General features: G+C 73.1%; 83 protein-coding genes, 2 tRNA genes and 1 pseudogene (1 of these 86 only partly in view). 34 read left to right on the top strand and 52 right to left on the bottom strand.

The genetic code is table 11. From position 1 onward, the window contains the following. From BCL65_RS11520 to BCL65_RS11605, 18 genes are all read right to left on the bottom strand, one after another. Nucleotides 1–991 carry the 5' portion of an amidohydrolase family protein gene (locus BCL65_RS11520; protein WP_106268140.1) on the bottom strand. Its footprint begins 122 nt before the window's first position, so 991 of the gene's 1,113 nt are visible here — the first part of the coding sequence; it begins with the start codon at nt 989–991; its stop codon lies off the left edge, out of view. A gap of 20 nt (nt 992–1,011) precedes the next feature. After that, nucleotides 1,012–2,646 (bottom strand): signal recognition particle protein, encoded by a 1,635-nt coding sequence (ffh, locus tag BCL65_RS11525; RefSeq protein WP_106268142.1) that lies wholly within the window; start codon nt 2,644–2,646, stop codon nt 1,012–1,014. Nucleotides 2,647–2,690: 44 nt separating this feature from the next. Then, the gene (locus tag BCL65_RS11530) at nt 2,691–4,538 is read right to left on the bottom strand and encodes an HD domain-containing protein (RefSeq protein WP_106268144.1); all 1,848 of its coding nucleotides are present in this window, start codon (nt 4,536–4,538) and stop codon (nt 2,691–2,693) included. A gap of 5 nt (nt 4,539–4,543) precedes the next feature. Next, nucleotides 4,544–4,882, bottom strand: a complete 339-nt coding sequence (locus BCL65_RS11535; protein WP_106268146.1) for a P-II family nitrogen regulator — start codon at nt 4,880–4,882, stop codon at nt 4,544–4,546. Then, entirely contained in the window at nt 4,879–6,153 is a 1,275-nt protein-coding gene (locus tag BCL65_RS11540) for an ammonium transporter (RefSeq protein ID WP_106268148.1), read from the bottom strand. Before BCL65_RS11540 ends, BCL65_RS11535 begins: the two co-directional genes overlap by 4 nt. Nucleotides 6,154–6,353: 200 nt before the next feature. Next, a complete protein-coding gene (gene ftsY, locus BCL65_RS11545) occupies nt 6,354–7,502 on the bottom strand; it encodes a signal recognition particle-docking protein FtsY (RefSeq protein WP_106268150.1) in 1,149 nt (382 codons plus the stop codon). 51 nt (nt 7,503–7,553) lie between these two features. Next, nucleotides 7,554–7,889, bottom strand: coding sequence for a hypothetical protein (locus tag BCL65_RS11550; protein ID WP_125206535.1), 336 nt, complete (start codon nt 7,887–7,889; stop codon nt 7,554–7,556). A gap of 11 nt (nt 7,890–7,900) precedes the next feature. Beyond that, nucleotides 7,901–11,470, bottom strand: coding sequence for a chromosome segregation protein SMC (gene smc, locus BCL65_RS11555; protein ID WP_106268154.1), 3,570 nt, complete (start codon nt 11,468–11,470; stop codon nt 7,901–7,903). Nucleotides 11,471–11,615: 145 nt separating this feature from the next. Beyond that, nucleotides 11,616–12,056 (bottom strand): nucleoside-diphosphate kinase, encoded by a 441-nt coding sequence (gene ndk, locus BCL65_RS11560; protein ID WP_106268314.1) that lies wholly within the window; start codon nt 12,054–12,056, stop codon nt 11,616–11,618. Between the two features lie 44 nt (nt 12,057–12,100). Further along, nucleotides 12,101–12,544, bottom strand: coding sequence for a DUF4233 domain-containing protein (locus BCL65_RS11565; protein WP_243401018.1), 444 nt, complete (start codon nt 12,542–12,544; stop codon nt 12,101–12,103). Further along, nucleotides 12,541–14,238, bottom strand: a complete 1,698-nt coding sequence (locus BCL65_RS11570; protein WP_106268156.1) for an MDR family MFS transporter — start codon at nt 14,236–14,238, stop codon at nt 12,541–12,543. Before BCL65_RS11570 ends, BCL65_RS11565 begins: the two co-directional genes overlap by 4 nt. A 71-nt stretch (nt 14,239–14,309) precedes the next feature. Further along, nucleotides 14,310–14,921, bottom strand: a complete 612-nt coding sequence (locus tag BCL65_RS11575; RefSeq protein WP_243401019.1) for a TetR/AcrR family transcriptional regulator — start codon at nt 14,919–14,921, stop codon at nt 14,310–14,312. Between the two features lie 57 nt (nt 14,922–14,978). Then, complete coding sequence (gene dhaM / locus BCL65_RS11580) at nt 14,979–15,749, bottom strand: dihydroxyacetone kinase phosphoryl donor subunit DhaM (protein ID WP_106268160.1); 771 nt, start codon at nt 15,747–15,749, stop codon at nt 14,979–14,981. Then, nucleotides 15,746–16,357 carry a dihydroxyacetone kinase subunit DhaL gene (dhaL, locus tag BCL65_RS11585; protein WP_106268318.1) on the bottom strand — a complete coding sequence of 204 codons (612 nt, stop codon included), beginning with the start codon at nt 16,355–16,357 and terminating at the stop codon, nt 15,746–15,748. Before dhaL ends, dhaM begins: the two co-directional genes overlap by 4 nt. A gap of 32 nt (nt 16,358–16,389) precedes the next feature. After that, the gene (dhaK, locus tag BCL65_RS11590) at nt 16,390–17,385 is read right to left on the bottom strand and encodes a dihydroxyacetone kinase subunit DhaK (protein WP_106268162.1); all 996 of its coding nucleotides are present in this window, start codon (nt 17,383–17,385) and stop codon (nt 16,390–16,392) included. Nucleotides 17,386–17,507: 122 nt separating this feature from the next. Then, complete coding sequence (locus tag BCL65_RS11595; protein ID WP_106268164.1) at nt 17,508–18,932, bottom strand: bifunctional folylpolyglutamate synthase/dihydrofolate synthase; 1,425 nt, start codon at nt 18,930–18,932, stop codon at nt 17,508–17,510. Next, nucleotides 18,929–22,252, bottom strand: a complete 3,324-nt coding sequence (gene ileS / locus BCL65_RS11600) for an isoleucine--tRNA ligase (RefSeq protein ID WP_106268166.1) — start codon at nt 22,250–22,252, stop codon at nt 18,929–18,931. Before ileS ends, BCL65_RS11595 begins: the two co-directional genes overlap by 4 nt. 293 nt (nt 22,253–22,545) lie before the next feature. Then, the gene (locus tag BCL65_RS11605; RefSeq protein ID WP_106268168.1) at nt 22,546–23,178 is read right to left on the bottom strand and encodes a maleylpyruvate isomerase family mycothiol-dependent enzyme; all 633 of its coding nucleotides are present in this window, start codon (nt 23,176–23,178) and stop codon (nt 22,546–22,548) included. Between the two features lie 220 nt (nt 23,179–23,398). On the opposite strand from BCL65_RS11605, the gene BCL65_RS11610 reads away from it, so the two are divergent. Continuing rightward, a complete protein-coding gene (locus tag BCL65_RS11610; RefSeq protein ID WP_106268170.1) occupies nt 23,399–24,775 on the top strand; it encodes an MFS transporter in 1,377 nt (458 codons plus the stop codon). A gap of 35 nt (nt 24,776–24,810) precedes the next feature. Here BCL65_RS11610 and BCL65_RS11615 read toward each other — a convergent pair whose 3' ends face one another. Further along, nucleotides 24,811–25,611, bottom strand: coding sequence for an SDR family oxidoreductase (locus BCL65_RS11615; RefSeq protein WP_106268172.1), 801 nt, complete (start codon nt 25,609–25,611; stop codon nt 24,811–24,813). A 127-nt stretch (nt 25,612–25,738) separates the two neighbouring features. On the opposite strand from BCL65_RS11615, the gene BCL65_RS11620 reads away from it, so the two are divergent. Then, nucleotides 25,739–26,377, top strand: coding sequence for a LysE family translocator (locus tag BCL65_RS11620; RefSeq protein ID WP_106268320.1), 639 nt, complete (start codon nt 25,739–25,741; stop codon nt 26,375–26,377). A 25-nt stretch (nt 26,378–26,402) separates the two neighbouring features. Here BCL65_RS11620 and BCL65_RS11625 read toward each other — a convergent pair whose 3' ends face one another. Then, nucleotides 26,403–27,983 carry a molybdopterin-dependent oxidoreductase gene (locus tag BCL65_RS11625; RefSeq protein WP_106268173.1) on the bottom strand — a complete coding sequence of 527 codons (1,581 nt, stop codon included), beginning with the start codon at nt 27,981–27,983 and terminating at the stop codon, nt 26,403–26,405. Nucleotides 27,984–28,066: 83 nt separating this feature from the next. Continuing rightward, on the bottom strand, nt 28,067–28,492 hold the full coding sequence (locus BCL65_RS11630) for a CoA-binding protein (protein WP_106268175.1): 426 nt from the start codon (nt 28,490–28,492) through the stop codon (nt 28,067–28,069). A 230-nt stretch (nt 28,493–28,722) separates the two neighbouring features. Here BCL65_RS11630 and BCL65_RS11635 point away from each other — a divergent pair, with 230 nt between their 5' ends. Genes BCL65_RS11635 through BCL65_RS11645 form a run of 3 tightly spaced genes read left to right on the top strand, consistent with a single transcriptional unit; the run spans nt 28,723 to nt 31,707 of the window. Then, nucleotides 28,723–29,754, top strand: a complete 1,032-nt coding sequence (locus tag BCL65_RS11635; protein WP_106268177.1) for a putative F420-0 ABC transporter substrate-binding protein — start codon at nt 28,723–28,725, stop codon at nt 29,752–29,754. Beyond that, entirely contained in the window at nt 29,747–30,835 is a 1,089-nt protein-coding gene (locus BCL65_RS11640; protein WP_106268179.1) for a putative F420-0 ABC transporter permease subunit, read from the top strand. The genes BCL65_RS11635 and BCL65_RS11640 overlap by 8 nt, the downstream gene beginning before the upstream one ends. Further along, a complete protein-coding gene (locus BCL65_RS11645; protein WP_106268181.1) occupies nt 30,832–31,707 on the top strand; it encodes an ABC transporter ATP-binding protein in 876 nt (291 codons plus the stop codon). The genes BCL65_RS11640 and BCL65_RS11645 overlap by 4 nt, the downstream gene beginning before the upstream one ends. Here BCL65_RS11645 and BCL65_RS11650 read toward each other — a convergent pair. Further along, nucleotides 31,688–32,089 carry a DoxX family protein gene (locus BCL65_RS11650; RefSeq protein WP_106268183.1) on the bottom strand — a complete coding sequence of 134 codons (402 nt, stop codon included), beginning with the start codon at nt 32,087–32,089 and terminating at the stop codon, nt 31,688–31,690. The two genes, BCL65_RS11645 and BCL65_RS11650, sit on opposite strands and share 20 nt — an antisense overlap. A 56-nt stretch (nt 32,090–32,145) precedes the next feature. On the opposite strand from BCL65_RS11650, the pseudogene BCL65_RS11655 reads away from it, so the two are divergent. The 4 genes and pseudogenes from BCL65_RS11655 to BCL65_RS11670 all read left to right on the top strand — a co-directional run. Further along, nucleotides 32,146–32,250: pseudogene (locus BCL65_RS11655) on the top strand (HhH-GPD-type base excision DNA repair protein); the annotation flags it as partial. A 298-nt stretch (nt 32,251–32,548) separates the two neighbouring features. Then, entirely contained in the window at nt 32,549–33,010 is a 462-nt protein-coding gene (locus tag BCL65_RS11660) for a DUF4265 domain-containing protein (RefSeq protein WP_243401028.1), read from the top strand. A 19-nt stretch (nt 33,011–33,029) separates the two neighbouring features. Next, on the top strand, nt 33,030–33,623 hold the full coding sequence (locus BCL65_RS11665; protein WP_106268187.1) for an HhH-GPD-type base excision DNA repair protein: 594 nt from the start codon (nt 33,030–33,032) through the stop codon (nt 33,621–33,623). Continuing rightward, nucleotides 33,620–34,684, top strand: coding sequence for a glutathione S-transferase family protein (locus tag BCL65_RS11670; protein ID WP_106268189.1), 1,065 nt, complete (start codon nt 33,620–33,622; stop codon nt 34,682–34,684). Before BCL65_RS11665 ends, BCL65_RS11670 begins: the two co-directional genes overlap by 4 nt. 22 nt (nt 34,685–34,706) lie before the next feature. Here the strand turns inward: BCL65_RS11670 and BCL65_RS11675 are convergent, their stop codons facing one another. Beyond that, nucleotides 34,707–34,976, bottom strand: a complete 270-nt coding sequence (locus tag BCL65_RS11675; RefSeq protein ID WP_106268191.1) for a hypothetical protein — start codon at nt 34,974–34,976, stop codon at nt 34,707–34,709. Then, the gene (locus tag BCL65_RS11680; protein ID WP_125206537.1) at nt 34,973–35,620 is read right to left on the bottom strand and encodes a hypothetical protein; all 648 of its coding nucleotides are present in this window, start codon (nt 35,618–35,620) and stop codon (nt 34,973–34,975) included. Before BCL65_RS11680 ends, BCL65_RS11675 begins: the two co-directional genes overlap by 4 nt. A 238-nt stretch (nt 35,621–35,858) precedes the next feature. Here BCL65_RS11680 and BCL65_RS11685 point away from each other — a divergent pair, with 238 nt between their 5' ends. Next, nucleotides 35,859–36,710: a hypothetical protein gene (locus tag BCL65_RS11685; RefSeq protein ID WP_106268194.1), complete on the top strand. Its 852-nt coding sequence runs from the start codon at nt 35,859–35,861 to the stop codon at nt 36,708–36,710. Between the two features lie 32 nt (nt 36,711–36,742). On the opposite strand, the gene BCL65_RS11690 is transcribed toward BCL65_RS11685, so the two are convergent. Together BCL65_RS11690 and BCL65_RS11695 are read right to left on the bottom strand one after the other, a co-directional pair. Further along, a complete protein-coding gene (locus tag BCL65_RS11690; RefSeq protein WP_106268196.1) occupies nt 36,743–37,198 on the bottom strand; it encodes an anthrone oxygenase family protein in 456 nt (151 codons plus the stop codon). After that, a complete protein-coding gene (locus tag BCL65_RS11695) occupies nt 37,195–38,064 on the bottom strand; it encodes an SDR family oxidoreductase (protein ID WP_106268198.1) in 870 nt (289 codons plus the stop codon). Before BCL65_RS11695 ends, BCL65_RS11690 begins: the two co-directional genes overlap by 4 nt. 132 nt (nt 38,065–38,196) lie before the next feature. Here BCL65_RS11695 and BCL65_RS11700 point away from each other — a divergent pair, with 132 nt between their 5' ends. Continuing rightward, nucleotides 38,197–39,165, top strand: coding sequence for an AraC family transcriptional regulator (locus BCL65_RS11700; RefSeq protein WP_106268321.1), 969 nt, complete (start codon nt 38,197–38,199; stop codon nt 39,163–39,165). Here the strand turns inward: BCL65_RS11700 and BCL65_RS11705 are convergent. Both BCL65_RS11705 and BCL65_RS11710 read right to left on the bottom strand, forming a co-directional pair. Next, nucleotides 39,152–40,432 (bottom strand): MFS transporter, encoded by a 1,281-nt coding sequence (locus tag BCL65_RS11705; RefSeq protein WP_106268200.1) that lies wholly within the window; start codon nt 40,430–40,432, stop codon nt 39,152–39,154. The genes BCL65_RS11700 and BCL65_RS11705 overlap by 14 nt on opposite strands. A 168-nt stretch (nt 40,433–40,600) precedes the next feature. After that, on the bottom strand, nt 40,601–42,334 hold the full coding sequence (locus BCL65_RS11710) for an alpha/beta fold hydrolase (RefSeq protein WP_106268202.1): 1,734 nt from the start codon (nt 42,332–42,334) through the stop codon (nt 40,601–40,603). Between the two features lie 149 nt (nt 42,335–42,483). Between BCL65_RS11710 and BCL65_RS11715 the strand changes: the two genes are divergently transcribed. Next, complete coding sequence (locus BCL65_RS11715; protein WP_165800001.1) at nt 42,484–43,131, top strand: DedA family protein; 648 nt, start codon at nt 42,484–42,486, stop codon at nt 43,129–43,131. Nucleotides 43,132–43,352: 221 nt separating this feature from the next. On the opposite strand, the gene BCL65_RS11720 is transcribed toward BCL65_RS11715, so the two are convergent. After that, a complete protein-coding gene (locus BCL65_RS11720) occupies nt 43,353–45,110 on the bottom strand; it encodes a calcineurin-like phosphoesterase C-terminal domain-containing protein (protein ID WP_243401020.1) in 1,758 nt (585 codons plus the stop codon). A gap of 447 nt (nt 45,111–45,557) precedes the next feature. Between BCL65_RS11720 and BCL65_RS11725 the strand changes: the two genes are divergently transcribed. Together BCL65_RS11725 and BCL65_RS11730 are read left to right on the top strand one after the other, a co-directional pair. Further along, entirely contained in the window at nt 45,558–48,215 is a 2,658-nt protein-coding gene (locus BCL65_RS11725) for a hypothetical protein (protein WP_146137218.1), read from the top strand. A gap of 166 nt (nt 48,216–48,381) precedes the next feature. Further along, a complete protein-coding gene (locus BCL65_RS11730; protein ID WP_106268210.1) occupies nt 48,382–50,787 on the top strand; it encodes a LamG-like jellyroll fold domain-containing protein in 2,406 nt (801 codons plus the stop codon). On the opposite strand, the gene BCL65_RS11735 is transcribed toward BCL65_RS11730, so the two are convergent. Next, a complete protein-coding gene (locus BCL65_RS11735) occupies nt 50,774–51,982 on the bottom strand; it encodes an FAD-dependent oxidoreductase (RefSeq protein WP_243401021.1) in 1,209 nt (402 codons plus the stop codon). The two genes, BCL65_RS11730 and BCL65_RS11735, sit on opposite strands and share 14 nt — an antisense overlap. 124 nt (nt 51,983–52,106) lie before the next feature. On the opposite strand from BCL65_RS11735, the gene BCL65_RS11740 reads away from it, so the two are divergent. Continuing rightward, the gene (locus BCL65_RS11740) at nt 52,107–52,808 is read left to right on the top strand and encodes a histidine phosphatase family protein (RefSeq protein ID WP_106268213.1); all 702 of its coding nucleotides are present in this window, start codon (nt 52,107–52,109) and stop codon (nt 52,806–52,808) included. A gap of 3 nt (nt 52,809–52,811) precedes the next feature. Here the strand turns inward: BCL65_RS11740 and BCL65_RS11745 are convergent, their stop codons facing one another. After that, nucleotides 52,812–55,151, bottom strand: a complete 2,340-nt coding sequence (locus BCL65_RS11745; RefSeq protein WP_207767708.1) for a M28 family peptidase — start codon at nt 55,149–55,151, stop codon at nt 52,812–52,814. Nucleotides 55,152–55,239: 88 nt separating this feature from the next. Here BCL65_RS11745 and BCL65_RS11750 point away from each other — a divergent pair, with 88 nt between their 5' ends. From BCL65_RS11750 to BCL65_RS11765, 4 genes are all read left to right on the top strand, one after another. Next, complete coding sequence (locus tag BCL65_RS11750; RefSeq protein WP_106268216.1) at nt 55,240–55,731, top strand: SRPBCC family protein; 492 nt, start codon at nt 55,240–55,242, stop codon at nt 55,729–55,731. Nucleotide 55,732: 1 nt separating this feature from the next. Further along, the gene (locus BCL65_RS11755) at nt 55,733–56,788 is read left to right on the top strand and encodes a zinc-binding dehydrogenase (protein WP_106268218.1); all 1,056 of its coding nucleotides are present in this window, start codon (nt 55,733–55,735) and stop codon (nt 56,786–56,788) included. A gap of 55 nt (nt 56,789–56,843) precedes the next feature. Continuing rightward, the gene (gene ddaH / locus BCL65_RS11760) at nt 56,844–57,602 is read left to right on the top strand and encodes a dimethylargininase (RefSeq protein ID WP_106268220.1); all 759 of its coding nucleotides are present in this window, start codon (nt 56,844–56,846) and stop codon (nt 57,600–57,602) included. A 314-nt stretch (nt 57,603–57,916) separates the two neighbouring features. Further along, a complete protein-coding gene (locus BCL65_RS11765; protein ID WP_106268221.1) occupies nt 57,917–59,062 on the top strand; it encodes a magnesium and cobalt transport protein CorA in 1,146 nt (381 codons plus the stop codon). 4 nt (nt 59,063–59,066) lie between these two features. Here BCL65_RS11765 and BCL65_RS11770 read toward each other — a convergent pair whose 3' ends face one another. Next, entirely contained in the window at nt 59,067–59,522 is a 456-nt protein-coding gene (locus BCL65_RS11770; protein WP_165800002.1) for a cold-shock protein, read from the bottom strand. Nucleotides 59,523–59,636: 114 nt separating this feature from the next. On the opposite strand from BCL65_RS11770, the gene BCL65_RS11775 reads away from it, so the two are divergent. After that, nucleotides 59,637–60,839 carry an AI-2E family transporter gene (locus tag BCL65_RS11775; protein WP_243401022.1) on the top strand — a complete coding sequence of 401 codons (1,203 nt, stop codon included), beginning with the start codon at nt 59,637–59,639 and terminating at the stop codon, nt 60,837–60,839. A 3-nt stretch (nt 60,840–60,842) separates the two neighbouring features. Here BCL65_RS11775 and BCL65_RS11780 read toward each other — a convergent pair whose 3' ends face one another. Next, nucleotides 60,843–61,634, bottom strand: a complete 792-nt coding sequence (locus tag BCL65_RS11780; RefSeq protein ID WP_165800003.1) for an alpha/beta fold hydrolase — start codon at nt 61,632–61,634, stop codon at nt 60,843–60,845. A gap of 181 nt (nt 61,635–61,815) precedes the next feature. On the opposite strand from BCL65_RS11780, the gene BCL65_RS11785 reads away from it, so the two are divergent. Next, nucleotides 61,816–62,322 (top strand): YbaK/EbsC family protein, encoded by a 507-nt coding sequence (locus BCL65_RS11785; protein WP_106268226.1) that lies wholly within the window; start codon nt 61,816–61,818, stop codon nt 62,320–62,322. A gap of 79 nt (nt 62,323–62,401) precedes the next feature. Here the strand turns inward: BCL65_RS11785 and BCL65_RS11790 are convergent, their stop codons facing one another. The 4 genes from BCL65_RS11790 to BCL65_RS11805 all read right to left on the bottom strand — a co-directional run bounded on the left by BCL65_RS11790 (nt 62,402) and on the right by BCL65_RS11805 (nt 65,698). After that, nucleotides 62,402–62,818: a hypothetical protein gene (locus tag BCL65_RS11790; RefSeq protein ID WP_106268327.1), complete on the bottom strand. Its 417-nt coding sequence runs from the start codon at nt 62,816–62,818 to the stop codon at nt 62,402–62,404. Nucleotides 62,819–62,907: 89 nt separating this feature from the next. Next, the gene (gene cofE, locus BCL65_RS11795; RefSeq protein WP_106268228.1) at nt 62,908–63,747 is read right to left on the bottom strand and encodes a coenzyme F420-0:L-glutamate ligase; all 840 of its coding nucleotides are present in this window, start codon (nt 63,745–63,747) and stop codon (nt 62,908–62,910) included. Then, complete coding sequence (locus tag BCL65_RS11800) at nt 63,744–64,748, bottom strand: TIGR03557 family F420-dependent LLM class oxidoreductase (RefSeq protein ID WP_106268230.1); 1,005 nt, start codon at nt 64,746–64,748, stop codon at nt 63,744–63,746. The genes cofE and BCL65_RS11800 overlap by 4 nt, the downstream gene beginning before the upstream one ends. Before the next feature lie 17 nt (nt 64,749–64,765). Beyond that, nucleotides 64,766–65,698 carry a bifunctional helix-turn-helix transcriptional regulator/GNAT family N-acetyltransferase gene (locus BCL65_RS11805; RefSeq protein ID WP_106268232.1) on the bottom strand — a complete coding sequence of 311 codons (933 nt, stop codon included), beginning with the start codon at nt 65,696–65,698 and terminating at the stop codon, nt 64,766–64,768. A gap of 79 nt (nt 65,699–65,777) precedes the next feature. Between BCL65_RS11805 and valS the strand changes: the two genes are divergently transcribed. Beyond that, nucleotides 65,778–68,573 carry a valine--tRNA ligase gene (gene valS, locus BCL65_RS11810; RefSeq protein ID WP_106268234.1) on the top strand — a complete coding sequence of 932 codons (2,796 nt, stop codon included), beginning with the start codon at nt 65,778–65,780 and terminating at the stop codon, nt 68,571–68,573. 78 nt (nt 68,574–68,651) lie between these two features. Here the strand turns inward: valS and BCL65_RS11815 are convergent, their stop codons facing one another. Both BCL65_RS11815 and BCL65_RS11820 read right to left on the bottom strand, forming a co-directional pair. Further along, a complete protein-coding gene (locus BCL65_RS11815; RefSeq protein WP_106268236.1) occupies nt 68,652–69,902 on the bottom strand; it encodes a baeRF2 domain-containing protein in 1,251 nt (416 codons plus the stop codon). 158 nt (nt 69,903–70,060) lie between these two features. Further along, nucleotides 70,061–70,438, bottom strand: a complete 378-nt coding sequence (locus tag BCL65_RS11820; protein ID WP_106268238.1) for a chorismate mutase — start codon at nt 70,436–70,438, stop codon at nt 70,061–70,063. Between the two features lie 121 nt (nt 70,439–70,559). Between BCL65_RS11820 and BCL65_RS11825 the strand changes: the two genes are divergently transcribed. Beyond that, complete coding sequence (locus tag BCL65_RS11825; RefSeq protein WP_106268240.1) at nt 70,560–72,368, top strand: AMP-dependent synthetase/ligase; 1,809 nt, start codon at nt 70,560–70,562, stop codon at nt 72,366–72,368. Nucleotides 72,369–72,378: 10 nt separating this feature from the next. On the opposite strand, the gene clpX is transcribed toward BCL65_RS11825, so the two are convergent. From clpX to BCL65_RS11850, 5 genes are all read right to left on the bottom strand, one after another. Further along, nucleotides 72,379–73,644 carry an ATP-dependent Clp protease ATP-binding subunit ClpX gene (gene clpX / locus BCL65_RS11830; protein ID WP_106268242.1) on the bottom strand — a complete coding sequence of 422 codons (1,266 nt, stop codon included), beginning with the start codon at nt 73,642–73,644 and terminating at the stop codon, nt 72,379–72,381. Nucleotides 73,645–73,798: 154 nt separating this feature from the next. After that, entirely contained in the window at nt 73,799–74,527 is a 729-nt protein-coding gene (locus BCL65_RS11835) for an ATP-dependent Clp protease proteolytic subunit (protein WP_106268244.1), read from the bottom strand. Between the two features lie 51 nt (nt 74,528–74,578). Beyond that, nucleotides 74,579–75,217, bottom strand: a complete 639-nt coding sequence (locus BCL65_RS11840; RefSeq protein WP_106268245.1) for an ATP-dependent Clp protease proteolytic subunit — start codon at nt 75,215–75,217, stop codon at nt 74,579–74,581. A 165-nt stretch (nt 75,218–75,382) separates the two neighbouring features. Then, a complete protein-coding gene (gene tig, locus BCL65_RS11845) occupies nt 75,383–76,765 on the bottom strand; it encodes a trigger factor (RefSeq protein ID WP_106268247.1) in 1,383 nt (460 codons plus the stop codon). Nucleotides 76,766–76,979: 214 nt separating this feature from the next. Beyond that, nucleotides 76,980–77,591 (bottom strand): helix-turn-helix domain-containing protein, encoded by a 612-nt coding sequence (locus tag BCL65_RS11850; RefSeq protein WP_106268249.1) that lies wholly within the window; start codon nt 77,589–77,591, stop codon nt 76,980–76,982. Between the two features lie 67 nt (nt 77,592–77,658). Here BCL65_RS11850 and BCL65_RS11855 point away from each other — a divergent pair, with 67 nt between their 5' ends. After that, nucleotides 77,659–78,612 (top strand): NAD(P)/FAD-dependent oxidoreductase, encoded by a 954-nt coding sequence (locus BCL65_RS11855; protein ID WP_106268250.1) that lies wholly within the window; start codon nt 77,659–77,661, stop codon nt 78,610–78,612. 15 nt (nt 78,613–78,627) lie between these two features. Here BCL65_RS11855 and BCL65_RS11860 read toward each other — a convergent pair whose 3' ends face one another. Continuing rightward, a complete protein-coding gene (locus tag BCL65_RS11860) occupies nt 78,628–79,617 on the bottom strand; it encodes a cation diffusion facilitator family transporter (protein ID WP_243401023.1) in 990 nt (329 codons plus the stop codon). Nucleotides 79,618–79,741: 124 nt separating this feature from the next. Between BCL65_RS11860 and BCL65_RS11865 the strand changes: the two genes are divergently transcribed. Together BCL65_RS11865 and BCL65_RS11870 are read left to right on the top strand one after the other, a co-directional pair. Then, nucleotides 79,742–80,104, top strand: a complete 363-nt coding sequence (locus BCL65_RS11865; protein WP_106268252.1) for a YidH family protein — start codon at nt 79,742–79,744, stop codon at nt 80,102–80,104. Continuing rightward, entirely contained in the window at nt 80,101–80,445 is a 345-nt protein-coding gene (locus BCL65_RS11870) for a DUF202 domain-containing protein (protein WP_106268253.1), read from the top strand. The genes BCL65_RS11865 and BCL65_RS11870 overlap by 4 nt, the downstream gene beginning before the upstream one ends. A gap of 39 nt (nt 80,446–80,484) precedes the next feature. Here the strand turns inward: BCL65_RS11870 and BCL65_RS11875 are convergent, their stop codons facing one another. The 5 genes from BCL65_RS11875 to BCL65_RS11895 all read right to left on the bottom strand — a co-directional run bounded on the left by BCL65_RS11875 (nt 80,485) and on the right by BCL65_RS11895 (nt 85,739). Continuing rightward, nucleotides 80,485–82,374, bottom strand: coding sequence for an alkyl/aryl-sulfatase (locus BCL65_RS11875; protein ID WP_106268255.1), 1,890 nt, complete (start codon nt 82,372–82,374; stop codon nt 80,485–80,487). Between the two features lie 44 nt (nt 82,375–82,418). Then, entirely contained in the window at nt 82,419–83,282 is an 864-nt protein-coding gene (locus BCL65_RS11880; protein ID WP_106268257.1) for a bile acid:sodium symporter family protein, read from the bottom strand. Further along, entirely contained in the window at nt 83,279–85,033 is a 1,755-nt protein-coding gene (locus tag BCL65_RS11885; RefSeq protein ID WP_207767710.1) for a SulP family inorganic anion transporter, read from the bottom strand. The genes BCL65_RS11880 and BCL65_RS11885 overlap by 4 nt, the downstream gene beginning before the upstream one ends. A gap of 86 nt (nt 85,034–85,119) precedes the next feature. Continuing rightward, nucleotides 85,120–85,593, bottom strand: a complete 474-nt coding sequence (locus BCL65_RS11890) for a hypothetical protein (protein ID WP_106268258.1) — start codon at nt 85,591–85,593, stop codon at nt 85,120–85,122. A 72-nt stretch (nt 85,594–85,665) separates the two neighbouring features. Further along, nucleotides 85,666–85,739: transfer RNA gene (locus BCL65_RS11895), tRNA-Pro, on the bottom strand. Between the two features lie 132 nt (nt 85,740–85,871). Between BCL65_RS11895 and BCL65_RS11900 the strand changes: the two genes are divergently transcribed. The 5 genes from BCL65_RS11900 (at nt 85,872) to cysE (ending at nt 90,303) form a co-directional block, all read left to right on the top strand. Then, nucleotides 85,872–85,942, top strand: a tRNA-Gly gene (locus tag BCL65_RS11900). Between the two features lie 203 nt (nt 85,943–86,145). After that, on the top strand, nt 86,146–87,237 hold the full coding sequence (locus BCL65_RS11905; RefSeq protein WP_106268260.1) for a lytic polysaccharide monooxygenase: 1,092 nt from the start codon (nt 86,146–86,148) through the stop codon (nt 87,235–87,237). A 59-nt stretch (nt 87,238–87,296) separates the two neighbouring features. Continuing rightward, the gene (gene zapE / locus BCL65_RS11910) at nt 87,297–88,376 is read left to right on the top strand and encodes a cell division protein ZapE (protein ID WP_106268262.1); all 1,080 of its coding nucleotides are present in this window, start codon (nt 87,297–87,299) and stop codon (nt 88,374–88,376) included. A 386-nt stretch (nt 88,377–88,762) separates the two neighbouring features. Next, the gene (gene cysK, locus BCL65_RS11915) at nt 88,763–89,698 is read left to right on the top strand and encodes a cysteine synthase A (protein WP_106268263.1); all 936 of its coding nucleotides are present in this window, start codon (nt 88,763–88,765) and stop codon (nt 89,696–89,698) included. Beyond that, on the top strand, nt 89,698–90,303 hold the full coding sequence (gene cysE / locus BCL65_RS11920) for a serine O-acetyltransferase (protein WP_106268265.1): 606 nt from the start codon (nt 89,698–89,700) through the stop codon (nt 90,301–90,303). The genes cysK and cysE overlap by 1 nt, the downstream gene beginning before the upstream one ends. 120 nt (nt 90,304–90,423) lie before the next feature. Here the strand turns inward: cysE and BCL65_RS11925 are convergent, their stop codons facing one another. Beyond that, on the bottom strand, nt 90,424–90,807 hold the full coding sequence (locus BCL65_RS11925) for an MmcQ/YjbR family DNA-binding protein (RefSeq protein WP_106268267.1): 384 nt from the start codon (nt 90,805–90,807) through the stop codon (nt 90,424–90,426). 111 nt (nt 90,808–90,918) lie between these two features. Between BCL65_RS11925 and BCL65_RS11930 the strand changes: the two genes are divergently transcribed. Beyond that, nucleotides 90,919–91,950 (top strand): LLM class F420-dependent oxidoreductase, encoded by a 1,032-nt coding sequence (locus BCL65_RS11930; RefSeq protein WP_106268332.1) that lies wholly within the window; start codon nt 90,919–90,921, stop codon nt 91,948–91,950. A gap of 16 nt (nt 91,951–91,966) precedes the next feature. Here the strand turns inward: BCL65_RS11930 and BCL65_RS11935 are convergent, their stop codons facing one another. After that, complete coding sequence (locus tag BCL65_RS11935; RefSeq protein ID WP_106268269.1) at nt 91,967–92,296, bottom strand: MGMT family protein; 330 nt, start codon at nt 92,294–92,296, stop codon at nt 91,967–91,969. A 65-nt stretch (nt 92,297–92,361) separates the two neighbouring features. Between BCL65_RS11935 and BCL65_RS11940 the strand changes: the two genes are divergently transcribed. Both BCL65_RS11940 and BCL65_RS11945 read left to right on the top strand, forming a co-directional pair. After that, nucleotides 92,362–93,669 (top strand): GNAT family N-acetyltransferase, encoded by a 1,308-nt coding sequence (locus BCL65_RS11940; RefSeq protein ID WP_106268271.1) that lies wholly within the window; start codon nt 92,362–92,364, stop codon nt 93,667–93,669. A 66-nt stretch (nt 93,670–93,735) separates the two neighbouring features. Then, the coding region (locus BCL65_RS11945; protein ID WP_146137219.1) for an ATP-binding cassette domain-containing protein at nt 93,736–94,275 on the top strand (540 nt) is incomplete at its 3' end.

Consider the following 94,275-nt stretch of genomic DNA (forward strand, 5'->3'; position numbering starts at 1 on the left):
CGTGGCCCAGGTAGGCGCGGGCCCGCCACGTCGCCATCGCGACGACCTCGGCCGGGGGGATGCCGGCGGCCACCAGCTCGGAGCACTCGTCGGCGATCCGGCCGTGGTCGATCGTGCCGCCCGCGTCGGTCCCGACGAGGAGCGGGATCCCGGCGTCGTACATCGCCCGGACCTGCTCGTACCGGCGTTCGTGCATCCGGCGCATCCGGGACGCGTAGACCGGGTACTTCCCGTCGGCCTGCTGCGCGATCGCCCCGAACTGGCCCACCTGCAGCAGCGTGGGCGTGACACGGATACCTCGCTGAGCGATCTCGGGCATGACGTCCGGCGTGATGCCGGTGCCGTGCTCGATGCCGTCGACCCCGGCGGTGAGCAGGTCGTCGATCACCTCGGTGGAGAACGCGTGCACGGTGACCCGCGCCGCCTCGGCGTGCGCGGCCGCGACCGCCTCGGTGAGCACGTCGACCGGCCACAGCGGACGCAGGTCGCCGTCGGGCCCCAGGTCACGGTCGATCCAGTCGCCGACGAGCTTGACCCAGCCGTCCCCGGCACGGGCCTGCTCGCGGACCACGCGGGGAAGGTCGGCGACGTCGTCGAGCTCGAGGCCGTAGTGGCGCAGATAGCGCTTGGGGCGGGCCAGGTGGATACCCGCCCGCACGAGCCGAGGCAGGTCCGGTCGGCGCGACACCCAGGACGTGTCGAGAGGGGAACCGGCGTCACGGACCAGGAGCACGCCCGCGTCGCGGTCGGCCAGGGCCTGCTTGACCGCGGCGTCCTCGTCGACGGCTCCGCCGGCATCGAGCCCGACGTGGCAGTGCACGTCCACCAGTCCCGGGAGCACCCAGCCCTCGATCTGCGTGGCGGGGCTGCCCTGCGGCGTGGGCCGCAGAAGACTGAGCCGGCCGTCGCGGACCCACATCTCGCCGACCTCACGGTTGCCGTCGAGCAGGATGCGACCCGTGACGTGCAGGGGAACGTGCGGCACCGACATGACGGCAGCCTACCGGGGCGTCAGCGCCCCCCGCCGAGCAGCTTGCCCAGGTCGCCCGGCAGCTCGAGGTTCTCGAGGTCCTTGCCGGCCTGCTGGTCGTCCCCGCCGGTCACCCCGAAGGCCGAACCCGCCGGTGCCGACTTCTTCGCCCCGCCGCCCAGCGCGCGCTGCATGGCCTCGCGCTCCTGCTGCGCCCGCTTGGCGGGGTTGCCGGACTTGCCCTTGACCTTCTTCTTGGGCTGCTGCTTGCCCCGCGACTTCTTGCCGCCGCCGGGCATCCCTGGCATCCCCGGCATGCCACCGGGCATCCCCGGCATCCCGCCACCCTGGGACATCTGCCGCATCATCTTCTGCGCCTGCGTGAACCGGTCGAGGAGCCCGTTGACCGCAGCGGTCGTCTGACCGGCGCCGCGTGCGATCCGGGCGCGCCGCGAGCCGTTGATGATCTTCGGGTTGTCGCGCTCGGCCGGCGTCATGGACTGGATGAGGGCCTGGACCCGGTCGACCTCGCGCTCGTCGAAGTTCTCGAGCTGGTCGCGCATCTGCGCCATGCCGGGCATCATGCCGAGCATCTTCTTCATCGAGCCGAGCTTCTTCATCTGCTGCATCTGCACGAGGAAGTCGCTGAGCGTGAAGTCCTCGCCCTGGGCGACCTTGGCCGCCATCTTCTCGGCCTCGTCGGCGTCGAAGGCCTTCTCGGCCTGCTCGATGAGGGTCAGCACGTCGCCCATGTCGAGGATGCGCGACGCCATCCGGTCCGGGTGGAAGACCTCGAAGTCCGTGAGCTTCTCACCCGTCGAGGCGAACATGATCGGTCGGCCCGTGACCTGGGCGACCGACAGCGCGGAACCACCGCGGGCGTCGCCGTCGAGCTTGGACAGGACCACGCCGGTGAAGTCGACGCCCTCGGCGAAGGACTGGGCCGTGGTGACGGCGTCCTGACCGATCATCGCGTCGATGACGAACAGGACCTCGTCCGGCGTGATCGCCGAGCGGATGTCGGCGGCCTGCTGCATGAGGACCTGGTCCACACCCAACCGGCCGGCCGTGTCGACGATCACGACGTCGTGCTGCTTGCTCCGTGCCTCCGCGACGCCGTCGCGCGCCACACCGACGGGGTCCCCCACCAGGGCGGCGTCGGCCGTGTCGTGGTCCGAGGTGTTGCCCGGGTGCGGGGCGAAGACGGGCACCCCGGCGCGCTCCGCCACCACCGACAGCTGGGTCACGGCGTTCGGACGCTGGAGGTCCGCCGCCACGAGGATCGGGGTGTGCCCCTGCTCCTTCAGGGCGAGGGCGAGCTTGCCCGCCAGGGTCGTCTTGCCGGCGCCCTGCAGGCCCGCGAGCATGATGACCGTCGGCGGGGTCTTCGCGAGCTGCAGCGGCCGGGTCCGACCACCGAGGATGGTCACCAGCTCGTCGTTGACGATCTTGACGACCTGCTGCGCCGGGTTCAGGGCACCGGAGACCTCGGCACCGAGCGCACGCTCGCGCACGGCCGCGGTGAAGTGCCGCACGACGGGCACGGCGACGTCCGCGTCGAGCAGCGCACGGCGGATCTCGCGCACGGTCGCGTCGATGTCGGCCTCGGAGAGCCGTCCCCGACCGCGCAGGTTCTTGAACGTCGCGGTGAGCCGGTCCGACAGGGAGTTGAACACCAGGTGGTCCTCTTCGCGGGGTGGATGAAGTGCGGTCCCCTAGCCTACCGGCCGCCCTCGGTCGTCCCGGACGCCACCGCCAGGGCCGCCCGTGCGGCCCGGGTCAGCTGGTCGACGAGGCTCGCCCGCCAGCCGGTCCATCCGGCGGGACCGAGCGAGGAGGCGTCGCTCTCGGTGAGCGCGCGCAGCACCTCGAGCAGATCGATCCGGTGATCGAGGCCCTCGAGCAGCCGTCGCACGGTCTGCGGGTCCTCGGGATCAGCGCTCGTGGCCAGCTGCGCGAGCAGCAGGTGCTGACGCACCAGGGTGGCCACGTCGTCGACGAACGCCTCGTCGAAGCCCATGCGCCGCACCACGCCCGGGGCGATCCGTGCGCCCTCCGCAGAGTGGTCGGAGATCTCGGCACGTCGTCGTTTGCCCAGGTCGTGGAGGATCGCGGCGACGAGCAGCAGGTCGGCCGGGAGGTGCTCCGGCGCGACGCCGCGGGCGAGCTGGCGCTTGCGGACCGCCGTCGCGAGGGCGGCCGTCTCGACGAGGTGCCGGTCGACCGTGTGACGGTGGATGGCGGCACGCTGCGGCTTGTTCCGGACGTCCGCCCACTCCGGGATCCAGGTGGTCACGGCGCCGGCGAGGTCGAGCGCCTCCCAGACGTGCACCTGCGAGGGCCCGGAGCCGAGCAGGGTGAGCAGGTGCGCGCGAGCGGCGCGCGGCCACGGCTCCGGCAGCGGCGGGCACGCGGCCAGCGAGTGCACGGTCACGGGCGAGAGCGCCAGCCCGGTCCGGGCCGCCGTGGCCGCCGCCCGCAGAGACAGCAGCGGGTCCTCGGCCGGCTGGGCGGTCACGGCCAGGACGAGCTCGCCGTCGTGCTCCACGAGCCCCTCCCCGACCGAGCGCAGCCGCGGGGGCTGCCGGCGGCCGCGCACCAGGACAGGTCGGCGCGCGGCGGGTCGCTGGAGCGCCTGGCGGGCGCGCCGCACCGTGGAGTCGAGCGCGAAGGAGATCTCGCGCCCCGCCGCGGCCAGGCTCGCCAAGAGCTCGTCGGGGTCGTCGTGGCCGGTCAGGCCGGCCACCTCGTCCAGGTCGGCGAGCAGCAGGCGGGTCGACCGACGGCGGGTCACGACCTGCAGGGCGTCCCGCACGTCGAGGAGGTGGGCGTAAGCCGTGTCCACGCGCCCGTGCGGCCGGTCGGTGAGCCACGTCGCGGCGAGGGCGGACAGCACGACGGCGTCACGGATGCCGCCGCGCGCCTCCTTGAGGTCCGGTTCGATGAGGTAGGCCAGCTCGCCGGAGCGCTCGGCCCGCTCGCGCACCCCGGCCAGCAGCTCGGGGAGCCGACGTCGCGACGCGGACCGCCAGTCGGTGAGGATCCCGGACGCGGCGCGGTGCACGACGACCGCGTCCCCCGCGACGGGCCGGACGTCGAGCCAGCCGACGGCCGCCGGCAGGTCGCGCGTCGCGAGCTGCCGCGTCTGTGTCAGCGAGCGGACGGCGTGGTCGATGTCGACCCCGGAGTCCCACAGCGGGTACCAGAGCCGCTCGGCGACCTCGGCCAGCTCCGCCGGCTTGTGGGAACGACCGTCGTGGACGAGGACGAGGTCGAGGTCGGACAGCGGCCCGAGCTCGCCGCGACCCAGGGAGCCGACGGCGGCCAGCGCGATGCCCGTCGGCTCGATCCCGGCGGTGGCCTCCGCGTAGAGGGCGGCCAGGCGCCCGGTCACGATCTGCTGGAGCGCGGCGCGGCGCGCGACGCCGGAGCGCCCCGGTCCGCTGAGGTCGGCGGCGGCGGCGAGCAGGTCCTGGCGGAGCCCCACGACAGGGCCCCGCACCCCGGGACCGGGGTGCGGGGCCTGCTGCTCCGCGGGGCCGCCGTCCGTCGAGGGGAGGTCGGCCATCGGCGTCAGAGCGCGGCGTCGCCGTGCTCGCCGGTACGGACGCGGGCGACGTCGTCGACCGGCACCGTCCAGACCTTGCCGTCGCCGATCTTGCCCGTCTGGGCCGCACCCACGACGACGTCGACGATCGCCGCGGCGTCCTCGTCGGCGATGAGCACCTCGATGCGGACCTTCGGGACGAGGTCCACCGTGTACTCGGCACCGCGGTAGACCTCGGTGTGGCCCTTCTGGCGACCGTAGCCGCTGGCCTCGCTGACGGTCATGCCGCGGACGCCGGCGGCCTCGAGGGCCGACTTCACGTCGTCGAGACGATGGGGCTGGATGACTCCCGTGACGAGCTTCATGCTCGGACCTCCTTGATGACGGAACCCTGCTGGATCGTCTCGTACGCCGACTCGCTGTGCACGGCCAGGTCGATACCGTTGACCTCGACGTCCTCCGAGACGCGCCAGCCCATGGTGGGCTTGAGGATGATCGCCAGGATGTAGGTGACGACGGCCGAGAACGCGACGGCGACCACGGCGATGATGGCCTGGACGGCCAGCTGGTTGACGCCGCCACCGTAGAACAGGCCGGTCTCCGTGGCGAGGAAGCCGATCGCCAGCGTGCCCCACAGGCCGGAGACCAGGTGCACGCCCACGACGTCGAGCGAGTCGTCGAAGCCCAGCTTGAACTTCAGCCCCACCGCGAAGGCGCTCAGCACACCGGCGACGGCCCCGAGGAGGATCGAGCCGAGCGGGCTGACCGAACCGGCTGCGGGCGTGATGGCGACCAGGCCGGCCACGACACCCGAGGCGGCACCCAGCGAGGTGGCCGAGCCGTCACGGATCTTCTCCACGACGAGCCAGCCGAGGACGGCGGCCGCGGTCGCGGTGGTCGTGTTGACCCAGGCGAGGCCCGCGAAGCCGTCGGCGGTGAACGCCGAACCGCCGTTGAAGCCGAACCAGCCGAACCACAGCAGCGCGGCACCGAGCATCACGAGAGTCAGGTTGTGCGGACGCATCGGCTCGGTGCCGAAGCCCTTGCGCTTGCCGACGACCAGGGCGAGCACCAGCGCGGCGGCGCCGGCGTTGATGTGCACCACCGTGCCACCGGCGAAGTCGATCGGCGCCGCGATCGACGCGAACGGACCGTCGCCGGACAGGAGGCCACCGCCCCAGACCATGTGCGCCATCGGGAAGTAGGCGAAGGTGACCCAGAGGGCCACGAAGACCATCCAGGTGCCGAACTTCACGCGGTCGGCGATCGCACCGGAGATGAGTGCGACGGTGATGATGGCAAAGGTCGCCTGGAAGCCGACACCGACGATGCCCGGAACACCGAAGTCGTCGATGATGAACTCGCCGGCGTCGTCATAGATCGCGCCCTGCAGCGCGAACTGGTCGAACGGGTTGCCGACGATCCCGCCGATGTCGCTGCCGTAGGACATCGACCAGCCCCACAGGACGTAGATGACTGCCGTGACGGCGATGGCGCCGAACGACATCATCATCATGTTCAGGACGGACTTGCCGCGAACCATGCCTCCGTAGAACAACGCCAGGCCCGGCGTCATCAGGAGCACGAGCGACGCTGACGTCAGCATCCACGCGGTTGCCCCGGTATCCAGCTCCATTGTCCAACTCCCCTCGCCGACCCGTGTGGCCGGTCGAGGACCACCGTGGCGGCGCGGGGTTTCCACTGGACAGAGGTCGTGTTACAGCCGTGTCACAGACGACGCAGCCGCGTAAACATCGGGTTTCTGTCCACAGTGCGAGACGTTCGGTGCCCGACCGTGATCATCCCGTGACCCGACCGAGACCTCGGCGCGACCGGTCAGCCGAGCAGCCCGTCGACGAACTGCTCCGGGTCGAACGGTGCCAGGTCGTCCGGCCCCTCACCGAGGCCGACCAGCTTGACCGGCACGCCGAGCTCGCGCTGCACCGCCACGACGATCCCGCCCTTGGCGGTGCCGTCCAGCTTGGTGAGCACGATGCCCGTCACACCGGCGACCTCGCCGAAGACCTTGGCCTGCTGCATACCGTTCTGCCCCGTGGTGGCGTCCAGCACCAGGAGGACCTCCCCGAGCGGCGCCTCGCGGGTGATCACCCGGCTGATCTTGCCGAGCTCGTCCATGAGGCCGGCCTTGTTCTGCAGCCGGCCGGCCGTGTCGACCAGCACGACGTCGACGTCGTCGCGCGAGCCCTTCGCCACGGCGTCGAACGCGACGGCCGCCGGGTCGGCGCCCTCGCGGTCCGAGCGCACCGTCTCCACGCCCACGCGGGCGCCCCAGGTGGTGAGCTGGTCCGCCGCGGCGGCCCGGAAGGTGTCGGCGGCACCCAGCACCACCGTGCGGCCCTCCGCGACGAGCACCCGGGCGAGCTTGCCCACGGTGGTGGTCTTGCCGGTGCCGTTGACGCCCACGACGAGGACGACGGCTGGCTTCGCCACGCCGTCGACGACCGGCCGGGTCGTGGCGATGGTCCGGTCCATGGTGGGGTCGACGACGTTCAGCAGCTCCGAACGCAGCAGCTCGCGCACCGCGGCCGGCTCGCGCACGCCCTCGACGCGCACCCGGGTGCGCAGCGCCTCGAGCAGCTCGCCCGCCGGCCCCGCCCCGATGTCCGCGAGCAGCAGCGTCTCCTCCAGCTCGTCCCAGTCGTCCTCGGTGAGGTCGGTGCGCGACAGGACGCTCAGCAGACGCGCGCCGAGCGGCGAGCCCGAGCGTGCGAGACGGTCGCGCAGCCGGACCATCCGCCCCGCGACGGGAGCGGGCGTCTCCAGCGCCGGGGCCGTGGGTGAGGTCTCCACCGGCGCGACGTCCGGTGGTGCGAGCGTGTCCTGCGGGGCCTCGTCCACGGCGGTCGGCGCGCCGTCGTCGCCCTTGCCGCGCCGGCGCAGCCGCGGGGCGACGAGCGCGGAGCCGACGCCCGCGAGGAGGACGACGCCGAGAACTATCCAGAGCCAGAGAAGATCATCAGTCACGGTCCCCAAGTCTCCCAGACCGTGCGGTGCCCCGTGCGTCGGCGCGGCGTGTCAGACGCCGCGCACGCCGGGGCCGCCGGCGCGCGGGGTGCCGTGGAACGGCGTGCTGACCCGCTCCTGGGCGCGCTGCAGCACGCCGGACAGCTCGTCGGCGTCCACGTAGGCGGGAGCGTCCTCGACGGTCGCCGCGAAGAAGGCGTCCATGTCGGTGTCGACCGGCTCGGGAGCGGCGGTCCGACGGCGGCGGCTCAGCCCGGCACGGAAGTCCCGCAGGAACGCGCGCACGCCACGGACGTCGTCGTCGTCGCGCTTCTCCATGACGTTCGCCACCAGGAACACGGCCGCGGCGACGAGCAGCGAGACGAGGATCCACACGACGAGGGCCATGGCAGCCATTGTCACCCCGCCTCCGCCGCTTCGCGCAGCCGCTGCGAGATGACGGTCGTCACACCGTCGCCGCGCATCGTGACGCCGTAGAGCGCGTCCGCGACCTCCATCGTGCGCTTCTGGTGCGTGATGACCACGAGCTGGGAGTCCTCCTGCAGCTCGCGGAAGATCTCGAGCAGGCGGCCCAGGTTGACGTCGTCGAGCGCGGCCTCGACCTCGTCCATGACGTAGAACGGGCTCGGGCGCGCCTTGAAGATCGACACGAGGAACGCCACCGCCGTCAGCGAGCGCTCCCCGCCCGACAGCAGCGACAGCCGCTTGACCTTCTTGCCGGCCGGGCGAGCCTCCACCTCGATGCCCGTGGTGAGCAGGTCGCCGGGCTCGGTCAGCACGAGCCGGCCCTCGCCGCCGGGGAACAGCCGCGCGAAGACCCGCTCGAACTGTGCCGCGGTGTCCTGGTACGCCTCGGCGAAGACCTGCTGGACCCGCTCGTCGATCTCGGCCACGATCTGCAGCAGGTCCTCGCGCGAGCCCTTGAGGTCCGCGAGCTGCTCGGTGAGGAACCGGTGGCGCTCCTCCAGCGCGGCGAACTCCTCCAGGGCGAGCGGGTTGACCGTGCCGATGCGCTTCAGCGCGCGCTCCGCCGCCGCGAGCCGCTTCTCCTGCTCGGCACGCACGTACGGCACGGGGTCGGGGTCCGGGTCGTCCTCGGCGGCGTCCGCAGGCCGGGGCACGGGTACCTCGCGGTGCGGGCCGAACTCCTCCACCAGGGACTCCGGCTCGGTCCCGAGCTCCTCGACCGCGCGGGCACGGAGCTGCTCGAACCGGGCCACCTGCTGCGCGCGGGCGACCTCGTCGCGGTGCGCCACGTCGGTCAGGTCGCGCAGCTCGCCGGACAACCGGTCCACGTCCGCCCGCACGGCGTCGACCTCGGCGCGCTGCTCCTCCCGCTCCGCCTCGGCCGCGGCCCGCTCGGCCGCGGCCCGCTCCGTCGAGCGGGCCAGTGCCTCGAGGGCCGTGGCGACGTCGCCCCGCACGCCGGCGGCGCGGTCGGCCTCGGCCGCCCGTCGCCGTGCCCGCGCGGCCGCCTGCTCCCGTGCCTGGCGTTCGCGCTCGGCGGCCCGAGCCAGCCCCTGGGCACGGCCCGAGACCGCGCGGGCACGTTCCTCGGCCGTCCGCAGCGTCAGCCGTGCCTCGGTCTCTTCCTGACGGGCGGCGCCGGCGGCGCGCTGGGCGACGTCCCGCGCCTCGGTGGCGGCGGCGATGTCCTCCTCGGACCGGGTCGGCTCGGCCTCGGCCACCTCCAGGCGGTGGACGAGGTCGTCGAGCGCGGCGGCATCCTGGTGCCGCCGCTCGGTCGCCTCCGCCAGGGCCGTCCGGTGGCGCTCGGCCTCGGCCTGCGCCCCGGTGCGGGCGGAACCCAGCGTCCCGAGCTGTTCGGCGACGGCCGCCATCGCCGCGTCGGACTCGTGCAGCCGGTCGAGCGTCTCGTCGTGGCGCGTCTGCGCCGCCTCGAGCGCGGCGCGGGCCCCGACCAGGTCCTCGCGTCCCTGCTCGCCCCGCGCGACGGCGTCGTCCAGTCCCGCACGGGCCTCCTCCAGCGCGCTGGTCAGGTGCAGCACGCTCGGTGCCGCGGCCGAGCCGCCCGACGCACGGGTCGCGGCGAGCAGGTCGCCGGCCCGGGTGACCGCCACGGTCGTGGGGTGCGCCGCGACCAGGGCACGGGCCTGCGCGAGGTCCTCCACCACGACGACGGCGGCGAGCAGGTGCCGGAGCGCCGCCGCCGCCGGCCCCGTGGCGGTCACGACGTCCACCCCGCGGCGCGCGCCGTCGGGCAGCGGGACCTCCGGCGGCGCGGGCGCGGCGCCGTCCGACCCGCCGACGACCAGTCCGGCGCGTCCGGCGTCGTCGTCGCGCAGGAGCCGCAGCGCGTCGACCGCCGCCCCGAGGCTCTCGACCGCGACGGCGTCGGCCAGCGGGCCGAGCGCGGCCGCGACGGCCTCCTCGTAGCCGGCCTCCACACCGAGGAGCGACGCCACCGAGCCGAGGACGCCGGCCGGGTCGGCGGCGAGCAGCGCGCCCGCGCCGTCCTTGCGGTCCAGGCTCAGGCTCAACGTCTCGACCCGCGCGGACCAGGTGGCGCGCTCCGTCTCGGCGGCGGCGACCCGCTCCTCGAGGCGTTCGACGGCGGAGCGCGCCTCCGTCAGCGCGGCGACCGCCCGCTCGTGGTCGGCGTCGAGGCCCTCCTCGCCGGCCTCGGCGCCCAGCACGTCGCGCTCGAGCTCGGCGAAGCGTGCCGCGGCCTCCTCCGCCCGGCGTTCCGCCGCGGCGAGGCCGGCCTGCACGCGCTCGATCTCGGCGTCGGCGGCCTCCACGCGGCTACGCCGGGCGGCGACCTGACCGGACAGGCGGGCGAGTCCCTCCCGTCGGTCGGCGGCGCCGCGCAGGAGGGTGGCGAGCTCCTTCTCGGCGGCCGCGGCCGCCGTCTCCGTGTCACCGCGGGCGGCGACGGCGCCCTCGAGCGCCGTCCGGGCGATCTCCACCTCACGCTCGAGCTCGGCCTCGGAGGCGCGGGCGCGTTCGGCCTGGGCCTCGAGCTCCTCGGGGTCCTGGCCGCGGTGCTCCGGCTCGGCGGTCCCGAGCAGCCGGACCCGCTCGTCGGCCAGCGAGGCCAGCCCTCGCAGGCGCTCCCGGACGGCCCCGAGCCCGTGGAACGTGTCGGTGGCCCGCGAGGCGGCCCTGGCCGAGGCGGCGGCCGCCACCTCCAGCCGGGCCAGGCGCTGCCGGGCGACGCCGAGAGCGTCCTCCGCGGCTCGGCGGCGCTCGGCGAGGGCCGCCTCGTCAGCACGCTCCTGCTCGAGCTGCGCGCCGAGCTGGGCGAGGTCGTCGGCCAGCAGCCGCGCCCGGGCGTCCCGCAGGTCGGACTGCACGGTGCGCGCCTTGCGGGCCGCCTCCGCCTGCCGGCCCAACGGCCCGAGCTGGCGGCGCAGCTCCGTGGTGAGGTCGGTGAGGCGGGCCAGGTTCCCGGCCATCGCCTCGAGCTTGCGCAGCGCCTTCTCCTTGCGCTTGCGGTGCTTGAGGACTCCCGCGGCCTCCTCGATGAAGCCTCGGCGCTCCTCCGGGGTGGCACGCAGCACCTGGTCGAGCTGCCCCTGGCCGACCACCACGTGCATCTCGCGGCCGATCCCCGAGTCGCTGAGGAGCTCCTGGATGTCCAGCAGCCGGCACGAGCTGCCGTTGATCGCGTACTCGGAGCCGCCGCTGCGGAACAGCGTGCGAGAGATCGTCACCTCGGTGTAGTCGATCGGCAGGGCACCGTCCGTGTTGTCGATGGTCAGCGACACCTCGGCCCGGCCCAGCGGCGGGCGCCCCGCGGTGCCGGCGAAGATGACGTCCTCCATCTTGCCGCCGCGCAGCGACTTGGCGCCCTGCTCGCCCATCACCCAGGACAGCGCGTCGACGACGTTCGACTTGCCGGAGCCGTTGGGGCCGACGACGCAGGTGATGCCGGGCTCCAGGCTCAGCGTCGTCGCCGAGGCGAACGACTTGAAGCCCCGGAGCGTCAGCGTCTTGAGGTGCACGTGGCCGAGGGTATCCGCCGCGACGCCCGATCCCGAGCACCCGGGGCGGCGTTCCCCGGAGCTGGTGGCGTCGGGAGCCGCGGCGGGCGGGAGGCCCGGCCGCCCGGGGCCCCGGGTGCCGCGGCCTCCCGCCCGCGGTGGAGGATCAGAAGGTCGGGAACCAGAGGGCGATCTCGCGCTCGGCGGACTCCGGGGAGTCGGAGCCGTGCACCAGGTTCTGCTGGACCTTCAGTCCCCAGTCCCGGCCGAGGTCGCCGCGGATGGTGCCGGGGGCGGCGACCGTCGGGTCGGTGGCACCGGCCAGCGAACGGAAGCCGGGGATGACGCCCTGCCCCTCGGCCACCACCGCGAGGACGGGGCCGGAGAGCATGAACTCCACGAGCGGGGCGTAGAACGGCTTGCCCTCGTGCTCGGCGTAGTGCTGGGCGAGGAGCTCGGGCGTGGCGTTCTTCAGCTCGACGGCCGTGAGCGTGTAGCCCTTGGCCTCGATGCGCCGCAGGATCTCACCGGACAGGCCGCGGCGGACGCCGTCGGGCTTGACGAGGACGAGGGTGCGCTCGGGCGCGGGCGTGGTTGCTTCGGTCATGGCCGTCACCCTATCGGCCGCGTCCGGCGGGCCGACCACGGACCTCAGAGGTTCGGGGCCGTCTCCGGATGGGACGCGTCGTACTCGGCGCGCTCCCGGTCGATCCGTCCGCCGAGCCGCAGCGAGACCACCCACATCGCGACGAAGACGGCCCCGACGACGAACATCATCGGCAGCAGCAGACCCATCGCGAGCACCGGGACCTGGGCGACCGACCCCGCCGCGTAGCCACCGGGACGCGCGACCATCCGCGACAGCAGGACGAGCACGAGGAAGAGCACGCCGGTGACCGTCCAGAGCGCGGCGGTGGACCCGAGGACCAGGGGCCCACGCTCGTAGGTCGAGTCCCGCAGCCCGTACAGCGCGAGGGCGGCGAACAGCACGGCGAAGGCCTCGAGCTGCAGCACCGTGGCGGCGAACTGCACCTTGGCAGGCTTGCGCGGCTTGATCGTGTCGCCCGGCCGGGGGCGATCGTCCTTCTTGCTCACCGTTCCACGATATCGGTCGGTGCGGCGTCGTGGTGCCCGACGGCGGCGCCCGCGGTCCCGACCGGCACCTCCGACCGCTCGGCCGCTCGCTCGCCGACCGCCTCCTGACGCGCCGCGACCTTGGCCGGGTCCTCGATCGCCTCGCCGCGCGCCACCATGCCGGCCACGTCGGACAGCTTGATCACCGGCAGGAACAGCGCGAGGACGAAGCCGACCAGCACCAGGGGCACCAGGTACCAGAACGACGGCGCCAGGGCGTCGGCGTAGGCGTCGACGACGCCGGAGTGCAGCGGCTCCGGAAGGGCGGCGACCATCGCCGGCGTGAGCCTCGCCTCCGCACCGGCCCCGACGTCGGGCGCCCCGGCGAACACCTGGCCGAGGTTGTCGGTGAGGCGCGAGGTGAAGATCGTGGTGAACAGGGCGACGCCCACGGAGGCGCCGACCTCGCGGAAGAAGTTGTTCGCGCTCGTCGCGGTACCGAGCTCGCTCGGGTCGACCGCGTTCTGCACCGCGAGCACCACGACCTGCATGACCAGGCCCATGCCGGCGCCCAGCGTGAAGATCATCGCGCCGAAGACCCACATGGAGGTGTCACCCGCGAGCGTGGTCAGCCACACCATGCCGACGGCGACGATCGCCAGGCCCGCGATCGGGTAGGCCTTGTACCGACCCGACTTCGCGACGGCGAAACCGGACACGATCGAGGTCAGCATGACGCCGACCATCATCGGCAGCATGAGCCAGCCGGACTCGGTGACGCCGGCACCGGTGGACATCTGCAGGAACGTCGGCAGCATCGCCATCGCGGAGAACAGCCCCATACCGAGCACGAGGCCGATCAGCGTGGTGATCGTGAAGGTCCGGTTCTTGAACAGGCGCAGCGGGATGAGCGGCTCGGCGGCACGGTTCTCGGCGAGCACGAACGCCCCGACCGCCGCCACGGTCAGCGCCACGAGGCCGAGCAGGCGGCCGTCGGTCCAGTCGTAGCCACCGTCCGCGAGGGACTCCCAGCTGGTGATGAGCACGATGCCCGTGGTGGCCACGGCCATGGAGACGATCCCGGCCCAGTCGACCGGTCGGGACGAACGGTGCGACGGCAGGCGCAGTGCGAACCATGCGATGGCGAAGGCCGCGAGCCCGACCGGGATGTTGATCCAGAACGCCCAGCGCCAGCCCGGGCCCTCGGTGAGCCAGCCGCCGAGCAGCGGCCCGAGCACGGCCGAGACGCCGAAGAGCGCGCCGAGCGGACCCATGTACTTGCCGCGCTCCGAGGCCGGCACGATGTCGGCGATGATCGACTGCGAGAGGATCATGAGTCCACCGCCGCCCAGACCCTGCACCGCTCGCCACGCGACGAGCGTCAGCATGGAGTCGGCCATGCCGGCTCCGGCGGAGGCCACGGTGAACAGCCCGATGGCGACGAGGAACGGCCAGCGCCGGCCGTACAGGTCGCCGAACTTGCCGTACAGGGGCATGCCGATGGCCACGGCCAGGATGTAGGCGGTGACGACCCAGCCCTGGTGGGCGACGCCGTCGAGCTCGCCCACGATGGTGGGCATCGCCGTCGAGACGATCGTCTGGTCCAGGGAGGACAGGAACATCGACGCCATGAGGGCGCCGAAGATCAGCCAGATCGTGCGCTGCGTCAGGACGACGAGCGGCTTGTCCGGCGCGGGGGCGGGGGCGTGGGCCATGGCGGAACCTCGTTCGGGGCGGAGTGCTGGCGGTGCGGGAGGAGCCGGGCGGGCCGGCAGGAGAGCGTGGGTCAGGCGTTGACGACGGCGGCGATCTTGGCGAGCGCGGCCGGCAGGTGCTCGGTCACGTCGCCCTGGCGGCCGCCGGCGTCCCAGTCGTCGAGCGCGGCGCGGACCAGGACGAAGACGACCATGGTGCACGTGGCCGGGTCGGTCGGCAGCGGCCGGCAGGCGTGCCGCTCGGTGAACAGGTCCTCGACCTGGTTCTTGTGCCGCTCGAACCAGGCGAAGTGGTGCGCGAGGAGCCGCGGCTCGGCCTGCATGAGCTCCAGGACGCGCGCGGGTGCGTGCGGGTCGGACCCGGCGACGGCCCCGAGCAGCGCTGCCGCCAGGACCTCGAGGTCGGCGGTGAGCCGTCCCGTCGGCCCGCCGGCGACGAACTCGCCGCGGAACCCGGCGTCGAGGTCGAACGACCCCTGGCCGAGCACGGCGTCGTCCTTGGACTCGAAGTAGTTGAAGAACGTGCGCGGGGAGATCCCGGCCGCCTCGGCGATCGCCTCGACGGTGACCGCGTCGAACCCGTGCGCGAGCACGAGACGCTGCGCGGCGTCCACGATGGCGTCGGCCCGGGCGCGCTTCTTGCGCGCCCGCAGGCCGATGTCGTCGACAGGGTTGGCGTTCACACCACAATCATGCACCCGCTGCAAGTTTGCACCAAGTGCAATGTTGCGTGGGCTACCTCACAGCTCGCCGAACCCGCCCTGCACCAGCCCGGCGACGACGGCGGCGGCGGCCTCCGCGTCGGGACCGCGCGCCGCGATCGTCACCACGTCACCCGCCGACGTCCCCAAGGACATGAGCTGCAGCACGCTGGTGGCGTCGGCGCCGTTGATCGTGACCGGCACGCCCAGATCGGCGACGGACCGGGCCACCACCGCGGCGGGTCGGGCGTGCAGACCGAGCGGGTTGCGCACCTCGACCGTCACGCTCACCTGGTCGGCATCGCCCGACGACGTCGGATCCGGCACCGGGATCGCCTCGCCCGACGCACGCGTCCCCACGACCGCCGGGCTGTCGGCCGTCCCGGACCCGGGGGCCTGGACCAGCTGGAGCACCGGCTCCGGACCGATGGACAGCACCGCCGACTCCGCGGCCTCGGCGACGGCGTCCAGGCCGGCGCCCTGCTGAGCCGTCACGGCCGCGGCGACCGCACCCTCGACGAACGGCGCGGAGACGAGTCGCACCCTGGGGGGCAGCTCGGGGTCCAGCTCGAGCGCGGACTCGACCGTCAGGACGGCGGAACCCAGGTCGGCCAGCACCACGACGCCGTCCACCGCCGCCAGCGCGGCGGACAGCGCGTCCTGGACCCGCGGCAACGACGTGCCCAGCCCGCCGTCGAGATCGCCGGCCGCGCACCGGAGCTCCACGTCCGGCGCCATCTGCCGGGCGAGCTCGGCCGTGCCGTCGGCGAGCATCGCCGAGTGCGCGACGAGGACCAGTCCGACGCTCACGCGCCGCGTCCCTCCGCGGCGGCGACGGCCGCCGCCAGGATGATCGCCGTCGAGCGCGCGCCCGGGTCCTGCGTGCCCGCGCTGCGCTCGGCCAGGTACGAGGCCCGGCCCTTCGTCGCCACGAGCGGGATGGTCGCCTCCGCCCCGCTCGCCGCCGCCGCGGCCGCCGCGCGCAGGACGTCGATCCCGTCCTCGGCGTCCTCGGCCTGCTCGGCGGCCTCCGCCGCGGGCTGCCAGGCGTCGACCATGGTCTTCTCCCCCACGGTGGCGCGGCCGCGCGCCACGATCCCCTCCAGCGCGGCCTCGACGAGCGCGACGACGCCGCTCGAGGGCAGGTCGGCGCGGTCGGTCACCTTGGACGCACGCAGCAGCGCCGTGCCGTAGAGCGGCCCGGCGGCCCCTCCCACCGTGGACATCATGGTGGTGGCGGCGAGGCGCAGCACCTGCCCGACCGTCTCCCGAGGTGCCTGGGCAGGGTCGTCCAGACGTTCGACGACGGCACTCAACCCACGATCCATGTTGACGCCGTGGTCCCCGTCGCCGATCCGCCGGTCGAGCTCGGTGAGCTCGTCCCGCGCGTCACGGACGTCCGCGGCGGCGGCGTGCATCCAGCGTTCGGCCCAGGCGACATCCAGCACGGTCACCACCGTAGCGCCGGTGTGTGCACCGGGGCGTCCCACAGCTCGGTCAGCTCGTCGTCGAGCCGCAGCACGGTGACCGACGCACCCTGCATCTCCAGCGAGGTCACGTAGCTGCCGACCAGGGAGCGCGCCACCTCGACGCCGCGCTCGGCGAGGAGGTCGTGGGCGCGCGCGTAGACGACATAGAGCTCGCTCAGCGGCGTGCCGCCCATCCCGTTGACGAACAGCAGCACCCGTTCGCCCGACGCCAGCTCCAGGTCCTCGGCGACCGGGTCCAGCAACCGCCGGGTGATGTCGTGCGCCCCGGACGCGGTCACGCGGTGCCTGCCCGGCTCACCGTGGATCCCGATGCCGATCTCGACCTCGTCGTCGGCCAGCTCGAAGCCCGGGCGGCCCACGTGCGGCACGGTGCACGCCGTCAGCGCGACCCCCATGGTGCGGACCCCGGCGACGACTCGCTCGGCCAGCGCAGCCACCGTCGCCAGGTCGTCACCGCGGGCGGCGGCCGCGCCGGCGATCTTCTCGACCGCGACCGTCCCGGCGACACCCCGGCGGCCCGCCGTGTACAGCGAGTCCTCGACCGCGACGTCGTCGTTGACGACGACGCTGGCGACCTCGATGCCCTCGGCCTCCACCAGCTCGACCCCGGTCTCGAAGTTCAGCACGTCGCCCGTGTAGTTCTTGACGATCGCGAGCACGCCCGCACCGCCGTCGGCCGCCTGCAGCGCGGCCGAGACCTGGTCCGGGGTCGGCGACGTGAACACCGCGCCCGGCACGGCCGCGTCGAGCATCCCGGCACCGACGAACCCGGCGTGCAACGGCTCGTGGCCGGAGCCACCACCGCTCACGACGGCGACGCGGCCCGGCGGCGTCCCGCCGGCGCGCAGCACGAACGTCGGGTCGAACCGCACCTCGACGGCGTCGGCGTGCGCGAGGGCGAACCCTCGCAACGAGTCGTCGACGGCCTGCGCCGGGTCGTCCAGCAGCTTCTTCATCACGGCCTCCCGAGCGGTTGTGTCCCTGTGACTCATACAACACCCGCCGGGCGGCCCGTGCAGTGCAGGGCGCCGTGCTGGGCCACGGTCCGGGTCCCCCTGGGTCGGTCCGGCCCGCCGCCTCAGCCGCGTCCGAGGAGCACGCGCGCGTCCGCGACGGTGATCACCGACCCCGTGACGACCACCCCGGTCCCGGTCCCGACCCCGACGACGTCGTCCGCCTCGGCCAGGTCCGTGGCGACCTGCAGCGCCGCGTCGAGCCGGTCGGCGGTGTGCACCCGGTCCTCGCCGAAGATCTCGCGCGCCACCTCGGCGAGGTCGTACGGGTCCGCCGAGCGCTCCGACGAGTTGCGCGTCAGCACCACGTGGGACAACGCGGGCTCCAGCGTGGCCAGGAGGCCCTCGGCGTCCTTGTCCGCCATGACCCCGACCACGCCGACCACGGCGCGCAGGCTGAACGACTCGTCCAGCGCCGCGACCAGGGCCTCGGCACCGTGCGGGTTGTGCGCGGCGTCGACGAGCACGGTGGGGCTGGAGCGCAACAGCTCGAGGCGTCCCGGCACCGCGACGTCGGCGAACGCGGTCTCCACGACTCCCCCGTCCAGCGCCCGGCCGCCGAGCATCTGCTCGACGGCGGCCAGGGCCAGCAGGGCGTTGTGCGCCTGGTGCGCGCCGTGCAGCGGCACGAACACGTCCGTGTACGTCGCCAGCGGTGTGCGGAGCGCGACCAGCTGGCCACCCACCGCGATGGCACGCGCGGCCACCTCCAGGTCGACGCCCTCGCGAACCAGGCGGGCCCGGACCTCGGCGGCCCGCTCGGCGAGCACCTCGTCGACCTCCGGTCGCTGCTCGGCCACGACGGCCGTCGCCCCGGTCTTGATGATCCCCGCCTTGACCACGGCGATCTCCGCGGGCGTCGACCCCAGCCACTTCTCGTGGTCGATGCTGATCGGGGTGATCACCGCGACCTCCGCGTCGACCGTGTTGGTGGTGTCCCAGGTACCGCCCATGCCCACCTCGAGCACCGCCACGTCGACGGGAGCGTCGGCGAACGCCGCGAACGCCAGGCCCGTGAGCACCTCGAAGAAGTTCAGCCGCGACTGGCCGGACTCCTCGAGCTCGGCGTCGACCACCTGCACGTAGGGGAAGACGTCCTCCCAGACCTCCACGAACCGTGCCGCGCTCAGCGGCTCGCCGTCGACGCAGATGCGCTCGGTGACGCTCGTCAGGTGCGGTGAGGTGAACAGCCCCGTGCGCAGCCCGTGCTCGCGCACGAGCCGCTCGGCCATCCGCGCCGTCGACGACTTGCCGTTGGTGCCCGTCAGGTGGATGGCCCGGAAGGAGCGCTGCGGGTCGCCGAGCAGCTCCAGGAGCCGGGCGACCCGGTCGATCGTCGGCGACACGTCGTGCTCCGGCGCCCGGGACACGATGTGGGCGTAGACGCGTTCCAGGTCCTCGCGCGCGGCGGCGTCCTCCGCCACGGCCCGGGCCGCCTTGCGGTCGGCCGCCTTCGCCTTCTTCGCGTCGTTCTTGCCGCCGTCGCTCATGCGTCTCCCTCGTGCTTCGTGACGTGGACGGAACGAGCGGTGCCCTCGGCACCGGTCACCGTCAGGCTGGCGGCCAGCGTCTCGCGCACGACCAGCTCCCGGTGCGCCTCGACGTCGGCCACGTGCTCCGGCGGGACGTCGAGCGTGAGATCGATGCGGTCGCTCACCTCGAGCCCGGCGGCCTTGCGGGCGTCCTGCACGTCGCGGACGACGTCGCGGGCATACCCCTCGGCGCGCAGCGCGTCGTCGAGCGCCAGGTCCAGGACGACGAACCCGCCGCCCGGGAGCACGCTCGCCGCCACGTCCTGGCCCGCCGCGTCGCCGACGACGGTGGTCAGCTCGTACTCCGGTGCGAGCAGGGCGACCTCGCCGTCGTCGGTCGTGACGACCACCGCGCCGTCGGCGTCCTTGTGCCAGGCGCCTGCCTTGGCCGCCCGGATGACGACCTGCACGCCCCGGCCCAGGCGCGGGCCCGCGGCCCGGGCGTTCACCGCGAGCCGCTCGGTGATCCCGAACCGCTCGGACGCCTCGGCGTCCGCCTGCACCAGGTCCACCGCCTTGACGTTGAGCTCCGAGGCGAGCAGGCCGGCGTAGTCCGCGAGCGCCGCCGGGTCCGGGACCGCCACCGTGAGCCGGGCCAGCGGCTGGCGCACCCGCAGCTGGTTCGCCTTGCGCAGCGCGAGCGTCGTCGACACGACGGCTCGCACCTCGTCCATCGCGGCGACCAGTGCGTCGTCGGCGACGAGGGCCGGGGTGTTCCGCGCGGTGGGCCAGTCGGCCAGGTGGACGGAGCGCCCGCCGGTCAGGCCCCGCCAGATCTCCTCGGTCAGCAGCGGCGCGAGCGGCGCCATGACGCGGCACAGCACCTCGAGCGCGGTGTACAGCGTGTCGAAGGCGTCGGCGTCCTCGGCCCAGAAGCGGTCCCGCTGGGTGCGCACGTACCAGTTGGTCAGGACGTCCAGGTGCTCGCGCACGGACTCGCACGCCCCGGAGATGTCGTAGGCGTCGAGCTGGCCGGTGACCGTCTCCACGAGGTCGTGCGTGCGGGCCAGCAGGTAGCGGTCGAGCGCCGGCAGCCCGGCCGCTCGCTCGGGCTCCACGGGCTTGGCGGCGTAGCCGGCCGAATCGCCGGTGCCGCCCGCGCTGTTCGCGTACAGGGTGAAGAAGTAGTAGGTGCTCCACAGCGGCAGCAGCACCTGCCGGACGGCGTCGCGGATGCCGTCCTCCGTCACGACGAGGTTCCCGCCGCGCAGGATCGGCGAGGCCATGAGGAACCACCGCATGGCGTCGGACCCGTCGCGGTCGAAGACCTCCGAGACGTCCGGGTAGTTGCGCAGCGACTTGCTCATCTTGCGCCCGTCGGAACCCAGCACGATGCCGTGCGAGACGGCGGTGCGGAACGCCGGCCGGTCGAACAGCGCGGTGGCCAGGACGTGGAGCGTGTAGAACCAGCCGCGGGTCTGGCCGATGTACTCCACGATGAAGTCGCCCGGGTAGTGGTGCTCGAACCACTCCCGGTTGTCGAACGGGTAGTGCACCTGCGCGTAGGGCATGGAGCCGGAGTCGAACCAGACGTCGAGGACGTCCTCGACGCGGCGCATCGTGGACCGGCCGGTCGGGTCGTCGGGGTTGGGGCGCGTGAGGTCGTCGACGAACGGCCGGTGCAGATCCGGCTCGCCGGCGGCGTTGCGCGGCAGGCGGCCGAAGTCGCGCTCGATCTCGGCGAACGAGCCGTAGACGTCGGTGCGCGGGTAGGCGGGGTCGTCGCTCTGCCACACCGGCACCGGGGAGCCCCAGAACCGGTTGCGGGTGATCGACCAGTCGCGCGCGTTCTCCAGCCACCGGCCGAACTGGCCGTGCTGGATGTGGTCCGGCGTCCAGGAGATCTGCTCGTTGAGCTCGAGCATCCGGTCCTTGACCTTGGTGACCTCCACGAACCACGAGGACACGCCCATGTACATCAGCGGCTGGCGGCAGCGCCAGCAGTGCGGGTACGAGTGGTCGTACGACTCGCGCCGCAGCAGCACGGTGCCCGAGGTGACCGAGCCGGCGTCCACCTCGCCACGGGTGCGCGCCTTGAGGTGGTCGATGATCGGCAGGTTGGCGTCGAAGACCTGCAGCCCGGCGTACTCGTCGACGGGGTGCGTGAACTTCCCGTCCGCCCCGACGGGCATGACGGAGGCGACACCCTCGCGGTCGCAGACGATCTTGTCGTCCTCGCCGAAGGCGCCGGCGGAGTGCACCAGCCCCGTGCCGTCGGTGGTGGTGACGAAGTCCGCCGCCACGACGCGGTGCGCGCGCTCTCGGCCCTCGTAGTAGGAGAACGGCGGGCGGTAGGCGGCCTCGAGGAGGTCCGCACCCGTGAGCCGCCCGACGACGCGCGGCTCCTCGGCACCCTCGTCGGTCAGCTCGCGGGCGTAGTGGCCCAGTCGCGCCTCGGCGAGGACGTATCGCTCCGTCGAACCGCTGAACGCCGACTCCACGACGACGTAGTCGATGTCCTCGCCGACCATGACCAGCAGGTTGGAGGGCAGCGTCCACGGGGTGGTGGTCCACACGAGCAGCTTGTCGCCGGGGCGCACGACGTCCGTGCCGTCGTCGGGCACCGACGTGACCTCGAAGCCCACCGTGACCGCCGGGTCCTGGCGGTTCTGGTAGACGTCGTCGTCCATGCGCAGCTCGTGGTTGCTCAGGGGCGTCTGGTCGTTCCAGCAGTACGGCAGCACGCGGAAGTCCGAGTACACCAGGCCCTTGCGGTAGAGCTCGGCGAACGCCCACATGACCGACTCCATGTAGGTCGCGTCGAGGGTCTTGTAGTCGCCGTCGAAGTCCACCCACCGCGCCTGGCGGGTCACGTACTCACGCCATTCCGAGGTGTACTTCAGCACCGAGGTGCGGCACGCGTCGTTGAACTTCTCGATGCCCAGCTCGAGGATCTCGTCCTTGGTCTTGATGCCGAGCTGGCTCATCGCCTCGAGCTCGGCGGGCAGGCCGTGGGTGTCCCACCCGAACCGGCGCTCGACGCGCCTGCCGCGCATCGTCTGGTAGCGCGGCACCACGTCCTTCGCGTACCCGGTCAGCAGGTGGCCGTAGTGCGGAAGGCCGTTGGCGAACGGCGGGCCGTCGTAGAAGACGAACTCGTTCTCGCCGTCCGTGCCGGCGTCGTTCTTGGCCACCGAGGCCCGGAACGTGTCGTCGGACGCCCAGTAGGCCAGCACCTCCTGCTCGATCTCGGGCAGGCGCGGCGAGGCGGGGATGCCGAACGCCGCGCCGGGCGCGCTGCCGGACGAGGGGACCGAGTGGTGCAACGGATAGGCCATGGGTGGGCTCCTGGACAAGCGACGGGTGGTACGACGACGGCACTGCTGCACGAGGACGACGTCGGCCCGCTCGCGCGCCCGTTCCCGGACGCCGCGCGTGCCGTGCCGCGGTACCACCCCGCTTGCGGACCCCTCACGAAGATCGAGGTCCGCCGCTCCTTGACGGCTGTGACGGGCCTACCCGTCCGGTTCTACTGGGAGCGACGAGTCGCTCGGTTCTTCCGGAGGCTCACCGGTGATGGCCGGGTCGATGCCTGTGATCCGATGATAGCGAGCCGCGCAAGCCACCGTGGTCAGCGACTCCCGACCAGGCCTGCCGCCCCGGCGCCGGTCAGCTCGCCCGTGCCCACGGGTCGTCCGGCGACCGCGAGGAGCAACGAGACGGCGCTGCCTCGGACCGGTGCTCCCGCGCCGATGCTCCGGCCCCCGTCCACGGGCACCAGCTGCCGGCCCGCCACACGCTCTCTGCCGCCGCCCAGTCCTGCACCGGTGCGCGCGAGATGCTCCAACGCCGTCAGCACGTGCTCCGGCGGGTAGGTGGTCCCGATCCCGAGCGGTCTCCGGATGTCCTCGCCGTGGACGTAGGCCTCCACGAGCCGTGTCACCAGGGGGCCGGGAGGTGTGTCGGTCCGGTCGACCACCGCGCGGAACGCCTCCAGGGTGGCCCACGGATCCGCCGCTCGGTGCCGCGCCACCCCGTGGGCGTTCATCCGGTCGAAGTCGAACCGAGCGGCGACCATCTTGCGCAGGAACCCTCGCCGCGTCGTGGTCGCGGAGTCGATGAGGTGCGCCAGGACGTCGTGCACCGACCATCCCGGGCACAGCGACGGCGTCTGCCACTGGTCCGGCGCCAGTGCCTCGAGATGACGGACGAGCTCACGACGTTCCGCGTGGACGGCGTCCCAGAGGGTTGTTCGGGTGTTCATCGGCGACCTCCTGCGATCGGGTCGGCCGCGCCCGGCCGGCAGCGGCTGCGCCAGGGCAGACCGGGAGTCGTCAGCGATCTCATCGGACCGCGGTCGACTCCCCGGACGACGGTGTCCTGCCAGGTGACAGCGAGTTCCTGCCGATCGCTCGCCCGGCAGGCCGAGCGAGCGCACGATCGTCGTAGTGTCTGAGCGACACCCCACGACGCGAGGAGCCTCGATGGCCGACGACACCGACACCGCGCCCGGCGGTCCTCCCGACGCCGCGACCGCTGCGGACCCGCAGCAGCGCCGGACGGTGCTCGTCCTCGTCCTCGCCCAGGTCCTCTCCGGCGCCGGGCTCGCTGCCGGCGTCACCGTCGGAGCGCTCCTCGCCGCCGAGATGCTCGCCACCACCGCCTACGCCGGCCTGCCCGCCGCCCTGTTCACGGCAGGGTCCGCCGCGGCGGCGCTGGTCGTCGGGCGGCTCTCGCAACGGTGGGGCCGCCGCGCAGGCCTCACGTTCGGCTACCTCACCGGGGCCGTCGGAGCGGCCGGCGTGGTCGTCGCCGCCGTGCTCGACGACGTCGTGCTGCTCTTCGTCGCCTTCGCCGTCTACGGCGCCGGCACCGCGACGAACCTGCAGGCCCGGTACGCGGGCGCGGACCTCGCCGCGCCCCGGCACCGCGGCCGGGCCGTGAGCACCGTGCTGGTCGCGACCACGGTGGGGGCTGTGGCAGGCCCCAACCTGGTCGGCGTCATGGGCGACCTCGCGGCCGGCTGGGGCATCCCGCCGCTCGCCGGGCCGTTCCTCCTCGGCGGGGCCGCGTACGCAGCGGCGGGCGTCGTGCTGTGGGTGCTCCTGCGACCCGACCCGCTGCTCCTCGCCCGGGAACGCGCCGAGCAGGCCGAGCCCCGTCCGGAGGCGGCGCCGGCCCGGACCTCGGTCTCCTCGACGGCGCAGACGGCGGCACCGGCGACATCGGCGACGACGCTCGCTCCCCCGCCGCAGGTGGCCGAGCCGACCGATCGGCAGGTGAGCCGCACCGTGCTGCTCGCCGGCACCATCATGGTGCTGACCCAGGGCGTCATGGTCGCCATCATGACGATGACCCCCATCCACATGGAGCAGCACGGGCACGCCGTGGCCACCGCCGGGTTCGTCATCGCCGTGCACGTCGGGATGATGTACCTGCCGTCACCGCTGTCGGGGTGGCTCACCGACCGGTTCGGTCCGGTGCGGGTCGCCGTGGCCGCCGCTGCCACGCTGCTCGCGGCCGGCCTGGTCTCGGCGCTGGTGCCGCCGTCGTCGGTAGCCGGTCTCGCCGTGGGGCTCGGTCTGCTGGGGCTCGGTTGGAGCCTCGGGCTGGTCTCGGGCACCGCTCTGCTGACGACGTCGGTCCCGCTGGCGACCCGGGCACGCACGCAGGGATCGGTCGACCTGGCCGTCGCGCTGGCGGGCGCCGCCGGCGGGCTCGGGTCGGGGTTCGTCGTCGCGTCGTCGAGCTACGCGGCTCTGGCGCTCGGCGGCGGGGCGCTCGCTCTGCTCGTGCTGCCGGTCATCGCGTTCGCCGCCCGAGCCCCAGCACGCCGAACGTCCCGATCCGCACCGGAATAGCGCCGCAAAGCGGTCCGGAACGACACGTTCGGCGGTCAGACGCCGGTGCGGGCGATCTTGGAGTTGTGCACCTGCGCGCGGGGGCGGATCACCATGAGGTCCAGGTTGACGTGCGGCGGCCGGGTCAGGGCGTACCCGATCGCGTCGGCGACGTCGTCGGCCACCAGCGGCTGGTAGCCCTCGTAGACGGCCGCGGCCTTCTCGGCGTCGCCGTCGAACCGCACCAGCGAGAACTCCTCCGTGGCGACCGCGCCGGGGGCGATCTCCACCACGCGGACCGGCTCGCCGGCGAGCTCCCAGCGGAGCGTCGTCGAGAGCATCCGCTCGCCGTGCTTCGCCGCGGTGTACCCGGCGCCGCCCTCGTAGGCGCCGTGCGCGGCGGTCGAGGTCACGACGACGAGGTCCGCGCCCGGGCCGTGTGCGCCTCCTCCCCGCTCGGCCGAGGTGCGCAGCAGCGGCAGCACGGCCTTCGTGACACGCAACGTGCCGAGCACGTTGAGCTCGTACATCTGCCGCCACTGGTCCAGGTCGGCGTCCTCGACCCGGTCGAGGCCGAACGCGCCACCGGCGTTGTTCACCACGCCGTCGAGCCCGCCCGTCGCGGTCAGGTGCTCGACCAGGCCCGCGACGGCGTCGTCGTCGGTGACGTCGAGCGGGAAGGCCTCGGCGCCGGTCTCGGCCGCGAGCGCCTCCAACCGGTCGGCACGGCGGGCCGCGGCGACGACGTCGAACCCTTCGGTCCGGAGCCGGCGGACGGTGGCGGCACCGATGCCGGACGATGCTCCGGTGACCAGGACGCGGCGGGGTGTCGCGGTGGGGGTGCTGGTGGTACTCATCGTGGTGCTCCTCGGTTCTCGGTCGGGACGGCAGGTCCGCGGCGACGTCGCGCAACACTCCGGCGAGGATCGCCAGGCCCGCACGTGCCTCATCATCGGTGATCGTCCGCGGCGATATGGTCGCACCGTGACCGTGACCCAGGCGCTGCTGGCCTTCGCTCTCGTGGCAGGACTACTGACCATCATCCCCGGGATGGACACCGCGCTCGTGCTGCGCAGCACGCTGACGCGTTCGCGCCGGCACGGCTTCGCCGCACTCGGCGGCATCCAGGTCGGCACCCTGCTCTGGGGGGCCGCCGCGGCTGGTGGAGCGGCGGCGCTGCTCGCCGCGAGTCAGACGGCGTACCGCGTCCTGACGATCGCCGGCGCCGTCTACCTCGGGTGGATGGGCGTGTCGATGATCGCGGCCTCTCTGCACCGGCGCGTCGAGCGCGCTGACGTCGAGACACCCCCATCCGCGTCGGGTCGATGGCGGGACTTCGGTCTGGGCCTGGGCACGAACCTGATGAACCCCAAGGTCGGTGTCTTCTACGTGGCGGCTATCCCGCAGTTCACACCTGCCGGGGTGAACCCGTTGCTCATGGGCCTGCTGCTCGCCACAGTGCACTGCGTGCTCGGCACGCTCTGGCTGTCGGCGGTCCTGCTCGGGGCCGGGGTCGCCGGGCCACGTCTGCGACGCTCGGGCGCCGTGCGCTGGCTCGACCGGATCACTGGAGGGCTGCTCGTCGCCTTCGGTGCCCGGCTCGCGTTCGAGGCGCGCGCCTGACGTGCCGCCCTCGTCCAGGGCGAGGTCAGTCGACCGAGACCCCGACGGTGTGCCAGCCGGTCGCCCCGTCCGGGGCCGGCGGCGCCTCGTCGCTGGTCTGGACCTGACCGTCCGCGCCGATGGCACGCACCGCGATCGTGTGCCCGCCGACCGGGGCGTCCCACACGTACCGCCACTGGCGCCAGGTGTCGGGCCCGACGGTCTCGGCGAGCTGTGCGGGCTGCCAGGGACCGGCGTCCACGCTCACCTCGACGGCGTCGATCCCGATGTGCTGCGCCCAGGCCACTCCCGCCACGACCACCTCGCCGGCGTCGACCGAGCCTGATCGGGGCACGTCGATCCGGGACTGCAGCTTCACGGGGCCGCGGGCGGACCAGCCGCGGGGCGTCCAGTAGCCCTCGTCGTCGGCGAAGCGGGTGACCTTCAGCTCGGTGACCCACTTGGTCGCCGACACGTAGCCGTACAGGCCCGGCACCACGAGCCGTGCCGGGAAGCCGTGCTGCTCGGGCAGGGGCTCGCCGTTCATGCCGATGGCGAGCAGCGACTCCCGGTCCGGGTCGGTGAGGATCTCGAGCGGCGTGCCGGCGGTCCAGCCGTCGACGCTGGTGGACAGCACCATGTCCGCGCCCGCCTGCGGCCTGGCCCGGGCCAGGAGCTCCCGGATCGGGTAGCCGAGCCACAGCGCGTTGCCGATCAGGTCCCCGCCCACGGGGTTGGAGACGCAGGCCAGCGTCACGTGGTGCTCGGTCATCGGCAGCTCGAGCAGCTCGTCCCAGGTGAGCTCGAACGGTTCGTCCACCAGGCCGGTGACCCGCAACGACCACTCGGCCGGGTCGACGGCGGGCACCCGCAGCGCGGTGTCGATGCGGTAGAAGTTGTCGTTCGGGCTGATGTACGGCTCGGCGCCCGGAACCTCCAGGTCGGCGCCGGGCGGGACCGGCGGCGCGGGGCTCGCCGGCGCCGGCAGCCGGATCGCCTCGCGGACCACCTCGACGGCTCGGCTCCCGGCGGACACCGCCCGTGACGCCACGACGGCCACGACCGCGCCCGCCGCCGCGATGCCGGACCAGGCGAGGAAGGTCCGGCGCGACGCCGCGCCGTCGGGCACGGGTGCGGTCGCTGCTGGTGCGGTCGTTGCTGGTGCAGCGGCCGCGGGGTCGGCGCGCCGGGCGGGCACCCGGGCCACGAGCAGACGCAGCAGGACGACCGCGGCCCCCACACCGATCACGCTGGGGAGCATCCAGGCCGCCGTGGCGCCGGGCCGGTTCATCGCCACGAGCGCCAGGACCAGGCCCACGGCACCCAGCAGCACGGCGCCCGACGGCGGCACCCGCCGCTCGAGCCATCCGGCCAGAGCGGCACCGGCCGCCAGCACGGCACCCATCGAGGCGAGCAGGACCGCCTTGTCCGCCGTGCCGAACCACTCCACGGCGAAGTCCTTCAACCAGGGCGGCACGACGTCGATGAAGGCCCCTCCGAGCGCGAGCACCGGCGAGGAGGCGGGGTCCACGAACGCGGCGACGAGCTCGGCCAGCGCGAGTCCGGCTCCGGCCGCCACGATCCCTGCGAGGGCGGCCCACCAGCCGCCGAGGTCCCTGCTGCTCATGGGGCCACTCTTCCACCGTGGGGCCCGCGCACCACGCGGACGGCGCCGGGGAGCGCGATCCGTCACCGGCTCGTAAGGACCGCTCAGGCGGAGGCGAGCCGGGGCAGCTCGATGGCCGGGCAGCGGTCCATCACCATGTCGAGCCCGGCCGCGCGCACGCGGTCGGCGGCGTCGTGGTCGATGACCCCGAGCTGGAACCAGACGGCCCGGGCACCGATCTCGACGGCCTGGTCGGCGACGTCGCCCGCGAGCTCGGAGCGCACGAAGACGTCCACGACGTCGACCGGGAAGGGGATCTCCGCCAGGCTCGCGTAGCCCTGCTCACCGTGCACCGTCGGCGCCGAGGGGTGCACGGGCACGATCCGCTTGCCGTGCTGCTGCAGGACGCGCGCCACCCCGTACGCGGCACGCGAGGTGTTGGTGGACAGGCCGACGACGGCCCACGTGGTGGTGTCCTCCAGGACCCGCCGGACCGTGCCGTCGCTCTGCGAGGATCGCGAAGTGGTCATGACGGTGCCAACCCGGCGGCGAGGTCGCGTGTTCCCCCGGGGGTCCCGGACGACCCGGACGTTGTCATAGGCTGGTGGGGCGGACCACGGGCACCAGTGACTAGCCCGTCGGCGCGGCCCCTCCCCTCTGGGCCGCAGGTCCGGTCGGCGCGAGATGACGCGCCCGCCCCGCCCTGCCGCGCCGCGCTCGTCCCGGCGCGGCCACGTCTGCTCGAGAGGGAGCCCTCCGCGTGCCTCGTCCGCACCTGCTCGCCCTGCCCGCTGCCGCCGCCGTGCTGGCGCTCGCCGCCTGCTCGTCCGGGGCCGACGCCGCGTCGTCGACGCCCGGAGGGACGTCCGACGAGACGTCCGCCCCGGCCGCGGCCGGTACGCAGTACCCGCTCACGCTCGACAACTGCGGCACCGAGGTGACTTTCGACGCCGCGCCGGAGCGTGTCGTGACGATCAAGTCCTCGACCGCCGAGACCATGCTGGCGCTCGGGCTCGGCGACCGGATCGTCGGCGCCGCGTTCCTCGACGGGGCGGTGCCGGAGTGGCTCGCGGCCGATGCCGAGGGCACCGCCGTCGCCGAGCCCTTCAGCGACGAGGTGCCCGGCACCGAGGCCGTGCTCGAGCTCGAGCCCGACCTGGTCTACGCCGGCTGGGAGTCGAACGTGTCCGCGGACGGCGCCGGCGACCGCGACACCCTGGCGTCGCTCGGGGTGAACACCTACGTGGCACCGGCGGCCTGCAAGGACCCGGCGTACATGCCGAACCCGCTCACGTTCGAGGACGTGTGGGCCGAGATCCGCGAGGTCGGCGCCGTCTTCGACGTCGCCGAGCAGGCCGAGGCCGTCGTGGCGGAGCAGCGCACGACGCTCGACGCGATCACGCCCGACGACCGTGGCCTGGACGCCCTCTGGTACTCCTCCGGCAGCGACATCCCGTACGTGGGTGCGGGCATCGGCGCGCCGCAGATGATCCTCGACGCCGTCGGGCTGGCCAACGTCGCGGGAGACGTCGAGGACACGTGGACCTCGATGGCGTGGGAGGAGATCGTCGACGCCGACCCGGACGTCATCGTGCTCGTCGACGCCGCCTGGAACAGCGCCGAGGACAAGATCACGCGGCTCGAGGAGAACCCGGCGACCGCACGGCTCGGGGCCGTCCAGGACGAGCGGTATCTCGTCGTGCCGTTCCCCGCCTCCGAGGCCGGGGTCCGCAACGCGGACGCCGCGCAGGACCTCTCCGAGCAGCTCGCCGGGATCGACATCGATGGTTGAGACGGCCACGCGCACCCCCGCCGCGACCCCGGCAAATCCGGGGACGCTCTCGCGGCGATGGTTGCTCGTGTGGCTCGCGGGGACGACGGCGGCGCTGCTGGCCACCGTCGTCGTGACCGTGGCGATCGGCCCCGCCGGGCTGACGCCGTCGGACGTGGCGCAGGTGGTGGCCACACGCGTCGGGCTCGGCGACCTGCTCGGCCTCGCGGCACCGGACACGCTGGCCGACGGCATCGTGTGGCAGCTGCGGATGCCGCGGGTGCTCACCGCCGCCGCGGTGGGCGCCGGGCTGGGGGTGTGCGGCGTCGTCATGCAGTCGCTGACCCGTAATCCGCTCGCCGACCCGTACCTGCTCGGCCTGAGCTCGGGGGCGTCTTTCGGGGCGGCGTGCGTGCTGGTCCTCGGCCTCACGGCCGTGCTGCCGGTCGCGGCGTTCGTGGGGTCGACGGCGGCGCTCGTCGCGACGCTGGCGCTCGCCTCCGCGTCGGGGCGCGGTGCCGGCGGGCTGTCCCCGGCCCGGACGGTGCTGGCCGGGCTCGCGGTGTCCCAGCTCGCCGCCGCCGCGACGAGCTTCGTCATCTTCTGGTCCGCGAAGGGCGACCAGTACCGCGAGATCCTGTCGTGGCTGCTCGGCTCGGTGGCCGGGGCGACGTGGACGTCGGTCGCGGTGGCCGGCGGGGCCGTGCTCGTCATCGGCACCCTGCTGGCCTCGACCGGGTCCGTGCTGGACGCCTTCACGTTCGGCGACACGTCGGCGGCCGCGCTCGGCGTCCCCGTGGCGCGGGTCCGGTGGGGGCTGCTGCTCGCGGTGGCGCTGCTGACCGGTGCGCTGGTGTCGCAGTCGGGCGCGATCGGGTTCGTCGGCCTGATCCTGCCGCACGCCGTCCGGCAGCTCGTCGGCGCGCGGCACCGCGCGCTCCTGCCGCTGTCCATGCTCTGCGGCGCGACGTTCCTGGTGTGGGCGGACACCCTGGCCCGCACCGTGTTCGCCCCCCGCGAGCTGCCCGTGGGGATCGTCACCGCTGCGATCGGCGCACCGGTGTTCGCGGTGCTGCTCTGGAAGGGACGGGCCCGCTCATGACGCAGACCTCCGAGCGCTCGGCTCCCGCCCGCACCGCGCAGGCGCACCCCGCGGCCGGGCAGGACGGGACCAGCACGGCCGGCCTGGCGGCGGAGCGGGTGCGGTGGTCGGTCGGCGGACGGCTGATCCTCGACGACGTCGACGTGACCGCCCCGCCCGGCGCCGTGACCGGGCTGCTCGGCCCCAACGGGACGGGCAAGTCGACCCTGCTGCGACTGGTCGCCGGCGTGCAGGCGCCCAACGGCGGGCGGGTCGCGCTGAGCACCGCCGCCGGCGACGAGGACCTGCTCGCGATGCCGCGCCGTCGTCGGGCCCGGACGCTGGCGTTCGTGGAGCAGGACGCCGCCACCGAGCTGCCGGTCACGGTGCTCGACGCCGTGCTGCTCGGGCGCACCCCGCACCGGTCGCTGCTCGCGGGACCCACCGAGGAGGACCACGCGATCGCCCGCGCAGCGCTGGACCGCGTCGGTGCTCTGCCGTTGGCCGCCCGCGAGGTCACCACGCTGTCCGGCGGCGAGCGACAGCGCGTCCACATGGCGCGCGCCCTCGCCCAGGCACCCCGGGTGCTGCTGCTCGACGAGCCCACGAACCACCTGGACGTGGCCGCGCAGCTCGCGACCATGCGGCTGGTGCGCGGGCTCGCCACCGAGGGCGTCACCGTGCTGGCCGCCCTGCACGACCTGTCGCTGGCCGCGGCGACCTGCGACCACGCCGTCGTCCTGGCCACGGGACCCGCGGGCCACGTGGTCGCAGCCGGGCCGGTGGACGAGGTGCTGGTACCGGAGGTGATCGACCCTGTCTACGGGGTGCGCACCACGGTGCTGCGGCACCCGCGCACCGGGCGGCCGGTGCTCACGTTCGACGAGCGCTGACCGACGGAGCCGTGCGCGCCACCCGCCAGGCCCAGGCCACCAGCGGCACCTGGAGCGGGAGCCGACCCCAGGCCACCGACGGTTTCCGCGCCCAGGAGCGCGCACCGGGGTGGGAGTCGAGCGCCATCTTGACGTTCCCGGGGAAGACGGCGACGAAGAGGGCGGCCGTGGCCAGACCGCCGACCCGGCGGGTGGCCGGCACGGCGACCGCTGCCGCGCAGGCGAGCTCGGCGACCCCGCTGCCGTAGACCCAGGCGCGGGGCGAGCCCAGGGCAGGCGGGATCAGCGCGTCGAACGCGCGGGGACGCGCGAAGTGGAGCGTTCCGGTGACCGTGAGCGCGGCCGCCAGGCTGCCGGCGAGGACGTCGGTGTGTCGAGGCATGCGAGCGAGGCTATCCGTACGCCGCACCGGTGGCGTCCGTCGGGCAGGATGGTGGCATGGCTACCGACCTCTGGATCACCGGTGACGCGGACACCGACAGGCTGCTGAGCGACGACCCGTTCGCGCTGCTGATCGGCATGCTGCTCGACCAGCGGACTCCGTAACCACCAGGTATCACTGCAGGTCAAAGCCGTTCTCCGTGGATCGGAGAGTTCCGGTCCCACTCGTGGAGCCGGAGATGGCTCACATCGATGTGCTTCACCTCATGGAGCCGGACGGCGCATCCGCGACGAGCGCTCCAGCTCGGGCAGTCCCAGCCTGAACTCGCCCATCGAGTCGGCCGTGCCAGTTGACGTTCTGCTGCCGGGTTGAGGCCGGACGACCCTCGTCGACTCTCGCCTGGGACACCACCGCACTTGATAGCAAGATCGCCAGCCGACACACTCTGTGACCGTGGAGATGGCCAAGGTTAGGTTTCGGCTCGATCGCAGCGAAGACGGTTGGCCCCCGGCCGACTCCGAAGGCCTCTGGGCGGAACCGTTGGGCAACGGGCGCTACCGCCTGGACAACACGCCGTGGTTCGTCCGCGGATCATCCGCGGACGACGTCGTCAGCGCCGTCGCCGACGAAGACGGGGTTCTGTGGTTCTCGCAGACGCTCGAGTTCGGAGGGCGACAGACCATCCGCGTCATCCCCCGAAGCGACGGACCGTTGAGCGGTGACAGTCGAGCAGTTCTCGACGCATTCTCCCCTCTGAACGTGACGGGCGAGAGTCTTGGCGAGCAACTCAAGATCGTCGCCCTCGACCTCGGCCCTGACGTCGACGTCGCGGCTGTCAAGCAACTCTGCATCCAGGGCAAGACCGAACGATGGTGGCACTACGAAGAGGGAAACGTCACCCCCGAGTGGCTTGGCCTGTGACGAAGGGCAGGATGGAGGCATGGCTACCGACCTCTGGATCACCGGTGACGCGGACACCGACCAACTGCTGAGCGACGACCCGTTCGCGCTGCTGATCGGCATGCTGCTCGACCAGCAGTACCCGATGGAGCACGCGTTCGCCGGGCCGCGCAAGATCCTCGACAGGTTCGGCACCCTGGAGCCGTCCGCGATCGCGGACGCCGACCCGGACGAGTTCGTCACGATGGCGACCACTCCCCCAGCGATCCACCGGTACGGACGCTCGATGGCAGGCCGCGTCCAGGCGGTGGCCCGCGCCGTCGTCGACGCGTACGACGGCGACACGTCCCGGATCTGGACCGACCCCGGCCCGTCCGGCGAGGCGCCGACGGGAGCCGAGGTGCTCCGGCGTCTCCACGCCCTGCCAGGTTACGGCGAGCGCAAGGCCAAGATCTTCCTCGCCCTGCTCGGGAAGCAGCGCGGGGTCGAGCCGGCCGGCTGGCGGGAAGCGGCGGGCGAGTTCGGAGAGCCGGGCTCGCGGCGCTCGATCGCCGACGTCACCAGCGCCGAGGCTCTCCAGGAGGTCCGCGCGTTCAAGAAGGCGGCCAAGGCCGCCGCGAAGGAGACGAAGTGAACGACGGCACGACGACGGAACGCCCGGAGCACTCCCAGGGCGGCACGTACACGGTGGAGGGTCAGGAGTTCGTGCGCGACGCGAACTACATCTCGACCCGCATCACGCGAGACGGCGAGGACGGCTACGCCGTGGAGGCGGACCGCTACCGGTTGATCGCCGCGCGCGCCTGCCCGTGGGCCAACCGTTCGATCATCGTGCGCCGGCTGCTCGGCCTGGAGGACGCGATCAGCCTCGGCATGCCGGGCCCGACGCACGACGAGCGCAGCTGGACGTTCGACCTCGACCCCGGCGGTAAGGACCCCGAGCTGGGGATCGAACGCCTGCAGGAGGCGTTCTTCGCCCGCGACCCGGAGTACCCGCGTGGCATCACGGTGCCGGCGATCGTGGACACGCGCGACGGCGCCGTGGTGACGAACGACTTCGCGCAGATCACGCTCGACCTCTCGACGGAGTGGGCAGCCCACCACCGTGAGGGCGCCCCGCGGCTGCTGCCGGAGGACCCCGCGGAGCGGGACGAGATGGACTCGGTGATGCGCCGCGTCTACACCGAGGTCAACAACGGCGTGTACCGGTGCGGGTTCGCCGGCTCCCAGGAGGCCTACGACGAGGCGTACGAACGGCTCTTCACCGCGCTCGACTGGCTCGAGGAGCGGCTGACGACCCGGCGATTCCTCCTGGGCGACGCCATCACCGAGGCCGACGTCCGGCTGTTCACCACCCTGGTGCGGTTCGACGCCGTCTACCACGGCCACTTCAAGTGCAACCGGAACAAGCTCACCGAGATGCCGGCCCTGTGGGCCTACGCGCGCGACCTGTTCCAGCTGCCCGGGTTCGGGGACACCGTCGACTTCGCCCAGATCAAGGAGCACTACTACGTGGTGCACACCGACATCAACCCGACGCGGATCGTGCCCGCCGGCCCCGACCTGCGCGGCTGGCTCGACCCCCACGGCCGGGAGTCGCTCGGTGACGACCCGTGGGGCGGCGGCACACCACCGGGACCAGTGCGCGACGGCGAGCAGGTGGCCGCGGGGCACAGCCCGCTCTCCCCGGCGTGACCCAGCCGGGCCCGCGGGCGCACTACGACGAGTCCTGCTGATCTTCCCACTCGAAGTACTGCTCCCACGCGTCGTCCCGCTGCTCGGACTCGTCGCTCTGCGCCAGCATCGCGAGCCCGACGCAGGCCGCCATCACCACGGCGAGGAGCACCGCCGGCCGGACCGCGCCGGCGTCACCGACGAAGAACCGGGAGCCTCCGAGGACGAAGAAGAGGAAGAAGAGCACCGAGGCGACGGCCAGCAGCCCCGTGACGATCGTCAGGACACCGGGGCCGTCCGCGGGGGGCGTCATCCGCGCACCACCGGGTGCAGAGGGCTGGAACCGCCCTCCTCGGCCGCGGCGTGCGCCGCCTCCGGGGCCGTGTAGGAGGCGTAGGCCAGCAGCTCGACCAGCTCGTCCTCGACGGCGTCGACCATGTGGGCGTGCAACGTGTCGACCTCCACGGACACGACCTCGTCGTGGTCCGGCGGGAAGATCGTGTACCGCCAGGTGCTCACCAAGGCCTCGCTGCGCGCGTCCACCGTGTCGATCACCTGCTCGACGAGGCGCCCGACGTTGCTGGTGCCCTCACCGACGTCGTACGACGAGACGGTGACGTCCTTGATCCGAGGCATCTTGCGCGCCTGCTTGACGAACGTGCGGTAGGCCTTGTCGACGTCTCCCCGCTCGGCGAAGGACCGCACGAGGAGCATGGCGACCGGCGACCGGTCGTGGTGGGGAGGGAACCACAGACCCGCTCCCCATGCTTGGCCGTCTGCCGTCGCGCGCTGGTCGTGGTCGCGGACCGCGCCGAGCACCCGTTCGTCGTCGTCACCCCCGGCGATCTGCGCGGCGACGTCCGCCCATCCAGGGCCGTCGAGCCCTGCCGTCCAGAACACCCAACCGTCGCGGGGCGCGAAGGTGAAGACCGGGCCGTCCTCCCACGGGGCTCCCATCACCGCCCCCACGGGGGGACGTCGCGCGCCAGCAGCGTGGTGTGGCCGACGATGTCCCCCGTCGTGCCCTGGACGAGATCCGGGAACATCGCGGTGTCGACCACGAGGTCCGCCACCACACCACTCCTCATCCACCTCGAGACCGTGGGTCCGCACCGTCGCCCACGTCGTCGGCCCGACACTACCGGTCGGTCCGGCTCGCGCCGTCGTGCGACCTGGGCCGCTAGGCTCGGGCGTCATGGACTCCCTGCTGCCCCTCGGTACCGCCCCGCGCCCCGCGACGGGTGACGACCTCGCCGCCCGGCTGCGCGACACCCTGCGCGACGCCGGCCGCGGCCAGGTGCACGGCCTCGACGAGGCACGGATCGAGGCGAACCTCGACGGCGCCGACGTGCACTCGCTGGAGCTCGACCTCACCGGGGTGGCCGTCGGCGTCCCGGCGCAGGGCTCCGCGGCGGAGGCGCCGTCGTGGGAGCCGGACATCGTCTCCCGCGACGAGGCGGTGCTGCGGACGCTGCGCCTCGAGGCGCACCCGCTGACCGCCGTCGACCTCCCGGTCGACCTGGCCGCCGAGCTGCAGGGCGTGCGGTTCGCCTGGGTCGCCGGGGCGGACGGTTCCGTCGGCGCGGAGATCGTCGAGCCGTCGGAGGACTCGCCGGTGACCGGGAGCGCCCGTCTCGCGGTCTCGCGCGAAGGGCTCGCCGGCACGGTGCGCGGGCTGCTCACCGTGGCGCTGGCCGGGAACGGGATCCAGCTCACCGACTTCGACATGCAGATCGACCAGACCGGTCCGCGGGACGCCGCGATCGCCATCGAGGCGTCGATCAAGAAGGGCATGTTCCTCTCGGCGAAGATCACCGCGACGGCGTCCGCGGCGGTGGACGCCCACATGGTGCTCACCGTCGGCGACGTCCAGCTCTCCAGCGGCAACCCGATCGTCGGCGCGCTCCTCGGAGCGGTCAAGGGCCGCGTCGAGGCGGTCGCCGGCCAGCGCATCGACCTCGCGGAGGCGCTCCCCCCGGGCGTGCGGCTGACGGACGTCCGGCTCGACGTCGGCGACGAGATCGTGGTCTCCGCCCAGCTGGGCTGAGGACCGGCTGTCCGGCGCGGTACGGACGCGGCTCACACCGCCACGACGAACGACAGCGACGCGACCGCGCCGGCCACCGTCCGCACGTGGTTCCACCGCAGCCACGGCCCCACGAAGCGCTGCCACTCGGCGCCGGGATCCTCGGCAGCCTCCAGACGCTCGTTGAGCGGCACGTTGCCGAACCCGGTGACCCCGAGGATCCCGACGACCGCAACGACGGCCCCGGTCACCGCCCACACCGCCCCGGGTGCCGAGGTCACCAGCCCGACGACGGCGCCGGCCACCGGCAGGCCCACCGCGGCCAGCAGCAGCACCATGAGCGGCGGCCGCAGGGCGTCGCGGTTGATGGCGCGCATGGCGGCGCCGCCGTCCTCGGGCGTCAGGCGCCGCAACCCCGCCATGACGAAGGCCGAGAACGCGTAGAGCACCCCGCCGGCGAGGCCGGTCGCGACGGCGGCGCCAGCGACGAGCACGTCGTACGCGGTCATGCGCCGGGCGCCCAGTCGGCGGCCTCACGCGTGGCGTACTCCCGGAAGTCGCGCGCGGGCCGACCCAGCGCGCGCTCCACACCGTCGGCGACGAACGAGCCGCGACCGTCCAGCACCTCGGTGAACAGGTACTCCAGGAGGCCGGTCTCCTCGGCGGGGACACCCATCGCCGTGAGGCCCCCGGTGAACTCCGCCATGGTGATCGGCACGTACCGCAGGTCGCGCTCTGCGGCGGCGGCGATCTCGGCGACGGCCTCGCCGAACGTCAAGGCCCGCGGTCCGGTCAGCTCGTAGACGTGGCCGGCGTGGGCGTCGTCGGTCAGCGCTTCGACGGCCACCTCGGCGACGTCCTCGAGGTCGACGAACGGCTCGCGCACGTCCTGGACGGGCAGCGCGAGCTCGCCCTGGAGCAGCGGTTCGAGCAGGAAGCTCTCGTCGAAGTTCTGCGCGAAGAAGGCGCAGCGCACCACCGTCCGCGCGGGCAAGACCTCGGCGACCATCCGCTCGGCCCGCTGCGCCTCGGTCTCGCCGCGCCCGGACAGCAGCACCAGCCGCTGCACCCCGGCGTCCCGGGCGGCGACGGCCAGCCGGGTCACCGTCTCGGGCGCTCCGGCGACCGCGAGATCCGGCGCGTAGGCGACGTAGACGGCGGTGGCTCCGTCGAGCACCGCGGCCCAGGTGGACTCGTCCGCCCAGTCGAACCGGAGCCCGGCGCTCCGGGACGCGCGGCGCACGGGGACGCCGAGCGCGTCGAGCCGGTCGGCGACGCGTCGTCCGGTCTTGCCGGTCGCTCCGAGGACGACGACGGTGCCGCCGTCCGCTGCCGCTGCAGTGGACGGGTCGAGCGTGGGCTGCTGCTGAGACATCAGGACCTCCGAGGAAGGGTGAGTGGGCATCCCTGAGTCAACCGGCCACAGGTGAGACGATCCATGGCCTGGGCGCTCTGGTTCATACGCCAGCGTCTCGTCATCCTGCCCGCACCGGTCTACCCTGACCACATGGACGTCGTCTCCGGCCTGCTCGACGGTCCCCGCGCGCGGGGCGCGTTCCTGCTGCGCAGCCATCTGCGCGCCCCGTGGGGCATGCGCATCGAGGACGAGGCCCCGCTGACCATCGTCCCCGTGCTGCGCGGATCGGGCTGGGTGGGCCCCAGCGGTTCCGGGGACGACGCCGGCACCACCGTCGAGGCGGGCGACGTCGTGCTACTGCGCGGGCCCGAGCACTACGTCGTCGCCGACTCCCCCACGACGGTGCCCACCGTGGTGGTCGGGCCGAGCGACGTCTGCCGTGCGATCGACGGCGGGCCGTCACCGATGACCGTGTTCGGGGTGCGGTCGTGGGGCAACGACCTCGACGGCGAGACGGTCATCATCACCGGCACGTACCCGCTGGACGGTGCCGTCGGGCGCCGCCTCCTGCGCGTCCTGCCGCACCGCGTGGTGCTGCGGCGCGGCGACGTCGACCCCACGCTGGTCGACCTGCTCGCCCGGGAGGTGGTGCAGGACCTGCCCGGTCAGGAGGCGGTGCTGGACCGGCTCCTCGACCTGCTGCTCATCACCTGCCTGCGGGCCTGGCTCGACCACCCGCAGGCGCCGGGCTGGTACCGCGCCGACGCCGACCCCGCCGTCGGCGTCGCGATGCGCCTGATCCACCACGACCCGGCCCGGCCGTGGACCGTCGAGGCGCTGGCCGACGAGGTCGGGCTGTCGCGCGCGGCGTTCGCCCGCCGGTTCACCGAGCTCGTCGGCGAGGCTCCCATGACCTACCTGACCGGCTGGCGGCTCGACCTCGCCGCGGACATGCTGCTCGCCGACGACGCGGCCACGCTGACCTCCGTGGCGCGTGCGGTCGGCTACGCCTCGCCGTTCGCGCTGAGCACCGCCTTCAAGCGGGTCCGGGGCGTGAGCCCTGCCGAGCACCGCCGTCGGACGGCAGCTGTTTCGACCGCGGCGGTCAACGCCCGGTGAGCCGCCAGTTCGCGGCGGCCGAGGCGAGGACGACGCCGGCGGCCACGACGGGCACGGCCAGCGCGGCGGAGGTGCCGACGGTGTCGGCCAGCGCACCCGTGGCCGCCGCCGCGATCGACTGCCCGAGGATGACGGCCGAGCCGAGCATCGTCATCACCGTGGTGCCCCGACCGTCAGGGCTGCGCTCCGAACCGTGCGAGTAGACCGTCACCAGGCTCGGACCGATGCCCAGCCCGGCGAGGAGCAGGCCGGCGATCAGCACGCCGGTCGACGGCGCGGCGGCCACGACGACGGCACCCACCAGCAGCACGACGGCGAAGGTCAGCCAGCGCGCGCGCAGGCTGAACCGCGCCGGGAAGGCGGACACGGCCAGCGCCGACACGACGGACCCGATGCCCATGAACCCGTAGAGCAGCCCGGCCTGCTCCGCGTGGCCCGCGTCGCCGGTGTACGCCGACATGGCCGTGAGCACGGAGCCGAAGAACAGCCCGACCCCGACGAACCCGGCGACCAGCACCAGGACGCGCGGGCGGAACAGCTCGCGGGCGGGAGCCTGCCCGCCCGACGCGACACCCGGGTCGGACGCCGCGGGCGTGGTGCGCGCCGTCGTCGTGCGGGCGCTGGGGTGCAGCGCGAAGGTGCCGACGGCGAGCGCCGTGAGCGCGGCGGCGGCGACCATCGGCGCCGTGGGCCCGAGCGTCGCGGCGAGCAGCCCGACCACGAAGGGCCCGAACACGAACACGATCTCGTCGACGGCGGACTCGTACGACATGGTCCGGCTCAGCACGGCGGGACGGCGTCCCGCCGGGAGCCGGGACCGGATGACGCCGACGAGCCGGCTGCGCGACATCGGCGGCACCTGCGGGGAGGTGGCGCCGATGGCGAAGGCGATCGCGAGCACCAGTGCGTCGGACGCCGAGGAGTAGACCACGGCGGTCAGGGCGAGCAGCAGCACGCTGTGGACCGCGGCCGTCGCCAGGAGGACCCGCCGCTGCCCGGCCCGGTCGGCCCACGCGCCGACGAGCGGTCCGATCGCCGCACCGCCGAGCCCCACCATGCCCGACGTCGCGCCGCCGAGGGTCAGGGAGTCCCGGCCGGCGACCACGAGCGTCAGCACGCCGACGACCATCATCGCGAAGGGCAGGCGCGCCACGAACGCGAGCGGGAAGTAGGTGCGGCCCATGGCCTCGACGAGGGTGGGGCCGTCGCTGCCGGGCGCCGGCGGGGCGCCGGCCCGGGACGTGGGCGGGTACTGCGTCAGGGTCATGTCCGTCGGTCTCCTCCGGTGCGGCACAGCCGCACGATGCGTCGTGCCGCCGTTGGCGCGAGGAGCACCCGGTAGATACACAAGCCTGTTCAGGTCACGTTGCCGACCCGCCACGACGGTACACCGGTGCGCTCTGCGCACGCAGTGACCTGCGTCGCCGCCCTGCGCTCAGAGACCCCACCCGCCGGGCGGGACCACCTGAGCGCGCAGGTCCGCACGGTCGGACCGCTGCTCGACCGGAGCGAACGGCGCGACGTCCTGCTCGCACGTGACGCCGTCGTCGGCCTCGATGTCCACGAGGTACCGCGCGATCGCGGCGTCCGCGCAGGTGCTCACGCCGAGGGTGGTGTGACCCCAGCCCTCGACCGTCATGACCCGCGCGTCGTCGTAGTGGTCGGCGTACGGCTCGGTGAAGTGGTACGGCGTGGCCGGGTCGTAGCGGGTGCCGATCACCATGACCGGCGCCTGCGTCGTCTGGCCCCACGGACCGGTGTAGGCGTCCTCGTCGCGCAGGATCATCGGCGCGCATCCTGCCCCGGTCCACCCGCGGAAGCGCCCGAAGTGCGGGAACTCTGCGTCCAGGTCGTCCACGTACGCCGGGTACTGCCACAGGCGCAGCGGTTCGGCTGCGTCCATGCACTGGGCGGCGAGCGCGTTGCCGAGCGACGGGTAGTCCTCGACGACACCGAGCTCGCGCAGGAGGTCGTCCAGGGACGGGCCGTGGCTCCGGGCCGACGGGGGCTGCTCGCCGATGCCGGCGGCGACCGCGACCTGGGCGAACAGCTGCGACAGCTGCGGCCACGCCGCCGTGCCGTACATCGCCTGGAACGAGACCGCGAGCATCTCCCCGTAGGTGAAGGGCACGGTGCCGCCCTCGCCGTCCGGCACCTCGACGGGCCCCTCGCGCAGCGTGGTGAGTACCTCCTCGGTCACGGCGGCCGGGTCACCGAGGGCGGCCAACGGGCACGCTCCGGGTCCCGCCTCCGCGCACAGCCGGTTGAACTCGGCGAACGTCTCCGTGGCGGCCTCCGCCTGCCCGAGGCGGGTGGCGATCGGGTCCTCCGAGCCCGTGCCGGACCAGGCGACCGGGTCAATGGTGCCGTCGAGCACCAGGGCGCGCACCCGGTCGGGGAACAGCGCCGAGTAGGTGGCACCGAGGATGGTGCCGTAGGAGTAGCCGATGTACGTCAGCTGGTCGTCGCCGAGCGCCTGCCGCAGCACGTCCATGTCCCGGGCCACGTTCGCCGTCGACGCCGTCGAGAGGCGGTCGCCGGAGATGACCTGGCACCCGGCGGCGATCCGCGCGAACCCGGCGACGGCACGACGCTCCTCGGCGCGGGTGATCGGCGCCGTGGGCAACCCGGCGAAGTATTCCGCCTCCCGCTCCGCGTCGCGGAAGCAGGTCACCGGGTCGGACTGGCCGACCCCGCGCGGGTCGAAGCTCACGAGGTCGAACCGGGCGCGGACCTCGGGGTCGACCATGACCTCGCCGACCGCGTGCAGGTTGTCCAGGCCCGGGCCGCCCGGGCCGCCGAAGTTGACCAGCGCGCTGCCGATCCGGCTCTCGGGGTCCGTGGCCGGCAGCCGGGTGACCGCGATCGTGGTCGTGCGGCCGTGGGGGCGGTCGTAGTCGCTCGGGACCTGGATCTCCGCGCAGTCGTAACCCTCAGCGTCGTCGCAGGGCTGCCAGTCGATGTCCGGCACCGGCGCGTCGACCTGGAGCACGCTCGTGACCGGCGACGACGGCGGCGAGGCGGCGGGCGGCGTCATCGTGGCGGGCGCGGCGCGCTCGGCGGCGCCGGCCGTGGCCGGGATGCCGGCGGCGAGCAGCGCTCCGGCGCTCAGCGCGGCGACCGCGGTGGTGAAGGGACGGGGGCGGCGGGGCGTCGTCGACCGGTTCATCGACATCCACGATGCAGGACGGTTGCTCCGGGCGCCACTCCAACCGCTCGGGGCCAAGACCAGGGGTCTCTCGGGGTGACACCCCATAGCCGCCGACGCGCGCCGCCACGTTGACTGGTGAGCAGTCATACCGAGGGGACGGACGCACCGTGGAGCTGTTCAACCACATCGAAGCCTTCGCCGCGCAGCTGGGCGACTCGCCCTGGCTGCTCGTGGTCGTCCTGGTGCTGGCGGTCGTCGACGGCGTGTTCCCCCCTGTCCCGAGCGAGACGGTGCTCATCACCGCCGCCGTGCTCTCTGCCGCGGGGACCGGACCGCACCTGGTGCTGCTCGTGCTGGCCGCGGCCTGCGGTGCGCTGCTCGGAGACCTCCTCGCCTTCACGCTCGGTCGCCGTGTCCCGCTCCACAGGATCCCCGGGCTGCGCGGCGCGCGCGGGCGGCGGATGCTCACCCGTGCCGGTACGGCCCTCGACCGGCGAGGAGCCACACTCGTCATCGTCGGCCGGTTCGTTCCCGTGGGCCGCGTCGGAGTGAACGTGAGCGCGGGCGTCCTGGGGTACTCGCCCGCCAGGTTCACGCTGGCGGCCGGAGTGGCGGCCGTCCTCTGGTCGGCCTACAACGCCATCATCGCCGTCGGCGCCCACTGGCTGCTGGGCAGCAGCCCGCTGCTCGCCATCACGGTGGGCATGCTCAGCGCGCTGCTGCTCGGCCTCGCCCTCGAGGCGGTGATGCGCCGCATGGAGGGCAGGCGGGCCGCCGAGCGCTCGACCGTCCAGGTCAGGTGCACATCAGCCTAGCCCGCCACCATGGTGGGCGGTGTCGTCGTCGCGGTGCAGCTCCGCGCCCTGCGAGGGCCACACGAGCTCGCCGCCCTCGTGGCGCGGTCCCGACACGGCCTCGCCGGTCCCGTCGAACTCGTCCGAGTGTCCGTGAGCAGCTCGCCGGACTCCACGCGAACGGACCGGTGGTCCGCGGCAGGAGATCTGCCGCGGACCACCGGCCCGAGGTCACGCTCCCGTCAGCCGGTCACCTCGAACGTCAGCGTGTCCGTGAACTGGCGTCCATGGACGTCGGTGGCCGTGACCTCCGCGGTGTGCTCACCGACGGCCAGGTCTGCGGGCAGCTCGAGGCGCCACAGGTGCATGGAGCGTTCGGCGACGCTGCCGCCGTGCACCAGCTGCTGCTGCGCGGCGACCGGGTCGGACCACTCGGCACCGACCTTCTGCCCCTCGCCCTGCAGGGGCTGGGTGCGCACCGCCTCGACCGGCTCGCCGCCGTCCAGGGTCGCGGTGACGGTCGAGCCCGTGCTGCCCATCCAGAAGTTCGTGGTCAGCCACGTGGTGTCCACCAGGTCGGCGCGCGACACCACGAGCGGGTCGGTGTACTCCGGCGCCGAGCCGACGGCGGAACGGTGGGTGGCGAACCAGTCGCGGTAGCGGGGGGTGTTGACTCCGAGCGCCATCTGCTGCGACTCGTCCGCACCTCTGACCGTGAAGCGCTCCTGGACCCGGTGGCCCGTGATGTCCAGGGTGAGCACCCCGGGCCGGCCGCCGTCGCGCTGGAGCGCCGTCGGGTAGCCCTGCGGCAGCACGTCGCCCGAGTACCAGTCACCCGAGATCGCGCCGGCCGTGATGTGGGTGAACGGCAGCTCGTCGACGCCCATGACCTCGGACCAGCCCTCCAGGCTGTCGCCCTCGCGGAGGTTCTCGAGGCTGTGGGTGTGCCCACCCAGGGCGATGGCCTCGCGGCCCTCCAGCAGCTCGTAGATCTCCTCGACCTGGGCGACCTGGTGCTTGCTGCTGCCCTGGTCGGCGTAGTCGAGGAGCGGGATGTGCGCCGCGATGACGATCAGCTTGTTCGCCGGGACCTGGGCGAGGTCGTTGCGCAGCCACTCGAGCTGACGCTCGTCGAGCGAGCCCGTGTACGAGGTACCCACCGGGTACTCGACGGTGTTCAGCGCGACGACGTGCGCCTGGCCCACGTCGTAGGAGTAGTACTCGGGCCCGATGTGGGCCCGGTACGTGTCGAACGTGTGCTCGCTGCTCGTCGCGTCGTAGTCGAGGTCGTGGTTGCCGGGCAGGAAGCGCGCCGGGCCGTTGAGCATGCCCACGAGCTCGCGCGTCCGCGGGTACAGCGACAGGTCGTCGCCGACGACGTCGCCGATGAAGAGCGCGCCGCAGCCGGTGTAGTCGGTCCGCGCGGCGAGGTCGGCGAACGCGCCGTTGCGGGCGTAGTCCACCTCATCCTGGGTGTACGTCTGGATGTCACCGCCGATGACGCACTGCTGGGCGGCGGACCCCGTGAGGCCGCTCTTCACGAGCGGGAAGTTCACCGCGTCCGGCAGCGGCCCGGTGGGCTCGATCCCGCCGTAGCGCAGCTCGGGCGAGCCCTCGGGCAGGTGGTGGTAGAAGAACTGGGCGACGTTGTCCTCGTCCACCGGCACCTGGTACCCGCGCGGCTGGGTGACGGACACCGTCATGTTGTCGAACGCCGGGAGCTCGTAGCGGCCTCGGCGGTCCGTCGTCGTGACGTCACGGCCGTTGGTGACGGTGACGCCGCGCAGGCCACGCTCGTCGCGGTCCTGCACGGAGTTCTGGTTCTTGTCGACGAAGACCACACCGTCGATGGTCTGCTGGTCCTCGTCGGTCCCGGCGACGACGTCGACGGAGCCGCGGTAGGCCGACTCGGCCCACGAAGAGCCGTCCCCGCCGGGTGCGGCGGAGGCGGAGGGGAGCAAGGCGCCGGTGAGGACGAGCGCGAGCCCGCCACCGGTCACGCCGAGCAGTCGGGACGTGCGAGAGGTCGATCGGCTGGCAGTAGATCTCACTGAGCTTCTCCTGTCGTGATCGTGGGGCCGGCCCCCTGCCGACCCCACGAGCACGCTGGCGCCCGAGCGTGAAGCCCGGCTGGAATCGCCACGACGGCTCGAGAAACTTCACCCGGCGCCGGGGCAACCATCTGGTAGCCCGAGCGAACAGAAGCGTTCAGCTCATCGACATCTCCTCCCATCTCGCTCGGCACTTCGTGCTCCGTTCGGCAGTTCGAACTGCCGAACGGAGCACGAACTGCCGAACATCCACGACGCGGCAGCACTCGCACTCACCCGCCGGGTGGCATACGCTTTCCGATGCGGTCTTGAATCGATTCACGGCCGCATCCGCAGACCGACGACGGCGTCGATCCCGAGGACGTCGTCGCGGTAGACCACCGATGGAGGACGACGTTGTCACCCACCCACCCCCGAAACACCCGACCACCACTCCGGTCGATCGCCGTCGCGACCGCCGCCGCGGTCGTGCTCGCCCCGCTCCCCCTGGCCACCAGCGCCGCGGCGGACGAGGTCAGCACCGAGGCCACCGCCGTCGACCAGCGCTTCGACTTCGGCTCGACGAGCTCGCCCGTGTCTGACGGCCACACCCGCGTGGCGCACACCACGCTGTACGACGACGGCGCGGGCTACGGCCTGTCACGGCAGGTCGCGGTCCGCGACCGCGGCGCGCCCGACGATCTCCGCCGCGACTTCACCGTCGGCACGACGACGTTCTCCACGGACGTCCCCGACGGCACCTACTGGGTCACCGTGGTCAGCGGCGACCAGATCGCCGCCAACTACACCGAGCTCGCCGTGGAGGGCGCCGACGAGGGCACGCTCGAGGCGGGCGCCGGGGAGTTCGCCACCTGGGCCGGCGTCGTCACCGTCGACGACGGCCGCCTCGACCTCGAGGTCGCCCGCGACGGGCGGATCAACGGCGTCACGGTCTCCTCGCAGCTCCCGCCGTCGAACCTCGTCTCGGACGTCGAGGTCGCCGGCACGACGGTCAGCGTCGGTCTCTCCTGGGACGCCCGGCCCGACGCGGAGTCCTACACGGTCTACCGCAGCACGAACGGCGGCGACGTCGAGCAGGTCGGCACCACGGCCGACCCCGCCCTCACCGACGACGACCCGAGCCTCCGCCTCGGCGACACCCACGTCTACACGGTGACCCAGACGAACGCCGCCGGCGCCGAGTCCGGGCCCTCGCAGGCCCTGGAGATCGAGGCCGCGGACGAGGAGCAGGATCCGCCGTCGGCCCCCGCGAACGTGCGGATCGACGGCGCGCAGGACGGCACGACCGCCACGCTGACGTGGGACGCCGCCGACGGCGCCGTCGCCTACGACGTCTACCGCACGGACCACGAGGCGCACGACTGGCAGCTCCTCGAGCGCACCGAGGACACCGCGAGCGCACTGGACGTCGGCTACGGCAGCGAGTGCTGCTTCACCTGGACCTACCAGGTGCGCGCCGTCGGGGCGGGCGGCATCTCCGCACCGTCCGAGAACGCCGTGCTGGAGAAGATGATCGAGGCGACCACCGTCGCCGAGATGGACACGAGCGTCGCCGGTGACGGTGCCCGCCCGTGGTTCGGCGACCTCACCGGCAACGGCCGCCCGGAGATCGTCATGGTCCAGCCGCACCACATCAACGCCGGCGCCCTGCGGGACGGCCCGATGGTCGCCTCGATGACGGCCTTCACGGCCACCGGGGAGCAGCTCTGGCAGATCGGCGAGGTCGACCCCGAGGGTCGCAACAACAGCCAGGACATCCCCGCCCAGGTGGTGGACACCGACGGCGACGGCGACCTCGAGGTCGTCGCGGTCATGTACCCCGACGGCGACACGGAGGCCGAGGGCCGCTTCTACGTGTTCGACGGCGCCACCGGCGAGCACGTGCGCGACTTCGCCCTGCCGGACCCGCTGGCGCACGACGCGATCGTGTTCGTCGACGCCGACGGCGAGGGGCACCCGGACGAGATCCTGCTGAAGAACCGCTACACGAAGGCCTGGCTGCTCGAGTCCGACGGGACGGTCATCTGGGAGCACGAGGGCAACACCGGGCACTACCCGTGGCCGTACGACTTCGACGGCGACGGCCGCGACGAGATCATGATCGGCTACGACATGGTCGACGCCGACGGCAACCTGCTGTGGAGCGCCGACCTGCCCGACCACGCCGACACCATCTGGGTCGCCGACATCGACTCCGACGGCACCGCGGACGTGCTCCTCGGCGGCGCCTCGACCTCGGCGCACCGTTGGGACACCGGCGAGACCATCTGGGTCAACGACGACACGGTCGAGTCGCAGAACATCATGGTCGGAGAGTTCCGCGCCGACCTTCCCGGCCTCGAGACGTTCGGGCTGGACCGCATCGACCGGTCCTCGAACGGTCTGGACGGCCTGTTCCTCATCGGCTCCGACGGCGAGATGGTGTGGCAGGAGGAACGCCAGACCCGAGGGTGCTACGGCACCATCCCGGAGCCGATCCACAACTGGACCGGTGACGGGACCGACCTGATCATGGTCTGGAACCGCGGGTGCGGCGAGCCCACCGGGGTCTACTCCGGCGACGGCGAGATGGTCACCGAGCTCGACGACGCCCGGCTCTGGCACGTCGACATCTGCGGCGACACCAAGGAGGAGATCGTCGAGTACGTCCAGGGCGAGTGGCTGAGGATCAAGGCCAACGGCGAGTGCGACCTGCAGGCCAAGGTCACCGGCGAGCAGCGGCCCCAGTCCCCGCGGGAGTACAACTTCACGCGGTACACCGCGGGTCAGACGCCGGTGGCGGCGGTCGTCACGAGCCAGCCGCAGGACGCCTCGTCGCGACCGGGCCGGCAGGTGACGTTCGACGTCGAGGCCGCCGGGGCGACCGGCTACCAGTGGCAGCGCCTCGCGGACGGCGAGTGGACGGACCTGCCCGGTGAGACGTCGTCGTCCCTCACCGTGCGTGCCGTCCCGCCGCGCGCGGGCGACTACCGCGTGCTCGTCTCCGGCGAGGTCGGCGCGACGCCGACCACGTCGGAGGCGGCGGTGCTCGAGGTCCGGACCGGCAAGGCCTGAGTCGACACCCCGGGGGCGGGTGCGTCGCGAGATGCGTCGTACCCGCCCCCGGTCGCGTCGCGTCGGCTGCTTGACCGTGTCTATACAACGATGTAAGGATGTCTCTACATCGATGTATAGGCCCCACCGTCGGGGCCGCCGTTCGACGACGAACCAAGGAGCCGCCATGACCCGCAGACGGTCACGACGCGTCGCAGCCCTCACCGCCGCCGCGCTCACCCTGCCCCTCGCCGCCGTGGCGACGAGCGCTGCCAGCGCCGCCCCGCCCACGCCGGCGGACCCCGAACCCCCCGTCTTCGTCGACGCGGAGACCCACGATCCCTCGCTGATCACCGTCGGCGACGAGCACTACGTGTTCGGCTCCCACCTCGCCGCCGCGAAGACGGCGGACTTCCAGCAGTGGGAACAGGTGGCGAACCTCGTCACGCCGGACAACCCGCTGTTCGACGACGTCACCACCGAGCTCGCCGAGACCTTCGAGTGGGCCGAGGCCGACACGCTCTGGGCGGCCGACGTCGTCCAGCTCGAGGCCGACGGCAAGTTCTACATGTACTACAACGCCTGCGAGGGCAGCTCGCCGCGCAGCGCGCTCGGCGTCGCCGTGGCGGACAGCGTCGAGGGACCCTACGAGGACCTCGGCATCCTGCTGAAGTCCGGGCACCGCGACGGCGAGGGCCCGAGCGAGGACGGCACCCCCTACGACGCGACGGTCCACCCGAACGCCATCGACCCGGACGTCTTCTACGACGCCGAGGGCCGGCTGTGGATGGTCTACGGCTCGTTCTCCGGCGGCATCTTCATCCTGGAGATGGACCCCGCCACCGGCCTCCCCCTGCCCGACCAGGGCTACGGCACGCACCTCACCGGCGGCAACCACAGCCGGATCGAGGGGCCCGCCATGATGTACAGCCCCGAGACGGAGTACTACTACCTGTTCACCTCGTTCGGCGGGCTGGACGCCGACTCCGGCTACAACATGCGCGTCATGCGCTCGGAGAACCCGGACGGCCCGTTCGTCGACGCCGCGGGGAACGACATGCGCGAGGTCAGGTCGAACCCGGACCTGCCGATCTTCGACGACGCCACCATCGAGCCCTACGGCGTCAAGGTCATGGGCAACTACCTGTTCCAGCGGGAGGTCGGCGCGCCGGGCACCGGCATCGGCGACGGCAAGGTCTCGCCCGGGCACAACACCACGTACGTCGACCCCGAGACCGGCGAGATGCTGCTGATCTTCCACAGCCGGTTCCCCGAGCAGGGCGAGCGTCACCAGATCCGCGTGCACGAGATGTCGATGAACGCCGACGGCTGGCCCGTCGCGGCGCCCTACCGCTACGCCGGCGGGAACGACACCGCGAAGTTCGTGCGCAAGCAGGTCGTGGGCGACTACCGGTTCATCGAGCACGACAAGACCATCAGCGCGGACATCCGCCGGGCGAGCACCGTCACGCTGCACCAGGACGGCCGCGTCAGCGGCGCCGTCGATGGCCGCTGGCGGCTGTACGCCCAGAACCGGCTCCGCCTGGACGTCGACGACCAGACGTACGACGGCGTCGTCTCGCGCGAGTGGGACCCGACGGGCGCCCGGTGGGTCACGACGTTCAGCGCGGTGGGGCCCGAGGGTGTTCCGCTGTGGGGCAGCGCCCGGGCCCCGATGAGCGACCAGCAGATCGTCGACGCGGTGGCAGCGGACCTCACCCTGCCCGGCACCGGTGCGGTGGTGGCGGACCTCGCCCTGCCGACCACGGGCAGCCATGGTGCGACCATCGCCTGGTCGTCCAGCGACGAGTCGGTCGTGGCTGCCGACGGCACGGTCACGCGTCCGTCGGAGCAGGACGGCGACGCGGGCGTCACCCTCACCGCCACCGTGACGAGCGGCGACGTGACCGCGACGAAGGCGTTCGAGCTCACCGTCCCGGCGATGCCGGAGCCCGGCCTGGTCGCGCGCTACACCTTCGACGGCGACCTGACCGCGACGGGCGGCGCGGCGGCGGGCACGGTCACGGGCGACCGCATCGACTCCGGCGGCGGCCAGGTGTCCTTCACCGACGGCGCGCACGGCCAGGCCGTCCACCTGGACGGCACGAGCGGAGTGCGACTGCCGGACGGGCTGATCTCCGGCCAGGACTACACGGTGAGCCTGTGGCTGCGTCCGGAGCGGCTGACCGACTACACGACGGCGTTCTTCGCCGCTCGCGACGACGTCAACTGGCTGAGCCTCGTGCCGTCCGGCTGGGACGAGCACCGCACGATGCTGTGGGCCGGATCGAGCACCTACTACGACGGCCTCACCGGGACGCAGATCCCGACCGACGCCTGGTCGCACCTCGTCTTCACGGTCGAGACGGGCGGTGCGGTGACCGTCTACGTCGACGGTGAGGTGGTGCACACCGGGACCCGCTTCCCGGACGTGCTCACCACCGACGACGGCGTGTTCGCCCTCGGGGTCAACTGGTGGGACACGCCGTTCCAGGGCGACGTCGACGACCTGCAGGTGTACACCGGTGCCCTGACGGCCGCGCAGGTCGCCACCGTCGCGGACGGGGAGGTCGCCGACCTCACCGCGCCGTGAGGTCTTCGACCGACCGCCGGTGACCGTCGGCTGCCCGTGCCCCGCGAGGGGGTGCGGGCAGCCGTTCGTCCTCGGCGGCGAGGAGACCCAGGATCCGCGCCACCGCCTCGCGTCCGGCGCGGTTCGCGCCCACGGTCGACGCCGACGGCCCGTACCCCACCAGGTGCACCCGCGGCTCGCCGGCCACCTGCGTGGCGTCCATGCGGACGCCGCCGCCCGGCTCCCGCAGGTGCAGCGGCCGCAGATGGTCCAGGGCGGCGCGGAACCCGGTGTTCCAGAAGATGACGTCCACGGGCAGGACGTCGCCGTCCACCGTGACGACGCCGTCGGGCACGATCCGGGTGAACATCGGCCGCCGCTCGAGCACGCCACGCTCCGCGGCAGCGTGCAGCGACGGCGTGCGGATCAGCCCCGTCACCGACACGACGCTCTGCGGCGGCAGTCCCTCACGGACCCGCTCGTCGACCATCGCGACGGCGCGCGAGCCGTCGTCGGGCCCGAAGTCCTCGCGCCACACGGGCTCCCGCCGCGTGAACCAGAACGTCCGCGCCACGTGCGAGATCTCGTCGAGGAGCTGCACGGCAGAGATCCCGCCACCCACCACCGCGACCCGCGCCCCCGCCAGATCCTCGGCGCGGACGTAGTCGGCCGTGTGGAGCTGACGGCCGCGGAACGACTCCTGGCCGGGGTAGTACGGCCAGAACGGCTTGGTCCAAGTCCCGGTGGCGTTGACGATCGCTCGCGCCGCCACCGTGCCGGACCGCCCGCCCGCCTCCCAGCGGACCAGCAGCCCCGTGCCGTCGGCCGTCCGCTCGACCCGGCGCACCCGCACCGGCCGCACCACGGCCAGGCCGAGCTCGTCCTCGTAGTCGGCGAAGTACGCGGGCAGCACGTCGACGCTCGCCGCCTCCGGGTCGACCCCCGGCTGCTCGAGCCCGGGCAGGTCGTAGATGCCGTTCACCGTGGCCATCCGCAACGAGCGCCAGCGGTGCCGCCACGCTCCCCCGGGCCCGTCCTCGGCGTCGAGGACGACGAAGGTGCGCGGCGCCTCGCCGGTGCCCGACGGCGCAGCAGCGGCGGGTACGGCTCCTCGGCGCCGCAGGTGGTACGCGGCGGACAGCCCGGCCTGCCCGGCACCGATGACCACGACGTCGGCCACCTCGGGGACGTCAGGAGCGGTCGGCGGGGCGGTCACGGTCACACGGGCGCCAACACCGCCGGGGTCGACGGCCATCCCGCGTGCACCGTGCGGCCACCCGACGGTCATCGGCCGCACCTAGCGTCGAGACCGACGACCCCGACGAAAGGTCACCTCGACGATGACCCTCACGCTCACCCTCGTCCGCCACGGGCAGACGACGCTCAACGCTCGCCGCCACCTGCAGGGAGCCTGCGACTCCCCGCTGACCCGCACCGGCCGCGCCGGGGTGCGGGTCACGGCCCAGCACCTGGCCGACCACCGGTTCGACGCCGTCTACTCCTCGCCGCAGGGCCGGGCCGTCCAGACGGCGGTGGAGATCCTCAAGCACCACCCGGACCAGCGGCTGCGCATCGACCACGATCTCCGTGAGCTGTCCTTCGGCAGCTACGAACGCCTCCCCGAGCGCTCGCTCGACGCGGTCCAGCCCTGGTCGGAGCTGGTCCCCGCGATGCTCGCCGGCGGGCACCCCGGCGTCGGCGGCGGCGAGTCCGGCGCGGACTTCATGGGTCGCGTCCGCGGCGTCTTCGGCCGCATCGTCGCCATGCACGGCCCCGTGGCCGACGGCGGCACGCCATCGGGCGGCGCGGCGAGCGACCCCCACGTCCTCGTCGTCGGGCACGGGCTGGCGCTCGGCGCCTTCCTGTGGACCCTGGACCCGTCGGGCGTCGTCGCGCTGCCCAACGCGTCCGTCTCCACGGTGGAGGTGTCCGACGGCGCCGCCCGCGTCGTGGCGAGCGGCACCGACGTCGCCGGCCACGGTGCGGTGGCGGCACGTCCGGTCCCGGCGCCGCTCAGCACCCTCTCCGCCACGGCCGGCTGAGGGTCAGAGCACCACGGTCGTGGCGACCAGCACCAGCTCCGAGCTGTGGGAACCGCCCACGCCCACGCCGTCGGGCCGCTCGGTGAAGCCGGGCAGCCCTTCGAGGCCCCCGCCAGCGGCGACCACGCGCAGGTCGAGCCCCTCCCCGCCACGCACCGTCAACGTCACCTCGAAGCCGTCCCCGTCCGGGGCGTAGAAGCGGGTGTCGAGGATGCCGTCGTCGTCCACTGGCACCTCTCGCCCGGCCACGGAGGCCGCCAGCACGGCATCGAGCTGAGCCGCGCTGTTCAGCTCGATGTAGCGCAACGCGCCTGCGGTACCGATCTCGCCCTCACCTGGACGGACCCGCAGGGTGACCGTCCGCTCGTCGCCGCTCGTCACGTCGTCGACGACCGCGACCGTCGGGGCCGGCAGGTCGGCTGCCTCCGCGGCACCGAACCATGCTCCGGAACCCATCGGCGGGAACTGCGCGGACCGGTCCTCCCGCGCGTCGACGTACCGTGCGGTCCAGTCGCTGGGAGTGCTCTCGGTCGACACCCACACGGCCTCACCGGTGTCTGCGTCCAGCGCGTACGCGAGCCGGCTCGGCTCCGGGTGCTCGGCGTCGAACGAGTCGACGGCGAACCCGACCCCGAGCGCCCCGGCGGCCACCAGCGCGCACGCCCCGACCAGCCACCCGCCGGACCGCCCGCGCTCCGGCACCGACAGCGCGAGCGCGGGCACCAGCGCCAGCCCGAGCAGCACCGCGACGACGGCGGGAGCAGCCCCGGTCTCCAGACCGAGCGCCGGGAAGAACAGCACCGTGATCGGTGCCAGCAGGACCACGCCGACGGCGGCGCCGAGCGCCACGGCGAGCGCCCGCCACCGGCCGCTCTCGAGCCGGAGCGCCACGATGCCGGCGGCGGCGCCCGCCAGCGCTGGCAGCGCGGCCAGGTAGGAGCCACCCGGCGCGAGCGCCGCGAGCGCCACGCCCAGCACGGCGAGCCAGCCGAGTGCCCCGACCACGAGCGCGGGGGCGCCGAGCCACCGCCGCAACCCCACGAACCATCCCGTGACCACGACCGCGACGATGCCGAGCAGCGCCACCCGGAAGCCCCACGGCTGCCACGGGTCGAGCATCTCGTCGTAGCCGGGCCGCACCGTCACCATGAGGGCCCACAGCCCCATGGCGCCCAGCACGGCCCCCGCGAGCGGCAGCACCCCGGCGAGGAAGCCCAGCACGAGCCGGGCGGGCCCGGCCGTCCGGGTGCCGCCGTCGTCGTGCCCGCCGCCGCGGCGCCGGACCACGAGCACCGCGAGCGCCGCCACCGCTCCGAGGGCCGCGAGCGCCAGCGGCCACACGAGCCAGCCCGGGTAGCGGGCGAGGATCCCACCGGGTAGCGGGAAGTAGGTGGCGTCGGTGGCCGACGGCGCGGCGAGGGCTGTGGCGTCCGCGTCGCCGAGCGTGCGCACGAGCGCCAGGGCGTTGGAGCCGTGGTGCTGCAACGAGGCGAGCGACATGCGCTCCGGCACGTCCAGCGGCGAGTGGTAGGTGGCGGACCCGTCGATGTAGGCGGCGTTGAGGCCGGTGAAACGCCCGGCCGGGTCGTCGAGGAACGGCGAGAAGTCGGTGTCGTTCGGCAGGATCCGGTAGACCTCGACCGCGAGCGAGCTGCCCACCGGGTACGGCACGGACGCGTAGGCGTCCACGAGCGCGGCGTTGCCGTCGGACGTCTCGAACATGACGGCCGGGCCGGCGGACCCGCGCGCCTCGAAGTTGACGACGACGCCGCCGTCAGCGGCCCGCGGGTCGGCGTCCACGAACGCCTCGGCACCGCACAGGCAGGCCTCCTCGGCGTCGGTGAGCACGACGACGACGTCGTTGCGCAGCGCCGGCCCCTCGCCGAGCGCCCGCACCGTCTCCAGGATCGTGGCGACCCCCGCGCCGTCGTCGTTCCCGCCGTAGGAGACCTCGGCGGAGTCGTAGTGCGCGACGAGGAACACCGGTGCGGTCGGGTCCGCCCCGGGGACGGTGGCCACGACGTTCTGCGTGGCGGCCACCCGGCTCTGGTCGCCCAGGCGCCCGGACATCCCGACGCCGTCGACCACCTCGGGCTCCAGGCCGAGCCCGGTCAACCGGTCGACCAGGTACTCGCGCACGGCGTCGTTCGCGGCGGTGCCGTGCGGGTGGACCTCGGTCCCCACACGCTCGACGTCCGCGAAGGCTCGCTCGGCGGAGAACTCGTCGGCCGGGGCGTCGGCACCTCGTGGGGACGGCGGCAGCACCGACCACACCGACACGGCGGCGAGAGCAGCGAGGAAGAGCCAGATCAGGAGCGTCGTCGCTCGGGAGCGCAGGTTCACGCCGGGAACCGTACTGCCTGCACCCGCCCCGTGGCCGAATCGTGACCGCCGCCGGGCCCCGGACCGCGACGACGTGCCATCATGCGGCATGGCTGACGCACGCACCCACTCCGCCTCGATCACCATCGCCGCCCCGCCCGCCGAGGTCTACGACCTCGTCTCGGACGTGACCCGCACCGGGGAGTGGTCCCCCGTCTGCACGGCCTGCTGGTGGGACGAGGCCGACGCGCCGCAGCCGGGCGCCTCGCCGCAGGTCGGCGCCCACTTCACGGGCCGGAACGAGACCCCGGAGCGCACCTGGGAGACCCGCTCGCAGGTGGTCGTCGCGGACCCGGGGCGCGAGTTCGCCTGGGTCGTCGGCCAGGGCTTCGTGCGCTGGGGCTACATGCTGCGCGCACTCGACGACGGCGCCGCGACCGAGCTCACCGAGACGTGGGAGTTCACCCCCGAGGGCCTCGCCGCCTTCGCCCAGCGGTACGGCGAGGACGCCGACCGCGAGATCGAGGCCCGCACCCGGATGGCGCACGAGGGTATCCCCGCCACGCTCGCGGCCGTCAAGCGCGTGGCCGAGACGGCCTGACGTGCGTGCCATCGCGTTCGACCGCCCCGGCGGGCCGGTGACCGTGCGGGACCTGCCCGCGCCGGCGGCGCCCGACGGCGGTGTGGTGGTCCGCGTGCACGCCACGGGCCTGTGCCTGTCGGACTGGCACGGCTGGGCCGGCCACGACCCCGACATCGCGGTGTTCCCGCACGTTCCCGGCCACGAGCTGGCGGGCGTCGTGGAGGAGGTGGGTGCCGGCGTCGTGCGCTGGCAGGTCGGGGACCTCGTCACCTCGCCCTTCGTCTGCGGCTGCGGCACGTGCGAGTGGTGCCTGGCCGGCGACGCGCAGGTCTGCCCGGACCAGACCCAGCCCGGGTTCACCCACCACGGCTCCTGGGCGGAGCTCGTCGTCCTGCACGCGGCGGACGCCAACCTCGTCGCGGTGCCCGACGGCGTCACGCCGACCGCCGCGGCGAGCCTCGGCTGCCGCTTCGCCACCGCGTACCGCGCCATGGCGCACCGCGCCCGCGTGGCACCCGGCGAGTGGGTCGCCGTCGTCGGCGCGGGCGGGGTGGGCCTGAGCGCCGTCATGGTGGCCGCCGCCCGCGGCGGGCGTGTCGTCGCCGTCGACCGCAACCCCGACGCGCTGGAGGCCGCCCGGCAGGCAGGGGCCGAGCACACCGTCCTGGCCGACGGCTCCGCGAGCGCCGAGGACGTGGCGGCCCGGCTGCACGACCTGTCCGACGGCGGCACGCACGTCTCGCTCGACGCCGTCGGCTCGGAGACGACGTGCGCCACGGCGGTGCTGGGTCTGCGCCGCCGGGGCCGCCACGTGCAGGTCGGCCTGCTGCCTGCCGGCGAGGGGCACCCGAGAGTGCCGATGGACCGCGTGATCGGCTTCGAGCTGGACGTGCTGGGCTCGCACGGGATGTCCGCCGCCCACTACCCGGAGATGCTGGCCCTCGTCGCCGACGGGACGCTGCGACCGCAGGACCTGGTGGGGCAGGTCGTGGACCTGGAGACCGCGGCGGGTCTCCTGCCGGGGATGCGGGACGCACCGCGCGCCGGCATGACGGTGCTCGACCCACGACGCTGACCGGCGGGCCGCGCGGACCGCGCGGACCGCGCGGACCGCGCGCTACGTTGTGCCCATGCAGCGTCTCCTCGTGCGACCCCCCTCGCCCCGCCTCGCCGAGGGCGAGCTCACCCACCTGGACCGTGTCCCGGTCGACGCCGAGCTCGCGGGCGAGCAGTGGGAGCGGTACGTCGCGGTCTTCCGCGAGCGCGGCTGGTCGGTCACCGAGCTGCCCGCGGCCGACGAGCACCCCGACGGCGTCTTCGTCGAGGACACGGTCGTCGTGTTCGACGACCTGGCGGTCATCACCCGACCCGGCGCCGCGTCCCGGCGCGGCGAGCTCGACTCGGTGCGGCCCGTCGTCGAGGGCCTCGGGCTCGACGTCGCGGCGATCGAGGCGCCCGCCACGCTGGAGGGCGGCGACGTGCTCAAGGTGGGCCGCGTCGCCTACGTGGGCCGCAGCTCGCGCACCGACGAGGCCGGCATCGACGCGCTGCGCGACCTGCTCGCCCCGCGCGGGTGGCAGGTGGTGGCGGTCCCCGTCACGAAGGTGCTCCACCTCAAGAGCGCGGTCACGGCGCTGCCGGACGGCACCGTCGTCGGGCACCCGCCGCTGGTCGACGACCCCCGTGTCTTCGAACGCTTCCTGCCCGTCCCCGAGCCGGAGGGCAACGCCGTCGTCGTCCTCGACCCCGGCACGGTGCTGATGTCCGCGGCCGCACCGCGCAGCGCCGAGATCTTCCGCGAGCGCGGGCTGCAGGTCGTCACCACGCCCGTCACCGAGCTCGAGAAGCTCGAGGGCTGCGTGACGTGCCTGTCGGTGCGGCTGCGCTGACCGTCCGTCCAGCACACCGACGACTCCGTGGTGAGTGAGGTCACCGGGCCCTGTCCGGGCGCTCTGGCCTGGGCCGGAGTAGAATGAGCCCGGCCCAGAGCATGCGGCGACCACGCCGCCCGAACCGCGAGGAGGTACCGCGCATGACCCGCAGCGAGCCTCCCAGTAGTCCGAGCCGCGACTGACCTCGGCTCGACACCGTCCTGCGCTGCGCGCGGGACGACGCCGCCGTCCCTGAACAAGTACCGGCACGCCGCCTCAGTCGCGGGATCCACAGCACGCAGACCACCGTTCCTGCACGTCTGGGAGTCCCTATGGCCTTCAGCTCTCCTCGTTCCGCACGCCCCCGCCAGGTCCTCGGCGCGCTGCGCCCACGTCGTGGCGGGACGCCCGCCGCCGGCCCTGAGGCGACACCGCCCACCCCCATCCGGCCCCGGTCCGCGATCGTGGCAGCGGCCGTCTACGACGACGGCGGCCACCGCACCGCGTCCTTCACACGGCTCGCCGACACGTTCCGCGCCCTGCGCTCGACGCCGGGCGGCATGGCGTGGATCGGTCTCGAGCGCCCCGACGAGCGCGAGCTGGCCGCCCTGGCGCGCGAGTTCGACCTGCACCCGCTGGCGATCGAGGACGCCATCCAGGCCCACCAGCGCCCCAAGATCGAGCGGTACGGCGACACCCTCTTCGTGGTCCTCCACGCGGCGCGCTACCTGGACTCCATCGAGGAGGTGGAGTTCTCCGAGCTGCACCTCTTCGTGGGCCCCGACTTCGTGGTGTCCGTGCGCCACGGCGACTCCCCCGACCTCGCCACCGTCCGCGGTCGCCTCGAGTCGACGCCGCAGATGCTCTCGCGCGGCCCCGAGGCGGTGCTCTACGCGATCATGGACCGCGTCGTGGACGACTACGCGCCGGTCGTGTCCGGGCTCGACTTCGACATCGACCAGATCGAGTCCGAGGTGTTCTCCGGCGACAAGTCCGTGTCCCGGCGCATCTACGAGCTGTCGCGCGAGGTCGTCGACTTCCAGCGTGCGGTGCGTCCCCTGCAGAACGTGTGCCAGTCGCTGGCCAAGGGCGCCGAGAAGTACCAGGTCGACGAGGAGCTCCAGGCGTACCTGCGCGACGTCGCCGACCACCTCATCGAGGTCGCCGAGTCGGTGGAGACGTTCCGCGTCGCGCTGCGCGACATCCTCACCGTGAACGCGACCCTCGTGGCGCAGCGGCAGAACGAGGAGATGACGCACCTGACCGAGGTCTCGATCAAGCAGGGGGACGAGGTCAAGAAGATCTCCGGCTGGGCCGCCATCCTCTTCGCCCCGACCCTCGTCGGCGCCATCTACGGCATGAACTTCGACTTCATGCCCGAGCTGCACGCCGTGTGGGGGTACCCCGCCGCGCTGCTCGCCATGCTCGCGGTGAGCGTCGGCCTCTACGGGGTGTTCCGCTGGAAGAAGTGGATGTAGCGGCTCACGCGTCCAGCCAGCCGTGGGCACGCGCGATCCGCTCGACGACGCCACGCACCGCGAGCACCTGACGCCCGGTGAGGTCACCGGCCGCGGCGAGCAGCCTCTCGGTGACCTCGCCGCGCAGCTCGGCCGCCGACAGGACGTCCGCGAACCCGTCGTGCGCGTGGCTGCTCGGGACGGGCGACGTCGTCGTCCCCGGCTCCGCCGGCGGGAGCCGGTCGCCGGCCATCGCCGCCTGCACGGCGTCGGCCACGGGCGACCGCACGAGCGACGCACTGAGCGCACGCGGGCCGCGCTCCCCCATCTCGTGGTCGAGCTCGACCACCGCGCCGACCGCCAGGAGCGCCTTGTCGAAGTCGATGTCGTTGACGTGCAGGAACACGTCTTCGTCGAGACCGTCGGCCGCGACGAAGGCGTACCCCTTGATCGCGTCGTACCGGACCACCTCGCCGCGCACCGTCCGCCACCACCTCGTGTCGACTCCTACTCGGCAGCATAGCCCCGCCCGTCGGCGCCGGACCGGTCGGCGCGGCCCGCTGCCGGTCCCGGGCCGGGCCGCTAGGGTCGACGCGTGACGTCGACGCCCAGCACCTCGCCCGGCCTGCCCCGCACGGACCCCGGTCTGGGCCCGGCCACCCGGACCCTGCTGGTGCTGGCCGCCGGTGCGGCCGTGCTGGCAGCGGTCCACTTCGCGTCGGGCGTCCTGGCGCCGCTGTTCCTCGCCGCCGTGATCATCATCATCTGCCACCCGGTGCGGTTCCCCCTCGAGGCGCGCGGCTGGCCACGCTGGGCCGCGACCATGGTCGTCGTCGTGGTCGCCTACCTCATCCTCGCGGCGTTCCTCGCCATGCTGGTGTGGGCCGGGTTCCGGTTCGCCGAGCTCGTGCAGAGCTACATCCCCCAGCTCGCGGCCTCGGTGGCGGACGTCGAGGACCAGCTCGCCGCGACCGGGATCGACACACAGATCACCGACACCGTGACGTCCTGGCTCCAGCCCTCGAACATCCTCTCGGTCGCCGGGACCGTCAGCGGGACCGTGGTCACCATCGGCACCGCGTTCTTCTTCGTCCTGGCCTACGCCGTGTTCATGGCCGTCGACGCCGCGCGCTACTCGACGGCGCGGGAACACTTCGGCACCACGCGCGCGGACGCGATCGACCGCTCCACCCGGTTCAGCACCGGCGTGCGCCGCTACTACGTCGTCAACGCGACCTTCGGGGCCGTCGTGGCGGTGGTCGACGGCGTCGCGCTCTGGCTCCTCAACGTCCCCGGCGCGGGCATCTGGGCGATCCTCGCGTTCGTGACCAACTTCGTGCCCAACATCGGGTTCGTCCTCGGGCTCGTACCGCCCATGGTGATGGGGTTCGTCGTCGGCGGCTGGCAGCTCGCTCTCGCCGTCGTCGCCGTGTACTGCGTGGTCAACGTGGTGCTGCAGGTGTTCGTCCAGCCCAAGTTCGTGGCCGACGCCGTCTCGCTCTCGCTCACCCTGAGCTTCGTGTCGGTCGTCTTCTGGACCTTCGTGATCGGTCCGCTGGGCGCGATCCTGGCGATCCCGCTCACCCTGCTCGTACGGGCGCTCGTCCTGGAGGGCGACCCGCGGAACAACTGGCTGCGCTGGCTCTCCGGCGACGACGTCACCGACGGTGTGCCGGCCGATCGCACCGATCACCTGGCGGACGACGCCGTGGTGCCCCCGGACGCTGAGGGCGCCGCGGAGACCGAGACCGTCGACGCCACCCCCGACGTCGAGACGGGGCAGGACCGCGCGAGGTAGTCCTCAGGCGCCGTCGCGCACGAAGCGCACGATCCGCTCCGCCATCGCCTCCGGATCCCACGTGTGCTGGGCGCCGGCGACCTCCTCCACCGCACCGCGGGTGACGGCTCCGGCGATCCGTTCGGCCGCCACCGGCATCTCCGGGAAGGTCTGCGACCCGTAGGTGGCCAGCACCGGGATGGCGAGCTCGCGCAGGCGCTCGGTCTCGACCAGGTCGGTGGCCCGGACCAGGGCCTGGCCGTCGGCCCGCTGGCTCACCGCGGCGCGCGCGAGGAGCTCGAAGTCGGGCGAGGCGCGCATGCCGTCCAGCCACTCGGGGGGCATGTCCTTCATGAACTGCTCCGTGGCACCGACGAAGTCCTCGGCGTCCAGGCGGCGCTCGAACTCGGTGATCCACTCGGCGACGTCGTCCGCCGGTGCGGCGAGCGGAGCCTCCCACAGCAGCAGGCCGGCGGTCAGCAGCTCCGCGTCCGCGGCGCAGAGGGCGAGGGCGGCGCCGGAGGAGTGCCCGACCAGCACGGCGGGTGGACCCGCCGCATCGATCACCGCGGAGAGCGCGTGCAGCTCGCGGTCCAGGTCGAGCGGCCCGTCCGCCGGGCTCTCGCCACGACCGAGACGGTCGTGCACGAGCGCCACGAGACCCTGCTCGGCGCAGAGCTGCGCCGTCCGGGTGGTGACGGGGTCCGTCGCCCGGAACGGTCCGGCGCCGGCCACGAACACGACGGCAGGGCCGTCCTCGCCATAGCGGTCGAAACCGATGCGGTCACCGGTCACGCTCGTCACGTGCTGCGTCATCCGTGGTTCCTCTCCCGGCCCTGGCGCTGATGCCCGGGCCTCACCCCGTGACGGTAGCGCCTGCCGACGACAGCGGCGACGGTGGCGCGCAGTTCCGCCGCGCCGCCGTCGGCCACCGGGCCGGGTGCCGCTCGCGAAATCTCGCTGCACGGGCCGGTGACGGCCGCTACGCTCCGGGGGCATGAGCGCCTCGACGTCCCACTCCGCGGTCGACCAGGTCCGGGCCGCGCTCGTCACCGCCGACGCCGGCACCGCCGCCCGCGGCATCCGGTGGTTCGACGACGCGGTCACCACGGCCGCGGCCGCCGCGCAGGCGCTGGGCGTCGAGGTCGGCGCGATCGCGAACTCCCTGGTCTTCACCCTGGACGGTGAACCGCTGCTGGTCCTGACCTCCGGTGCCCACCGCGTGGACACGGCGTTCCTGGGCGACCGCCTCGGGGGCCGCGTCGGGCGGGCGTCGAAGGAGCTGGTCAAGGAGGCGACCGGCCAGGTGATCGGCGGGGTCGCACCCCTGGGGCACCCCGCCCCCGTGCGGACCCTCGTCGACACCGCCCTGGCGGCCTTCGACGAGATCTGGGCCGCAGCCGGCCACGCACGCACCGTCTTCCCGACGACCTTCGACGAGCTCGTCCGGATCACGGGCGGTGAGCCCACTCCGGTGGAAGCCCCTGCCGTCACCACGGACTGAGAGGAGAAGAACCATGGCGTGCCGTCTCAGCGAGCTCTGCCTCCTGCGGGCGCGCCTCGACCCGCTCTGAGCGCGTCACCTAGTCCGGCTGGGGCGACGTGCCGCCGACCGTCACCCCGGCGAGCACGCGGCCGTCGGGGTCGTCGGACCGCCGTAGGCGCAGGCGCGACGGCGCCGGCCACGGCAGCACGTACCGCTCGACCTGTGCGTCGATCGCGCCGAAGTCATCGGTCTGCACCACGACCCGGTCCGGGGTGACCTCGACCATCCGGACGCGCAGGGGCGCGCCGCCGGTCCGTTCGAGCATCCACGCGTCGGCGAGCCACGCGAGGCTCGTCGCGTCGAGAGCCTCCTCGGCGGCCAGCCAGTCGACCGGCTCGGTGAGGTCATGGCCCAGCAGAGAGACGGCCACCCAGTCGTCGCCGGCTGGACGGATCCAGCCGACGATCTCGCGGTCGCCGGGTCGCCGGTGCTCGATCCATTCCGTAGGCAGCATGCGGGCCACGCTAGCCACCAGGCCGCCGTCGGGCGAGGGCATAGTCGTACTACCTCGACGCGAGCGGAACTACCTCGGCGACCGGGGCACTACCTCGGCGGACCGGGCACCACCTCGGCGCGGCCGTCCGCGAGGCCGCGCGCGTACGCCTCGGCCGTCCCCTCCCGGAAGAGGTCGTCGGGTCCACCGCGCACGAGGCTGCGTGCCCCCGCGCCGTCGCCCGCCGGACCGTCCCCCGCCAGCACGTACCGTGCCACGCCGCGCACCACCGCCACGGCTCGACCGGTCGCCTTGCCACGGACCAGCTCGGAGGCCGCGGCGACCTCGTCGGCCACGGCGGCGACGGTGACCGACAGCTCCCTGCCGTGGGTGTCGGCCCCACCCCGCAGGTCGTCGACGACGGTCACGCCGGCCGCGCCGATCGCGATGTCGGTCAGCCCGTCCCGCCACGGGCGCCCCGCCGTGTCGGTCACGACCACACCGAGGCGGTCGATCCCGAAGCGACCGCGCAGCGCGGCCCGCAGCGCCCGGGCCGAGGCGTCGGGGTCCTCCGGCAGCAGCAGCACCGTGCCCTCCGGCGTGTTCGAGGCGTCGACCCCGGCCGCGGCCATCACGAGGCCGAGCCGGTTCTCCACGATCCGCAGCGGCGGGAGCCCTGCGGGCCGCTCGCGCACCGCCACGACGCGCACCGTCTCGTCGGTGATCGCCTGCTCCCGGTCGGCGGCGTGCACGACCCGGCCTTCGGCCTTGGACACGATCTTGGACGTGACGACGACGACGTCGCCCTCCGCGAGCGCCTCTCCCGCGAGCAGGTCAGCGACGAGCGTGGCGAGGTCGTCGCCCGGACGCACCTCGCCGAGCCCTGCCGGCGCCCACACCTCGAGGCGCGCGTCCGACGCGGCGTGCGCCCCGCCGTCGGCCGCGCTCACCGGACGAGCTTCGGCAGCACCTCGCGGCCGAACGTCTCGATCCACTCGCGCTGGTTCCGGCCCACGTTGTGCAGGTAGATCCGGTCGAAGCCGAGGTCGACGTACTTCTGGATCGCCTCGCGGTGCTTGTCCGGGTCGGCGGAGACCACCATGCGGCCCTCGAAGTCCTCCGGGCGCACCAGCTTGGCCATCTGCGCGAAGTCGTGCGGCGAGCGGATGTCCGCCTTGGGGAACTTCATGCCCCCGTTGGGCCACTCGGTCATGGCGTTCGCCATGGCCTCCTCGTCCGTCTCCGCCCACGACATGTGCACCTGCAGCACCTTCGGCATCGGCTCGGGGTCGCGGCCGACCTCGCGGGCCCCGGCGTCGAACCGGCCGAACAGCATCTCGATCTTCTCCAGCGGGGCGCCCACGGTGATCAGGCCGTCGGCGTGCTTGCCGGCGCGCTTCGCGGTGACCGGCCCCGCGGTGGCGACCAGGATCTCCGGGGCGACCTCCGGCATCGTCCACAGCCGGGTGGACTCCATCTTGTAGAACTGGCCGGAGTGCTTGACGTCCTTGCCCTCCAGCCCGGAAGCGAAGAGCTTCTTGATGATGTCGATGGCCTCGAACATCCGGTTGATGCGCTCGGGCGCCTCGGGCCAGTAGCCGGCGGTGACGTGCTCGTTGAGCGCCTCACCGGAACCGAGGCCGAGCCAGTGACGGCCCGGGTACATCGCCGCGAGCGTCGCGGAGGCCTGGGCCACCATCGCCGGGTGCCACCGGAACGTCGGCGCCGTCACGCCGGGACCGAGGTCCCCGCGCGTGCGCTCGCCGAGGGCGCTGAGCACGTTCCACACGAACGCGGCGTGCCCCTGCTGCGGGACCCACGGCTGGAAGTGGTCGGCCGCCATCACCCCGGAGAAGCCGTGCTCCTCCGCGTAGGCCGAGAGATCGACGACCTCGGTGGGGTGGAACTGCTCGAGCATCGCGGCGTAGCCGACGGTGAGATCAGAAGCCATGCTCCCGAGCCTATCCCTCACCCGGTGCGACGCAGTCTCTTGGCGAAGAAGTGCGTGGCGTGCGGGTTGTCGTTGTACCGGTCCACGGCGCGGTACCCCGCGCGCTCGTACATCGCGACCGCCTCGGTCAGCGTGCCGTTCGTGTCGAGACGCACGGTGGTGTGGCCCAGGTCGGCCGCGACACCTTCCAGGTGGCGCAGCAGCCGAGATCCGAGACCGGCGCCGCGCCACTGCGGGTGCACCCACATGCGCTTGATCTCGCCGACGCCCCCGCCGAGCGGCTGCACTCCCCCGCAGGCGACCGGGACGCCATCGCTGGTGGCGACGACGAAGGCGCCGTCGGGTGGCCGTAGTCCCTCCGTGCCCGCAGTGAGGTCACCCACCGCGAAGCCGCCGGGGAACCGCTCGTCGAGCTCGTCGACGTAGGCCCGGACGGCGGCGAGCGCGGCCGGGTCCGTCGGGTCCACCTGCTCGATCTCGACGGTGGCCGCGCGGACCAGCAGGTCGGCCTCGGCCAGCGCGGCCGCCAGCCGGTCGCGCTGACGCTCGGTCAGGGGTGCGACCAGGTGTCGCGCGCGCTCGCCCGAGCGCCGCTCGAGCTCGTCCCACGCCCGCCGTCCGGCCGGGGTGAGGTCTACCCGCCGCCGACGGCGGTCGTCCGGGTCGGGCTCCACGGACACCAGCGCGTCGGACTCCAGCCGCCGCAGCAGCCGGCTCAGGTAGCCCGAGTCGAGCTGGAGGCGGGCGCGCAGGTCGCGGGTCGTCCCGGCCTGGACGCCGATCTCGTAGAGCAGCCGGGCCGTGCCGAGCGGCATGCCGAGACCCAGGAACGAGTCGTCCAGCACGCCGATGCGCTGGGTGTAGCTGCGGTTGAAGCGGCGGACCACCTCGACGTGCCCGGGCACGTCGGGCAGGTCGGGGTCGGCCGGTGCGGAAGGACGAGGAGCCATACCTCTGATCATAGTCAGAGAATTTCGAGCAGCGGGATCCGTGTCGAGGACGGAGCGCGATCTGGGACAATGTCTGACCATGAGCGACTTCCCGAGCACCGGGGCCAGCACGCAGTCCGACGCGGCCCTCGCACAGACCTCCGCACCCACCACCGGTACCGGCCAGTCCGGCGACGTCGTGCGCGCGGTGGTCCGGGAGGTACCGGACAAGGTCAGCACGGACGGGCTCGAGCAGAAGTTCGACGAGCGCTGGTCGGCCGAGGGCACCTTCACCTTCGACCGTACGGCGACGCGCGAGCAGGTCTACTCGATCGACACCCCGCCGCCCACCGTCTCCGGCTCGCTGCACGTCGGCCACGTGTTCAGCTACACCCACACCGACGTGGTGGCCCGCTTCCAGCGCATGCGCGGCAAGGAGGTCTTCTACCCCATGGGGTGGGACGACAACGGCCTGCCCACCGAGCGCCGCGTGCAGAACTACTTCGGCGTGCGGTGCGACCCGTCGCTGCCGTACGTGGAGGGTTTCGAGCCTCCGCACGCCGGCACCGAGGGCAAGGCCGTCAAGCCCGCCGACCAGGTCCCGATCAGCCGCCGCAACTTCATCGAGCTGTGCGAGCGGCTCACCGCCGACGACGAGCGCCAGTTCGAGGAGCTGTGGCGCCGGCTCGGCCTGAGCGTCGACTGGTCGCAGACGTACCAGACGATCGACGCGACGTCGCGCGCCGCCTCGCAGCGGGCGTTCCTGCGCAACCTCGAGCGGGGCGAGGCCTACCAGGCCGAGGCGCCGGGGCTGTGGGACGTGACGTTCCAGACGGCCGTCGCCCAGGCCGAGCTCGAGGCGCGCGAGTACCCGGGCCACTACCACCGCGTCGCCTTCCACCGACCCGACGGCACCCCGGTCCACATCGAGACCACCCGGCCCGAGCTGCTGCCCGCCGTCGTCGCCCTCATCGCCCACCCGGACGACGAGCGCTACCAGGACCTCTTCGGCACGACGGTGACGTCGCCGTTGTTCGGTGTCGAGATCCCCGTGCTGGCCCACCCGGCCGCCTCGGTCGACAAGGGCGCCGGCATCGCCATGTGCTGCACGTTCGGCGACCTCACCGACGTGCAGTGGTGGCGCGAGCTGCAGCTGCCGACCCGCTCCGTCATCGGCCGTGACGGCCGCCTGCACCGCGAGACGCCGGAGTGGATCGCCGCCGGCCCCGGCGCCGGGCTCTATGCCGAGGGGCTCGCCGGCAGGACGACGTTCAGCGCCCGCAAGGCCGTCGTCGAGGCGCTCGTCGAGAGCGGCGACCTGGACGGCGACCCGAAGCCGACCCAGCGCATGACCAACTTCTACGAGAAGGGCGACAAGCCCCTCGAGATCGTCACCTCGCGCCAGTGGTACATCCGCAACGGCGGCCGGGAGTGGAGCACCGACGGGACCACCCGTGACCTCAAGTCCGAGCTGCTGGCCCGCGGCAAGGAGCTCGACTTCCACCCCGACTTCATGCGCGTGCGCTACGAGAACTGGGTCGGTGGCCTCAACGGCGACTGGCTGGTCTCGCGCCAGCGGTTCTTCGGCGTGGCGGTCCCTGTCTGGTATCCCGTGCTCGCGTCGGGCGAGATCGACCACGACCACCCGATCACGCCGACGGCCGCCGAGCTCCCGGTGGACCCCACCTCCCAGGCGCCGGCGGGCTACGACGAGTCCCAGCGCGGCGAGCCGGGCGGGTTCGTCGGCGACGCCGACGTCATGGACACCTGGGCGACGTCCTCGCTGACGCCGCTCATCGTGGCCGGCTGGGAGCGGGACGCCGACCTCTTCGAGCGCGTGTACCCGATGGACCTGCGCCCGCAGGGTCAGGACATCATCCGCACCTGGCTGTTCTCCACCGTCGTGCGCTCGCACCTCGAGTGCGGCGTGCTGCCGTGGAAGAACGCCGCCATCAGCGGCTGGATCCTGGACCCGGACCGCAAGAAGATGTCGAAGTCGAAGGGCAACGTCGTCACCCCGATGGATCTGCTCGTCGAGCACGGCTCCGACGCGGTGCGCTACTGGGCCGCCGCGGCACGCCTCGGCACGGACGCCGCGTTCGAGGTCGGCCAGATGAAGATCGGCCGCCGGCTGGCGATCAAGGTGCTCAACGCCTCGAAGTTCGCCCTGACCTTCGGCGTCGACCCGGAGTCCGGCACCGGCGAGATCACCCTCGACCCGGCCGCCGTGACCGTCGAGCTCGACCGCGCGATGCTCGCCGGGCTGGCCGACGTCGTCGACCAGGCCACCGCCGCGCTCGAGGCGTACGACCACACGCGCGCGCTCGAGATCACCGAGTCCTACTTCTGGGCGTTCTGCGACGACTACCTCGAGCTCGTCAAGGACCGCGCCTACGGGGCCGGGGCGTCCGCGAGCGACCTGACCGCCGAGACGGTGTCCGCGCGCACGGCGCTCGCGATCGCGCTCGACGTGATGCTGCGCCTGCTGGCGCCGTTCATCCCGTTCGCCACCGAGGAGGTCTGGTCCTGGTGGCGCACCGGTTCGGTGCACCGGGCACCGTGGCCGACGGCGCAGCCGCTGCGGTCGGCGGCCGCCGACGCCGATCCGCTGGCCCTGGCCGCCGCCGGGAACGCCCTCGCGGCGCTGCGCAAGGTCAAGTCCGCGGCCAAGGTCTCGATGCGGACGCCGATCCTGTCGGGGACGGTGGCCGTCCCGGCCGCGCTGCTTCCCGGCGTCGAGTCGGCGATCGGCGACATCCGTGGTGCAGGACGCGTCGAGGGCACGCTCGAGCTCGTCGAGGCGACCGAGGGTCAGGGCAACCCGGACGTGCAGGGCGGCATCGTCGTCACCGCTTCCGAGCTGGGCGAGCCGCCCGCCAAGAAGCCCCGCGGCTGACGCCACCGCGAGCCAGGCACGACGAGGGACGCCGGGGCGGTACGCGAGACCGCGTACCGCCCCGGCGTCCGTCCGTCGTCAGAGCGAGCTGCGACGCCCGCTGTCACCACTCATCGAGTCCGCCGACTCGTGCGGTGTGCCGTCGTCGTGCCACCGCAGCGTCGCACCGACACCGTCCATGAGATCGACGGACCCCTCGGGCGCGAACACGAGACCCGCGTCCTGAGCGACGGCTGCGCGCAGGAGCGCCGACGCCGCCGGCAGCTCCTCCAGACCCTCCGTGACGCCCAGGTCCACCAGCTGGGCCCTCGCGACACCGATGTGCAGCGGCTCCGGGCCGATCCAGAGGTTCCGGCCGTTGAGCAGGCCGCCGGTCGCGGACCCGTTGGTCTCGCCGTCGCTCCAGGAGCGCAGCGCACGCGCCGCGTCGTCGGCGAGCTGCTCGGACAGCACGAGGTGCTTGACCTGACCTCGCGAGAGCATCTCGACCACGTCGTCCACGCTCGTCACCGCCCCCGCCTCGCGGCCCAGCCCCTCGCGGAGCTCGGCCAGGACGCGTTCGCGGCGACGTTCCCGGAAGGAGTCGAGGGCGTCGGCGGCGGCTGCCGCGAAGGCCCCGGGGTGGACGCCGGATCCCCCCCGGCCACCGCCCGGCACTTCGACGGAGATGCGGGCCACCTCCTGGCCCAGCGCGCCGCGGACGAGGTTCACGGCCCGCACGTCGCCGGTCAGCAGCACGATCTCCGGCTGGCCGGACGCCACACGGCGCCCGATCTCACCGGCGACGGCCTCGGCGTTGCGGCGCCACGAGTCCTCGGCACGGGACTCGATCGTGGCCCGCTTGGTCCGGGTGCTCGACGTCTTGGAGACCTCGTCGTGCGACCCCTCGAAGGTCTCCACCTCCCCCACGGGGTTGCCCTCGCCGTCCAGGGCGCAGAAGTCCGCGCCCTGGCGGTCGACCGCGACGCAGAGCGCGTCCACCGCCTGGTCCGCGGAGCGTGCCGCCTGCAGCAGCGACGGCACCTGGTGCCAGACGCCGGCCATGACAGCGGGCGGCTCGCGCAGCACCCGGTCGACCAGGACACCGTCGGCGTCGGCGATCAGCACGCGGCCGTGCGGTCCCGGCACCCACGTGGGGCGGTCGACCGCGTCGTCCAGATCGCGCAGCACACCGTCCGGTGCGCCCTGCTTCGTCAGGATCCGCCGCACCGAGCGCCAGCGGTTCGCCACGTCCCTGTCCCCGGCCTCGGCCGCACGCGTCGCGTCGAGATAGACGGTCGCGAACGGGCCCGGGTGGCCGACGAGAGGTTTGAGCCATTCGATCGTCATGCAGGATCCCCCTTGGGTCCGTCGACTGTGCCTCCCAGCGTGCGACGGATCCTCGCGGCGCGCCACCCACGACGCGCCCTGGTGGCGCCGGTTCGCCGTCCACGAACATGCGCCGGCCTCGGGGGGCCTCAGTGGCCCTCAGGGTCTCGACGACCCCTTCAACTGTAGGTGTCGAGAGGTGGCGCGTTGCCCGCCCGCCGGCCGGCCTCGTGCTCCGCGGCGATCCGCTCGTGGTGCCGGATCACCTCCGAGACGATGAAGTGGCGGAACTCCTCGGCGAACTGCGGGTCCAGCCCCGCACCCGAGGCGATGGTCTTGAGGCGGTCGATCTGCTGGCGGTCCCGCTGCGGGTCGGCGGGCGGCAGCCCGTCCGTCGCCTTGAGCTGCCCCACCCGCTCGGTCGCCCGGAACCTCTCGGCCAGCAGGTGGACGAGCGCCGCGTCGATGTTGTCGATGGTGCTGCGCAGCTCGAGGATCTCGGGCGGCAGCGCCCGACCGGTCTCGGGCACGGGCGCTTCGTCGAAGGGCTGGACCATGCCCCGATCCTACGTTCGCCCCTCGTCATCGGGGGACGTGACCGGTATGTGACCTCGGCCGTGTAGTGTCCTGCAGGCTCCGCGTCCGGAGCCGAACCCCCGTAGCCGGAGACACTTCCCGATGAACCATGCCGCGACGCCCAGCCTCGTGGAGGTGCCGGAGGGCACCAGCATCCCCTCGCTCCTCGCCGACCGGGTCGGACGCACGGGCCACGACCCGCTGCTCGAACGTCGCGACGGCGACGCGTGGACGGCGGTCTCCGCCCACGAGTTCGACGCCGACGTCCTGGCGGTGGCCCGCGGTCTCGTCGCGCACGGCATCGAGCCCGGTGACCGCGTCGCGATCATGAGCCGCACCCGCTACGAGTGGACGCTGCTCGACTTCGCGATCTGGACCGCCGGCGCGGTCCCCGTGCCGGTCTACGAGACCAGCTCGCCCGAGCAGGTGCACTGGATCCTGGCCGACGCCCGGGTCAAGCTCGCCGTCGTCGAGACCCGCGCGCACGCCGATGCCGTCGGTCAGGTGGACGGGGACCTGCCCGAGCTCGAGGGGGTCCTGGTGCTCGACGGCGGCCGCTGCGGCGCGCAGGACGCCGCCGTGGCGACGCTGCGTGCGGCCGGACGCCGCGTGTCGAACCGCGAGGTGGTCGCGCGCCGTGACGCCGTGGGGCCGGACGACCTGGCCACGATCGTCTACACCTCGGGCTCGACGGGCCGGCCCAAGGGCGCCGAGCTGACCCACCGGGCCTTCTGCCACCTGGCGCTCAACGCCCGGGTGGCGTTGCCGGACGTGGTCGCGGCGCACGACGCCCGGACGCTGCTGTTCCTGCCGCTCGCGCACGTCTTCGCGCGCCTGATCCAGGTGGCGGCGATCGCCGGCACGACCGTCGTGGGGCACACCGGCGACGTCAAGGACCTCGTGGCGGACCTGCGCGGGTTCCGCCCGACCTACCTCCTCGCGGTACCCCGCGTGTTCGAGAAGGTCTACAACTCTGCCGAGCAGTCGGCCGGGGGCGGCCTGGGCGGCCGCGTCTTCGCCTGGGGCACCCGCGTCGCCACGGCGTGGTCGCGTGCCCTGGACGACGGCGGGCCCGGCCTGGCGCTGCGCCTCCAGCACGCGCTGGCAGACCGGCTCGTGCTCGCCAGGCTGCGCGCCGCCATGGGCGGCCGGGTCCGCCACGCCATCTCCGGCGGGGCGCCGCTCGGCGAACGCCTGGGGCACTTCTACCGGGGAGCGGGGCTGACGATCCTCGAGGGCTACGGCCTGACCGAGACCACGGCACCGACAGCGGTCAACCTGCCGGGATCGGTCGCCGTCGGCACCGTGGGCCCGCCGTTCCCCGGGACGGAGGCCCGGATCTCCGACGACGGCGAGGTGCAGGTCCGTGGCCCGCACGTGATGCGGGGCTACGCGAACGACGCGCTGCGGACCGCGGAGGCGTTCGACGGCGACTGGTTCCGCACGGGCGACCTCGGCCACATCGACGCACGGGGCAACCTGCGACTCACCGGACGCGCCAAGGAGATCCTCGTGACCGCCGGGGGCAAGAACGTCGCGCCGGCGCCGCTCGAGGACGCCGTGCGGTCCCACGCGCTCGTCTCCCAGGTGGTCGCCGTGGGCGACGAGCGCCCGTTCGTCGCCGCGCTGGTCACCCTGGACGCCGAGCTGCTGCCGCGCTGGCTCGCCGCGCGCGGCCTGCCCCCGCTCTCCGTCGCGGCGGCACGCGAGCACCCCGCCGTCCTCGCCGCCCTGCAGGAGGCCGTCGACGCGGCCAACACCGCGGTGTCACGAGCCGAGCAGATCCGTGCCTTCCGGGTCCTGGACGGCGACCTGACGGAGTCCAGCGGCTACCTCACGCCGTCGATGAAGGTTCGGCGCGCCCTGGTCGTGAAGGACTTCGCCGCCGAGATCGACGCGATCTACGCCTGACGGACGGCTCTCAGGCCGACTTGCGGTTGCGGACCGGCCCGGAAGACCTCGGGACGATCGTCGGGTTGACGTTCTCCTCCACGACGTCCCGCGTCACGACCACGCCCTCGACGTCGTCCCGGCTGGGGACGTCGAACATCACCTGCTGGAGGACCTCCTCCATGATGGCGCGGAGCCCACGGGCGCCGGTGCCCCGCAGCAACGCCTGCTCGGCGATGGCGTCGATCGCGTCGTCCGCGAACTCCAGCCGGACGCCGTCGATCTCGAACATGCGCTGATACTGCTTGACCAGCGCGTTGCGAGGCTCGGTGAGGATGCGCACCAGTGCCTCGCGGTCGAGCGGGGAGACCGAGGCGATGACGGGGAGCCGACCGATGAACTCGGGGATGAGGCCGTACTTGTGCAGGTCCTCGGGCCGGACCTCCGAGAAGAGGTCTTCGTCTCCGCCCGACTCCATCGGTGCGGAGAAGCCGATCCCCCGCTTGCGGGCGCGCGCGGCGATGATGTCGTCCAGCCCGGCGAAGGCGCCGGCCACGATGAACAGCACGTTCGACGTGTCGATCTGGATGAACTCCTGGTGGGGGTGCTTGCGTCCGCCCTGCGGGGGCACCGAGGCGCTCGTGCCCTCGATGATCTTCAGCAGCGCCTGCTGGACGCCCTCGCCGGAGACGTCCCGCGTGATCGACGGGTTCTCCGCCTTGCGGGCGACCTTGTCGACCTCGTCGATGTAGATGATGCCCGTCTCGGCCTTCTTGACGTCGTAGTCAGCGGCCTGGATGAGCTTGAGCAAGATGTTCTCGACGTCCTCGCCCACGTAGCCCGCCTCGGTGAGGGCGGTGGCGTCCGCGATGGCGAACGGAACGTTGAGCATCTTGGCGAGCGTCTGCGCCAGGTAGGTCTTGCCCGTGCCGGTGGGACCGATGAGCAGGATGTTGGACTTCGAGATCTCGACGGAGTCGTCGTCGCCCTTCGCCGGCGGCGCGGCCTGCACCCGCTTGTAGTGGTTGTAGACGGCGACGGCGAGCGCGCGCTTCGCCGGTTCCTGGCCGATCACGTACTGCTCGAGGAACGAGAAGATCTCGCGGGGCTTGGGCAGCTCCGTCATGCCGACCTCGGTGGCCTCGCCGAGCTCCTCCTCGATGATCTCGTTGCACAGGTCGATGCACTCGTCGCAGATGTACACGCCCGGTCCTGCGATGAGCTTCTTGACCTGTTTCTGGGACTTGCCGCAGAACGAGCACTTCAGCAGGTCTGCGCCGTCACCGATACGAGCCACCTCGGGCCTCCTTGTCTCGTGCAGGTCCTTCGTCCATTTCACACCACGCGGGCCGTATTGTCAGTACGGTCGCCCCGGTGTGGCGCGACCCGGGTCACCGACAGGGTTGTCGGAGACCCGGGTCGTGGTGCGTCGAGGATGCGCCCGGGGCAGGTCAGCGCTCGAGGTGCGCGAGGGCCTTGCGGGACTCGAGCACCTGGTCGACCAGGCCGTAGTCCTTGGCCGCGGCCGCGGTGAGGATCTTGTCCCGCTCGATGTCGTCACGGATCTGCTGGACGTCCTTGCCGGTGTGCATCGCCAGCGTCTCCTCGAGCCACTCGCGCATGCGGATCAGCTCGTTGGCGTGGATCTCGATGTCGGACGCCTGCGCGTACCCACCGTTCTCCATCGCCGGCTGGTGGATGAGGACGCGGGCGTTGGGCAGCGCCAGCCGCTTGCCCTTCTGGCCCGCGGCCAGCAGCACGGCCGCCGCCGACGCCGCCTGCCCGAGGCAGACGGTCTGGATCTGCGGCTTGATGAACTGCATCGTGTCGTACAGCGCCGTCATGGCCGTGAACGACCCGCCCGGCGAGTTGATGTAGATCATGATGTCGCGGTCCGGGTCCTGGGACTCCAGGACCAGCAGCTGCGCCATCACGTCGTCGGCCGAGGCGTCGTCGACCTGGACGCCCATGAAGATGATGCGGTCCTCGAACAGCTTGGTGTACGGGTCCTGGCGCTTGAACCCGTAGGGCGTGCGCTCCTCGAACTGGGGCAGCACATAGCGTGCAGACGGCGCGGCGGTGCTCGATCCGTACGGCATCGCGACGCCGCCCGGGCGGGCGGCGTTCCCGGCGAGGCGCTCGGCCGTCATCGCGAACTGGTACTCGGGCGAGTAGCTCATGGTTCTCCTCGGAACAGGATGGGTCTTGCGACCGGGGTCGGTGGGGTGGTCTCAGTCGGCGTTCGTGCCACCGCCACCGGGGACCGACGACGCCGTCTCGACGACGCGGTCGACGAAGCCGTACTCCAGCGCCTCGGTCGCCGTGAACCAGCTGTCGCGGTCGTTGTCCTTGAGGATCTGCTCGAGCGGCTTGCCGGTCTGCTCGGCCGTGAGCTCGGCGAGCACCTTCTTCATGTGCATGATCAGCTGGGCACCGATGCGCACGTCGGTCGCGGTACCGCCGACGCCGCCCGAGGGCTGGTGCATCAGCACGCGGGCGTGGGGGGTGATGTAGCGCTTGCCCCGCGCCCCGGAGGACAGCAGGAACTGCCCCATCGATGCCGCCATGCCCATCGCCACCGTGGCCACGTCGGGCTGGATGAACTGCATCGTGTCGTAGATCGCCATGCCCGCCGTGATGGAACCACCGGGCGAGTTGATGTAGAGGTAGATGTCCTTCTCGGGGTCCTCGGCCGCCAGGAGCATCAGCTGGGCGCAGATCGCGTTGGCGTTGTCGTCGCGCACCTCCGAACCCAGCCAGATGATGCGCTCCTTGAGGAGCCGGTTGTAGATGGAGTCGTTGAGGCCAAAGCCCTGTCCCTCGGACCGGGCCACCGGCGCCGCCTGGTCCACCTGCAGCAGGTCGTTCACGTCCGTCTCCTTCAGTTCGCTGTCGCTCGACCCTAACGCGCCCGACCGGCACGAAGAGTCCCCGGTGCGCCCGGTTTCGCTGCTGGCGCACAGGCCCGTCACCGGCGGGGACGACGACGGCCCGCACCTTCCGTGCGGAAGGTGCGGGCCGTCGTCGTCGGGGGGTCAGGCCTTGGCCTGCTCCTCGGTGGGCTCGCCCTCGGCCGGCTCGTCCGTGCCGGCGTCCGCCTCGACGGCTTCGTCCTCGGCGGCGGCCGCCTCGGCCTCGTCGTCCTCGGCGGTGCCGATGAACTCGGTCAGGTCGACCACGTTGCCCTCGGAGTCCTTGACCTCGATGTCGCGCAGCGCGACCGCGAGCGCCTTGGAGCGCGCGACCTCGCCGACCATCGCGGGGATCTGCCCGCCCTGGTCGAGGGTCTGGATGAACTGCTGCGGCTCCATGCCGTACTGCTGCGAGGCCTGCACCAGGTACTCGATGAGCTCGCCCTGGCCCACCTGGACCTTGAGCTCCTCGGCCAGCGTGTCGAGGAGGATCTGGTTGGTGATCGCCTTGGTGGCGTCCACGGTGACCTCGGCGCGGTGCTCGTCGTCCTCGAGCCGGCCCTCCTGCTCGAGGTGGCGGTGGACCTCGGCCTCGACGACGCCCTGCGGCACCGGGATCTCCACGGCCTCGAGCAGCTTCTCGAGCAGGGCGTCGCGGGCGGCGACGGCCTGGTTCGAGGTCTTGGAGGACGCGACCTGCTCGCGCAGGTCGGCCTTCAGCTCGTCGAGGGTGTCGAACTCCGACGCCATCTGGGCGAAGTCGTCGTCGGCCTCGGGCAGCTCGCGCTCCTTGACCGAGGTGGCGGTGACCGTGACGGTCGCCTCCTCGCCGGCGTGCTCGCCACCGGCGAGGTTCGACGTGAACGTGGTCGTCTCGTCGGCGGAGAGGCCGGTGAGCGCCTCGTCCAGGCCCTCCAGCATGTTGCCGGCGCCGATCTGGTAGGAGACGCCGGAGACGGAGTCGATCTCCTCGTCGCCGATGACGGCCTTGAGGTCGATGACGACGTAGTCGCCCTCGGCCGCGGGGCGGTCGACGCCCACGAGGGTGCCGAAGCGCTCGCGCAGGGACTCGAGGCGCTCGTCCACGTCGGCGTCGGCGACCTCGGTCGACTCGACGGTCAGCTCGAGGGCGGACAGCTCGGGCAGGTTCACCTCGGGGCGGACCTCGACCTCGGCGACGAACGCCAGCCGGCCCTCGCCCGCCTTCTCCGGGATCTCGGTGACCTCGACCTCGGGCTGGCCCAGGGGGCGCAGCTCGGTCTCGGTCACGGCGTCACGGTAGAAGCCCGACAGGCCCTCGTTCACGGCGTGCTCGACGACGGCACCCCAGCCGACCCGCTGGTCGATGATGCGCGGGGGGACCTTGCCCTTGCGGAAGCCGGGGATGTTCACCTGCTCCGCGATGTGCTTGTAGGCGTGGTCGATGCTCGGCTTGAGCTCGTCGTACTCCACCTCGACGGTCAGCTTGACCTTGGTGGGGTCCAGGGTCTCGACGGCGCTCTTCACTTCGATGGTCTCCAACGTGTCGGGTGCGTGCGCGCGCGTCTCGCCGGTGGTGCCGGGCTGGTTGCTGCGGCGCTGGATGCTGTGCTGTGGGCGTGCTCTGTGATGAACCGGAGCCCGGTACGGCAGGCGTACGGGCAACCCGTCGATCATACGCCACACGCCTCGGCGCCGACGTGCCGCCACCGGTGGGATACGCCACGCCCCCGGCGGATCGTCACGCCTCCCGCTCGCGACGCCGGGGCCGCACCCGGGTGTGCGCCCGCTGCCCCTGCTTGCCGAAGAGGCTGAGGAGCTCGACGGCCTCGCCGTCGGCCGGGCCGAACCAGTGCGGCACGCGGGTGTCGAACTCGGCGGCCTCCCCCGGCCCCATGACGACGTCGTGGTGCCCGAGGACGAGGCGGAGGCGGCCGGTGAGCACGTACAGCCACTCGTACCCCTCGTGCGTGCGGGGGTCGGGAGCGGGGCGCGCGTCCGCCTCGAGGATCATCTTGTACGCCCCGATCTCGGGAGAGCCCGGCGTGAGGGCGATCATCGTGAGGCCGTCGGCCGTCACCGGCTTGAGGTGCACCCGGGGGTCACCGGTGGTCGGGGCGTCCACCAGGTCGTCGAGGGTGACGCCGTGCGCCCGGGCCAGCGGGAGCAGCAGCTCGAGCGAGGGCCGGCGCGCTCCGGACTCCAGCCGGGACAGCGTGCTCACGGAGATGCCCGTGCGGGCGGACAGCGCGGCGAGGGTGACGCCCTGCGCCTGCCGGAGGCTGCGCAGGCGCGGTCCGACCGTGCCCAGCGCGGCGGAGAGCTCGTCGGTGTCGGGTGCGTCGTCGTCCATGGTCGAGATCTTGCCATCTCGGCAACGGGCTTTGCGACCGGGCCCGCTGCGGCGCACGCTGGGACACATGGACGAGAACCTGGAGACGACGTACGACGTGCTGGTGATCGGCGGCGGGGCCGCCGGGCTGAGCGGTGCCCTGACACTGGCCCGCGCCCGCTGGAAGGTCGCCGTGATCGACGCGGGCGAGCCCCGCAACGCCCCCGCAGCCGGGGTGCACGGCCTCCTCGGGCGCGAGGGGGTCTCCCCCGCCGAGCTGGTCGCGACAGGCCGCGACGAGGTCCGGAGCTACGGCGGCCGGGTCGTGGACGGGCGCGTGGCCCAGGTCGTCCGCGACGACGGCGGCACCCACCCCTTCGCGGTGACGCTCGACGACGGCCGGGTCACCCGCGCGCGACGGCTGCTCGTCGCGACCGGGCTCGTGGACGAGCTGCCGGACGTGCCCGGCCTGGCCGAGCACTGGGGCCGGGACGTGGTGCACTGCCCGTTCTGCCACGGCTACGAGGTGCGCGACCAGCGCATCGGCGTCCTGGCCTCCGGCCCGCAGGGCACGCACCAGGCGCTGCTGTTCAGCCAGTGGAGCGACCAGGTGGTGCTGCTGGCGCACACCGCACCGGACCTGTCGCCGGACGACGCCGCGAAGCTCGCCGCCCGCGGGGTCACCGTCGTGGCGGGGAAGGTCCGTGAGGTCACGGCCCGCGACGGCCGGCTGACCGGTGTCGTGCTCGCCGACGGCACCGCGGTCCCCCTCGACGCCGTCGCCGTGGCGACGACGATGCGCGCCCGGACCGACGTCGTCCGGCAGCTCGGCCTCGAGGTGGCGCCGCACCCGTCGGGCCAGGGCGAGCACGTCGTCGCGGACGCGACCGGCCGCACGTCCGTGGGCGGTGTGTGGGTCGCAGGCAACGCCACGAACCTGGCCGCCCAGGTCTCGACGGCCGCGGCCGAGGGCACCTGGGCCGCCGCCCAGCTGACGTTCGACCTCATCGAGGAGGACGCCACCGCAGCGACGGCGGGCTAGGAGCCGCCCACCCTCCTACCGCCGGCCGGTGTCGGCGGAGGCGACGTCCAGGGACGGCTCCTCGGGCGTGGAGACGGTGAACACGGCGCCGCTGATCACGTCCGAGCGCACCATCTCCCGCTCGAGCTCGTCGAGCCGGCGGGCGACGGCGACCTCGCGCTCGTCGCCGCGCAGGTCGACGCTCGCCGTGAGGTACAGCGAGCGCGGTCCCACGAACTCGAGGCGCAGGTACGTGACCCGGTCCACCTGCGGCAGCGTCAGCAGGTGCCGCAGGACCGCCGCACGCGTAGCCGGCTGGGCGACCTCACCGACCAGGAACCGTCGGTTGCGGTCCACCAGCAGCACCGAGACGACGGCCAGCAGCACGCCGATCGCGATGGACCCGACCGCGTCCGGGACCGAGGAGCCCGTCAGCTGGTGCGCGAGGATCCCGGCGAAGGCCACGACGAGACCGACGAGCGCCGCGGCGTCCTCCGCCACGACGGCGCGCAGCGTCGGGTCGGAGGTGATCACCACGTGCTGGACGACGTCGCGGCGCACCTCGCGCGCCTCGGCGCGCGCCTGGCGCCATGCCTTGAGGAACGACACCCCCTCGAGGACGAACGCGACGGCCAGCACCCCGTAGGCGATGCCGAAGTCCTCCGCGGGCTGCGGGTTCAGCAGCTCCTGGACGCCGTGCGTGACCGAGACCCCGGCGCCCACGGCGAAGAGTCCGATCGCGGCGAACATCGACCACACGTACGCCTCGCGCCCGAACCCGGCCGGGTGGTCGGCGTCGGCCGGCCGCCGGGAGCGCTTGTCCGCGACGAGGAGGAACACCTCGTTGCCGGCGTCGGCCCAGGAGTGCACGGCCTCCGCGAGCATCGACGCAGAACCCGTCAGGACGGCGGCAGCCGACTTGGCGACCGCCACGAGCGCGTTGGCCACGAAGGCGACGACGACGGTCCCGGTGCTCTCGCTGCGGTCGGGCCCGCTGGCCAGGCGTGGCGTGGTCTCGGTGCTCACGCCACCAACCTAGGGTCCGGCGAGGGGTCGTGCCTGGTGACGGCGGTGCGCTGCCCGTGCCGACGGGGCGGCCAGGTGCCAGGATGGCCGCGGGACGCCGCACCCGCCCGCCGAGAGGGGACCCATGGCCGCCGAACGATTCCCCCGGTGGGTGTACACCCGCGGGACCGAGCCCGACGCCCGGTTCTCCCTGGCGAACGAGCGCACGATCCTCGCGTGGGTGCGCACGTCGCTCGGGCTGATCGCCGGCGGGACGGCGCTGGAGGCCCTGGACCTGCCGATGGAGCCGAACCTGCGACTCGTCGCCGCGGTGGTGCTGCTGGTGGCCGGGTCGGTCGTGCCCGTGGTCGCGGCGGTCGAGTGGGCCCGCACCGAGCGGGCCATGCGTGAGGACGCCCCGCTGCCGGGGGCCCTCACCGGGTTCGTGCTGGTCACCACGGTGACGGTGGTCGGGATCCTCGTGCTGCTGGCGCTGCTGCTGCGATGAGCGACCCGGCGCAGGCTCCTGACCGCGGTGAGCGCGGTCTCGCGGCCGAGCGGACCGCGCTCGCGTGGCGCCGCACCCTGCTCTCCTTCATCGCGGCGTGCCTGGTGGCCATCCAGGTGTTCCCCACGGTGCAGGGCTCGCGCGCACTGGCCCTCGCCGCGGGGATCGCCCTGGCGCTCACTCCCCCGATGTGGTGGTTCGCCGCGCAGCACGCCCGGCACACCGGCGCTCGGCTGCAGGAGGAGACGCCGCGGCTGCGGCACGGCCGTCGCATCGCGCTGATCTGCGCGGGGACCGGCCTGCTCGGCGCGGGTGGCGTCGTCCTGGTCCTCGTGTTCTGACGCTGCCCGCCGTCGGGACGCGAGGACCAGGACGTCCGGTCAGGGCGTGACGATGGCGAAGTCCTTGTCGCCCGGCTCGAGCACGGCCACGAGCCGGCCGAGGACGCCGGGGTCGCCGCTGAGGTCGATGCCGACGGCGGCGAGCTTCTCGGGCGGCAGACCCCCCGTGGCGAGGACCGGCAGCGCCTGCTTCGACGCCGTCAGCGTCGCGTCCGCCTCGCCGCGCTGGGGCGCTGCGCTGTAGGTCAGCACACCGTTGGCCAGCCGCAGGCGGTAGCGGTCGCCGGTGTCGGTGAGCACGACGTCGACCGTCAGCCTCTCGTCCCACGCCAGCGGACCGTTCACCTGGATCGCGAGGGCGTCGAACAGCATCTCCGGGGACAGGTTGGCGATGACGTCGGGCGCGTTGGTCTCCGTCGGGGTGCCGAACTGCCCGTCCCGCAGCTCGGTGGCGCCGGACAGGAAGAAGTCGCGCCAGGTGCCGTTCTCGGCACCGTAGCCCAGCTGCTCGTAGGTGTCTGCGAGCAGCTGACGGGCCGCGGCGTGGTCCGGCTCGGCGAACACCACGTGGTTGACGAGCTCGGCCACCCAGCGGAAGTCCCCGGCGTCGAACGCCGCGCGTGCCGCCTCGACGACGGCGTCCGCACCGCCCCCGAGCTCGACGTAGCGCTTCGCCCGCTCCACCGGCGGGTGCTCCCACAGGTGTGCCGGGTTGCCGTCGAACCAGCCGAGGTAGCGCTGGTAGATGGCCTTGACGTTGTGGCTGACCGACCCGTAGTAGCCGCGGGCGTTCCATGCGTTCTCGAGTGCCGGCGGGAGCGTGATCTCCTCGGCGATCTCCGGACCCGTCAGGCCTTGGTTGAGCATCCGCAGCGTCTGGTCGTGCAGGTAGGCGTAGATGTCACGCTGGTCCTGCAGGTACTTCACGACCCGCTCCCGCCCCCAGGTGGGCCAGTGGTGCGAGGCGAACACGACCTCGACGTCCCCGAACAGGTCGATGGTCTCCGTGAGGTAGCGGGCCCAGGCGTGCGGGTCGCGCACCACGGCACCGCGCAGGGTGAGCAGGTTGTGCAGCGTGTGGGTGGCGTCCTCCGCCGCGCACAGCGCCTGGAAGTCGGGCAGGTAGATCAGCATCTCGGACGGAGCCTCGGTGCCGGGGGCCATCTGGAAGACCAGCCGGACGCCGTCGACGACCTCTTCGTGGCCCGTGGTCGAGATCGTGTCCGTCGGCGGGACCAACGAGACCTCGCCGACGGACAGCGTCTGCCCCAGGCCGGCACCGACCTGCCCCTGGGGCCCGCGCGCCAGCGCCGCCCCGTACATGTACCCGGCCCGCCGGTTCATCGCGACGCCCGCGTAGACGTTCTCCGAGACGGCGTGCTCGAGGAATCCCTCGGGAGCGAAGATGCGCACCCGTCCGGCCTCGACGTCCTCGGGCGAGACGAACCCCTTGGTGCCGCCGAAGTGGTCCGCATGGGAGTGGGTGTAGATGATCCCCTTGACCGGGCGGTCGCCGCGGTGCTCGCGGTAGAGAGCAAGTGCCGCGGCACCGGTCTCGACGGAGAGCAGCGTGTCGATGACGACGACGCCCTCGTCGCCCTCGATGAACGTCGTGTTGGACAGGTCCATGCCGCGCACCTGGTAGATGCCCGGCACGACCTCGAACAGGCCGTCGATGGCGTTCAGCTGCGACTGGCGCCAGAGGCTCGGGTTGACCGTGTCGGGTGCGTCGCCCGACAGGAAGTCGTAGGTGTCGTTGTCCCAGAGGACGGTGCCGTCGTCGGCGGTGACGGCGTTCGGCTGCCGACGACCGATCAGCCCACGCGTGGCGTCCTCGAAATCCTGCGTGTCCGAGAACGGCAGGCTGTCCCGGACGGCCTGCTGCTGGTCGACGATGCTGTGTGCTGGGGGCTTGGACGCTGTGGTCATGGCCACACGATGGCATCGCGGGGAACGATCCGCGCGGTGAGCGGTCACCGGCTGCGAACGCCTCGCTCGCTCGGTGCACGCCGACCGGCCTCGGCGGCCACGAGGAGCAGCGACGCGGTCAGGAGCAGGGCGGCGACCATCACCGTCACGAGCACCTGCGGGCTGTCCGCGAAGCTCGTGCCGGCGATCAGCAGGGCGGCCGACAGGTTGCGCTGCGCCGTGCCGAGCGCCGTCACGGTCCGCTGCTCGCGGCCCGATCCGCCCAGGAGGTAGCCGGCGGCGAGGCAGACGGCGGTGAGCACCAGGGTGGCCAGCAGCACCCCGGTGCCCACCTGGTCCCAGATCTGGGGCAGAGCCACGAGGACGGCGACCCCGATGCCGAGCGCCAGGGCGGTCGTCGAGACCGTGTTGAGGGCGGGCGCGAGCCGCGCCGCGTCGGGGTACCGGGCGCGCACCGCCAGCGCGATCGCCAGCGGCAGCAGCATGAGGAGCAGCAGCGGCCGGGCGATGTCCCACGCATCGACCGCGACGCCGTCGACCAGCAGCGGCAGCACCAGCGGGACGTAGCCCACGGTGACGACCATGAGCAGCACCATGAGACCGACCGAGTAGGGCACGTCGCCGTGCGCCATCTGGGCGAGCTTGGGCAGGAAGGGCGCGCCGGCGGCGACGCCGAGCAGCAGCAGCCCGAGTGTCTGGTCCTGGGACAGCCCGAACAGCGCGGCGATCCCCCAGGCCGCGGCGGGCGCGACGAGGAAGCTCGTCGCCAGGCCGAGCAGCACGAGCCGCAGGTCACGCAACGGCGCCACCACCTGCCGGACGGTCAGCGACAGACCCAGCGCGATCATCGACGTCACGACGAAGACGAGGACGGCCACCTGGGCGAGCGCGGCGAGGACGTCGGTCATGGGTTCTCCTTCTCGGTGCCGGTCTTCGGATCGACGCCGGGGTCGGCGTCGGGTGCCGCGCGTTCCTGTCGCCGTCGCTCGACGAGCTCGTAGGCCTCGCGGACGGACGCGAGCACGCCACCGGAGTCGGAGACGATCGAGCCCGCCAGCCGATCGGTGACCCCACCGGTGTCGAGGCGCCGGCGCAGGTCGTCCGGCACGCCGCAGAGGACCACCTCGACCCCACGGGCGTGCCAGCGGTCGATGAGCCGGTCGAGCGACTTGAGGAACGTCGTCGACGGGATCCCTGCCGAGCCCCGCAGGGAGACGACCAGACCGGCGTCACGCGTGCCGCTCGTGTGCGGCCACTCCTCCTCCAGCCGGTTGACCTCCGCGAAGAACCCGGTGCCCACGTAGTGCAGCACCGTCGTCCGGCCGCTGGGCAGGGTGGCCGGCACCTCGGCGATACGGAAGTCGTCGCCGTCGCCGGTCGGGACCAGCTCGACGATCCGCCCCCGGCGGGCGACCTGGACCGCGAACAGCACGATCGACAGCCCGGCCCCCAGGAAGATCGCCTGCTGCAGCGGAAGCTGGGTGGTGGCGGCGAAGGTCACGACCATCGCCACCGACGACAGCGTCGAGGTGCGCAGCACGAGCCGGACGTCCGCAACCCTGCCGGCGACGAGCTCGCCGCCGATGACGAGCAGCAGGCCACCGATCACCGCCATCGGGATCGCCCCCGCCGACGGGCCGAGCAGGAGCACCAGGACGACGAGCCAGGCCCCCGCGAAGATGCCCGCCCAGCGGGTCTGCGCCCCACCGGTGGTGGCGACACCCGTGCGGGACAACGAGCCGCCGGTGGGCAGGGCGCCGAAGAACCCGCCGGCGACGTTCGCGAGGCCCTGCGCGGTGAAGTCCTTCGAGACGTCGGTGCGCGAACCGTCCGGGTTCGGCACCGCGGCCCCGATGCCGGCCGCCTGGGCCAGGGCGACGAGGGCGATCGCGAGGCTGCCCGTCGCGAGCGCCGGCATCGCCGCCAGGTCGGGCAGCGTGAACGGGGGCAGCGAGCGCGGGATGGCGGCGATGTCCGAGACACGCTCGACCGCGAGGCCGGTCACCGTCACGACGACCGTCACGACGACGAGGCTGACGAGCGTGGCCACCTTGCGCAGGGGCCGGACCAGGCCGAGCAGCGCCCACAGGCCGACCGTGGCCGCGGCGACCGCGACGGTGGCGCCGTCCCAGTCACCGACGTGCCAGAGCGCCTCGAGCAGCTTGCCGACGGTGTTGCTGGACTCGGGGACGTAGCCGGTCGCGTCCTTGACCACCCCGGCGACGATCTGCACGGCGATGCCCGCCGTGAAGCCCGTCATGACCGCCGTCGAGACGAACGACATCACCGCCCCGAGCCGGAGGACGCCGAGGAGGATCATCCAGGCGCCCACCAGCAGGGTCATCGTCGCGACGGCGCCGAGGTCGCCCGGGTCCAGCCCCGCGTCCGCCAGCACGCTGTTCGCGGTGAGGACGATGGCACTGGTCAGCGTCGTGACCATCAGCACCGTGCGGGAGAAGAGCGAGCCGACGATCGTGGGCACCGCTCCCGACCACAGGCCCAGCGGGGCGGCGAAGCCGCCGACCGTGGCATAGGCCATCCCCTCGGGGATGGAGAAGAGTCCCGTCACGAACCCGGAGACCACGTCGCGGACCGTCGGGCGACGGCGCCGCTCGCGGGAGGCGCCGGACTCGTCCGCAGCGTCCGTCTCGTCGCTCACGCGCTGGCCTCCGGTTGCTCGGCGTCTGCACGGAGCAGCCTGCCCCAGCAGGCACGATGCCGCGACCGGGACCGAGCAGGTGCGACTCAGCCCGGGGTCGACTCCCGGACGAAGGACGCCTGCAGCGCGTCGACCGTGATCGTGCGCTCCTTCACGGCAATCCGGCGCAGCAGCGGGGCACCCAGCCGCCAGATGCCGTGCGGCACCAACCGACCGCGATGCCGGACCGTCGTCGCGTCATCGCCGGACGAGCGCAGGTGGTAGCTCGGCCATCCCTCGATCGTGGTCCGGCCTCCCGCGGACCTCTCCCACCAGTGGAAGACGACCAGAGTCGGCGCCTCCAGCTCGACGATCTCGCCGGGCGTGGTACCCAGGCGGGTCACGTCGACGAAGGTCGTGCCGACTCGGGGTGGCCCGGCGGAGGTCTGCCGGGTGCGCTTCAGCATGCTGCCCGTACCGGCCAACCAGTCGTTGTGCCCCTCGATGTCAACCAGGCGCGCGAAGACCTCGTCGATCGGTGCCCGGACCAGGCGCTCGAGCTCGAACTCGATGGGCCGCATACGGCCAGCATCCTCGCCGTGCCGCGACACCACAAGTGACGTTCCGCGCCGTGCGAATCGGCCGTCCTCCGGTCGGGGTGACAGGATTTGAACCTGCGACCCTCTGCTCCCAAAGCAGATGCGCTACCAAGCTGCGCCACACCCCGTGGCACCTGTCCGCCCGAGGACGGCAGGCCCGGCGCAAGTGTAGTGCCCCGGAGCACGCCGCGAACTTTGCTAGGCTGACGCCCGCGTTCCGACGCCTGCGGCACCCACCGGTGCGGCGCCGTCGCGCACGTGCGGGCGTAGCTCAATGGTAGAGCCTCAGTCTTCCAAACTGATTACGCGGGTTCGATTCCCGTCGCCCGCTCTCGCTGTCGAAGCCCAGGTCACACCATGCTGACCTGGGCTTCGCTGTTCCCGGGCAGGCGCCGGCCCGGCGGCCGGCTCGAGCCGCCGCCCTCGAGCCGCCTAAACGGTTCGACCCGTGGCCCCGACCCTGACCCCATGGCCTGATGGCACCTATCCGGGCCGCTGCGCAGCGGCCGCCGTACGAGCATCAGGAGGACAGCGATGTCCCGCACAACCCGATGGCGCAGGGCGGCGATGGCCGCCACCGCCGCCCTCGTCGCACCCCTTGCGTTCGTGGCCGTCGCGACGGTGGGCGCGAGCTCGGCCGCCGCCCACGGGTCGGTCACCGACCCGCCCACCCGCAACTACGGCTGTCTCGAGCGGTGGGGCGACGACCACCTGAACCCTGAGATGGCCGAGGCCGACCCCATGTGCTGGGGTGCCTGGCAGGCGGAACCGGCCGCCATGTGGAACTGGAACGGCCTCTACCACGAGGGCATCAACCACCGGCACGAGGAGCTCATCCCCGACGGGCAGCTCTGCTCAGGCGGCCAGACCGAGGGCGGCCGGTACGACTACCTGGACACGCCCGGCGGGTGGTACGCCACCGGGGTCGACCACCAGTTCACGCTCACCCTGACTGACGGCGCGAACCACGGCGCCGACTACCTGCGGATCTACGTCTCGAAGCCCAGCTTCGACCCCACGACCGAGCGTCTCGGCTGGGACGACCTCGACCTGCTCCAGGTGACGGACTCCTACCCGACCACCTCGCCCTACCAGGCCGAGGTGGACCTGACCGGCTACGACGGCCGCGCTGTCCTCTACACCGTCTGGCAGGCGAGCCACGCCGACCAGCCGTACTACCTGTGCTCCGACATCAACATCGGTGGCGGTGACATCGTCGGCGACGGCCCCGCCGACGGGGAGGACCCCGGTGACGGCGAGGACGCGGGTGACGGCGAGGACCCCGGCGACGGCGAAGACCCGGGTGACGGGGAGGACCCGGGTGACGGGGAGGACCCGGGTGACGGCACGGGCGGTGACTGCACGGCCGAGGTGACCATCACCAACGCGTGGTCCGGCGGCTACCAGGCCGACGTGACGGTGACGGCCGGCGACGCTGCGATCGACGGATGGGACGTCGTCGTCGGCGGAGCGACGATCAGCCAGGCGTGGAACGGGACGGTGTCCGGCAGCACGGTCTCGAACGTCGGATGGAACGGTGCTCTCGCGTCCGGCGCGTCGACGTCGTTCGGGTTCCTCGGCGACGGCGACCCGAGCGGCATCTCCACGGAGTGCTCGGCAGCCTGATCCTGTGACGTCGGCCCCGGTCCTGTCCCGGGCCGGGGCCGACGTCGTACGTTCGGACGGTGCACCCGATCCTCGACGCGGCGGCCGATGCCGGCATGACCCTCTCTCCCGCGCAACGGACGGCCGCCGGGCACCTGGAGGGGCTGCTGGAGCCGCTCCGGCGCGGCGACACCGCGGGCGGGGTCTACCTCTGGGGGCCGGTGGGCCGCGGAAAGACCTGGCTGCTCGACCGGTTCCACGCCGCGGCCGGTGGGCCCCGCTTCCACTTCCACGAGTTCTACCGGGCGCTGCACGCCGAGGTGTGGGCCCGGACCGGCCGGAAGGACGCCATGGCGCGCGCCGTCGACGCGCTGCTCGGCGACGCCCGCACGCTCTGCTTCGACGAGCTGCACCTGCACGACTCCGGCGACACCATGCTCCTCACCCGAGCACTGCGCACCCTGCGCGCACGGGGCGTCACGGTGGTCGCGACGTCGAACTACCCTCCGCACGGACTCCTGCCGTCGCCGCTCTTCCACCATCTCGCGGAACCGCTCATCGAGCTGATCGAGGGCTCCCTGACGGTGGTCGAGGTCGCCGGCACCACCGACTTCCGCACGCTCGTGACCGACGGCGACCGTGCCGTCCCCGGATGGCGGTCCGGCCGGGTGGTGCCCGCCGGCACGCTCGAGGCACCTGACCCCGGCGACGCCGTGGAGGTGCCGTTACCGGGCGGCCGGACGGTTCCGGCGCTGCGCGCCGAGGGCGACACCGTCTGGTTCGACTTCCTGGGGCTCTGCGCCGCCCCGGTCTCGGCACTCGACCTGCTGTTCCTCGCGGAGCGGTACCAGCGGTTCGTGCTGCTCGACCTGGTCCCGTTCGCGCGGTGCCGCCCGGAGACGCAGGCACGGTTCGTGAGCCTCGTGGACGTGCTGTACGACAGGGACCAGGCGCTCGTCCTCACCCTGCCCGGGAGCTCGGCGAGCAGACGTCCGGGGCGCCTTCTCGCGGCGCTCCTGACCGTACCGGCGGGCCGACCCGCGCCCCCGGACCTCGGGCGAGCGGTGAGCCGGTTGCGGCAGGTCCCCGGGCCGCCGAGTGAATCATCGATGTTCTCGATCAGTGAGACCGGTCTTGTCGATCGGTTGTCCGGTGGTTAGGCTCGACGCCGCAGGCCCTTGTCGGGCCCGCGCGGAAAGCACGCCGCCCGGCGACCGCCGCCGACCACGGGGAGGAACCGATGAGCACCACCGCGTTCCCCCGTGCTGCTTTCCCGGCCTCCCCCCGTTCGCGCCTCCTCGTGCGCGTGCCGGTGGGCTGCGCACCCATGACGGCCTGCTGCTGTCGGTAGAGCGTCCACGCCACGCCTGACCCGCCATGCGGGCCGCGGCGACCGTGCGACGCTCGCCGACCCAGCCCCGCCCTCTGCGCCCGCCACGACCCCCGCCAGCGCCGCGCCTCGCGCGTGCCGCCGTCCGGCGGCCGCCGCGGCCCGGATGGCACCCTCGCCCACCGCACCACCGCAACCGACGAAGGAACATCACACATGGCCATCATCTACGACGACGCGACGAAGCTCATCGGCCGGACCCCGCTGGTCCGGATCAACCGGCTGACCGAGGGCTCGTCCGCCACCGTCGCCGCCAAGCTCGAGTTCTACAACCCGGCCAGCTCGGTGAAGGACCGCATCGGCGTCTCGATCATCGACGCCGCCGAGGCGTCCGGCGCCCTGAAGCCCGGCGGCACGATCGTCGAGGGCACCTCGGGCAACACCGGCATCGCCCTGGCGTTCGTCGGTGCGGCGCGCGGGTACGACGTCGTGCTGGCCATGCCGGAGACCATGTCCAAGGAGCGTCGCGCCCTCCTGCGCGCCTACGGCGCCGAGCTCGTCCTCACGCCGGGTGCGGAGGGCATGAAGGGTGCGGTCGCCGCCGCCGAGAAGATCGCGGCCGAGCGCCCCGGTGCCATCCTGGCCAGCCAGTTCTCCAACGAGGCGAACCCGAAGATCCACCGCGAGACCACCGCGGAGGAGATCTGGGCGGACACCGACGGCGGCGTCGACATCCTCGTCGCCGGCATCGGCACCGGTGGCACCATCACCGGCGTCGGCCAGGTGCTCAAGGAGCGCAAGCCCGAGGTGCAGATCATCGCGGTGGAGCCCGAGGAGTCCCCGATCCTCAACGGCGGTGCTCCCGGGCCGCACAAGATCCAGGGCATCGGCGCGAACTTCGTGCCGGAGATCCTGGACACCGACGTCTACGACGAGGTCATCGACATCAACGCCGAGACCGCCGTCGAGTGGGCCAAGCGGGCCGCGAAGGAGGAGGGCCTGCTCGTGGGCATCTCGTCCGGTGCGGCGCTCGCCGCCGCCGCCCAGGTCGCCGCACGCCCCGAGAACGCCGGCAAGACGATCGTCGTGATCATCCCCAGCTTCGGCGAGCGCTACCTGTCGACCATCCTGTTCTCCGACCTGCTCGACTGATGGCAGGCTCCTCGGCGCGCGCGTTCTTCCGCCTCCTCCGCGAGGACGCGGAGGTCGCGCGCGCCCAGGACCCGGCCGCGACGTCGCTCGCCGCGGTCGTCCTGACCTATCCGGGCGTCCACGCCGTGTGGCACTACCGTGTGGCGCACCTGCTGTGGCAGCAGCCTGCGCTGCGGCTGCTCGCGCGGGTGCTGTCGCTGGTCTCGCGCCTGCTCACGGGCGTCGAGATCCACCCCGGCGCGCGCATCGGTCGGCGCCTGTTCATCGACCACGGCATGGGCGTGGTCATCGGCGCGACGGCCGAGGTCGGCGACGACTGCCTGTTGTTCCACGGCGTGACGCTCGGCGGACGATCGATGAACCCGGGCAAGCGGCACCCCACGCTCGGCGACCGGGTCATGGTGGGTTCCGGCGCCAAGGTGCTGGGTCCGTTGTGGATCGGCGACGACGCCAAGGTGGGAGCCAACGCCGTGGTGACCCGTGACGTCCCGGCGTCCGCGGTCGCCGTCGGGGTCCCGGCCCGGCTCCGGACACCTGCGCCCCCGCGGCCGACGAACGGCCAGAGCTTCGAGGATCCTTCGCAGCTCATCGAGTACGTCATCTGATTGCGATTCGGCAACGGACGCGTTCTGGCCTTGCCGGGTGTGGTCCACGCCACTAGAAAGGCAGGTGGTGCGGGGCAATGGCGCCCCGCACTTCTTCAGAACCGTCGGTGCACGTGACGCTCACGCGCGGTGGTCGCGCGCCAGCCGTTCCGGCGCACGCGCGCACCAGGCGTCCTCCACGGTCTCGGCGAGCGTGCCGTCGTCGACCGCGTCGAGCCGCACCAGCACGGCGGCGTACCCGTCCAGGTGCGGGATGGTGAAGTGCGAGCCGCGGTGGGCCGCCAGCACCGCCTCCTTCTCCCCCAGGTCCTCGACGGCGGCCGCGAGGATCGAGCCGGCCGGCACCGGATCGTCGCCGAACCGCCGCAGGTCCGCCTTCGTGAAGGGCCGCTCCCACACGAACTGCCTGCCGGCGACCTGCCACACCCGCCAGCCGCGCGAGGTGCCCTCGGTCGTCTCGGGCAGGGCGAGCGCGAGGCGGGCGACGTCGTCGTAGGTGGCCATCTCCCCAGCATCGGCGGCGCCGTCCGCGGCCGCCACCTCGGCTAGGGTGAGGCGTTGTCCGGGACGGGACGTCCCAGGTACCACGACTCGACGAGGAGACCCATGACCACCCTGCGCATCGGCATCCAGACCGGCTACTGGTCCCGCAAGCCGCCGACCGGCATCGTGGAGGCCCTGCAGCAGGCCGAGGCCGCCGGCCTCGACTCCGTCTGGACCGCCGAGGCGTACGGGTCCGACGCCTTCACACCGCTCGCCTGGTGGGGGTCCCACACCTCCCGGCTGCGCCTCGGCACCGGGATCGCGCAGATGGCGGCCCGCACGCCGACGGCCACGGCCATGCAGGCCCTCACGCTGGACCACCTCTCCGGCGGTCGGTTCGTGCTCGGCCTCGGCGCCTCGGGTCCGCAGGTCGTCGAGGGCTGGTACGGCCAGCCGTACCGCCGTCCCCTGGCCCGGACCCGCGAGTACGTCGACATCGTGCGCCAGGTCATCGCGCGCGAGCGCCCCGTCACGTTCGACGGCGAGTTCTACCGGCTGCCGCTGCCGGCCGACGCCCCCGGGGCCACCGGCCTCGGCAAGGCGCTCAAGCCGACGGTGCACCCGGTGCGACCGGAGGTCCCGATCGTCCTGGCGGCGCAGGGGCCGAAGAACGTGGCCCTGGCGGCAGAGATCGCGGACGGGTGGATGGCGGGCTTCTACGCGCCCCGCACGGACGCCGAGCACCGGGAGCTGCTGGCCGAGGGCTTCGCCCGACGAGCCGACGAGCGCTCCCGCCCGGAGGAGTTCGAGGTCGCCGCCACCGTGCCCGTCGTGGTGCGCGACGACGTCGAGTCCGCGGCCGACGTCGTGCGCCCCCACATCGCGCTGTACGCGGGCGGGATGGGCGCCAAGGAGGCGAACTTCCACAAGGCGTCCCTCGACCGTCTCGGCTACGGCGAGGTCACCGACGAGGTCCAGCGGCTCTACCTCGAGGGCCGCAAGGAGGACGCGGCCCGCGCGGTGCCGACCGAGCTCGTCGAGGAGATCGCGCTCGTGGGGCCCGCGGCGAAGGTCCGCGCCGACCTGGCCCGCTGGGAGAACACCGCCCTGACGACCCTGCTGGTCCAGGGCGACGCCGCCGCGGCGGCCGCCCTGCTCGGCTGAATCCCGCCGGAAGCGCTCAGGGAAGCCAGACGGCGCGGCGCAGGTCCACGCGCCGGCCGTCGCGGGTCAGGGGGCAGCCCTCGGCGCGCAGCTCCGTGAGCGCCCGGTCCAGGTGACGGGCCGGGGGCGCCCCCGCGGCGTTGACCACGCGCCACCACGCCACGCCGGACCCGGCGCGGGCCATCACCTGACCGACCTGGCGCGGACCTCCCCGCCCGAGCACTTCGGCGACGGCCTCGGCCACCAGTCCGTACGTCGTGGCTCGTCCCGGCGGCACCCGCTCGACGACGGTGAGCACCTCGTCGAGGTACTCCTCGGCGGCGCTGGTCTCGTCTGGCTCGGTCACGCCGCGACCCTACCGCCGCCGCAAATCCTCTGGCGCCGGACCCTGCCGGGCGGCAGGATCGGTCCGTGATCCTCGATGCACCCGCCCCTGCCGGGTACCGCTTCCGCCAGCTCACGGCGGACGACCGCCGCGCCGTCACGCACCTCGACTCCTGGGCCTTCCCCTCCCCGGCGGACCCGGACGAGATCGAGAAGGGACCGTCACCGCTGACCTGGGACCGCGTCGTCGGCGTCGAGCCCGACGGCGAGGCGGCCCCCGACGGCGGACTGGCCGCCCTGCACGCCTCGTACCCGTTCAGCCGCTTCCCCGTCCCGGGCGGCACCCTGCCCACCGCCGGTCTGACGTGGGTCGGCGTGCACCCCCAGCACCGCCGCCGCGGCATCGCGACCGCGATGATCGACCTGCACCTGGCCCGTTGCCGCGAGCGCGGCGAACCGTTGTCCGCGCTGTTCGCCGCGGAGTACCCGATCTACGGCCGGTTCGGCTACGGCAAGGCGGCCGACGACGTCCGCCTCACCGTCCCGCGCGGCGCCGCCCTGCGCGACGTGCCCGGGGCGGCCGAGCACACCGTGCGGATCGAGCACGCGGACCGCGGGCGCCACGCCGCGCTCGTCGACACGGTCCACCGCGTCGCCGGGGAGTCCGTGGGCGGCACCGGCATCAACCGCCCGGGATGGGCGACCCGGGAGTCTGCCGAGCTGCAGGCTTCCTGGTGGCGCGACTCGACCACCTTCCGCGGCGGCCAGGAGTCGCGGCGGATCGTGGTGGTCGAGCGAGACGGCGAGCCGCGCGGCTACGCGCTGCTGCGCCGCAAGCTCGACTGGGTCCCCACCGGCACGGACGGCACCGTGAACGTCCTGGAGGCCGTCGCCCTCGACGCCGCAGCGTCCCGAGCCCTGTGGGGCGTGCTGCTCGACCTCGACCTCATGACCGAGACCAAGCCGTTCATCCTCGCACCGGACGACCCGCTCCTCGCCCTGCTCCGGAACCCGCGGGCGGCCGGCCAGCGTCGGGTCGACAACGTCTGGATCCGCCTCGTGGACCTCCCGACCGCCCTGGCGGGCCGCCGGTACGCCGCAGGGATCGACGCGACCCTGGCCGTCACCGACGCGCGCCTGCCGGACAACGCCGGCGTCTGGCACCTGCGGGCCGCTCCCTTCGGTGCGGCGACGTGCGAGCGCGCGGACACGGCGCCGTCGGAGGCCGACCTGGCGCTGGACGTCCGCGAGCTCGGTGCCGCCTACCTCGGTGGCACGTCGCTGGCCGGTCTGGCCGCCGCGGGCCTGGTCGACGAACGCGTACCCGGCGCCCTGGCGGCGGCGAGCACGGCGTTCGGCTGGCCGGTCGCGCCGGTGTGCAGCTGGGTGTTCTGAGACTGCCGGACACCCTGAGCGCACAATTCCTATCGGTTTAGTAGTCTTTCTGTTAGTGTCCGGGCCATGGCATCGACCACGGCCGGGCGGGACCGTCTCCACGACGTCGACATGGAGATGGAGGAGGACGACGCGGGGGGACGTGCCGGAACGGTCACGCTCGGCGATCCCTGCCTGGTGGTGGACGAGCTGCACGTCGTCTTCCGGGTGTTCGGCGGCAGCAACGAACCACGTGCCGACAAGCCCGGAGCCGGGGCCCAGGCGCCGGCCCCCGCGAGACGAAGCATCCTCCAGCGGCTGCTCGGGGCGGGGCGGCAGCACGTCGGGGCCGTGAGCGAGGTGCACGCCGTGCGTGGCGTGTCGTTCACCGCCCGTCACGGTGAGTCGATCGGGATCGTCGGGATCAACGGGTCGGGCAAGTCGACGCTGCTGCGCGCCATCACCGGGCTCATCCCGCCCCACTCCGGGGCCGTCTACGTCGACGGCGAGCCGGCGCTGCTGGGCGTGAACGCGGCGCTCATGCCGCAGATGACCGGTTCGAAGAACATCGAGATCGGGGGCCTCGCCCTGGGCATGACGCCCAAGGAGGTCGACGAGAAGTTCGAC

The sequence above is a fragment of the Isoptericola halotolerans genome (assembly GCF_003003075.1).
GTDB lineage: Bacteria > Actinomycetota > Actinomycetes > Actinomycetales > Cellulomonadaceae > Isoptericola > Isoptericola halotolerans_A.

What these genes read in the sequence shown, in the direction of transcription:
- BCL65_RS11530 (WP_106268144.1), bottom strand. Translation starts at nt 4,538, where the DNA reads ATGGCCGACCTCCCCTCGACGGACGGCGGCCCCGCGGAGCAGCAGGCC.
- BCL65_RS11535 (WP_106268146.1), bottom strand. Translation starts at nt 4,882, where the DNA reads ATGAAGCTCGTCACGGGAGTCATCCAGCCCCATCGTCTCGACGACGTG.
- BCL65_RS11540 (WP_106268148.1), bottom strand. Translation starts at nt 6,153, where the DNA reads ATGGAGCTGGATACCGGGGCAACCGCGTGGATGCTGACGTCAGCGTCG.
- BCL65_RS11550 (WP_125206535.1), bottom strand. Translation starts at nt 7,889, where the DNA reads ATGGCCCTCGTCGTGTGGATCCTCGTCTCGCTGCTCGTCGCCGCGGCC.
- ndk (WP_106268314.1), bottom strand. Translation starts at nt 12,056, where the DNA reads ATGACCGAAGCAACCACGCCCGCGCCCGAGCGCACCCTCGTCCTCGTC.
- BCL65_RS11570 (WP_106268156.1), bottom strand. Translation starts at nt 14,238, where the DNA reads ATGGCCCACGCCCCCGCCCCCGCGCCGGACAAGCCGCTCGTCGTCCTG.
- dhaL (WP_106268318.1), bottom strand. Translation starts at nt 16,357, where the DNA reads ATGCACGCCGCCGCCGCGGACGTCCGTGACGCGCGGGACGAGCTCACC.
- dhaK (WP_106268162.1), bottom strand. Translation starts at nt 17,385, where the DNA reads ATGAAGAAGCTGCTGGACGACCCGGCGCAGGCCGTCGACGACTCGTTG.
- BCL65_RS11595 (WP_106268164.1), bottom strand. Translation starts at nt 18,932, where the DNA reads ATGAGCGACGGCGGCAAGAACGACGCGAAGAAGGCGAAGGCGGCCGAC.
- ileS (WP_106268166.1), bottom strand. Translation starts at nt 22,252, where the DNA reads ATGGCCTATCCGTTGCACCACTCGGTCCCCTCGTCCGGCAGCGCGCCC.
- BCL65_RS11605 (WP_106268168.1), bottom strand. Translation starts at nt 23,178, where the DNA reads ATGAACACCCGAACAACCCTCTGGGACGCCGTCCACGCGGAACGTCGT.
- BCL65_RS11610 (WP_106268170.1), top strand. Translation starts at nt 23,399, where the DNA reads ATGGCCGACGACACCGACACCGCGCCCGGCGGTCCTCCCGACGCCGCG.
- BCL65_RS11615 (WP_106268172.1), bottom strand. Translation starts at nt 25,611, where the DNA reads ATGAGTACCACCAGCACCCCCACCGCGACACCCCGCCGCGTCCTGGTC.
- BCL65_RS11625 (WP_106268173.1), bottom strand. Translation starts at nt 27,983, where the DNA reads ATGAGCAGCAGGGACCTCGGCGGCTGGTGGGCCGCCCTCGCAGGGATC.
- BCL65_RS11630 (WP_106268175.1), bottom strand. Translation starts at nt 28,492, where the DNA reads ATGACCACTTCGCGATCCTCGCAGAGCGACGGCACGGTCCGGCGGGTC.
- BCL65_RS11640 (WP_106268179.1), top strand. Translation starts at nt 29,747, where the DNA reads ATGGTTGAGACGGCCACGCGCACCCCCGCCGCGACCCCGGCAAATCCG.
- BCL65_RS11645 (WP_106268181.1), top strand. Translation starts at nt 30,832, where the DNA reads ATGACGCAGACCTCCGAGCGCTCGGCTCCCGCCCGCACCGCGCAGGCG.
- BCL65_RS11650 (WP_106268183.1), bottom strand. Translation starts at nt 32,089, where the DNA reads ATGCCTCGACACACCGACGTCCTCGCCGGCAGCCTGGCGGCCGCGCTC.
- BCL65_RS11660 (WP_243401028.1), top strand. Translation starts at nt 32,549, where the DNA reads ATGGCCAAGGTTAGGTTTCGGCTCGATCGCAGCGAAGACGGTTGGCCC.
- BCL65_RS11665 (WP_106268187.1), top strand. Translation starts at nt 33,030, where the DNA reads ATGGCTACCGACCTCTGGATCACCGGTGACGCGGACACCGACCAACTG.
- BCL65_RS11675 (WP_106268191.1), bottom strand. Translation starts at nt 34,976, where the DNA reads ATGACGCCCCCCGCGGACGGCCCCGGTGTCCTGACGATCGTCACGGGG.
- BCL65_RS11680 (WP_125206537.1), bottom strand. Translation starts at nt 35,620, where the DNA reads ATGGGAGCCCCGTGGGAGGACGGCCCGGTCTTCACCTTCGCGCCCCGC.
- BCL65_RS11685 (WP_106268194.1), top strand. Translation starts at nt 35,859, where the DNA reads ATGGACTCCCTGCTGCCCCTCGGTACCGCCCCGCGCCCCGCGACGGGT.
- BCL65_RS11690 (WP_106268196.1), bottom strand. Translation starts at nt 37,198, where the DNA reads ATGACCGCGTACGACGTGCTCGTCGCTGGCGCCGCCGTCGCGACCGGC.
- BCL65_RS11695 (WP_106268198.1), bottom strand. Translation starts at nt 38,064, where the DNA reads ATGTCTCAGCAGCAGCCCACGCTCGACCCGTCCACTGCAGCGGCAGCG.
- BCL65_RS11700 (WP_106268321.1), top strand. Translation starts at nt 38,197, where the DNA reads ATGGACGTCGTCTCCGGCCTGCTCGACGGTCCCCGCGCGCGGGGCGCG.
- BCL65_RS11705 (WP_106268200.1), bottom strand. Translation starts at nt 40,432, where the DNA reads ATGACCCTGACGCAGTACCCGCCCACGTCCCGGGCCGGCGCCCCGCCG.
- BCL65_RS11710 (WP_106268202.1), bottom strand. Translation starts at nt 42,334, where the DNA reads ATGAACCGGTCGACGACGCCCCGCCGCCCCCGTCCCTTCACCACCGCG.
- BCL65_RS11730 (WP_106268210.1), top strand. Translation starts at nt 48,382, where the DNA reads ATGACCCGCAGACGGTCACGACGCGTCGCAGCCCTCACCGCCGCCGCG.
- BCL65_RS11740 (WP_106268213.1), top strand. Translation starts at nt 52,107, where the DNA reads ATGACCCTCACGCTCACCCTCGTCCGCCACGGGCAGACGACGCTCAAC.
- BCL65_RS11750 (WP_106268216.1), top strand. Translation starts at nt 55,240, where the DNA reads ATGGCTGACGCACGCACCCACTCCGCCTCGATCACCATCGCCGCCCCG.
- ddaH (WP_106268220.1), top strand. Translation starts at nt 56,844, where the DNA reads ATGCAGCGTCTCCTCGTGCGACCCCCCTCGCCCCGCCTCGCCGAGGGC.
- BCL65_RS11765 (WP_106268221.1), top strand. Translation starts at nt 57,917, where the DNA reads ATGGCCTTCAGCTCTCCTCGTTCCGCACGCCCCCGCCAGGTCCTCGGC.
- BCL65_RS11780 (WP_165800003.1), bottom strand. Translation starts at nt 61,634, where the DNA reads ATGACGCAGCACGTGACGAGCGTGACCGGTGACCGCATCGGTTTCGAC.
- BCL65_RS11785 (WP_106268226.1), top strand. Translation starts at nt 61,816, where the DNA reads ATGAGCGCCTCGACGTCCCACTCCGCGGTCGACCAGGTCCGGGCCGCG.
- BCL65_RS11790 (WP_106268327.1), bottom strand. Translation starts at nt 62,818, where the DNA reads ATGCTGCCTACGGAATGGATCGAGCACCGGCGACCCGGCGACCGCGAG.
- BCL65_RS11800 (WP_106268230.1), bottom strand. Translation starts at nt 64,748, where the DNA reads ATGGCTTCTGATCTCACCGTCGGCTACGCCGCGATGCTCGAGCAGTTC.
- BCL65_RS11805 (WP_106268232.1), bottom strand. Translation starts at nt 65,698, where the DNA reads ATGGCTCCTCGTCCTTCCGCACCGGCCGACCCCGACCTGCCCGACGTG.
- valS (WP_106268234.1), top strand. Translation starts at nt 65,778, where the DNA reads ATGAGCGACTTCCCGAGCACCGGGGCCAGCACGCAGTCCGACGCGGCC.
- BCL65_RS11815 (WP_106268236.1), bottom strand. Translation starts at nt 69,902, where the DNA reads ATGACGATCGAATGGCTCAAACCTCTCGTCGGCCACCCGGGCCCGTTC.
- BCL65_RS11820 (WP_106268238.1), bottom strand. Translation starts at nt 70,438, where the DNA reads ATGGTCCAGCCCTTCGACGAAGCGCCCGTGCCCGAGACCGGTCGGGCG.
- BCL65_RS11825 (WP_106268240.1), top strand. Translation starts at nt 70,560, where the DNA reads ATGAACCATGCCGCGACGCCCAGCCTCGTGGAGGTGCCGGAGGGCACC.
- BCL65_RS11835 (WP_106268244.1), bottom strand. Translation starts at nt 74,527, where the DNA reads ATGAGCTACTCGCCCGAGTACCAGTTCGCGATGACGGCCGAGCGCCTC.
- BCL65_RS11850 (WP_106268249.1), bottom strand. Translation starts at nt 77,591, where the DNA reads ATGGACGACGACGCACCCGACACCGACGAGCTCTCCGCCGCGCTGGGC.
- BCL65_RS11855 (WP_106268250.1), top strand. Translation starts at nt 77,659, where the DNA reads ATGGACGAGAACCTGGAGACGACGTACGACGTGCTGGTGATCGGCGGC.
- BCL65_RS11865 (WP_106268252.1), top strand. Translation starts at nt 79,742, where the DNA reads ATGGCCGCCGAACGATTCCCCCGGTGGGTGTACACCCGCGGGACCGAG.
- BCL65_RS11870 (WP_106268253.1), top strand. Translation starts at nt 80,101, where the DNA reads ATGAGCGACCCGGCGCAGGCTCCTGACCGCGGTGAGCGCGGTCTCGCG.
- BCL65_RS11875 (WP_106268255.1), bottom strand. Translation starts at nt 82,374, where the DNA reads ATGACCACAGCGTCCAAGCCCCCAGCACACAGCATCGTCGACCAGCAG.
- BCL65_RS11880 (WP_106268257.1), bottom strand. Translation starts at nt 83,282, where the DNA reads ATGACCGACGTCCTCGCCGCGCTCGCCCAGGTGGCCGTCCTCGTCTTC.
- BCL65_RS11890 (WP_106268258.1), bottom strand. Translation starts at nt 85,593, where the DNA reads ATGCGGCCCATCGAGTTCGAGCTCGAGCGCCTGGTCCGGGCACCGATC.
- BCL65_RS11905 (WP_106268260.1), top strand. Translation starts at nt 86,146, where the DNA reads ATGTCCCGCACAACCCGATGGCGCAGGGCGGCGATGGCCGCCACCGCC.
- cysK (WP_106268263.1), top strand. Translation starts at nt 88,763, where the DNA reads ATGGCCATCATCTACGACGACGCGACGAAGCTCATCGGCCGGACCCCG.
- cysE (WP_106268265.1), top strand. Translation starts at nt 89,698, where the DNA reads ATGGCAGGCTCCTCGGCGCGCGCGTTCTTCCGCCTCCTCCGCGAGGAC.
- BCL65_RS11925 (WP_106268267.1), bottom strand. Translation starts at nt 90,807, where the DNA reads ATGGCCACCTACGACGACGTCGCCCGCCTCGCGCTCGCCCTGCCCGAG.